Source organism: Tsukamurella sp. M9C, assembly GCF_020169415.1.
In the GTDB taxonomy this organism is placed as follows: Bacteria; Actinomycetota; Actinomycetes; order Mycobacteriales; family Mycobacteriaceae; genus Tsukamurella.
Map to the genome: position 1 here is coordinate 1 of NZ_JAIULG010000004.1, position 115,343 is coordinate 115,343.

The 115,343-nt window shown below is 71.7% G+C and carries 89 protein-coding genes, 2 tRNA genes and 2 pseudogenes (1 of these 93 running past the window's edge); 36 read left to right on the forward strand and 57 right to left on the reverse strand.

Annotated elements, in window-relative coordinates:
- From LB823_RS03515 to LB823_RS03525, 3 genes and pseudogenes are all read left to right on the forward strand, one after another.
- Window positions 1-266 (forward strand): annotated as a pseudogene (locus LB823_RS03515) (hypothetical protein); the annotation flags it as partial.
- A 180-nt stretch (window positions 267-446) separates the two neighbouring features.
- On the forward strand, window positions 447-1,946 hold the full coding sequence (putP, locus tag LB823_RS03520; RefSeq protein ID WP_224645394.1) for a sodium/proline symporter PutP: 1,500 nt from the start codon (window positions 447-449) through the stop codon (window positions 1,944-1,946).
- A gap of 30 nt (window positions 1,947-1,976) precedes the next feature.
- Complete coding sequence (locus LB823_RS03525) at window positions 1,977-3,203, forward strand: MFS transporter (RefSeq protein WP_224645395.1); 1,227 nt, start codon at window positions 1,977-1,979, stop codon at window positions 3,201-3,203.
- Here LB823_RS03525 and LB823_RS03530 read toward each other — a convergent pair.
- Genes LB823_RS03530 through LB823_RS03550 form a run of 5 tightly spaced genes read right to left on the reverse strand, consistent with a single transcriptional unit; the run spans window position 3,193 to window position 12,507 of the window.
- Window positions 3,193-3,801 (reverse strand): ABC transporter substrate-binding protein, encoded by a 609-nt coding sequence (locus LB823_RS03530; RefSeq protein ID WP_374201268.1) that lies wholly within the window; start codon window positions 3,799-3,801, stop codon window positions 3,193-3,195. The two genes, LB823_RS03525 and LB823_RS03530, sit on opposite strands and share 11 nt — an antisense overlap.
- Before the next feature lie 8 nt (window positions 3,802-3,809).
- Window positions 3,810-4,223: a hypothetical protein gene (locus LB823_RS03535; RefSeq protein ID WP_224645397.1), complete on the reverse strand. Its 414-nt coding sequence runs from the start codon at window positions 4,221-4,223 to the stop codon at window positions 3,810-3,812.
- A 42-nt stretch (window positions 4,224-4,265) separates the two neighbouring features.
- Window positions 4,266-5,195 (reverse strand): hypothetical protein, encoded by a 930-nt coding sequence (locus tag LB823_RS03540; RefSeq protein ID WP_224645398.1) that lies wholly within the window; start codon window positions 5,193-5,195, stop codon window positions 4,266-4,268.
- Window positions 5,195-6,976, reverse strand: a complete 1,782-nt coding sequence (locus LB823_RS03545; RefSeq protein ID WP_224645399.1) for a sulfite reductase subunit alpha — start codon at window positions 6,974-6,976, stop codon at window positions 5,195-5,197. The genes LB823_RS03540 and LB823_RS03545 overlap by 1 nt, the downstream gene beginning before the upstream one ends.
- A complete protein-coding gene (locus LB823_RS03550; RefSeq protein ID WP_224645400.1) occupies window positions 6,973-12,507 on the reverse strand; it encodes a glutamate synthase-related protein in 5,535 nt (1,844 codons plus the stop codon). The genes LB823_RS03545 and LB823_RS03550 overlap by 4 nt, the downstream gene beginning before the upstream one ends.
- 143 nt (window positions 12,508-12,650) lie before the next feature.
- Between LB823_RS03550 and LB823_RS03555 the strand changes: the two genes are divergently transcribed.
- The 4 genes from LB823_RS03555 (at window position 12,651) to LB823_RS03570 (ending at window position 14,355) form a co-directional block, all read left to right on the forward strand.
- Window positions 12,651-12,851, forward strand: coding sequence for a hypothetical protein (locus tag LB823_RS03555; protein WP_224645401.1), 201 nt, complete (start codon window positions 12,651-12,653; stop codon window positions 12,849-12,851).
- Window positions 12,852-12,857: 6 nt separating this feature from the next.
- A complete protein-coding gene (locus tag LB823_RS03560; RefSeq protein ID WP_224645402.1) occupies window positions 12,858-13,280 on the forward strand; it encodes a hypothetical protein in 423 nt (140 codons plus the stop codon).
- A gap of 487 nt (window positions 13,281-13,767) precedes the next feature.
- Window positions 13,768-13,965 carry a hypothetical protein gene (locus LB823_RS03565; protein WP_224645403.1) on the forward strand — a complete coding sequence of 66 codons (198 nt, stop codon included), beginning with the start codon at window positions 13,768-13,770 and terminating at the stop codon, window positions 13,963-13,965.
- 159 nt (window positions 13,966-14,124) lie between these two features.
- Window positions 14,125-14,355: a hypothetical protein gene (locus LB823_RS03570; RefSeq protein WP_224645404.1), complete on the forward strand. Its 231-nt coding sequence runs from the start codon at window positions 14,125-14,127 to the stop codon at window positions 14,353-14,355.
- 259 nt (window positions 14,356-14,614) lie between these two features.
- Here the strand turns inward: LB823_RS03570 and LB823_RS03575 are convergent.
- The 3 genes and pseudogenes from LB823_RS03575 to orn all read right to left on the reverse strand — a co-directional run bounded on the left by LB823_RS03575 (window position 14,615) and on the right by orn (window position 16,657).
- Window positions 14,615-14,957 (reverse strand): annotated as a pseudogene (locus tag LB823_RS03575) (Lsr2 family protein).
- Between the two features lie 926 nt (window positions 14,958-15,883).
- Window positions 15,884-15,959: transfer RNA gene (locus LB823_RS03580), tRNA-His, on the reverse strand.
- 101 nt (window positions 15,960-16,060) lie between these two features.
- Window positions 16,061-16,657, reverse strand: coding sequence for an oligoribonuclease (gene orn / locus LB823_RS03585; protein ID WP_224645405.1), 597 nt, complete (start codon window positions 16,655-16,657; stop codon window positions 16,061-16,063).
- Window positions 16,658-16,723: 66 nt separating this feature from the next.
- Here orn and LB823_RS03590 point away from each other — a divergent pair, with 66 nt between their 5' ends.
- The gene (locus LB823_RS03590; protein ID WP_224645406.1) at window positions 16,724-17,731 is read left to right on the forward strand and encodes a pyridoxamine 5'-phosphate oxidase family protein; all 1,008 of its coding nucleotides are present in this window, start codon (window positions 16,724-16,726) and stop codon (window positions 17,729-17,731) included.
- A gap of 27 nt (window positions 17,732-17,758) precedes the next feature.
- Window positions 17,759-19,306, forward strand: coding sequence for a helicase HerA-like domain-containing protein (locus LB823_RS03595; protein ID WP_224645407.1), 1,548 nt, complete (start codon window positions 17,759-17,761; stop codon window positions 19,304-19,306).
- Window positions 19,307-19,403: 97 nt separating this feature from the next.
- On the opposite strand, the gene cmrA is transcribed toward LB823_RS03595, so the two are convergent.
- Window positions 19,404-20,210: a mycolate reductase gene (gene cmrA / locus LB823_RS03600; RefSeq protein ID WP_068742620.1), complete on the reverse strand. Its 807-nt coding sequence runs from the start codon at window positions 20,208-20,210 to the stop codon at window positions 19,404-19,406.
- Between the two features lie 188 nt (window positions 20,211-20,398).
- Between cmrA and LB823_RS03605 the strand changes: the two genes are divergently transcribed.
- The gene (locus tag LB823_RS03605; protein ID WP_224645408.1) at window positions 20,399-20,857 is read left to right on the forward strand and encodes a DoxX family protein; all 459 of its coding nucleotides are present in this window, start codon (window positions 20,399-20,401) and stop codon (window positions 20,855-20,857) included.
- Entirely contained in the window at window positions 20,854-21,255 is a 402-nt protein-coding gene (locus tag LB823_RS03610; protein WP_224645409.1) for a PPOX class F420-dependent oxidoreductase, read from the forward strand. The genes LB823_RS03605 and LB823_RS03610 overlap by 4 nt, the downstream gene beginning before the upstream one ends.
- On the opposite strand, the gene LB823_RS03615 is transcribed toward LB823_RS03610, so the two are convergent.
- Window positions 21,252-23,282, reverse strand: a complete 2,031-nt coding sequence (locus LB823_RS03615) for an NADPH-dependent 2,4-dienoyl-CoA reductase (protein WP_224645410.1) — start codon at window positions 23,280-23,282, stop codon at window positions 21,252-21,254. The genes LB823_RS03610 and LB823_RS03615 overlap by 4 nt on opposite strands.
- A gap of 50 nt (window positions 23,283-23,332) precedes the next feature.
- Entirely contained in the window at window positions 23,333-23,866 is a 534-nt protein-coding gene (locus LB823_RS03620) for a PadR family transcriptional regulator (protein ID WP_224645411.1), read from the reverse strand.
- A gap of 108 nt (window positions 23,867-23,974) precedes the next feature.
- Between LB823_RS03620 and LB823_RS03625 the strand changes: the two genes are divergently transcribed.
- Window positions 23,975-24,048, forward strand: a tRNA-Arg gene (locus LB823_RS03625).
- A 3-nt stretch (window positions 24,049-24,051) separates the two neighbouring features.
- Here the strand turns inward: LB823_RS03625 and LB823_RS03630 are convergent.
- From LB823_RS03630 to LB823_RS03650, 5 genes are all read right to left on the reverse strand, one after another.
- A complete protein-coding gene (locus LB823_RS03630) occupies window positions 24,052-25,023 on the reverse strand; it encodes a hypothetical protein (protein WP_224645412.1) in 972 nt (323 codons plus the stop codon).
- Window positions 25,024-25,039: 16 nt separating this feature from the next.
- Entirely contained in the window at window positions 25,040-26,515 is a 1,476-nt protein-coding gene (locus LB823_RS03635; protein WP_224645413.1) for an MFS transporter, read from the reverse strand.
- A gap of 59 nt (window positions 26,516-26,574) precedes the next feature.
- The gene (locus LB823_RS03640) at window positions 26,575-27,009 is read right to left on the reverse strand and encodes a RidA family protein (RefSeq protein WP_224645414.1); all 435 of its coding nucleotides are present in this window, start codon (window positions 27,007-27,009) and stop codon (window positions 26,575-26,577) included.
- The gene (locus LB823_RS03645; protein WP_224645415.1) at window positions 27,006-27,842 is read right to left on the reverse strand and encodes a phytanoyl-CoA dioxygenase family protein; all 837 of its coding nucleotides are present in this window, start codon (window positions 27,840-27,842) and stop codon (window positions 27,006-27,008) included. The genes LB823_RS03640 and LB823_RS03645 overlap by 4 nt, the downstream gene beginning before the upstream one ends.
- A 210-nt stretch (window positions 27,843-28,052) precedes the next feature.
- Window positions 28,053-28,691 (reverse strand): TetR/AcrR family transcriptional regulator, encoded by a 639-nt coding sequence (locus LB823_RS03650; RefSeq protein ID WP_224645416.1) that lies wholly within the window; start codon window positions 28,689-28,691, stop codon window positions 28,053-28,055.
- A 108-nt stretch (window positions 28,692-28,799) separates the two neighbouring features.
- On the opposite strand from LB823_RS03650, the gene LB823_RS03655 reads away from it, so the two are divergent.
- Window positions 28,800-30,020, forward strand: a complete 1,221-nt coding sequence (locus LB823_RS03655; protein ID WP_224645417.1) for a CdaR family transcriptional regulator — start codon at window positions 28,800-28,802, stop codon at window positions 30,018-30,020.
- A 37-nt stretch (window positions 30,021-30,057) separates the two neighbouring features.
- Here the strand turns inward: LB823_RS03655 and LB823_RS03660 are convergent, their stop codons facing one another.
- From LB823_RS03660 to LB823_RS03710, 11 genes are all read right to left on the reverse strand, one after another.
- The gene (locus tag LB823_RS03660; RefSeq protein WP_224645418.1) at window positions 30,058-30,936 is read right to left on the reverse strand and encodes an NAD(P)-binding domain-containing protein; all 879 of its coding nucleotides are present in this window, start codon (window positions 30,934-30,936) and stop codon (window positions 30,058-30,060) included.
- A gap of 35 nt (window positions 30,937-30,971) precedes the next feature.
- Window positions 30,972-32,438, reverse strand: a complete 1,467-nt coding sequence (locus LB823_RS03665) for an aldehyde dehydrogenase (protein ID WP_224645419.1) — start codon at window positions 32,436-32,438, stop codon at window positions 30,972-30,974.
- The gene (locus LB823_RS03670; RefSeq protein WP_224645420.1) at window positions 32,435-33,553 is read right to left on the reverse strand and encodes a Zn-dependent alcohol dehydrogenase; all 1,119 of its coding nucleotides are present in this window, start codon (window positions 33,551-33,553) and stop codon (window positions 32,435-32,437) included. Before LB823_RS03670 ends, LB823_RS03665 begins: the two co-directional genes overlap by 4 nt.
- Entirely contained in the window at window positions 33,550-35,982 is a 2,433-nt protein-coding gene (locus tag LB823_RS03675) for an AMP-binding protein (RefSeq protein WP_224645421.1), read from the reverse strand. The genes LB823_RS03670 and LB823_RS03675 overlap by 4 nt, the downstream gene beginning before the upstream one ends.
- The gene (locus LB823_RS03680; RefSeq protein ID WP_224645422.1) at window positions 35,973-36,734 is read right to left on the reverse strand and encodes a gamma-glutamyl-gamma-aminobutyrate hydrolase family protein; all 762 of its coding nucleotides are present in this window, start codon (window positions 36,732-36,734) and stop codon (window positions 35,973-35,975) included. The genes LB823_RS03675 and LB823_RS03680 overlap by 10 nt, the downstream gene beginning before the upstream one ends.
- The gene (locus tag LB823_RS03685) at window positions 36,731-38,089 is read right to left on the reverse strand and encodes a glutamine synthetase family protein (protein ID WP_224645423.1); all 1,359 of its coding nucleotides are present in this window, start codon (window positions 38,087-38,089) and stop codon (window positions 36,731-36,733) included. The genes LB823_RS03680 and LB823_RS03685 overlap by 4 nt, the downstream gene beginning before the upstream one ends.
- Window positions 38,082-38,729, reverse strand: a complete 648-nt coding sequence (locus LB823_RS03690) for a hypothetical protein (protein ID WP_224645424.1) — start codon at window positions 38,727-38,729, stop codon at window positions 38,082-38,084. The genes LB823_RS03685 and LB823_RS03690 overlap by 8 nt, the downstream gene beginning before the upstream one ends.
- A 65-nt stretch (window positions 38,730-38,794) precedes the next feature.
- The gene (locus LB823_RS03695; RefSeq protein WP_224645425.1) at window positions 38,795-40,219 is read right to left on the reverse strand and encodes an APC family permease; all 1,425 of its coding nucleotides are present in this window, start codon (window positions 40,217-40,219) and stop codon (window positions 38,795-38,797) included.
- The gene (locus LB823_RS03700) at window positions 40,216-41,616 is read right to left on the reverse strand and encodes an FAD-dependent oxidoreductase (RefSeq protein WP_224645426.1); all 1,401 of its coding nucleotides are present in this window, start codon (window positions 41,614-41,616) and stop codon (window positions 40,216-40,218) included. The genes LB823_RS03695 and LB823_RS03700 overlap by 4 nt, the downstream gene beginning before the upstream one ends.
- A complete protein-coding gene (locus LB823_RS03705) occupies window positions 41,613-42,512 on the reverse strand; it encodes an alpha/beta fold hydrolase (RefSeq protein ID WP_224645427.1) in 900 nt (299 codons plus the stop codon). Before LB823_RS03705 ends, LB823_RS03700 begins: the two co-directional genes overlap by 4 nt.
- A complete protein-coding gene (locus LB823_RS03710; RefSeq protein ID WP_224645428.1) occupies window positions 42,505-44,013 on the reverse strand; it encodes an NAD(P)/FAD-dependent oxidoreductase in 1,509 nt (502 codons plus the stop codon). The genes LB823_RS03705 and LB823_RS03710 overlap by 8 nt, the downstream gene beginning before the upstream one ends.
- 289 nt (window positions 44,014-44,302) lie before the next feature.
- On the opposite strand from LB823_RS03710, the gene LB823_RS03715 reads away from it, so the two are divergent.
- The 4 genes from LB823_RS03715 to LB823_RS03730 all read left to right on the forward strand — a co-directional run bounded on the left by LB823_RS03715 (window position 44,303) and on the right by LB823_RS03730 (window position 48,477).
- Window positions 44,303-45,004 carry a transporter gene (locus LB823_RS03715; protein WP_224645429.1) on the forward strand — a complete coding sequence of 234 codons (702 nt, stop codon included), beginning with the start codon at window positions 44,303-44,305 and terminating at the stop codon, window positions 45,002-45,004.
- Window positions 45,001-46,431, forward strand: a complete 1,431-nt coding sequence (locus LB823_RS03720; protein ID WP_224645430.1) for an FAD-binding oxidoreductase — start codon at window positions 45,001-45,003, stop codon at window positions 46,429-46,431. The genes LB823_RS03715 and LB823_RS03720 overlap by 4 nt, the downstream gene beginning before the upstream one ends.
- Before the next feature lie 77 nt (window positions 46,432-46,508).
- On the forward strand, window positions 46,509-46,781 hold the full coding sequence (locus LB823_RS03725; RefSeq protein ID WP_068526402.1) for a hypothetical protein: 273 nt from the start codon (window positions 46,509-46,511) through the stop codon (window positions 46,779-46,781).
- 1 nt (window position 46,782) lies between these two features.
- The gene (locus tag LB823_RS03730; RefSeq protein ID WP_224645431.1) at window positions 46,783-48,477 is read left to right on the forward strand and encodes a cytochrome c biogenesis protein CcdA; all 1,695 of its coding nucleotides are present in this window, start codon (window positions 46,783-46,785) and stop codon (window positions 48,475-48,477) included.
- Here the strand turns inward: LB823_RS03730 and LB823_RS03735 are convergent.
- Window positions 48,456-48,926: an NUDIX hydrolase gene (locus tag LB823_RS03735; RefSeq protein ID WP_224645432.1), complete on the reverse strand. Its 471-nt coding sequence runs from the start codon at window positions 48,924-48,926 to the stop codon at window positions 48,456-48,458. The genes LB823_RS03730 and LB823_RS03735 overlap by 22 nt on opposite strands.
- Before the next feature lie 131 nt (window positions 48,927-49,057).
- On the opposite strand from LB823_RS03735, the gene LB823_RS03740 reads away from it, so the two are divergent.
- The 5 genes from LB823_RS03740 (at window position 49,058) to LB823_RS03760 (ending at window position 55,979) form a co-directional block, all read left to right on the forward strand.
- Window positions 49,058-50,428, forward strand: coding sequence for a CitMHS family transporter (locus LB823_RS03740; protein ID WP_224645433.1), 1,371 nt, complete (start codon window positions 49,058-49,060; stop codon window positions 50,426-50,428).
- A 28-nt stretch (window positions 50,429-50,456) separates the two neighbouring features.
- Window positions 50,457-52,082 carry a sensor histidine kinase gene (locus LB823_RS03745; protein WP_224645434.1) on the forward strand — a complete coding sequence of 542 codons (1,626 nt, stop codon included), beginning with the start codon at window positions 50,457-50,459 and terminating at the stop codon, window positions 52,080-52,082.
- Window positions 52,075-52,734 carry a response regulator gene (locus LB823_RS03750; protein WP_224645435.1) on the forward strand — a complete coding sequence of 220 codons (660 nt, stop codon included), beginning with the start codon at window positions 52,075-52,077 and terminating at the stop codon, window positions 52,732-52,734. Before LB823_RS03745 ends, LB823_RS03750 begins: the two co-directional genes overlap by 8 nt.
- 86 nt (window positions 52,735-52,820) lie before the next feature.
- Window positions 52,821-54,005, forward strand: a complete 1,185-nt coding sequence (locus LB823_RS03755; RefSeq protein WP_224645436.1) for a prolyl oligopeptidase family serine peptidase — start codon at window positions 52,821-52,823, stop codon at window positions 54,003-54,005.
- Between the two features lie 84 nt (window positions 54,006-54,089).
- Window positions 54,090-55,979: a S9 family peptidase gene (locus LB823_RS03760; RefSeq protein WP_224645437.1), complete on the forward strand. Its 1,890-nt coding sequence runs from the start codon at window positions 54,090-54,092 to the stop codon at window positions 55,977-55,979.
- 14 nt (window positions 55,980-55,993) lie between these two features.
- On the opposite strand, the gene paaK is transcribed toward LB823_RS03760, so the two are convergent.
- From paaK to LB823_RS03805, 9 genes are read right to left on the reverse strand one after another with little or no spacing between them, the layout of a single operon-like run.
- Window positions 55,994-57,283 (reverse strand): phenylacetate--CoA ligase PaaK, encoded by a 1,290-nt coding sequence (gene paaK, locus LB823_RS03765; protein ID WP_224645438.1) that lies wholly within the window; start codon window positions 57,281-57,283, stop codon window positions 55,994-55,996.
- A 40-nt stretch (window positions 57,284-57,323) separates the two neighbouring features.
- Window positions 57,324-58,403 carry a 1,2-phenylacetyl-CoA epoxidase subunit PaaE gene (paaE, locus tag LB823_RS03770; protein WP_224645439.1) on the reverse strand — a complete coding sequence of 360 codons (1,080 nt, stop codon included), beginning with the start codon at window positions 58,401-58,403 and terminating at the stop codon, window positions 57,324-57,326.
- Complete coding sequence (gene paaD / locus LB823_RS03775; RefSeq protein WP_224645440.1) at window positions 58,403-58,912, reverse strand: 1,2-phenylacetyl-CoA epoxidase subunit PaaD; 510 nt, start codon at window positions 58,910-58,912, stop codon at window positions 58,403-58,405. Before paaD ends, paaE begins: the two co-directional genes overlap by 1 nt.
- Window position 58,913: 1 nt before the next feature.
- Complete coding sequence (gene paaC, locus LB823_RS03780; protein WP_224645441.1) at window positions 58,914-59,831, reverse strand: 1,2-phenylacetyl-CoA epoxidase subunit PaaC; 918 nt, start codon at window positions 59,829-59,831, stop codon at window positions 58,914-58,916.
- 37 nt (window positions 59,832-59,868) lie between these two features.
- On the reverse strand, window positions 59,869-60,165 hold the full coding sequence (gene paaB, locus LB823_RS03785; RefSeq protein ID WP_224645442.1) for a 1,2-phenylacetyl-CoA epoxidase subunit PaaB: 297 nt from the start codon (window positions 60,163-60,165) through the stop codon (window positions 59,869-59,871).
- Window positions 60,166-60,167: 2 nt separating this feature from the next.
- A complete protein-coding gene (gene paaA / locus LB823_RS03790; RefSeq protein ID WP_224645443.1) occupies window positions 60,168-61,112 on the reverse strand; it encodes a 1,2-phenylacetyl-CoA epoxidase subunit PaaA in 945 nt (314 codons plus the stop codon).
- Between the two features lie 27 nt (window positions 61,113-61,139).
- A complete protein-coding gene (locus LB823_RS03795) occupies window positions 61,140-61,922 on the reverse strand; it encodes an enoyl-CoA hydratase/isomerase family protein (protein ID WP_224645444.1) in 783 nt (260 codons plus the stop codon).
- 28 nt (window positions 61,923-61,950) lie between these two features.
- Window positions 61,951-62,802: a 3-hydroxyacyl-CoA dehydrogenase family protein gene (locus LB823_RS03800; protein WP_224645445.1), complete on the reverse strand. Its 852-nt coding sequence runs from the start codon at window positions 62,800-62,802 to the stop codon at window positions 61,951-61,953.
- Window positions 62,799-63,557 (reverse strand): enoyl-CoA hydratase/isomerase family protein, encoded by a 759-nt coding sequence (locus LB823_RS03805; RefSeq protein WP_224645446.1) that lies wholly within the window; start codon window positions 63,555-63,557, stop codon window positions 62,799-62,801. The genes LB823_RS03800 and LB823_RS03805 overlap by 4 nt, the downstream gene beginning before the upstream one ends.
- Before the next feature lie 100 nt (window positions 63,558-63,657).
- On the opposite strand from LB823_RS03805, the gene LB823_RS03810 reads away from it, so the two are divergent.
- From LB823_RS03810 to paaI, 3 genes are all read left to right on the forward strand, one after another.
- Window positions 63,658-64,269 carry a TetR/AcrR family transcriptional regulator gene (locus tag LB823_RS03810; RefSeq protein ID WP_224645447.1) on the forward strand — a complete coding sequence of 204 codons (612 nt, stop codon included), beginning with the start codon at window positions 63,658-63,660 and terminating at the stop codon, window positions 64,267-64,269.
- A gap of 87 nt (window positions 64,270-64,356) precedes the next feature.
- A complete protein-coding gene (paaZ, locus tag LB823_RS03815; RefSeq protein ID WP_224645448.1) occupies window positions 64,357-66,408 on the forward strand; it encodes a phenylacetic acid degradation bifunctional protein PaaZ in 2,052 nt (683 codons plus the stop codon).
- The gene (gene paaI, locus LB823_RS03820) at window positions 66,408-66,827 is read left to right on the forward strand and encodes a hydroxyphenylacetyl-CoA thioesterase PaaI (protein WP_224645449.1); all 420 of its coding nucleotides are present in this window, start codon (window positions 66,408-66,410) and stop codon (window positions 66,825-66,827) included. The genes paaZ and paaI overlap by 1 nt, the downstream gene beginning before the upstream one ends.
- Window positions 66,828-66,833: 6 nt before the next feature.
- Here paaI and LB823_RS03825 read toward each other — a convergent pair whose 3' ends face one another.
- Window positions 66,834-67,853, reverse strand: a complete 1,020-nt coding sequence (locus LB823_RS03825; protein WP_224645450.1) for a helix-turn-helix domain-containing protein — start codon at window positions 67,851-67,853, stop codon at window positions 66,834-66,836.
- Between the two features lie 180 nt (window positions 67,854-68,033).
- On the opposite strand from LB823_RS03825, the gene LB823_RS03830 reads away from it, so the two are divergent.
- Genes LB823_RS03830 through LB823_RS03840 form a run of 3 tightly spaced genes read left to right on the forward strand, consistent with a single transcriptional unit; the run spans window position 68,034 to window position 72,287 of the window.
- Complete coding sequence (locus LB823_RS03830; RefSeq protein WP_224645451.1) at window positions 68,034-69,551, forward strand: GMC family oxidoreductase; 1,518 nt, start codon at window positions 68,034-68,036, stop codon at window positions 69,549-69,551.
- A gap of 26 nt (window positions 69,552-69,577) precedes the next feature.
- Window positions 69,578-70,831: an acyl-CoA dehydrogenase family protein gene (locus tag LB823_RS03835; protein WP_224645452.1), complete on the forward strand. Its 1,254-nt coding sequence runs from the start codon at window positions 69,578-69,580 to the stop codon at window positions 70,829-70,831.
- A 34-nt stretch (window positions 70,832-70,865) separates the two neighbouring features.
- Entirely contained in the window at window positions 70,866-72,287 is a 1,422-nt protein-coding gene (locus LB823_RS03840; protein ID WP_224645453.1) for an aldehyde dehydrogenase family protein, read from the forward strand.
- Here the strand turns inward: LB823_RS03840 and LB823_RS03845 are convergent.
- Complete coding sequence (locus tag LB823_RS03845) at window positions 72,280-73,167, reverse strand: ABC transporter permease (protein ID WP_224645454.1); 888 nt, start codon at window positions 73,165-73,167, stop codon at window positions 72,280-72,282. The genes LB823_RS03840 and LB823_RS03845 overlap by 8 nt on opposite strands.
- Window positions 73,164-75,617: an alpha/beta fold hydrolase gene (locus tag LB823_RS03850; RefSeq protein ID WP_224645455.1), complete on the reverse strand. Its 2,454-nt coding sequence runs from the start codon at window positions 75,615-75,617 to the stop codon at window positions 73,164-73,166. The genes LB823_RS03845 and LB823_RS03850 overlap by 4 nt, the downstream gene beginning before the upstream one ends.
- Before the next feature lie 361 nt (window positions 75,618-75,978).
- On the opposite strand from LB823_RS03850, the gene LB823_RS03855 reads away from it, so the two are divergent.
- Window positions 75,979-76,653, forward strand: coding sequence for an SPFH domain-containing protein (locus tag LB823_RS03855; RefSeq protein WP_224645456.1), 675 nt, complete (start codon window positions 75,979-75,981; stop codon window positions 76,651-76,653).
- Here LB823_RS03855 and LB823_RS03860 read toward each other — a convergent pair.
- Window positions 76,634-77,041, reverse strand: coding sequence for a MarR family winged helix-turn-helix transcriptional regulator (locus tag LB823_RS03860; RefSeq protein WP_224645543.1), 408 nt, complete (start codon window positions 77,039-77,041; stop codon window positions 76,634-76,636). The genes LB823_RS03855 and LB823_RS03860 overlap by 20 nt on opposite strands.
- Before the next feature lie 71 nt (window positions 77,042-77,112).
- Between LB823_RS03860 and LB823_RS03865 the strand changes: the two genes are divergently transcribed.
- Complete coding sequence (locus LB823_RS03865) at window positions 77,113-77,769, forward strand: maleylpyruvate isomerase family mycothiol-dependent enzyme (protein ID WP_224645457.1); 657 nt, start codon at window positions 77,113-77,115, stop codon at window positions 77,767-77,769.
- Between the two features lie 22 nt (window positions 77,770-77,791).
- Here the strand turns inward: LB823_RS03865 and LB823_RS03870 are convergent, their stop codons facing one another.
- From LB823_RS03870 to LB823_RS03885, 4 genes are read right to left on the reverse strand one after another with little or no spacing between them, the layout of a single operon-like run.
- Window positions 77,792-78,826 carry an Atu2307/SP_0267 family LLM class monooxygenase gene (locus tag LB823_RS03870; RefSeq protein WP_374201269.1) on the reverse strand — a complete coding sequence of 345 codons (1,035 nt, stop codon included), beginning with the start codon at window positions 78,824-78,826 and terminating at the stop codon, window positions 77,792-77,794.
- Window positions 78,827-78,871: 45 nt separating this feature from the next.
- On the reverse strand, window positions 78,872-80,059 hold the full coding sequence (locus LB823_RS03875; RefSeq protein WP_224645459.1) for an SfnB family sulfur acquisition oxidoreductase: 1,188 nt from the start codon (window positions 80,057-80,059) through the stop codon (window positions 78,872-78,874).
- On the reverse strand, window positions 80,056-81,165 hold the full coding sequence (sfnG, locus tag LB823_RS03880; RefSeq protein ID WP_224645460.1) for a dimethylsulfone monooxygenase SfnG: 1,110 nt from the start codon (window positions 81,163-81,165) through the stop codon (window positions 80,056-80,058). Before sfnG ends, LB823_RS03875 begins: the two co-directional genes overlap by 4 nt.
- 18 nt (window positions 81,166-81,183) lie before the next feature.
- Window positions 81,184-82,302, reverse strand: a complete 1,119-nt coding sequence (locus tag LB823_RS03885; RefSeq protein WP_224645544.1) for an LLM class flavin-dependent oxidoreductase — start codon at window positions 82,300-82,302, stop codon at window positions 81,184-81,186.
- A 233-nt stretch (window positions 82,303-82,535) separates the two neighbouring features.
- On the opposite strand from LB823_RS03885, the gene car reads away from it, so the two are divergent.
- Together car and LB823_RS03895 are read left to right on the forward strand one after the other, a co-directional pair.
- Window positions 82,536-85,844 carry a carboxylic acid reductase gene (gene car / locus LB823_RS03890; protein WP_224645461.1) on the forward strand — a complete coding sequence of 1,103 codons (3,309 nt, stop codon included), beginning with the start codon at window positions 82,536-82,538 and terminating at the stop codon, window positions 85,842-85,844.
- A gap of 177 nt (window positions 85,845-86,021) precedes the next feature.
- A complete protein-coding gene (locus LB823_RS03895; RefSeq protein WP_224645462.1) occupies window positions 86,022-86,600 on the forward strand; it encodes a single-stranded DNA-binding protein in 579 nt (192 codons plus the stop codon).
- 37 nt (window positions 86,601-86,637) lie between these two features.
- Here LB823_RS03895 and LB823_RS03900 read toward each other — a convergent pair whose 3' ends face one another.
- Complete coding sequence (locus LB823_RS03900; protein ID WP_224645463.1) at window positions 86,638-87,843, reverse strand: cation:proton antiporter; 1,206 nt, start codon at window positions 87,841-87,843, stop codon at window positions 86,638-86,640.
- Between the two features lie 152 nt (window positions 87,844-87,995).
- On the opposite strand from LB823_RS03900, the gene LB823_RS03905 reads away from it, so the two are divergent.
- Genes LB823_RS03905 through LB823_RS03915 form a run of 3 tightly spaced genes read left to right on the forward strand, consistent with a single transcriptional unit; the run spans window position 87,996 to window position 91,286 of the window.
- Window positions 87,996-89,408: a NarK/NasA family nitrate transporter gene (locus LB823_RS03905; RefSeq protein ID WP_224645464.1), complete on the forward strand. Its 1,413-nt coding sequence runs from the start codon at window positions 87,996-87,998 to the stop codon at window positions 89,406-89,408.
- Complete coding sequence (locus LB823_RS03910) at window positions 89,405-90,562, forward strand: uroporphyrinogen-III synthase (RefSeq protein ID WP_224645465.1); 1,158 nt, start codon at window positions 89,405-89,407, stop codon at window positions 90,560-90,562. The genes LB823_RS03905 and LB823_RS03910 overlap by 4 nt, the downstream gene beginning before the upstream one ends.
- Window position 90,563: 1 nt before the next feature.
- Window positions 90,564-91,286, forward strand: a complete 723-nt coding sequence (locus LB823_RS03915; RefSeq protein WP_224645466.1) for a sirohydrochlorin chelatase — start codon at window positions 90,564-90,566, stop codon at window positions 91,284-91,286.
- A gap of 8 nt (window positions 91,287-91,294) precedes the next feature.
- On the opposite strand, the gene LB823_RS03920 is transcribed toward LB823_RS03915, so the two are convergent.
- The 6 genes from LB823_RS03920 to LB823_RS03945 form a co-directional block, all read right to left on the reverse strand.
- On the reverse strand, window positions 91,295-91,939 hold the full coding sequence (locus tag LB823_RS03920) for a hypothetical protein (protein ID WP_224645467.1): 645 nt from the start codon (window positions 91,937-91,939) through the stop codon (window positions 91,295-91,297).
- Window positions 91,940-91,952: 13 nt separating this feature from the next.
- Complete coding sequence (locus LB823_RS03925; RefSeq protein ID WP_224645468.1) at window positions 91,953-92,579, reverse strand: hypothetical protein; 627 nt, start codon at window positions 92,577-92,579, stop codon at window positions 91,953-91,955.
- A gap of 92 nt (window positions 92,580-92,671) precedes the next feature.
- Window positions 92,672-93,079: a nitrite reductase small subunit NirD gene (gene nirD / locus LB823_RS03930; protein WP_224645469.1), complete on the reverse strand. Its 408-nt coding sequence runs from the start codon at window positions 93,077-93,079 to the stop codon at window positions 92,672-92,674.
- Window positions 93,076-95,607, reverse strand: coding sequence for a nitrite reductase large subunit NirB (gene nirB, locus LB823_RS03935; protein ID WP_224645470.1), 2,532 nt, complete (start codon window positions 95,605-95,607; stop codon window positions 93,076-93,078). The genes nirD and nirB overlap by 4 nt, the downstream gene beginning before the upstream one ends.
- A gap of 126 nt (window positions 95,608-95,733) precedes the next feature.
- Window positions 95,734-97,416, reverse strand: a complete 1,683-nt coding sequence (locus tag LB823_RS03940) for an NTP transferase domain-containing protein (protein WP_224645471.1) — start codon at window positions 97,414-97,416, stop codon at window positions 95,734-95,736.
- Complete coding sequence (locus LB823_RS03945; protein ID WP_224645472.1) at window positions 97,403-101,299, reverse strand: bifunctional nitrate reductase/sulfite reductase flavoprotein subunit alpha; 3,897 nt, start codon at window positions 101,297-101,299, stop codon at window positions 97,403-97,405. Before LB823_RS03945 ends, LB823_RS03940 begins: the two co-directional genes overlap by 14 nt.
- Before the next feature lie 254 nt (window positions 101,300-101,553).
- On the opposite strand from LB823_RS03945, the gene LB823_RS03950 reads away from it, so the two are divergent.
- Window positions 101,554-102,273, forward strand: a complete 720-nt coding sequence (locus tag LB823_RS03950; protein ID WP_224645473.1) for a fibronectin type III domain-containing protein — start codon at window positions 101,554-101,556, stop codon at window positions 102,271-102,273.
- A gap of 42 nt (window positions 102,274-102,315) precedes the next feature.
- On the opposite strand, the gene LB823_RS03955 is transcribed toward LB823_RS03950, so the two are convergent.
- The 5 genes in view from LB823_RS03955 to LB823_RS23970 are tightly spaced (at most 19 nt apart) and all read right to left on the reverse strand, a layout consistent with a single transcriptional unit that may run on beyond the window.
- A complete protein-coding gene (locus LB823_RS03955) occupies window positions 102,316-103,254 on the reverse strand; it encodes an LLM class flavin-dependent oxidoreductase (protein ID WP_224645474.1) in 939 nt (312 codons plus the stop codon).
- Between the two features lie 19 nt (window positions 103,255-103,273).
- Window positions 103,274-104,149, reverse strand: a complete 876-nt coding sequence (locus tag LB823_RS03960) for an ABC transporter permease (protein WP_224645475.1) — start codon at window positions 104,147-104,149, stop codon at window positions 103,274-103,276.
- Window positions 104,146-105,573 (reverse strand): ABC transporter ATP-binding protein, encoded by a 1,428-nt coding sequence (locus LB823_RS03965; protein WP_224645476.1) that lies wholly within the window; start codon window positions 105,571-105,573, stop codon window positions 104,146-104,148. The genes LB823_RS03960 and LB823_RS03965 overlap by 4 nt, the downstream gene beginning before the upstream one ends.
- On the reverse strand, window positions 105,570-110,015 hold the full coding sequence (locus LB823_RS03970; RefSeq protein ID WP_224645477.1) for an amino acid adenylation domain-containing protein: 4,446 nt from the start codon (window positions 110,013-110,015) through the stop codon (window positions 105,570-105,572). Before LB823_RS03970 ends, LB823_RS03965 begins: the two co-directional genes overlap by 4 nt.
- On the reverse strand, window positions 110,012-115,343 hold the 3' portion of the coding sequence (locus LB823_RS23970) for a type I polyketide synthase (RefSeq protein WP_224645478.1). The gene runs 152 nt beyond the window's last position; only the last 5,332 of its 5,484 coding nucleotides appear in the window; its start codon lies beyond the right edge, outside the window; it ends in the stop codon at window positions 110,012-110,014. Before LB823_RS23970 ends, LB823_RS03970 begins: the two co-directional genes overlap by 4 nt.

A 115,343-nucleotide genomic window follows, 5' to 3' on the forward strand; every position in this document is an offset into this window, starting at 1 on the left:
CGGGGGTCTGCGTGGGGGCGGGCGTCGGCGCGCTCGGCTTGGCGGGCGTCGACGGTGCGCCCGGCGCGGGCTTCGGGGTCGCGCTCGGCTTCGTCGGCGTGCTCGGCGAAGCGGGCTTCGGCGACGGTGCCGGGGTGGTCGGCGCGCCCGACGCGAACGCGGGCGTCAGAAGGGCTCCCGACACCAGCAAGGTGACCACCCCGATCGATCCGCGTCGCAGTACCGCACCGATGCGCGTCCCGTCGGTCAAGGTCGAACCCTCCTAGGGTGTGGGTCGTGGTGATCGAGGGGCGCCTGAAGAAAGCGCCGCAGAAAATCGTGGCCGAGCTTATCATTCCGCATGACTGACTTCGTGCGAGATCAGTTCACCGTACTGGGATTTCGCTGGTTGTATAGACCATGTACGAACGGCGAGTTTCGGTTCCTGGACCTGAGGAGACCCCCTAGTGTCTGACCAGACCTATCAGACGATCGCAGTAACCCTGTACTTCGCAGCCATGTTGTACATCGGTTGGAGTGCGTACCGGAAGACGCGCGACAACCTCGACGACTACATGCTGGCGGGGCGCGGCCTCAAACCGTGGGTCGCCGCGCTCAGCGCGGGCGCGTCGGACATGTCCGGCTGGCTGCTGATGGGCCTGCCCGGCGCGATCTACGCCAAGGGCCTCGTGGAGTCCTGGATCGCGATCGGCCTGACGATCGGCGCGTGGCTCAACTGGAAGTTCGTCGCGCCGCGGCTGCGCTCGTACACCGAGGTCGCGGGCAACTCGATCACGATCCCGAGCTTCCTCGAGCACCGGCTGCGCGACGGCTCGCGGTCGCTACGCATCGTCTGCGGCCTCATCATCCTGGTCTTCTTCACGTTCTACGTCTCCAGCGGCATGGTCGCCGCCGGCAAGTTCTTCGACAGCACCTTCGGCGTGCAGTACATCCACGGCATGCTCATCGTCGCCGTGGTGACGATGGTCTACACGCTCTTCGGCGGCTTCCTCGGCGCCACCCTCACCGACGTCGCGCAGGGCCTGCTGATGCTCGCCGCCCTCGTCGCCGTGCCGATCGTCGCCCTCATCGAGGTGGGCGGACCGGCGGTCACCGTCGACACCGTGAACTCCGTGAACCCGACCTTCTTCAGCCTGTTCGCGGGCGGCACCGCCCTCGGCATCATCTCGGCGGCCGCGTGGGGCCTCGGCTACTTCGGTCAGCCCCACATCATCGTGCGGTTCATGGCGCTGCGCTCGCCGCAGGAGGCCTCCACCGCCCGCCGGTTCGGCATCAGCTGGATGGTCGCCACCGCGCTCGGTGCCATCTCCACCGCATTCATCGGCATCGCCTACTTCGCGCTCCATCCCGAGAAGGCGCCCAAGGACCCCGAGACCGTCTTCCTCGTGCTCGCGCAGATCCTGTTCCACCCGTTCGTCGCGGGCCTGGTGCTCGCCGCCGTCCTCGCCGCGATCATGTCGACGGTGTCCTCGCAGCTGGTCGTGTGCTCGTCGGCGCTGGTGGAGGACCTGTTCAAGATCTTCGCGGAGAAGTCGGGCCGCGACACGGAGATCAGCGACAAGACGTACGTGCGCCTCGGGCGGCTCGGGGTGCTCATCGTCGCGGTGATCGCGGTGCTGCTCGCGATCGATCCGTCGGACAGCATCCTCGAGCTCGTCGGCTTCGCCTGGGCCGGCTTCGGCTCCTCGTTCGGCCCGGTCGTGCTGCTCGCGCTGTTCTGGCGCAAGCTCACCGCCCCGGGTGCGTTGGCGGGCCTCATCGTCGGCGCGGCCGTCGCCTTCGTCTGGGGCCAGTGGCCGCCCTTCGAGCTCTACGAGATCGTGCCCGGCTTCCTCGCCAACCTGGTGGTCGCGGTCGGCGTCAGCCTCGCCACCTACAAGCCCGACGCTGCCGTCGACGCCGAGTTCGACGAGGCAGCGCGGCTCGCGGAGAAGCAGCCGGCCTGAGCGGAACCCGCGCCCCGCTAGGCTCGGCGGATGCCCACTGTCGCGCGGATCCGACGTCTGCCGGCCACGGTGCACCTGCTGCTCGCCTCCTTCTTCCTGTTCAACGTCGGCTTCTACCTCGTCGTCCCGTTCCTGGCCGGGCATCTCGGCGCACTCGGGATGACGGGCGCGATGATCGGCCTGGTTCTCGGGCTGCGCACCTTCTCCCAGCAAGGCATGTTCTTCGTGGGCGGTGCGCTGTCGGACAGATTCGGCGCGCGCCGGATGATCCTGTCCGGCATCGCCATGCGGGTGGTGGGTTTCGTCGTCCTCGCGTTCGCCGGCGGGGTCGTCTCGGTGGTCGTGGGGACAGTGCTCACCGGTTTCGCTGCCGCGCTGTTCGCGCCCGCGGTCGAGTCCACCGACGCGGCCTGGGGCCGTCGGCTCGAGGACGACGGGGTGCTCCCGCGGGCGGAGCTGTTCGGTCTGGAGCAGATGTGCAGCCGCGCCGGGAACGTCGTCGGTCCCGCGCTCGGAGCGGCGTTGATCTGGGCGCCGTTCGCCGCCGTCACCCTCGTCTCGGCCCTGCTCTTCGTGGGCATGTGGGTGGGATTCTGGCGGTTCCTGCCGCACGATGCCGCCCCGGGCGATGCGGGCGCGAAGCTCGCCGTCGCCTGGCGGACGGTGACCGGCAACGGCCGCTTCATGCTGCTCGCCGCGTTCGGCTCGGTACAGCTCGGCGCCTACGGCCTGATCTACATCGTTCTGCCGGTGGAGCTGCTGCGGGCGGGGAAGCAGGCCTGGCTCGGGTGGGTCTTCGCCGGAGCGGCGGTGATCGTCATCGTCGGTCAGCCGGCGGCTGTCGCCGTCGGCCGAAGGGTGGGCCGCCGGCGCGCGGTCGGGTTGGGGCTCGGTGTCATGGGGGCGTCGTTCGTCATCCCCGCCGCGACGGCCGCACACCCGGACGGCCGCCATCTGGCGGCGGTGATGGCATGGATCGCGGTGTTGCACCTCGGGCAGATGCTGCTCGTGCCGCCGCTGCGCGACGCCGTTGGAATCCTCGCCGGGGAACGGAATCTCGGCGCCCACTACGGGATGCTGGCCACCCTCGGCGGCGCTGCTTCGTTGGTCGCGTCGCTCGCGGTCGGGTGGGGCTACGACCGGGCCGCCGACGGTGCTCCCGCCTGGCTGGGCTGGGCGGCGGTCGCCGCGATCGTGATGGTCGCCGCGGTCGGCCTGCGGGCGGTGACCCCGCAGGCCGGCCCGGTCAGCGCGTGAGGACGGCGGCCAGCCGGCCGACGATGTCGTTCGTGACGTAGGGGATCGTCACCGGGTTCGGCATCGAGAGCGCGTCGCTGACCACCGGATCCAGCCCGACGAGTCGCTTTTGCGCGACGACAGGGAGGGAGGCGAACGCCGGTTCGCCCTCCACCTGCGCGCGGTCGCGCTCCCAGTTGTCGAACACGAGGACGTCAGCATCGAGGAGGTGGAAGTTCTCGGCGGAGAGCTCGGTGTTGAGCGCGCCGCCCGCGAACCTGTCGGCGAGGGCCGCCGGTGGGGTGAAGCCCAAGCCGCGCAGAATCTGGAACCGCGCGGCGTCGGGGCCGAAGGCGCGCAGTTTGCCGTCCTTCCACCGGATCACGAGAACCGCGGTCTTCCCCGCCAAGGCCGGGTTCGCCGCCTTGGCCCGCGCGACGGTGGCCTCTGCGCCGGCGATCAGCTCGTCGGCCTGCTTCGGCCTGCCCACCGCCCGTCCCACCCGGCGCGTCACGTCCTGCCAGGGGAGTGCCCAGTCCGTCTGGCCGGCCGCATGCAGCACCGTCGGGGCGATAGCGCTGAGCTGCTGATAGCGCTCCGCGGTGATGGCGTTGTTCACCGCCAGGATCAGATCGGGACGCGCTGCCGCGACCTGCTCGAGCGAGAACGCGCTCGTCGCGTTCGGGAGCGGGTCGGTGAGCCGTGCACCAGTTCCTGGGACCATCGCCCGACGCCGGTAACCGTCGAGCCGGTCCAGACGGGTACGAGGACGGGCGTGATCCCCAGCGCCAGGAGCGAATCCTGGTCGCCGATGCCCACGACCGCGACCCGCTGCGGGGGTGCGGTCAGCGTGGTCGTACCGTGCTGGTGCTCGATCGTGACCGGGAAGGCGCCCGGCTCGGCGGCCGCGCCGGCGCTACTGGGCGCCGCGCCCTCGTCGCCCCCGGTGCCGCACGCGGTGGCGAGCGCGGCGGCGGTGACGGAGGCGAGCGAGGTGAAGCCCAGCCGGAGTGCGGTGCGTCGATCCATTGATGTGGCCATGCGATGTCCCTGTCTCGAACCGGTGAAGAAGGCGAGCCTAAGCTATGTGGCTTCGCACAGGGACGCCGCGGCCGCATCCCACTCGAGCCGGGCGATCCGGTCCGCGCCGGCGAACTGGGTCAGGAGCGCGCAACACGCCCCGCTCGCGTCGTAGAGCTCGATCGCCGCGGCGTGCTCGTCGCCGGCGGTGCGCACCACGGCGCAGTTGTCCACGCGGGCGAGATCGATGTCGACGGCCGCGTCGTGGAAGCCGGTGAGCAGTCGCGGTCCCTCGGGGAGGACCGCCTCGATCCGTCCGCTGCAGGCTTGTGCGATGCCGCTCGCGAACACGGCGATTCCGACGGGGATGCCGGTCTCGCAGAGGAATTCGAGGACCTGCGCGATACGGGACGGTGGGATCTGACAGTACCGCTGATCGCCGAGCGCACACAGTCCACGCACGCGCCGCGCGCCCTCGTCCGCGAGGATCGCATCGACGGGATCAGCATGTGGGGCAGGTGCCGCCCGCTCGGGCCCGATGTCGCCGCTCGACGGGAACAGGATCTCGCGGTGCGGATCCGCGGGGGAGAGGTGGCCGAGCGCGCGGACCACCATCCGATCCGGCTCGGCCGTCACGAACGTGCGATGGAGGGCTCCGCCGCGACGGTCGACCAGTCCGACCATGCTGGCGTCGGCCGGACCCCCGGGAGCGTCGTCGTCCGTGATCGCGCCGACTACCCGGTCGGGCGCGATCCGGAGCGCGATCCGCCCCGCGGGCACCGCGAACGGATCACCGGGCACGGTCGGCGGAGAGTACCGGCCCTCGTGCGCCAGGGTGGCGACCATCGAGTCCGTCACCGCCACCGCACGATCGAGCAGGGGCAGCGCCCCGGCCACGTCGATCGCGGTCGCGCCCTCGACGCTCGCGCATCCCCGGGCCCGCTGCAGCGGGCATCGCCCGCGGCCGCAGCCGGGGCAGGACGCGGGCCGCATCAGTAGACGTCCCGCACGTAGCGCTTCTCCCGCTTGAGGGTCGCGACGTACTCGTCGGCGTCATCCGCGCCGCGGCCGCGCTGCCCGGCGATCACCTCGCGTAGCGCCCGGTCCACGTCCTTGGCCATGCGCGAGGCATCGCCGCACACGTAGAAATGGCCGCCGTCCTCCAGCCACGCATAGAGTTCCCGCGCCGCCTCGAGCATGCGGGTCTGCACGTAGATCTTCTCCGCCTGATCCCGGGAGAAGGCCAGGTCGAGGCGGTGCAGCACGCCCTGCTCGGTGAATCGGGCCAGCTCGTCGGCGTAGATGTAGTCGCTTGCCCGGTGCTGGTCGCCGAACAGCAGCCAGTTCCGGCCCGCCGCGGACGATGCCGCGCGTTCGTGCAGGAACGCCCGGAACGGGGCGATGCCCGTGCCGGGGCCGACCATGATCATCGGCCGGTCGGGGTCGGCGGGCACCCGGAAGGCGGTGTTGGGCTGCAACGAGATCCCGACCTCGTCCGTCTCGGTACAGCGGTCGGCGAGGAAGGTCGAGCACACCCCCTGGTGCTCGCGTCCCGCCTCCGCGCCGTGCCGCACCGCCGCCACCGTCAGGTGGATGCGGTCGGGGCTGGCCAGCGGGCTCGACGAGATCGAGTACGCCCGCGGCTGCAGGGGCCGCAGCAGGTCCGGGAGCTCCGCGGGATCGATGCGCGCGCCTTCGCACGCGTGCAGGAGGTCGAGCACGTCCCGCCCCCAGAGCCACGCGTCGAGCGTCTCCCGCTCTCCGCGCGCCAGGACCGCGGCGAGCTCGGACTCGGGTGCGCGCTCGGCGAGCGTCTTGAGCAGGTCCTTCGACGGCGTGGAGATCTCCCAGTCGGTGGTCAGCCGCGGCGCGAGCGGGGCGCCGTCGACGTCGGTGTCAGGGGTGGCGCCGAGTGCCCCGAGGACGGCGTCGACGAGGGCGGGCGCGTTGCGGGGCATCACGTTCAGGGCGTCGCCGGCCGCGTACTCGATCCCGCTGTCGGCGAGGTCGAACTCGACGTGCCGGATCTCCTTGGCGCTTCCGCTTCCGGAGAGCAGTCGGTTCTCCACGAGCCGGGAGGGGAACGGGTTCTTCTTGTTCCACCGTGATTTCGGCTTCGACGGTATCGCGGGCGCGGCTGCGACGGGTACTGCGGCGGCGTCGCCGGGATCCAGGTGATCGGCGACCGCCCGCAGCCGGGAGACGACCTCGGCGAGCCACGCCGACGCGGGCTCCTCGAAGTCGACGTCGCAGTCCACCCGCGGGGCGAGGCGCGCAGCGCCGAGCTGCTCGAGCCGGGTGTCGATGATCTGCCCGGCCCGGCAGAAGCCCTCGTAGCCGCTGTCGCCCAGCGCGAGTACCGAGAACTGGAGGTGCTCCAGGCGCGGGGCGGTGTCGGCGGACAGCGCCTCCCAGAACAGCTCCGCGTTGTCGGGCATCTCGCCCTCGCCGTAGGTGGACGTGACAACCAGTAGATGCGAGGCGGCTGCCAGCCGGTCGGGGTCGGCGTCGTCGAGTGCGGCGAGGTCGGCCCCGAGGCCGTTCTCCTGCAGCAGCCCGACCAGCCGTTCCGCGAGCTCCTCGCTGTTGCCGGTCTGCGTTCCGTAGAGCACGGTCGCGTGCAGCGTGGCGCCGGTTGCGGTGACCGCCTGCTCGGCCTGCACCGCGGCCAAGCCCGCCAGGAATCCGGACAGCCACGCCCGCTGGTCACCGGTGAAGACGTCGATGAGTGCGGACGAATCCGCCTCGGGGAGGACGTAGGTGGGGGCGCTCATGCCAGCGTCTCCTTCGCGAATCGCACCAGGTCCGGCATCGCGCCCTCGACCAGCATGGCGTTGACGGCGGCGCCGTCGAGGGCCGCGGCGTTGCGGGCGCGGTGATGCAGGATCCAGCCGTACGTGCCGGGGGCGTCCATGCTCAGCACGTTCCGCTCCTCGAGTGAGGTGGTGTAATCGCCGAGGCGCTTCGTCGCGATGAGCGCCGCGAGCTCCGCGTCCTCGAAGGTGTCGAGCCGGGCGCGCAGGTACTTCGTGATCCGTTGCCGGACCGCGAAATCCTCGGTGAGAACCAGGTTCCGGGCGCGGGCGGACACCCGCGGGTCGTCGTGCCCCGTCGCGCCCGGCACGCGTTCGGCGGCCACCTCCTGCGCCAGCGACAGGACCGTGAACGACGAAAGCAGGGAGAAGGCGTGCGGGGAGCGGGTGTCGCCGAACCGGGGTGCCGTGCCGCCGCCGACGGGTGTCCCCGCGCGCAGCGAGCGCTTGAACTCGCGCAGGCGGTCCGCGGCGACGGAGCCCGCCAGTTCGTCGAGCAGTTCCTTGCGGCCGTGTGCGGCCCAGATGTGTTCGGCGTCCTGGTAGTGCATCAGCGCGAGGGGCGTGCCGACGACGATGTTGTCGCGGGTGCCCGCCCAGTCCGCGAGGAGGCGTGCGGCGAGCGGCGATCCGGTCGCCTCCGCGTGCCAGGCGAGCATGGCCCGTACCGCGACCTCGTGGAAGGGTGGGGTGTGCGGGCCGACGAGGGATTCGACGTGCAGCGACGAGCTCGCCGCGCCGGCGGCCCGGCCCTCGGGGTCGTACTGGTAGACGAAGCCGCCGCTCATGCCGTTGCCCAGGCCCTTACCGAAGCCACCCAGGTTGAGTACGGCGCCGCCGGTCATGTACTCGCAGCAGTACTCGCCGACCCCCTCGACGACGGCGGTGGCGCCCGAGTTCCGTACGGCGAAGCGGTCGCCCGCCTCGCCCTGTACGAAGGTGCGGCCGCCGGTCGCGCCGAAGAGCGCGAAGTTGCCGATCAGGACGTTGGCGCCGGCGTCGGCGCCGCCGCCACCGGGGGAGCGGACCACGACGCGGCCGCCGCACTGGCTCTTCGCGACGCCGTCGTTGGCGGTTCCGGTGTGCTGCAGGTCCATCCCGTCGGTGCAGAAGACGCCGAAGGACTGCCCGGCGCTGCCGTGCGAGCGGACGACGACGGCACCGTCGGCGAGGAAGCGGCGGCCGCGCTCGTCGGTGAGCACCGCGGGGTGACCGTCGGGCACCGGCACGCCGGTGAAGGCCCCGCGCTGGTCGGCCGCGGGGTGGTTGAGCAGGCGTTCCAGGTCGACGGCGAGCTGGCCGCCCACCGACTTGTTCGGGTTCGCGAGTGCCACGTCGTCGACGGTGATCGACTCCGCGCCACCGTCGAGCAGGCGGTTCCGGACCTCCGCTAGGAGGCGGTCGTCCACCGCGTAGTCCTTCTCGAGGTACACGGGATCGACGACGGTCCGCGGCGCGGGCGCGTGCAGCATCGCACGCACGTCGAGGTGGCCGACCGCCGCGGGATGTTCCAGCAGCTGTAGGAGATCGGTGCGCCCGCGCGCCTCGCGCAGCGACCGCAGTCCGAGTCGGGCGAGAAGCGTGCGGACGTCGTGCGCGATGTTGAGCAGGTACTGCGCGAGCGCCCGCGGGTCCCCGTCGAAGACCTCGGGATTCGTGGTGAGTCCGGCCGGGCACTTGAGGTTGCAGTTCTTGGCCATGACGCACTTGAGCATCATCAGGGCGGTCGTCCCGAACTCGAACGAGTCGCCGCCGAGGAGCGCGGAGACCACGACGTCGCCGCCGGTCTGGTGCGCGCCGGAGCACCGGAGGGTCACCTTGTCGCGCAGGCCGTTCGCGACCAGCGCCTGGTGCACCTCGGCCACGCCGATCTCCGCGGAGCGTCCGGCGTACTTGAGGCTGGTCACCGCCGCCGCACCGGTCCCGCCGGTGTTGCCGGCCACGTTGATCACGTCGGCGCCGGCCTTCGCGACGCCGACGGCGATCGTGCCGATGCCCTCAGAGGAGACGAGTTTGACGATCACCCGCACGCGGGCCGCTTTGCAGTCGTGGATGAGCTGCGCCAGGTCCTCGATCGAGTAGGTGTCGTGATGCGGTGGGGGAGAGATCAGCTCGATGCCCGGGGTGCCGCCGCGGGCCGCCGCGATGTCGACGGTGACCTTCGGCCCCGGCAGCTGCCCGCCCTCTCCGGGCTTGGCGCCCTGGCCGATCTTGATCTCGAGCTCCTCGAGCATCGGGTCCGCGAGGTATCCGGACCAGATGCCGAATCGGCCGGAGGCGAACTGCTTGATCCGCGAACCGCGGATGGTGCCGTAGCGGGTGCGGTGCTCGCCGCCCTCGCCGCAGTTCGACATGCCGCCGACCATGTTGGTGCCGTGCGCGACCGCCTCGTGGGCGGTGGCGACGAGGGCGCCGTGGCTCATCGCGCCGGAGGCCAGCGTGCGGGTGATCTCGTGCGCGGGCTGCACCTCGTCGAGCCGCAGGGAGCGGGGCGCGGTGCACAGCAGCGTCAGATAGGTGTGCGCCCGTCCGGTGGCGGCGATCACGGCGCCGGCATCGGGGCTCGTCTCGACCTCGACCTCGTCCGCGAACAGCTCGCGGAGGAACTGCGCGAACCCGGCGTAGGCGGTGTCCGCCTGGTGCTCCGGGGTGTCGGTCAAACGCACGACGAACCGGCCGTCCGGCGCGGTGTCGACGGTCAGGCCACGGGTCGGCAGGCTCGCGTTGCCCTCCAGGGAGAACCGGGCCAGCTCGCGATGGAACTCCTGGGCCGTCGTGAGCATCGTGACGTCCGCGGGCAATGCGAGCACGTCGCGCAGCGCGGAGGGGCGGCGCTCGCGCTCGACCAGGGTGGCGGCGAGGAATTCGCGGTAGCCGTCGGTGATCTCGAAGCCGTCGATCTGGCGCGGCAGCAGCGCTTTGAAGCCACTGTTGCGGTACGCGGCGTCGTCGAGCCCGAAGGCGTCGTCGAGGCGCGAGAGCGTGAGTAGGCGCAGCGACGTGGAGCCGATGCCGTCGGGACCGGTGAGGGCCAGGGGCTCCTCGGCCATCCGGGTGAAGCCGCGGACGGCGTTGATGCCGTACGAGTGCCCGGCACCGTCGGAGCGCTCCTTGAACAGGCCCAGCAGCGGCACGTCGCGCTCCTCCGCCACGGAGGCCGCCCGTTCGTGCCAGTCGGAGTTCGCCTCCGCGATCCGCGCGAAGCCGACCCCGCCGACGGGGGCGTCCAGGTGCGGGAAGTAGCGGGACAGCACAGGATCCCGCGTGTCCAGGTAATTGGGCTCGAAGAACTGGCCGCCGATGTACGACTCCGCCGTGCACAGGCCCACCCGGCCCATCGTCTTGGCGAGCGACTTCTCCGCCGCCTTGCGGAACCGGTCGAAGGCGCGGTCCGTATCGGTGAGCTCGCCGGCGGGCGCCGCGTCGGCGGGGAACCGCTCCTCCGCCCGCAGCCGCGCCGAGAGGGAGTACACCGCGGACGCGCCGAATCCCAGCGCCGAGGCGATGTGATGCGAGGACGGCAACTGGCCGCTCTCGGCGAGGAGCGAGAGCCGCAGGCGCAGGCCGGTCTCGGTGAGCCGGACGTCCACGGCGGCGAGCGCGAGCAGGAGGGGGAGGGGCGCCTGCGCAGTGGAGACGCCGCGGTCGGTGAGCACGGCGATGCCGCCGCCGTCGCGGGCGAAGGCCTCGACGTCGTCGCACAGCCGCTCGACGGCCGCGAGCACCGCCTCGGCGTTCGCTTCCGCATCGTCGACGTCGGGGCGGTACAGCAGGTCGAAGTGCTGGACCGGGGTCACCTGCTGGTCGCGGAGTTTCACCATCTCCAGGTGGCTGAGGATCGGTGAGTCGATCACGATCTGCGGGGCGCGGTGGCCGTGTTCCGCGTTGCCCAGCGCCACCCGCATGCTCATGGCGTCGGCCTCGCGGATCGAGTCCAGCGGCGGGTTCGTCACCTGCGCGAAGCGCTGGGAGAAGTATTTCGCCATGCCGCCCTCGTGGTCCGACAAGGCGTTGATCGCATTGCCGTAGCCCATCGCCGAGATCCGCTCCGCGCCGTCGGCCAGCATCGGGTCGAGCAGGAACCGGAAGCTCTCCTGGTTGAGCGAGTAGGCGACGTACCGGCCGTGCAGGCTGAGATCGCCCGGGTACCCGAGGGTCCCGGCGTCGCGCTGGATGGGCGGTGGCGCGATATCGGCGAGGTTCACGCGCGCGGCGCCGAGGAGTTCGGCGTAGTCGCGGCGCGCGGCCAGCAGGTCGAGTGCCTCGCGCGTACGGCGGACCCGACCGTCGCCGGCCCGGTGATCCACGTAGAGCATGCCTCCGGCCTCGATGCGGCCGCGGTGTACCACCGAGTCCGCGGGGAACGGGACCTGCCCGGCCTCCGAGGCGACGACGACGTACTCCGCCGTTTCGACGGTGCGCAGCGGACGCAGGCCGAGCCGGTCCAGGCGCGCGCCGACCACATCACCGTCGGAGAAGATGAGCGCGGCCGGGCCGTCGTTCTTCTCCTCGCCGAGGGAGAAGTACTCGAGCATGTCCCGGACCGGTTGCGGCACCGTGCCGTCGTTCTCCCACGCCGGCGGCATGAGCGAGACGACCGCCTCGACCAGGCCCAGCCCGTCGTCGAAGACCCGGCTCTGCAGCGACTGGTCGAGCCGGCTCGAATCCGACTGGCCGGGCGGACGGACGATGGTGCGCGCCTTGGCGCGGGCGACGGCATCGTCGGCCAGGCGGTTCTTGCGGTCCGTGTTGAGCTCGCCGTTGTGCGCCATCAGTCGGAACGGCTGAGCCATCGAGGGATGCGGCTCGGTGTTGGTGGAGAACCGCGTGTGGAAGTACAAGGTGCACACCGAGTGCCGCGGGTCCGAGAGGTCGGTGAAGTAGCGGATCACCTCGTCGGCATTGAGTCGCCCCTTGAGGGTCTGGGTGCGCGTGCTCAGTGACAGCGGGTACAGCCCGGCGAGATCCGGGGTGCCGTAGGCGATCTGCTCGATCGCGAGGAGGGCCGCGTTCGCGGCGCGGTCCACGTCGATCCGCGGGACGCCCGACGGTGCCGTGAACACCCACTGCGTGACGGGGAGCTGGTAGTGGAGTGCCGCCGTGCGGATCGCGGAGGGGTCGACGGGGACGTCGCGCTCGGTGATCACCTCGAAGCCGTGGTCGGCGAGCGTCTCGCGGACGAGCGCCCGCGCAGCCGGTCCCTGCTCCGGGGCGGAGGGCAGGAAGAGGTTGGCGACGCCGAACCGGCCGCGCTGCAGCTCGCGGCCGGTGATGGCGCGGAAGAACTCCACGGACAGGTCGACGTTGACCCCGGCCCCGTCGCCCACGCCCTCCGCGGACATGCCGCCGCGGTGGGGGATGGCGCACAGCGCGTGCTCGCCGTAGGCGATCACGTCGTGATGCTGGGTGCCGTCCTTGCGGGTGATGAAGCCGACGCCGCAGGCGCTCGACTCCCGGGTGGGGTCGTACAGACCGGTGCGTGGTTCGTTCAACGGATCACTCTCACTCGGGGCGCGGTACCTGAAGTGAGAACGGTAAGGCTAACCTTAGGATTGCGCCATGTGGGGTCGGTCACCCTTCGACGGCGCAAGTTCGTGTTGATGGATGCAATGTGGTGAACAGTTAACATTTCGGCATGGGTGACGAGCCGGACAACGAGCGGTGGACCGACGGTCTGTGGCTGCTCCTGATCTTCCTTGCGTTCATCGCGGTCATCGCGCTCGGCGTGAAGGCATGGGCTTCCGGGCATAAGGTCGGCTTTTCGATCCTCGTTCTCGCCGGATGCACCCTGTTCGGGCTTGAGCGGGTCGCCGTCGCGATCCGTCGCAAGTGGTGATGCGCCGTGAGCGCGGAACGGGTGTGGCGGTGGGGCTTGGTGCTCGTCGTTGTCGCCCTCGTCGTCCGTGGTCACGCCTGGCGGATCGGGCCGCGGCCCGACATTCAATCCGGGTGGCGCTATGACGGGAGTCTGTGGGAGCGCCTCCGCGAGACCTGGGACTGCTATGGGTGGGTTGTCACAGGCGCCCTCGCGGTGATTTTCGCGGCGATGGTGGCGATCGAGCGGCGAAGGGGTTTCAGTGCGGCTGCGGTTCTGAATCTGCTGGTCGCGGCGACGTCGGCGCTCCTGTTCATCCATGCCGTGTACGTGCTGTACCTCGAGCCGCTCACGGTCGCCGTCCTGACTGCCGTCCTCGTTGCGATCATGGTGCTTGTGGACAAGCTGGGACCGCACGTGGCGGCCTGGGCCGCGCGTCCGCCGAAGTAGCGCACGGAGGTCGGTGTCGGAATGACGAAGGCCGGTCGACCAGCATTTCTGCTGATCAACCGGCCTTCACCGATTGGGGTGGATGACGGGACTCGAACCCGCGATCATGGCGGTAGGTATGCCGGGGATGAGTGACCAGAGGACGGGGTGTTTCCACGAGGACCACCAGGGGGTCAGCTTGCTCATGGACTGATGCTAGATCGACCGCCCGACCCGTTTGCGGGATGCAGGATTCGCTAGCCGGCTCTTTGGGGTCGTGAACTTCTGCTAGGTTCCGAGCATGAGCGAACCGAGCAACCAGGCCGCAGCCAGACCGCCAGTGATCACCGCCGCATGGATCGTGTTTTTCGGACTCGTACTGCTTGGTGTCATGATCTGGCAGCCGTGGGCGACTCCGAAGTGGGCGGACGTGGAGACCAGTGACGGACGACAAACGAACTCGATGTGCACCGTCTACAAGTTCTCTGTGGATTGCAGGTAGGCGATCATGAGTGATCTTCAAGCGTTGGCGCTGGTCAAATCCATCCGGTTCGCCGCTGTGGTGCTCGGCGTGTCCATGATCCTGTTGGGTCTGATGGTGTGGCAGCCCTGGGCGTCGCCCGGTCTCGCAATGGTGGAGTCGAAAACGCTGACTGATCGCGCCTGTGTGACGTACAAGGATGCCGTTACCTGTAAGTGGGAATGATGGTGGATCCCGACGCGATGACGGACGATGAGCTGATGGATGAGTTCCTACGTGAGCATCCCGGCGCTGACGACCGTATGCGGCTGGCTCTGTGGTTGGGGCGGAAGGTTTCGCCTGAGTAGCGGCTCGACTCGCGATGCACGCTGGTAATCTCCACGTATGACGAACCCGAACCTGCCGCCGCCTCTTCCTCCGCAGATGCGTCCCGTACCGCTGCGCCGTCAGCCGGTCGTGGTCGCAGCGTTGATCGTGTTCGTGGGCCTGATCATTGCGGGGTTGATGGTGTGGCAGCCAGGGGCGGCACCTGAGTCGGGCCTCGTGAACACTGGCTTCGATCAGACGCGGTGTGTGACCTACAAGGACTCCGTTACCTGCGCTTGGTCGAAGTAGTTGCCTTATGAAGAGACTGCTAAGGCGGCTGTGGGGTAAGTCGTGGTGGTCCACGCCGCTGCTAACTGTGTGCGTGCTGCTCGTGGCGCTTCCGGCTGACCGGTGGTGGAAGGTTTTGCTGCTTGTCGCTTTCCTCGGGACTGTTGGTTATGAAGGATTCGAGGGCTGGCGAAATTCGAAACCCGAGGATCAATCGGACACATGAATAGCGCCCCGCTCTGGATGAACTGAGCGGGGCGCATTTCGTCGCTGTGGAGTTCTACCGGTTGTTGTAGGCGTCCACTACCTCGTGCGAGATACGCCCACGCTCCGACACCTTCAAACCGTTCTTGCCCGCCCACTCACGGATTGCCTTTGACTGCTCACGGTCGATGCTCGTGCGGGTAGTCGAGGCGGCAGCGGGACGACCACGGGACTTCCGGCCACCCATCCTGCGACCGGCACTCGTGTACGCGCTCAGGCTGTCTCGGAGCTTCTTAGCGTTCTTCGAAGACAGGTCGATTTCGTAGGTCACGCCGTCTAGGGCGAACTCCATGGTTTCGTCTGCGGTGAGGGTGGTCGTCAATGTCGTCGGTGAGGGTGACGACCACTTTGCGTGCCATTAGAGGTTCCTATCATTTCGTTGTGAATGGTGGTGGGTACGTTCAAAGCCAAAGGGATCATTACGTGATGCTGGCCTTGCAAGGTGCCCCACCCCGGAATATCGCCCCGAAACCAAAGCCGCTATCGGTTCACGCCAACACAAGTAGACCCTTACCGTTTTCGGCAAGCGTCAAGGTTGGCACCTGACCGGCGTCGATCATTCGCGGGACTGGTGGCCTACGCCCAAGTTCGTAGGACTCTGCTACTCGGGGCAGGTCGGTTAGCGTCGGACTCTGCAATAGCGACGTGGCGCCCTCACCACGGCTCGAACGTGGATGCCAGCCAGCAGGGCGGGGGAGACAGCTACACGGCTGTCAGAGGGCGGATGGGACCGCGTACAAGGTGGCGCGGGGGAGTAGGAACACCCATCGGGTGCGGTGAGATCCGCCGGGCGCATCGACCAGCTCGGTACGGATCGGCATACCGGCGTCGACGTAGCCGGATCGGTGGGCTTCGCGGTCAGCGTGCTCACGAGCCACGAGATCGAGGAACGGACCCGGCCACCGCGGATCATGAGTGAACGTCACGGCGAGCGTGGATCGGGTGAGCTGAAGGTGGAGGTTCACGCGAACACCATCCAGGCGAGCGTCACGAAGGCGTACACGGCGGCGTACGTGACCAGCACGAGGATGAGGGCGCCGAGGAATTGACGGGCAGCCATGCGTGCCCGAGATACAGTTGCGTCATGCATGAGCGGGTCTAGTCCGTTCGTGTCCAGACCCCGGACCAGGTGCGCCAACACCTACCGGGGTCGATCTAATTGGACACCCGAAGATCGTGCGCAAGGATGCGCTAAGGATGCGCGGCCCGAATCTGCCGAACTACCGCAGAAACGAAAGAAGGCCGGTCAACCAGCATTCACGCTGGTCAACCGGCCTTCTCCACTTGGGGTGGATGACGGGACTCGAACCCGCGACAGCCAGAATCACAATCTGGTGCTCTACCAACTGAACTACACCCACCAGGTGCCTGGGATCGCCAGGCTCGAAGAACTTTACCCGACGGTTCCGGCGGAATCCAATCGGTATGGCCTCCACCCCGTCGAGCGCGGTGACCAGCGGATTCAGGCCGGGCCGAGCTCCTCGACGGCCGCTGCGATCTGCTCGGTCGACGGCCCGGGAGCCGGCACGAAGGCGGTGCTCCGGTAGTACTTGAGCTCCCGGATCGACTCGCGGATGTCCGCGAGCGCGCGGTGCGCCAGTCCCTTGTCTGGCTGGCCGAAGTAGATCCGCGGGTACCAGCGGCGGGACAGCTCCTTGATCGAGCTGACGTCCACCATCCGGTAGTGCAGGAAGCCGTCCAGCTCCGGCATCTCCTTGGCGATGAACCGACGGTCGGTGGCGATCGAATTGCCCGCGAGCGGCACGGCGCCCGCCTCGATGTGCTCGCGGAGGTAGGCGAGCACGGCCTCCTCGGCTTCGCGCACGGTCACCGTCGACGCCCGGACCTCCTCCGTCAGGCCCGAGCGCGCGTGCATCTCCTGCACCACCGGCGGCATGGCGGCGAGCGCGGCGTCGTCCGCATGGATCACCAGGTCCACGCCTTCGCCGAGCACGTTCAGGTCGCCGTCGGTCACCAGGGCGGCGATCTCGATGAGTCGGTCGGAGGTCAGGTCGAGGCCGGTCATCTCACAATCGACCCATACGAGTTTGTCGTCCACGCCGATCAGCGTAGCCAACGCCGTCAGGCGCCGAGCCGAAGCAAACAGCGAGGGTAGCCTGGCCTCATGAATCCAGTCGGATCGGTGCCGGAGCTCGAGAAGGCCGTCGGGAAGCCCGTCGCGGCGATGATGCTCAAGACGATCGACCACCTCGACGAGCACTGCCGGACGATCCTCGCGGTGTCCACGGCGGCCGTCCTCGGCTACGTCGACCACGACGGTGTGCAGCGCACGAGGCTCCTCGGCGGCGCGCCGGGCTTCCTGTCGGAGGCCTCGCCCACAGGCCTGGAGATCGCACTCCCGGACGACGCCGCGCCGGGCGGGGCCTCGCTGTTGATCCTCGTTCCCGGCTGGCGCGAGACGCTGCGCGTGAACGGTGCCGTCGGCGACGGCGGCTTCGCGGTCCTTGAGGCCTACCTGCACTGCGGGAAAGCGGTGATCCGCTCTGGGCTCTGGCAGCCGGCGCCGCCCAGCGCGGCCACCGCGGAGGCCGACGCCGCCACCATCGGACCCGACGCGGCGGCGTTCCTCGCCGCCGCCCCGTTCGCGGTGATCAGCTCCCGCGACGAGGACGGTCGCGCCGACAGCAGCCCCCGCGGCGACCCCGCGGGCGACCTGCGCGTGCTCGGTCCCACCACTGTGGCGATCGCCGACCGCCCGGGCAACAAGCGTACCGACACCCTGCACAACATCGTCAGCAATCCCGATGTGGCGCTGCTGGCTCTGGTCCCCGGCGACGGCCGGGCGGTGGAGCTGACCGGGACGGCCACCATCAGCACCGATCCCGCACTGCGCGAGCAACTCGCCGAGCGCGGGAAGGCGCCGAAGGCCGTGGTCGTCATCGAGGTCTCCCGCGCGCGCCTCGCCCGGAGCGAGGGGATCGCCGCCGCGGCGCTGTGGGACCTCGGTCGGCATGCGGACACCGCGGAACTGCCGCGCCCGTCCGCCGTCTGGACCGACCACGTCAAACGCAACACGACGGGCGGCGTCGGCGCGCGAGTGCTGCGGGCCGTGGCGAACGAAAGGGTCATGCGGGCCGGAGTCGACCTCGACTACCGCCAGAACCTCTATTGACCCAGGTCTCACGCTAGGGTTTGCACCGTGACTGACAACGCGAACTCCCCGGCGCAGACCATCGCCGCCGGCTACGAATTCTCGGGGCCCGCCCTGGAGCTCGGGACCGTCCTCGTGGACGGCACCGTCGACCCGTCGGCCAAGGTGCGGATCCCGCTGGCCATGATGAACCGCCACGGCCTCGTCGCCGGCGCCACCGGCACCGGTAAGACGAAGACGCTGCAGCTCATCGTCGAGCAGCTGTCCGCCAACGGCGTGCCCGTCGTGCTCGCCGACATCAAGGGCGACCTCGCGGGCCTGTCCAAGCCCGGCGAGGCCAACGACAAGACCGCGTCGCGCGCGACCGACACCGGCGACGACTGGAAGCCCGCCAATGTGCCCACGGAGTTCGTCTCCCTCGGCACCAACGGCGTCGGCGTCCCGATCCGCGCCACCATCTCCTCGTTCGGCCCGATCCTGCTGTCGAAGGTGCTCGGCCTCAACGCGACGCAGGAGTCGACGCTCGGCCTGATCTTCCACTGGGCCGACCAGAATCAGCTCGAGCTGCTGGATCTCAAGGACCTGCGCTCGGTGATCCAGTACCTCACGTCCGCCGAGGGCAAGGCCGACCTGGAGGGCATCGGCGGCGTCAGCAAGCAGACCGCCGGCGTGATCCTGCGGGCCCTGGTCAACCTCGAGGCCGAGGGCGGCGACACCTTCTTCGGCGAGCCCGAGATCGACATGGGCGACCTGCTGCGCACCGCGGGCGGCCAGGGTGTGGTCACCCTGTTCGAGCTGGGCGACCAGGCCGCGCGGCCCACGCTGTTCTCCACCTTCCTGATGTGGGTCCTCGCCGACCTGTTCCAGTATCTGCCCGAGGCGGGCGACCTGGACAAGCCGAAGCTCGTCTTCATCTTCGACGAGGCGCACCTGCTGTTCGCGGACGCGTCGAAGGCCTTCAAGGACCAGGTCGAGCAGACCGTCAAGCTGATCCGCTCGAAGGGCGTGGGCGTCTTCTTCTGCTCGCAGCTGCCCACCGACATCCCGAATCCGGTGCTCAGCCAGCTCGGCGCGCGCATCCAGCACGCGCTGCGCGCCTTCACGCCGGAGGATCAGGCCGCGCTGAGCAAGACGGTCAAGACCTACCCGACCTCGCCCGCCTACAAGCTCGACGAGGCCCTGACCAGCCTCGGCATCGGCGAGGCGATCGTCACCGTGCTCTCCGACAAGGGCGCCCCGACGCCGGTGGCGTGGACCCGTCTGCGGGCCCCGCGCTCGCTGATGTCCGCGATCGGCGACGATGCGATCCGCTCGGCCGCGCAGGCATCGCCGCTGTGGGGCAAGTACGCGCAGACCGTCGACAACCTCTCGGCCTTCGAGAAGCTGTCGCAGAACGCGCAGCAGGCGCAGCAGGAGAACGCGCCCGCCGAGCAGGCGCCGCCGCCCCCGCCCGCGCCCAAGAAGGAGGAGGAAGAGTCCGGCTGGGTCTCCGACGTGATGAGCAACCCCGCCGTGAAGTCCTTCCTCCGGTCCGCGGCCTCCAGCGCCGGTCGTGAGCTGTCCCGCAGCATCTTCGGCACCAAGCGTCGCCGCTGAGCGAGCACGACGGACGAAAGTCCGGTCATCGGTCCCCACGATCGTGGGATCCGATGACCGGACTTTCGTCGTTTCGGGGCCGGTGCGGCCCGAGAGGTCAGTTGCCCGCGAGCTTCTTGTACATCTCGCCGACGATGGGCGCCATGATGGCGCGCGGGGTGTAGTGGCCCGCCATCGACATGCCCTTCGAGAGCAGGCCCGGCACGACGCGCATCTTGTTCTTCTCCAGCGCGTCCAGGGTCACGCGGGCGGTGTACTCCGTATTGACCCAGAGGAACTCGGGCACGACCTTCTCGACCGTGGAGCGGTCCTCGGGGTCGGGGAGCTCGGTGCGCACGGGGCCGGGCGCGAGCAGGGTGACGTGCACGCCGGTCTTCTTGAGCTCGCCGCGCAGCGACTCGGAGAAGGTGTTGGCGAAGGCCTTCGAGGCCGCGTACGTGGCGTTGTTCGGGATCGGCATGTTACCGGCCGCCGAGCCGGTGATCATGATGCCGCCGTTGCCCCGCTTCACCATCTGCGGCAGCACCGCCAGGGTCAGGTCGTGGACGGCGTTGGCGTTGAGCTCGAGCTGCGCGCGCTCGTAGTCGAAGTCCAGGTCGATGACGCGGCCGAAGGTCGCGGTGCCGGCGTTGTTGCAGAGGATGGAGATCTCCCGCGAGGCGAGCTCCTCGCAGAGCACGGCGCGCGCGGCGTGATCGGAGAGGTCGACGCCGCGGACCTCGGCCTCGACGCCGAACTCGGCGCGCAGCTTCGCGGCCAGCTCCTCCATGGGGCCGGTGCTGCGGGCGACGAGGATGACCGAGTGGCCGCGGCGGGCGAGCTCCGTGGCGAGGGCGACACCGATGCCGGAGGAGCCGCCGGTGACGACGGCGCGGGCGGACTGATGGGGTGCGGGTACTGGCATGGGTCAGATCGTACGGGAGGGCACGCACGGGTCGACATCGCGAAGATCGCACTGTGACCGCGCTGGTCCCGGAGTGCCGCGGGGCGATTTCGCGCACGCTGGACCTGCGGCGATGCGTTTCAAGTGGCGCCCGCGGCGCGGTGCTATTAGGTTAGCCTCGCCATTGTCGCGAGCTGAAGGTGGAAGACATGAACCGCTGGGCCCCGTACTACCTCTCCGCACTCCGGATCGTGACGGGCGTGCTGTTCGCGCTCCACGGCGCCGCGACCTTCTGGGGCTTCCTCGACGGTCGCCGCTCGAGCCCGGGCGTCTTCGCCTGGCCGAGCTGGTGGGGCGCCGCGATCCAGCTCGTGGGCGGCCTCCTCATCGCCGCCGGCGCCCTGACCCGGCCGGCCGCGATCATCGCCTCCGGCTCCATGGCGTACGCCTACTTCGCCTTCCACGCCGGCGACGGGCTCTCGCCGCTCGCCAACGACGGCGAGCTCTCGGTCCTCTACTGCTGGGTGCTCCTGCTCTTCGCGTTCACCGGCGCCGGGCCTATCAGCATCGACGCCGTGATCGGCCGCCTTCGGGCCGGGGATCAGAGTGACGGAAAGGACGCGACCGGGCGCGTGGACCAGAAGGATGCGGCAGAGTCGGCGGTATGACCGCAGACATTCCCGAAGCCGCGCGTGCCCTCCTCGATCAGGCCCTCGTCGTCGACCTGGCGACGGTCCGCCCCGACGGCGGCCCGCAGGTCAACCCGATGTGGTTCCTCTTCGAGGACGGGCTGATCTGGTTCACGCACACCGACTTCCGGCAGAAGTTCCGGAATCTCCAGCATGAGCCGCGGGTGGCGATCTCGATCCTGCCCGAGGGGAATCCGTACGCCTACTTGGAGATCCGGGGCGTGCTCGACCGGATCGAGCCCGACCCGACGGGGTCGCTGTACACGCGCCTCGCGGAGCGGTACGGCCAGGGCTCGGTGGTGCCGCCGGATGCGGCGGATCGCGTCAAGATCGCGATCCGCCCCACCCGGTTCAGCGGCAACGCCCTTCGGGGCTAGAGCGAGGCCGCGAGCTCGGTGCCCTGGCGGATCGCCCGCTTCGCGTCGAGCTCGGCGGCCAGCGCGGCGCCGCCGATCACGTGCGCCTTGACGCCGCGGTCCGCGAGCGCCGCGTCGAGGTCGCGCACCGATTCCTGGCCGGTGCAGAGGATCACGGTCTCCACATCGAGCACCCGCGCGTCCTTGCGCTCCTCGCCGAAGGTGATGTGCAGGCCCGCGTCGTCGACCTTCTCGTAGTTCACGCCGCGCAGCTGCTCGACGCCCTTCATCTTCACCGTCGCGCGATGCACCCAGCCCGTGGTCTTGCCGAGGCCGATGCCCTGCGGGGTGCTCTTGCGCTGCAGCATGTACACCTTGGACCGGGTCGACGGTGCGGGGGCCGGCTTGGTGATGAAGCCGGGCACGTCGCCCTGGCGGGTGACGCCCCACTCGGCGTTCCACTCGTCGAGGTGCAGGGTGGGGGACTTGTCGGTGGTGACGAACTCGGCCACGTCGAAGCCGATGCCGCCGGCGCCCATGATCGCGACGGTGTCGCCGATCTCCTTGGCGCCGCTGATCGCCTCGGCGTAGGTGATGACCTTCGGGTGGTCGACGCCGGGGAACGACGGGACGCGCGGCACGACGCCGGTCGCGATGATGACCTCGTCGAACTTGCCGGCCAGGTCGTCGACGGTCGCCTCGGTGTTCAGGTGCACGGTCACCTGGTTCCGGTCCAGCATCGTGGTGAAGTACCGGATGGTCTCGTTGAACTCCTCCTTGCCGGGGATCTTCGCGGCGTAGCCGAACTGGCCGCCCACGTGATCGCCGGCCTCGAAGAGGTCCACCTTGTGTCCGCACTCGGCGGCGCTGACGGCGGCGGAGAGCCCGGCGGGCCCGGCACCGACGACGGCGACGCGCTTGGCGGCGCGGGTCGGCGCGAGCACGAGGTCGGTCTCGCGGCCGGCGCGCGGGTTCACCAGGCACGAGACCTTCTTGTGCACGAAGGCGTGGTCCAGGCAGGCCTGGTTGCAGCCGATGCAGGTGTTGATCTCGTCGGCGCGCTCGTCGCGCGCCTTGTTCGCCCACTCGGGGTCGGCGAGTAGCGGCCGGGCGATCTGGACGAGCTGGGCGTCGCCGCGCTCGAGGAGCTCCTCGGCGGTGGCGGGCATGTTGATCCGGTTCGCCGCGCACACGGGGATGTTCACGGCACGGGTCACGTCGGCGGTGAACGCCGCGAAGGCCGCGCGGGGGACCGAGGTCACGATCGTCGGGACGCGCGCCTCGTGCCAGCCGATGTCGGTGTTGAGGATGTCGACGCCGGCGTCCTCGAGCTTGTGCGCCAGGGAGAGGATCTCGTCGCGGGTCTGGCCGTCGGGGACGAAGTCCGCCATCGACAGCCGGAAGACGACGATGAAGTCCTTGCCGCACCGCTTGCGGATCTCCCGCACGATCTCGACGGGGAACCGCTGCCGGTTCTCGGCGGAGCCGCCCCACTCGTCGGTGCGCTTGTTGGTGTGTGCCGCGAGGAACTGGTTGATCAGGTAGCCCTCGCCACCCATCACCTCGACGCCGTCGTAGCCGGCCTTCTGCGCGGTGCGAGCCGCGTTGCCGAAGTCGCGGATGGTCTTGCGCACCTCGAAGCCCGACATCGCGCGGGGCTTGAACGGGTTGATCGGCGCCTTGATCGCGCTGGCGGAGGCGCTGAGCGGGTTGTAGGAGTAGCGGCCCGCATGCAGCAGCTGCATCGCGATCTTGCCGCCCTCCTTGTGCACCGCGTCGGTCACCCGCTTGTGCAGGAGGGAATCGATCGGCGACGACATCTTCGCGCCGGCGGGCAGCAGCCAGCCGGTGATGTTGGGGGAGTAGCCGCCGGTGATGATGAGGCCGACGCCGCCCTTGGCGCGCGCGGCGAAGTAGGCGGCGAGCTTGCCAATGTCCCACGGCATGTCCTCGAGTCCGGTGTGCATCGAGCCCATCACGACGCGGTTCTTCAGCGTGGTGTGGCCGAGGTCGAGGGGCTCGAAGAGGTGGGGGTACTTCGCTGACATGGGCTGATCCTTAATTCGGCTGATCGATCCGGGCTGATGGGAGGGCTGGTTCAGGGGGTGAGGGCGGCGAGCACTTCGTCGAGCCAGTCGACGGTGCCCTGTTCGGAGTACACGCCCCCGCGCAGCACGAGGTGCTGCTGCAGGTCCGTGCCGGTGAGCGTGGTGGGCTCGGGGTAGTCGCGGGCCTCGAGGCTGCGGAAGAGCTCTGCCCGCTCGGCGTGCAGGTCGCGCACGCGCCGGACCTCGGCCATCAGGTCGGCCAGGTCGGACGGTGCCGCCCCGCGGATCTTGGTGGCCAACTCGCGCCGGTCGGTGACGTCCTTGCCGGGGGTACGGATCCATTCCGAGAGGGTCTTCCGCCCGGTGTCGGTGATCGAGTAGACCTTCTTGTCGGGCTTGCCGTCCTGCGCCTGTTCGACGTAGGTGACGAGGCCGTTCTCGGTCATCCGCGCCAGCGTCTTGTAGATCTGCTGGTGCGAGGCGCGCCACCAGTGCCCGATCGAGCGGTCGAAGCGCCGGGTGAGCTGGTACCCGGTGCCCGAGCGCTCGCTCAGGGAGACGAGCAGTGCGTGTTCGAGGGCCACGCCCGCGACGCTACCGGGGCGATCGCAACTATGCAACTAGTTGCACTGCGCTTGTATGCACAACTCGGAGCCTCGCGAGGGTGCCGATAAGATGTCGACCGCACCACTGCCTCCGTAGCTCAGTTGGATAGAGCATCGGCCTTCTAATCCGAATGTCGCAGGTTCGATTCCTGCCGGGGGCGCTCTCAGATGGGAAGTGCGATCGTGGTGTGGAGTCCGCCCGGAAGCTTCGCCACAGCCCCGGCCGCGTGGATGAGGCGGGCGGCGGTGCCGGGGTAGGGGTCGGCGGGGCGCTCTGTGTCGATCCGGATGACGGTGCCGTCCGCTCCGGTGGCGGCGATCGTCAGGCTGGATCTGAACTGCTGGTAGCCAGCGGGTAGGCCGGTCCACGAGACGCGGACGCGCTCGCCGCCCGAGTCCGACACCGTTGCGCTCCGTTCGAAGCCGATGCACGCGCCGCGGGGCACGTCGATGCCCGCGACCTCGAAGGGTTCTGTCGCCGTGATCGGCCCTCCCGATGCCGTGGCCTCGGTCGATCCGAGCCTGAGGACCTCCGCGATCATGGTCGCGGACTGGCGGAGCATGCCGCTGATCGCGTCGGGCTGCGCATCCGGGGAACGACCGATGCCCAGTTCGTCGGTGAGGACCTGCGGTCCCCAGGACGTGATGTCCGCGCGCGAAATCCCCTCCACCGAGACGGGACCGGGCAGGGCGCTCGTCAGCAGCGCCGGTAGTACGTCGAGCCAGAACCCGGGCAGCATCCCGGTGCCGACGATCCGTGCCCCGGTTCGACGGGCTCGATCGTTCAGCTCGTCGAACCGGTGGGCGGGCATAACGACACGTGGGTGCACGAAGTTGGCGTGGACGAGATCGACGCCGCGGGCGGTGCACGCGTCGATCGCGCGGTCGAGGACCGGTCCGGATAGGCCGCAATACACCAGGACGTCGAACGCCTCCGATCCGATCGCGGCCTCGAGGTCGGTCGTGGTGCGCACGCCCGCCGGCGATCCGCCCACGAGCGTTCCGATGTCCTGTCCGGCCTCGGCGTCTAGGTACGCGACGGCGGCGGTCAGCCGGTGACGGCTCGCGCAGATTTCGTCGAGGACTCGCGCCGCCGCGCGGCCTGTGCCGTAGAGGCCGATTCGTCTCGAATGCATCGGTAGGGGTTCCCTCTCAGTGGGCCGGGTCGGCATGGCGTTCCTCACGTCGGTGACGGATTTCTCGGTTCGCGACTTCTTCGAGCGAGCGGCCCGCGGTCTTCGGTCCGAACGCGGCCACGACGATCGCGGCAACGAGGTAGGAGCCGGCGGCGAAGAGCATGACCCCGGCGCGGTCGAATCCGAAGGTGCCCTTCGGGGCCGGGTAATACAGGGCGGTGAACAGCACGCCTGTGACCATGGCTCCGGTCCGACCGATTCCGAAGATGACGCCGGACGCTATGCCGCGGGCCTCCGTGGGCACGACCTCGGGTATGTAGGCGTAGTACGCGGAGAACACGACACCCGTGAGGATGGTGGCGATCGCCGCCGCGGCGTTGTAGGCCGGGATGCCACCGAATCCCATGACCGCGATCGACGCGGCGGAGGCGATCGACGCGAGGAGGATCAGTGTCTTGCGTTCGAGCACGCTGATCAGGAAGAACGTGAGGACGGGCGTGATGACGTAGATCGACGACCAGATCAGGTACGACCGGTACGAGCTCGTGAGTGCCGCGCCCTCGGCGCTCCCGGCGTGCAGGTGCATCGCGTATAGCACGTCCACCATGAAATTCTGATAGAGGTACAGCCCCAGGGTGGCGCCGAACCATCCGAATCCGACGACCGCCACCACGCGGAACAGGGCGGGGTTCATGATCAGGGCCCGGACCGAGAGCCGCGAACCGGCGCTCTCGGGAACGGATTGGACGGGAGCGAGTTCGTGGCCCCGCCGCCGTGCCTCGCGCTCGAGTCGATCGACGAGGCGCTCGGCGTCGTCGATCCGCCCATTCGTCACCAGCCACCGCGGCGATTCGGGCAGCAGAACGCGGACGAACGGGACCATGAACAGCCCGACCGCGCCCACCAGGGGAAGGATCCGCCACGCACCCGGCGGGTTGGCGGGAAGGATGAATGCCGCGAGTGCTGCGAGGATGGGCGCCGTCACCGTGAACGAGATCGTTGAGACTGCCACGAACCGGCCGCGCTTCGCCGACGGGAAGAGCTCGGCGATGTACATCACCAGCGCCGAGGTCACGGCTTGGACGCCGATGCCTGTGATGAATCTCGACACAAGAAGCATCTCGTAATGCGGGAATGCGGCGGTGGCCAGTGAGGCGCACGAATACAGCACCGTGCCCCAGATCAGGACCGGACGTCTGCCGAACCGGTCGGCCAGTCGGCCGCCGACGATCGCACCCGCGATCATGCCGGCGTAGAAGATCGAGATCACGTTGCCGACGGCCTCGGGCGCGACGCCGGTCCGGGGATCGCGGGGGAGTTCGGTGGCCAGCGGGATGTTCAGGCCGTTGTCGTAGTACTCGATCATCATGTTGACCGCCAGCAGGACGATCCACAGCAGATGTGATCGCAGAACGGGGAGGCGGTCCATCCGGGCCAGGATTTCGCGACCTCGTACGACGTCGGAGTGGTGGGGGACGAGGATTTCGGACATGGGTCACTCGCTTGGGAAATGGCGACCGCGGTCGCTGGGGAGGGTGGAGCCTGCGCGGCTCAGGCGGCGTCGGTGAACGCGACGACGCGGATCTCGACAAGGAGTTCCGGCCGGGCGAGCTCGGTGACGCCGACGCCGGTCCAACACGGGTACGGCTCGGCCAGAAACTCGTCCTTGACCGCCATGAACGCCGCAGAGTCCCGAGAGAGGTGCGTGTGGAACGTGGAGAGCTCGATGACGTTGGCGAGCGATGAGCCGGCGGCTTCGAGCGCCGTCCGCACTCCCTCGAAGGCGTGGCGGGCCTGCGCTTCGATGCCTTCCGCGGGCAGCCCGGTGGCGGGGTCGATCCCCACCTGGCCGGAGACCCACACGAGGTCCCCGTACCGGGTCGCCGTGGCGAAGTGGAGTGTGTCGTAGTACTTCCGGGCTCGGTCGCCGGGGTTGAAGAACTCGCGAGCCGGCTTCGCGACGGGCGTCTTCACGGCGGCGCTCATGCGACCTGCTGGAAGATCGGCGAGCGGAAGAGGTCGCCCTCGTTGAGCTTGGACATCTCGTCGGCGAAGAGGACTCCGTTCCGCGCGTACCTGGGATTCGAGGTAGGAAGTTCCCGGAACCGAGACTCGTCGCCGAAGAACCGGAGCACCAGGGTGTGGCGATCGGGGGTCGCAGCGTCCACTTGGGCGCCGCCGTGGACCGATCGAGGGTGGAGGAAGACGACGTCGCCGGGATTGACCTCGTACGAAACCAGGTCCCACGAGTCCGGGTTGGCGGCGAGATCCCTGTCGATGTGCGGAAGCCGGGGGAGCACGCCGTCGTTGTGAAGCGGCTCCGTCGGATCGTCGGCATTGGCGAATGTGGAACCGTCGTACTCGATCCCTGCCCAGCTTCCGCGGACGACCTCCAGTGAATTGGCTTTCGGGATGTGCTGGAACGAGATCCACGCGTTGCCCCAGTGCGGGCCCGCCCACGGAAGGTTGGCGGTGTCCTGGTGGAACGGCCCGCGGCCGCTGTTGCCGCCCTCCTTGACGAAAACCTCCTCGGCGAAGTACCAGACGTGTTCGGATCCCCAGAGCTGCTGGAAGATTCCGGCGAACGGAAGCGTCTGGACCAGCGCGTCGAGCTTCGCCTTCGAGTGTGGGTTCGCGTTGTCGATGTGCGTCGCGAGCGAGGTCCCCTCGAGCGCCCGGAAGTGGTAGGGGCCGGGGTTCGCGACGTTCCACGTGAACGTCTCGTAACACGCTGCGAGCTGTGCTTCGTTCAGGCAGTTCCGGACGACGGTGATCCCGTCCTCGCGGAACTGACGGGTCTGCTCGTCGGTCACCTTCATGGCTGCTCCTTCTATGTTTTCACGATGTGATGCGAGCCACAGTAGCGCCGTTCGCAGATTTACACAACGGCTGTTATGAAAATCGGGAAGGCTTCTTGCCCTTTTGCATTCGCGTGGTCGGACGGTGTGCTGAACGTGGTCGCAGGGGCATGCCGAACCGCGTCGAGCCACGCCGCGCGCAGTGAGCGCGCGACGTACGTGGCAGGGAAGTCAGCCCGCGGCGGGCCGCAGCAGGGTCTCGACCGCGTCGAGTAGTTCGTCGACCCGAGCGGGGGTGAACCGGTCCGGTTCGACAGGGGCGAGCATCGCCCATCCGTCGCCCATCCCGGTGATGTTCTCGGCGAGGATGTCTGCGCGGATGTCCGTACGGATCGTGCCGCGACGTTGCCCCTCGCTGATGGTGTCGGCGAGCTTCGCCCGGAACCGTGCGTAGCGCCGTTGGAAGATGTGCGCGAGGGCGGGCTCCTGTCGCGCGGAGGAGACCAGTTGGCTCATGACCGGCCACTGCTCGCGGTCGCCGACAGTCATGGCGAGCCAGCGCTCGAGCATCGACCGGACACCCGCGCGTTCCTCGTCCGGGTGCACCAGGCTCTCGTACGTGTCGAAACGCTGCTCGGCGAGCGCTGCGATCAGTTCGGACTTGTTCGTGAAGTAGTAGGTGACAGCGCCCGTGGTGCATCCCGCGGCATCGGCGACCTTCCTCAGCGAACACGCCCCGTAGCCGTCGGCGGCGATGATCGAGGTCGCGGCGCGCAGCAGTTCGGCACGCCGTTCGGCGTGATCTCCCGGCGGGCGGCCGCGCCGCGCAGCGGAACCGCGGCCCCGATCCGGCTTCGAATCTTCTGCCATTACCGGAAGCCTATACGTCGGACCGGACCAGCGGCGCGGCCCGGCGTCGCACTCGCGGTGCTCGTCGGAGCGGGACCGATCGGCTGTCCGCAGCGCTAGAGTGCGACGGTGGAAACATCGTGGCCGCGTCCGAGCGTGCGCATCTCGGCGCTCATCCGGCTGGTTGCGGAGCACATGCTCGCCGCGGCCGACACCGCTGCGGAAGAGGTGACGGCGGCGGCCCACGAGTCGGCGGAATACCGCGCCCTCCTCGACGACCCGCAACTGCTCGATGCGGACCGACGAATGAACCGGACCAACATGCTCCACTGGCTGTCCGCGAACATCCAGGAGCCGGGAATGCGGGTTCCGCCCAGCATGGATCCGGAGATCCTGCAATTCGCGCGGGACGTTGTGCGCCGCGGCCTGGATCTGCACGACCTGGGTTCCTGGCGCGGCGCGCAGCACGGGGCGTGGTCGATGTGGGTCGACGGCTGCTTCGCAGCCACCACCGACCTCGACGAGCTTCGGGACCTGATGAAGGTGTCCGAGCGCTCGATGGCGACGTTCATCGACGATTCGATCGCCGCGCTCGACGAGTTCGTGGACGAGGAGCGCGCCGTTCTCGCCAAGGGGGCGAACGCCGAACGGCACGCCACCGTCCAACTGCTGCTCGAAGGCGCGCCGATCGGTCGCGCGAGGGCGGAATCGCGCCTCGGCTACGCACTGACGGGGGACCACGTGGCCGCGATCATCTGGAGCGATTCGGCAGAGCAGGCGGCGGGCCTCGACACTGCGGCGGAGGCCGTGATGCGGATGTGCGGTGCCGGGCGCCGGCTCACCCTCAACGCGAGTACCACGGCCCTGTGGGTCTGGGTGCCGGCGCACGGGGTCCCCCCGACCGAGGCCGCCGAACAGATCGTGGCCGAAACACCGGGGATCCACCTCGCCTTCGGCCGCCCGGGCCAGGACCTCGAAGGCTTCCGCCGCAGCCACCTCGACGCGGCGTCCGCGCAGCGCATGCTGGCCCGACTCGGCTCGACCCGGACTGTCGTGCGCTACGAGGACGTCGCTCTGGTCTCGGTGCTCACCGCCGACATGGCGCAGGCCGATCAGTTCGTCGCCGACACGCTGGGCGACCTGGCCACGGCCGACCCCGCGTTGCGCGAGACCGTGCTCACCTACGTCCAGGAGCGGTTCAACGGCTCCGCGGCCGCCGAGCGCCTGTTCACGCACAGGAACACCGTCGAGCGGAGGCTGGCGCGAGCCGACCAACTCCTGCCCGTGCCGCTCGCCGAGAACGCCGCGAGTGTCGTCGCAGCGCTCATGCTCGTGCAGCTGCGCGACTGACATCCGCGGCGTCCCGATGGGGTTGTCTCGCCCAGGCTCACCCCGCGGCGACGATCCTCGCCTGGGCCGCGAACCCGAGATCGCCGAGGCCGGCGTCCACAGCGGCATTGAGGTTCTCGACGGCGGCGGTGAACACTCGGGCCCGGATGCCCGCCTCCGCCATGATGGCGGCGGCACCGTCGAGGCCCTGCGCGTACGTCGCGATCGTGGCCTGGTCCGTCGCGAAGTCGCCGCCGTCGATCGCGGCTGCGGCCCTGGCGGTCTCTGCCTGAATGGATGCGAACACCGCCGGCGTCAGGTTCTCGAGCAGGGACAGATCGACGCCCTGACCCAGCATGTAGGTCGCCGCCTCGACGTACGCACTGACCGCGGGCACGAGGAACATGCCGACGAGTCCCGCGTTGAGGACGCTGGCCGTCCTGTCCTCCGGCGACACCCACACCGACATCGGTGTCAGGGCCGTGAGGGCCTGGCCGTGTGCGGCCCATTCGGATTCGGATCCGGAATAGAGGATCGCCGCCGCCTCGGTGCCGATGTCGGCGGGGTAGCCGAGGATCGAGCCGTCCAGGTAGGCGGCGCCGCGTCCGCGAGCCCACTCGCCGAACGCCTCGACCTCCATGGGAGTGCCACTGCCCACGTTGACGAGCGTGACGCCCGTCCAGTCCGGCACGTCCCGCAGGACGGCGAGGGCATCGTCGTAGGTGGACAGGCAGACCAGCACGAGCGGTGCGGTGCCGACCGCGTCGGCGGCCTCCCGCACGGGGGTGATCGCCTCGCTCGCCAGCGCCTCGGCCTTGGCGTGCGTCCGGTTCCACACGGCGACATCGTGGCCGGCGCCGGCCAGTGTGCGTGCGAGTGCGGCACCCATCAGCCCGCAGCCGAGCACTGTGACGTCGTGAGCTGTGTTCTTCTCCATCGGTGTTCCTCCTCTTCGTTCGGGTCCGGCTCGGCCTACATCGGAAGGTCCGGCGAGTCCACGCCGACCACCCGGTCGCCGCAGAACACCCGGATCGACTCGGCGGGGCCGTGCCCGCCGATGCCGGACGGTCCCCAGAAGCTCTGCGCGGAGTCGCCGCCGAGGTCGGCGACCTTCGCGCCGTTGACGCGCACCTCGCCGGACTTGATCCGTGCGCCGACGGCGATCGCCCGGTCGGTGTCGGTGCCGAAGACGTACGCGTCCAGGCCGGACGGGTGCGCGTTCGCCGCCCGCAGCGCCTCCTCCTCGGACTCCACGCCGTGCAGGGAGACGACCGGGCCGAACAGCTCCGCGGTCGTGCGGTCGGGATCCGATCCGGTGGCCACTGTGGGGGACAGGAAGAAGCCCGCGAGGTCAGGCAGCACGCCGGGCGCGTCGATCTCGGCGCCCAGCCCGCGCAGGCCGTCGATCCGCTGCTGGAGGGTACGGTAGTGCGGCTCGTTGGAGATGGGGCCGATGTCGGTGGCCTCGTCCAACGAGTGCCCGATCCGCAGCTGCGCGATGCGTTCGCCCAGCGCCTCGCGGAGCGGCTGCACGAGGTGCTGCGGCGCGAGCACCTTGCCGGGGCCCTCGCACCACTGGCCGTTGAGATTCGTCATGCCCGTGAGGATCCCGTCGGCGGTCACGTCGACGTCGGCGTCGTCGAGCACGATCACGGGGTTGTTGCCGCCCAGCTCCAGCTGCAGGACCTTGAAGTCCTCCGCGGCCGCCCGGGCGATCGCCCGTCCCGCGCCGGGGCCGCCCGTGAAGGAGACCACCTGGACACGGCGGTCGCCCGTCAGTGCGGCGCCGATGTCGCCGGTGCCGTGCACCAACTGGAGGGCCCCGTCGGGCAAGCCGGCATCGACGAAACACTCGGCGATCACCTGCGCGCTGGCGGGCGCGTGCTCGGACGGCTTGAGGATGACGGGGCAGCCCGCGGCGATCGCACTGGCCGTCTTCGCAGCCGGGATGAAGCTCGGCCCGTTCCACGGGGTGAGGATCGCCGCGGGGCCCCACGGGATCCGGTGCAACCGAACGTCGCGGCCGCCCGCGGAGAGCGCGGTGACGCGGGCGATGTTCCGCGCCTCGGTGGCCGCGCCGCGCAGGCGGTGGGGGAGGAACGCCGCGAGCTTGAGGGTGGCGCCGATCGCCGTGCCGCTGGTGAGCGCGTCGACCCGCGCGATCTCCTCGAGCCGCTGCTCGACGAATCCCGCGGCCCGTTCCAGCGCCTCGGCGCGTTCGATCCGGACGTCGTCGGTGGTGAAGTCCGTCGCGTCGTAGACGCGCTGCGCGAGGTCCAGCGCCCGGTCCAGATCGGCGTGGGTGGTGGTCACCGTGCGGTGCACGGGCTCGCCGGTGTTCGGGTCGACGTTCCAGGTGTCGAGCGTCTCGCACTCGACCCACTCCCCGGCGATGTAGCTGCGGGGCTGGGCGAGGGTGGTGGTGGTTTCGGTGGTCACTGGGTCACCTCGGTCTCGGAACTGGTGGGCATGGCGACGACGATCCGCGTGACGTCACCCGACTTCATGGCCTCGAAGCCCTCGTTGATCTCCTCGAACGGAATGACGTCCGTGACCATCTCGTCGAGCAGCAGTCGGCCCTGCTGGTACAGGCGGGCGAACTGCCCGATGTCCTCGCGCGCCTGGCCGGAGCCCATGTACGAGCCGATCAGGCGCTTCTCGCTGAAGAAGAAGTCGGAGGCGGGGACGGGCACGTCGGTCCCGTCGGGTGCGATGCCCACCAGGCACGCGGTGCCGGTGGCCCGCACGATCGCGAGCGCCGTCGCGGCGGTGCGCGCCGAGCCGACGGCCTCGAAGGCGTAGTCCACCCCGTCGCCGAGCAGCTCGGTGATCTCGCCCCGCACATCGCCCGCACCGTTGATGGTGTGTGTGGCGCCGTACCCGTGCGCGGCCTTGAGCCGGGCGTCGTCGAGGTCGATGCCGACGATCGCCGATGCGCCGGCCAGCCGCGCGCCCTGGATGATGGCCGAACCGACTCCGCCGCAGCCGATCACCGCGACGGTGGATCCTGGGCGTACCTGCGCCCCGCGGAACACCGCGCCGACGCCGGTCACGATGCAGCAGGACAGCAGGCAGCCGACGCGGGTGGGCACGTCGTCGGGCAGCTTCACCGCGGCGTTCGCGCGGAGCAGGATGTGCTCGGAGAACGCACCCACGTCGCCGAGGCGCGCGACGGGCTTCCCGTCGGGCAACGCGTACGAGGGCCGGGGGCGGCGCCGGATCTCCGCCTGCCGCTGGCACTGGGTGGAGCGGCCGGCGTTGCAGTTCGCGCACTGCCCGCACGACGGGGTGAGCGCGCCGGTCACTCGGTCCCCGGGCTTGAGGTCGGTGACGGCGGAGCCGACCGACTCGACGACGCCTGCGACCTCGTGCCCTACGACGACCGGGATCTCGGATTCGACGGTGCCGGTCATGTAGTGCAGGTCGCTGTGGCACAGCCCCACGTGGGTGACGGCGACCCGCACCTCGTTCGGCTCGGGATCGTCGACGTGGATGTCGGTCAGGTGCAGGGGCCGGCCCACCTCGGTGAGCACGGCGGCGCGGGTGGTGATCATCGGTTCGCTCCGTTCGCGGTGGCGGGTGTGCGTGCGTCCCAGAAGCCCTGCACGCCGGCGGTGAGTGCGCCGCTGTTCCAGGACTCGTCGGCCGCGGCGTCCTCGCGCTCGAAGGCGCGCTCGATCTCCGAGATAGACGGCCGCAGCAGCTCCAGGTGCAGGGCGGTGTTGTTGACGCCCTCGGGGTTCCACGCGTGCACGGTGTCGATGGCGCGGTCCAGCAGCGCTTCCGGTTCGACGATCTCGTCGAGCAGGCCGATCTCCAGTGCCTCGTCGGCGCCGACGCGTTCGGAGGCCAGGACCATCCGCATCGCGTGGCCGCGGACGATGCGGGGCAGCAGGATGCTGGAGGCGTTGGAGATGGTCAGACCTCGTCCGTTCTCGGGCTGGTAGTACTCCGTCCGGGGCGTGCCGAGGCGGGCGTCGCAGCACAGCGTGATCTCCGACGCGCCGCCCACGGCGATGCCGTTGATCGCCGCGATCACGGGCACGCGGGTCTCGATCACGGCGCGGGTCACGTCGTGGAAGCTCTCGAAACTCTCCCGCATCTCCTCGAAGGTCGTGGGCGCGGCGGCGAGGTCCTCGCCCGCGCTGAACGCGCGTCCGGTGCCGGTCAGCACGATGCCCCTGGCCTTGTCGCCGGCGCCGTACTCGCGGATCAGCGCGGACAGGCGCCGGCGCATCGGCGCGGTCAGCGCGTTCAGCTTCTCGGGGCGGCGCAGCGTGATGACGGCGACCTCGCGGGTCACCTCGACGAGCACGTGCTCGGTCCCCTGGTCGGTGCTTTCCACTTGGTTCTCCTTGTTCGACGGTGCCGGCGCGCGCAGGTCGTGGACGGTGCCGGGGGCCTGCGCGGCGCGGGCTTTGAGTGCGGGTTTGGACACCCGCTCGGACGGGGTGCGCGGGAAGTCCGCGACGAATTCGACGTAGCGTGGAACCTTGAATCGGGCGAGTCGCTCCGCGACGCGGGCGACGATCGCCTCGGCCGTCGGACGGTCCGCGGGGACATCCACCGCGAGCTGCACGAAGGCCTTGACCTCCTCGCCGAGCACGTCGTCGGGTTCGGCGACCACGGCGGTCGCGACCACGGCGTCGTCGCGCTCGAGCGCGGCCTCCACCTCGGCGGCGGCCACGTTCTCCCCGCCGCGCCGCACCATGTCCTTGAGGCGGCCGACGAGTCGGATCCCGCCGTGCTCGTCCATGACGGCCAGGTCGCCCGTGTGCAGGCGGCCGCAGCGGAGGGTCCGGGCGGTCTCCTCGGGGCGGTTCCAGTAGCCGAGCATCATAGGCGCACCTGCCACGGTCAGCTCGCCCGGCGTCCCGGCCGGGACCTCGGCACCGTCGGCGTCGACGATCCGGACCTGCTTGTTGGGCACGGGATGCCCGAGGGTTCCGCTGCCGACGGCGGCGGCGTCGTCGAACGGGCTGAACAGGTCGATTCCGCTCTCCGTCATGCCGTAGACCTCGCGCCAGGGCGCGCCCCAGCGCTCCTCCAGCGCGGAGTGCAGCGCCACGGGGATCGCGGAGCAGAACACGCCACGGAGCCGGTTCGCGCGATCGTCGGGGCCGGGCGGCTGCTTGAACAGCAGCGTGGGCATCGATCCGAGCACGTAGCAGAACGTCGCGCCGTGGCGGCGCACGTCGCGCATGAATCCGGACGCCGAGAACTTCGGCAGCACCACCAGCGGAGCGCCGGTCGTCAACGCCAGCACGGCGTTCCACTGCGGGTCCATGTACGAGAAGGGCTGGGCCGTCAGCAGTACGTCGTCGGGACCGAGGCCGGCCGCTCCGGCGCACGTCCAGCCGATCCGGGTCCAGTAGTCGTGCGTGAGCATGCACGCCTTCGGGAAACCGGTGGTGCCCGACGTGTACTGCAGGTTCGCCAGGGTCTCCGGGCGGATGTCCACGCCAGGCGCGGTGGGCGGGTGCTCGGTTCCGGTGGTCTCCGCGATGTCGACCACGCCGACGCCGGCCACCGCCTCATCACTCGCGATCACGTCGCGCACCAGCGGCAGGTGGTCCGCGTCGGTCACGATCACGCGGGTGCCGGAATCCTCCAGCACGAACCGCAGATCGGCCGCGCGATAGGCGGAGTTGACGGGCACTGCGACCGCACCGGCCTTGAGCACGGCGAACCAGGTGAGCGGCCACCCGGCGACGTTCGGCAGCATGATCGCGACGCGGTCGCCCGGGGCGATGCCGTGGTCCGAGATCAGCAGGTGCGCGAGCCGCGACGACGCCGCGTCGACCTGCTCGTACGTCCAGGACTCGTCGCCGAATCGCAGCAGCTCCGTGCCCGGCGTGCGGGCGGCGCCGTCGGCTAGAAGTCCTGTGACGGTGCCGATCCGGGGGGCGTCGCCGAGCTCGCTCGGGTTGACGGCGACCCGCCGCGCGGTGTCTTCGGTGTGCGAGGTGGTGGTCACTGCCATGCCTCCAGTCGGTTCTTCGATTCGTCGACGATCCAGCTCATCGCCGGGTCGTCGCTGTCCATCCACTCGGGGTGCCACTGCACCCCGAGGATCGGCGCGCCGGGCGCCTCCACCGCTTCGACGACCCCGTCGGACGTGCGGCCCGTGACGATCAGGCCGTCGCCGCACCGGTCCACGGCCTGGTGATGCCACGAGTTCGTCGTCATGCTGGGGCCGAAGACCCGAGCGGCGATGGAGCCGGCCTCGAATCGCACCACGTGAACGGCGTCGCCGTCGGTGGGCGCGGACTGCGGGGACAGGTGCGGGATCGGCCCGGGTGGAAGGTCCGCGACAAGCGTCCCGCCGAGCGCGGTGTTGAGCACCTGCAGACCGCGGCACACTCCGAGCAGCGGGGTGCCGCGGTCGACGGCCGCGCGGGTGAGGGCGAACTCGTACTCGTCGCGTTCCGGGTCGTGCGCGTTCGTGTCGGTGCGCGGGTCCACGTCGCGGACGACGGAGGTGTCTCCGCCCCAGCGGGAGGGGTGCACGTCCTGCCCGCCGGTGATCACCACGCCCGACAGCCACTCGCAGGCGTCGACGGGGTCGGCGTCGTAGGGCAGGTGCACTGGCACGCCGCCGGCCTGCGCGATGCGGGTCGCGAACGCGGACATGAACGAGTCCATGCACGCCTTGCCGTAGCGGGGGTCGGATCCGGCGATCAGGCTCAGTTCGAAACGGCGGCCGGTGATCCCGATCAGTGGCCGGCGGCTCATGAGAACTCGAAGTAGCGTCGGGACTCCCACTCGGAGAGTTCGGCGTACGGGTCGCCGCCTTTGGTGTGGAACTCCATCCACTCCCAGCGGCGCGACGCCGTCCAGAATTCCACGAACTCGTCGCCGAGATATTCGCGGAGGATCTCGTCTGCGTCGAGCGCGGCGATCGCCTTGGTGATGGAGTCGGGGATGCGCGCGACGCCGCAGTCGTCGGGCAGGCACCACGCCATGTCGTCGACCTGGGGTGGGGCCTGCATCTTCCGCTCGATGCCTGCGACGACACCCGCCAGGACGCCGGCCAGCGCGTAGTACGGATTCACGTCCGATCCGGGCACGCGGTACTCGAGGCGCGAGTACTTCGGGTGACCGGCAATGGCACGCAGCGCCGCGGTCTTGTTGTTCACGCCCCACGAGATGGTGGTCGGCGGCCCCGACACGTCCACCAGGCGCCGGTACGAGGTGATCTGCGGCAGCGCGAGCAGCGTGTTGCCGGCCATCGTCGCCATGAGTCCGCCCACCGCCTGCAGCATCACCTCGGACGGACCGTCGGGCGAGTAGAACTGATTCACGCCGTCGCGCTGCAGCGACAGGTTGATGTGTGCGCCCTGCCCGAAACCGGCCGTCGGTTTGGCCATGAAAGTGACCGAACGACCTTTCTCGCAGGCGATCTCGCGCATGACCTGCTTGGTCCGCACCCACGCGTCGGCGAGTGCCAGCGGCTCCGCGGGAGCGATGTTCAGTTCGGTCTGGCCGGGCGCGGCCTCGTCGGTCCACGCCTCCCAGACGATGCCGAGCTCGTCCAGGCGGTCGGTGACGGCCTCCATGTAGTCGATCCAGTCGGCGGACCGTGCGAGGCAGTAGGTCGATCCGGTATCGCCGCCCAGCGGCATCAGGTCGCGGTAGCCGCGGGTACGAGCCTCCTGGATCGACTCCTCGAACAGCGTCGTCTCGATCTCCACAGCCACGGTGGCGGTGTAGCCCAGCGCCGCGAGCCGGTCGATCAGCCGGCGGACCATGTTCCGAGGGCAGATCGGCACGGGGCGGCCGTCCTTGAGCCAGAAGTCGCCGATCACGGAATCGACGCCGGGCTTCCACCGCACCAGCGTGCTCATGTCGGGGATCATCGAGATGTCGTAGAGGTTGCCGCGCCAGTCGGGGTAGGCGTCGCCGAAGACGATGTCGGTACCCATGTCGATGGCGAACAGGACGTCGGCGAACGCGAAGCCGGATTCCCGGCCCGACGCGAACTTCGCCGGTGTCACGTTCTTGCCCATGAAGCTGCCGTCGTGGTTGGTGGCCTCGAGGCGGAAGGCCTTGGCGGGGGCGTCCACGTCCGGCGTAGAGAGATCAGACATCGAATCGAACCTTCCAGGAGGCGGCGGTCATGACGGACAGTTGGGAGAGCGTCCCCTGCACGCGCACGCCGTGGTCCAGGGCGGAGAGCAGGTAGTCGGCGCCGGTGAACACACCGGCGAGCTGATCCGGGCTGCCGACGATGCGGTAGGTGTCCGGGCCCGCGCCGAAGCGGGCCTCCTCGGGGCCGTCCGGACCCAGCGCCACCGCGACCAGGACGTCCGGTATTCCGCGGATTCCGCGGGTGAGGTCCCAGAACCGCGCGGCCGCGTCGCGCCACGCCGGCAGCTGCGGACACAACGCCTGCCGCACGGCTTCGGCCAGCAGGGGATCGCCGTCGGAAGCGACGACGGCGACGCGGGAGTCGAGGTCGACGACGAGCGCGGCGTCCGTGCCGCCGGTCACGCCACCGGTGACGGTCGCGGCACCGTCGCGCAGGACGACGGTGGCGGCTTGGGGGGTGTTGTGCGACCGTACGGCGACGGAGCCCGAGAGGCGCTCGAGCGCATCGACGGCGTGTCCGATCCGAAACGAGTCCCGCAGGGTGCGGCCGAGCAGCCGGACGATCGGCGTCGCATCGTCGTCGATGACGACCCGGGCACCGCCCGTGACCGGGACCGGAGGGCTGGTAGTGGTTTGCATGGCGTGTCCTAATCGGTAGTGAGGGAAGATGTTTCCGGCGATGCGGCCGATGTTGTGCGCGGGTGTCATTCGAGGGTCGCGTACACGTCCGGCCGGGTGCGGCGCAGCGCGAGCGCCCACAGGAGGCCGGCGACGAACGCGGCGGCCAGCACGGCGAGGAAGACGTCGGCGAGGGTGGCCGAGCCGATGAGTACGTCGAAGTTGCTCACGACCAGCACGAGGATCGCGCTGAGCGCGACGAGTGCGAGAACAGGGGCGACGGTGCCGCGCCACAGGCTCGTCGTCCGCTCCCGGAGGAAGTGCACGACGATCGCGGCCGAAGTGAGGGCCAGCAGGGTGATCAGTCCGAGCGTCCCCGCGCCGCCGAACCACGCGTACACCTGTGTGACGGGGTCGAGCCCGGCGATCGCGGTGACCGCGACAAGCACGCTGATCACCGCGGAGGTGAGGAGCGACGCCACGTGCGGCGACCGGTGCTCGGGGTGCACCTCACCGAGACGCGGCGGCAGCGCGTCCTGCCGGCCGAGGGCGAACAGGTACCGCGAGACCACGTTGTGCGCGGTGAGGATGCACGCGAAGAAGCTGGTGACCAGGAGCACCTGCACCCCGTCGTGCGCGACCTGCGAGATGTAGCGCGTCGCAAGCCCGGGCGCGAGGCCCTCGGGATCCTGCGCGGCGAGCTCGGCGGCGCGGGACACCCCGAGACCGTTGATCATCGCCCAAGAAGAGAGGGCGTAGATCACGGCGATGAGGATCACCGCGATGTAGGTCGCGCGCGGGACGGTGCGGTCGGGGTCCTTCGCCTCGGACCGGAACACCGCGGTCGCCTCGAATCCGACGAATCCGAAGACCGCGAACATGATCCCGGTTCCGGTGGCGCCACTGGTGAACGCGCCCCAGGACAGCGGCTGGGCCGACAGTCCTTCGGCGCCGCCGCGGAGCACGATCGCGAGGTCGACCAGCGCGACGATCCCGATCTCCGCGACCAGCAGCACACCGAGGACGCGCGCGCTCACCTCGACGTTGCGGTAGCCCAGGTAGCCGATCGCTGCGAGCCCGGCAGCGGAGAGGATCCACCAGGGCACCGACACCCCGGTGAACGTGGTGATCACGTTGCGGGCCGCGGCACCGAGGTAGCCCGTCACGGACACCATCAGGACGGCGTAGGTGACCAGGGCGAGCGCCGCGGCACCGATACCGACGGCGGTGCCCAGGCCGCGCTGCACGTACGAGTAGAAGGCCCCGGCGTTCCGGACCTCGGGGGTCATCGCGGAATACCCGACCGTGAACAGCACCAGCACGATCCCGACGATCACGAAGTCGACGGGCGTCCCGATGCCGTTGCCCGTGCCCAGCATGAGCGGGATCAGCCCGGCGAACACCGTCAACGGCGCAGCGAACGCCACGACCATGAGGACGATCTGCGGCACGCCGAGCGTCCGCTCGAGGCCGGTGCCGACGGGTGCCTGCACTTCGCGCTGCTGCGTCACGAGAGCACGCTCCCGCCGACCCGGGCGCCCGCGGCGGTAAGAACCTCCGATGCGGCGCGCTCCGCTGCGCTGACGGCACCGTCGATGTAGCCCTGGTTCAGGATCGCCGTCTCCGTTCCGGCCCAATGGATCCGCCCGATGGGCCGGCGGTCCGCGTCGGTGTACTGGGTCAGAGATCCGGGCGCGCGGGAGCCGACGCAGCCGCTGATCCACTGCTCGTGGGTCCAGTCCTTCTCCAGGTACGCCACCGGATTGGCGGCCTCGGGCCCGAATAGGGTGGTCAGGTCGGCGAGGAAGGCGTCGCGGCGCGCCGCGGGATCGTCGAGGATCGCGTCGGACCAGTGCTGGCCGCAGCCCGCGCCGGCGGTGCCGTGGAAGGTCAGCAGGATGCCGACGCTCGCGTCGGGCGGCGAGTTGTCGACCACGTAGTTCGCGACCGGGAGGTCGGTGACGGCCTGGCCGTTCAGGCCCTGCTCGCGCCAGAAGGGCTGATCGTAGACCGCGAACAGCTTGTTCTCGGAGCCGGTGCTCCACCGTCGCTGCAGCATGCTGCGCCGGGTCGGTAGGTCGGGCGTGAATCGGATGCGGGTCGCGTCCGCGGGCGACATCGCGACGATGACGCGGTCGGCGCGCACGTCGAGCCGCAGGGACCGGACCAGCACCCCGTCGGCATCCTGGTGGACGTCGGACACGGGAGAGTCGAGCACCACGGCCGGCCCGAGGTCGGCCGCCATCCGGTCGGCGATCGCCACCGTCCCGCCCACCACGCGCGATTCCTGCGCGCCGTCGGTGATGTTGACGGCGTGGTCGATCCCGCCGCCGCTTTTGATCCGCGCGAGCTGGACCAGCAACGAGGTGCTGTGCAGGTCCTCGGCGTTGGTCACGGTGAAGGCCATCGTGAACATCTCCCTGGCCTCCGCGGTGAACGCGTGTGCGTCCAGCCACCGGCCGAAGGTGGTCGCGTCCCACTCCTGTGCCCGGCGGGCCGTCCACGGCGCTTCGAGGGGAATCGATTTCGCCATCCGCTCCAGCCGCAGCTGCAGCTGGGCGAAGTCCGCGATCGCGAGGGGACTCATCGGCGGGATGGTTCCGTCGTAGCGCTTGGAACGGCCGCGCCGGTGGTAGATCGACTTGCCGTTGAGGTAGGTCTTGAAGGTCGTGAGGCCCAGCTCGTCGATGAGTGCGAGGACGCGGTCCTGGCCGGGGCCGACCCACTGGCCGCCACCCTCGGTGATCACGCCGTCGGTCACCTGCAGATTCATCGTGCGGCCGCCGACGCGGTCGCCGGCCTCGATCACCGCCACGGAACGTCCGGCCTGGGTGAGCCGGCGTGCGGCCGTCAGCCCGGAGACCCCGGCGCCGATCACCACGACGTCTACGGTGCGCTGCTCGGTCATACCGCCACCTTCTCGATGTGCGAGACGACGTGGTCCGCGATGCGCAGGGCGAGCGCGTCGGGAAGGTGATGCCCCATGCCCGGGATGACGATGTGGCGGGCGTGCGGGATCGCGGCGGCCGTCGCGTCGCCTCCCGACGGCGCCACGATGAGGTCGCGGTCGCCGTTGATCACCAAGGTGGGCGCGGTGATCCGGGCCAGCTCGGCGGTGCGGTCGCCCGACGCCGCGATCGCCTGGATCTGCCGTGCGGTGCCGGCGACACCGTCGCCCGCCGTGCGGTTCCAGGTGGTGACGGCGTGCGCCGCCTCCTCGACCTCGTCGATCGGGTACGCCGTGCCGGCGAGGTGCGCCGTCATCCGCAGGTGCGCCCGGACGGCGCCCACCCGGTCGCGCGGGGGTGGGCTCGCGATGAGCGCCATCGTCGAAGCCGCGGGTTGCCCCACCTTCGGGTTGCCGGTGGTGGAGTACAGCGACGTCAGCGACGCGGTCAGTTCGGGGTACCGCGCGGCCACGGTCTGCGCGATCATGCCGCCCATCGACCGCCCCACGACGTGCGTGGGTCCGAGCCCGAGGTGCTCGACCAGCTGGGCCGCGTCGTCGGCCATGTCCGCCAACGTGTAGGCGTCGCGGCGCGCTTTGCCGAGCAGCTGTTGCAGCGTGTTCGGCGGAGGGGTCGTGGCGTAGGTCGACCGGCCGCAGTCGCGGTTGTCCATGCGGATCACCAGGAATCCTGTAGCGGTCAGAGCGGAGACGAACCGGTCTGACCAGGTCGTGAGGTCCTCCGCGAGGCCGGCGATGAGCAGCACGGGCGGGGCGCCGACGTGGCCGTCCATCCGGTAGCAGATCCGGGTTCCGCCCGGGAGCTGGGCGAACCTGTCCTCGGTGTGCTCAGGCACGGACGGCCTCCTTCGCCGTCGACGGTGCTGGGTCGTCCGTCGTGGAGCCGAACTGCAGAGCGTCGTCGAGCAGGGGGCCGCGGAGGATCTTCGCGTCCTGCTGGTAGGACATGGACTGCTGGAACAGGCCCGTGCCCTGCTTGGGGATGATGTCCTTGGCGCGCTGGGCGTAGCCGGAGCTCAGGTCCAGGATCGGCCGGCGCTCCATCGCGGGATCGGCTTCGACGCGGACGCTGTCGTAGCCGAAGGCGTCCATGTGCGTGACCAGGTCGCAGAAGTAGCGGGCGAGGATCCCGACCTTGAGCGTCCAGGCGGACGTGGTGTAGCCGATCGAGATGGCCAGGTTGGGGAGCCCGGAGAGCAGCGCGCCGCGGTAGGCGACCGTGTCCGGCAGGTTGACCGGGGTGCCGTCGACCTCGAGGTCGATCCCGCCGAGCATGCGCATGTTCAGGCCGGTCGCGGTGACGATCAGGTCGGCGTCGAGGTGCTCGCCGGATTCGAGCGCGATCCCGGTCTCGGTGAACCGGACGATCTTGTCGGTGGCGATGGAGGCGCTGCCGTCGCTCAGGGCTTCGAAGAAGTCGCCGTCGGGGCACAGGCACAGGCGCTGATCCCACGGGTTGTACGGCGGGTTGAAGTGGGTGTCCACGTCGTACCCCTCCGGCAGGGACTTGGCGTTGACGCGGCGGATGATCTTGCGGGTGAGCTTCGGGAAGGCGCGCATGAACTTGACCTGGGCGAGGTCGGTCGTGATGTTGGTGAACCGGGTCAACGCGTAGCCGCGCTTCTCGCCGAACGTCCGGCTCAGCCGCTGTGCGAAGCTGTCGACCTTGGGCCACGGCACCACGTAGGTCGGCGTGCGCTGCAGCATCGTCACGTGCGCGGCGGCACCGTCGTGGTTGAGCATCGACGGGATCAGCGTGACCGCCGTCGCGCCACTACCGATGACCACGACCTTCTTGCCCGAGTAGTCGTAGTCCTCAGGCCAGTGCTGCGGGTGCAGGATGTCGCCCTGGAAGTCCTCGCGGCCCTCGAAGTGCGGGGTGTAACCCTCGTCGTAGCGGTAGTAGCCGGTGCCGGCGAAGATCCAGTTCGCGGTGATGCTCCGGTCACCGTCCGGAGTGCTCACCTCGAGGGTCCACCGGGCGTCGGTGCTCGACCACGAGGCGCGCTGCACGGCGTGCTCCAACCACAGAAGCGGCGCGAGGTCGAACTCGTCGAGCGTCTCCTGCAGGTAGTTCACGATCTTCGGGGCCTCCGCGATGGCATCCGGGTCCGTCCAGGGCTTGAACTCGTAACCGAAGGTGTGCAGGCCGTTGTCGGAACGGATGCCGGGGTACTTGAACAGATCCCAGGTGCCGCCGATGTTCGCGCGGCCCTCGAGGATCACCACCCGCTTGCCGGGGAATGCCTCGGTGATGTACTTCGCGGCACCGATGCCGGAGATCCCGGCGCCGATGATGACGATGTCGAATTCTTCGGTCTGCGGAAGTGTCTTCATCGTGGGCCCTCTCGGTGGTGACGTTGTGTCGGTGGTCACTTCGTTGTGCCTACGACGGTGCCGGGTCAGACATCGTGTGAGCCACAACACACTGCTCCTAGTTCTTCGAAGGGGTAGTGCAATGTGCACACGCTCCCTGGGGACGGCCATCGGAGATCGCATCGTCTGGTGCAAGGTGTTGCGCCACTCGGGCCTGGGTGTTGCACCTCGTTGTAGCGCGCGCGGGGTTCGCCGCGAGAGCGTGAGAAACGTCACGAGACACGGATCACATCTCACGGAGGAACGAACCATGCGCGACTTGCTCTTCGCCGCAGCGGACATCTGGATGATCGCCATCGGATTCATCTGCGGCCTGAAGTTCATCAGGAACTACTCGAACTGGCTGATCGGCCTTGAGTGGATCATCATGGCCACCTCGGGCACGAACTTCCTGATCTACGGCGTCACCAAGGCCGGCACCGACTCGCCGATGTACCACTTCGCGTTCTTCCTGGACGCGTTCTCCCGGTCGATCGGGTTCACGGTGATCCTGGTGCTCGGCCTGCTCATGGTCACGCACCGGTACAAGCCCACGACGGCCATCGAGGTGGGCGCGTTCGCCCTCGCGGCGGTGCTCGGGTTCTTCCTCTCCGAGTTCGCCATCGAGATCGGCACCCCTGGCAAGGTCTTCTTCCTCGTGATGGCGCTCGGCGTCAGCGCCTTCCTCGTGTACTACGGGCAGCGACTATGGGCGCTCGGCGAGCACGCTCACGCCGTCTGGGTGTGGATCGCCACGGCCCTCAACGTTGTAGTCGCGTCCATCTACGACTTCTGGCACATCCCGGGCGACGACGCCAACCACACGTTGTTCTACATCCTCGCGCTGTTCACCTGGGGCCTGGCCATGCTTGTGATCTACCGCTCGTACGTGGCCTTCGACGCGGACAACCGCGCCGCGGACGCTGCGGGCAGCGCCGGCACGGCCGTCGTTCAGGGGGTTGAGCAGGCATGAGCGCGACGACGAACACGGTCTACACCGACTTCTCTGGATGGATCGATCCGCCCGCCGACGTACGTCCTCCGCTGGGGGAGAACGTGACCTGCTCCGTCGCGGTGATCGGCGGTGGGCTCGCCGGGATGGCGACAGCGCTGCGGCTCGCGGAGTACGGCGTGGACACGATCTTGCTCGAAGCCGCGTTCTGTGGTCGGGGTGCAGGTTCACGCAACGCTGGGCAGCTGGCCAGCGCGCCGGGCGGTGACATTCAGCTCCTGGATCTGTTGTACCGCAAGCGGATGCCGGCGATCATCCGCCTCACCGAGAACGCGGCCGCGCACGTGGAAGAGCTCATTGCGGCGCGGGGGATCGACTGCGACTACGAGGCCACCGGCAACGTCTTCGCCGCGGTCTCCCGCGGTCAGCTGGGGCGGACGCGGCGGATCGCGAACATCTTGCGCAGGGCCGGCGCCGAGGTCGAGGAGGGCAATGCCCGCGAGCTGGGGATCCCCCACGGATTCCTCGGCGGTATGCGGGAGGTCCACGGCGGCATCATGAACCCGGGGAAGTTTCTCCGCGGGCTGCGCACGGCGGTGCTCGGCTCGTCGGCCCGGGTCTTCGAGCAGTCCAAGGTCACCGACATCATCCGGGATGGGGCCGACGTGGTCGTCGAGACACCCGGCGGAATCGTCCGGGCCGGCACCGTCGTCCTCGCCACGAACGCCTACGCGGGCGAGTGGGACATCACCCCGAAGTGGTTGTCCTCCCCGATGTGGGTGACCGAGGTCGAGACCGAGCCGATCGATCCGGAGCGGCTCGCCGCGCTCGGCTGGACGAGCCGGTCCGGGCTCGTGACGCAGCACAACCTCATGGAGAACTACCGCCTCACCGCACGCAACACCATCGTGTTCGGGGTGCGCAGGATCCAGCGCGCCGTCGAATACCCTCTCCCCGAGCGCAATCCGGATCCGTCCGTGGTCGCCGAGCTGACGGAGGCCTTTCACCGCCGGTTCCCGCCGCTGGCCGACGTGGCCGTCGCGCGGGCGTGGGGCGGCTGGATCGGCATCACGGCGAGCTGGCTGCCCGTGGCCGGAACGACCGGAGGCAACGTCTATTACTCCCTCGCGTGCAACGGTCACGGCCTGGCGCAGGCGCCGTACATCGGTGCCCTCATCGCCGACCGGATCGCGACCGGCGCGATGCCGGAGGACCTGCGCACCGTGTGGGCCGATGTGCCGCGGTTCGGCCGCGCCGTGGGGCTGCTCATGGGTCGCCTCGGGGTCCGCGCCGCCTGGGCGCTCGACCGGTTCAACGACGCGGTCAATGGCAGTCGACGCATCGCCCGACGTGGTTTCGCGGCCGGCCGATCGGAGGGACCGCCCCCGCCGCCTCCCGGCGCGCTACCCCGCTCTGACCGCATACCCGCCTGCGACCTGCGGAAATGAACACTCGGCCTCTGGTGTGCGACGCCGTCCGGCGTTAAGATCAGCGGTGGACGTGGGGGCCTCACAGGAGGTGCTCGATGAAGCGGACGGTACGGACATTCGCGGTGGCGGCGTGCGCGGTCGCGCTGTTCGGAGGAGGCGGTGCGGGCGCTGCCTCCGCCGATCCCACCCCGGCGCCGCCCCCGGTCGGGTCGACGTGCGGCAAACCCGGCGAGAACAAGGTGATCACCACGATCCGCACCTGCGCGAAGGTCAACTCCTCGTGCACGGGCTACGACATGATGATCATCGGCCGCGTCGACAAGTGGGGTCACTGCGTGATCCCCGGCATGAACGGGACCACCTGGTGACGTGAGCGAGCTCGCGCTCCCGCTCGTCGGCCTCGTCGGTGGCGTCCTCGCGGGAGTCTCCCCGTGCGTGCTCCCGGTCCTGCCCGTCGTCCTGCTCGGCAGCGCCGGGACCGGGTCCGACGGTGCCCGCACCTCGCGCGCCCGGCCGGTCGCGATCGTCGCCGGCCTGGTGCTCAGCTTCTCGCTGTTCACGCTGTTCGGCACCGTCGTCCTCTCGCTGCTGCACCTGCCCGCGGGGCTGATCCGCTGGATCGGGATCGGGGGGCTGCTCCTGCTAGGCGTCGCGATGCTGGTACCGCCGCTGGAGCAGCTGCTCGAACGGCCCTTCGCCCGCCTGCCGCAGCGCGTTCCGGGCCTCAAGGGCGACGGCGCAGCGGGCGGCTTCGCGCTCGGCGTCGCCCTCGGCGCGGTCTACGTGCCCTGCGCCGGGCCGGTGCTCGCCGCGATCGCGCTGGCGGGCGCCACCGACACCATCGGCCCACGCACCCTGATCCTCACCGCGGCGTTCGCCGTCGGCACCGCGATCCCGTTGCTCGCGATCGCCCTCACCGGCCACCGCCTGGCCGATCGGGTGCGCGCGCTGCAGCGGCGTCAGCGCACGATCCGCGCGGTCGGCGGCGTCCTCGTCATCGCCCTCGCGGTCGCTCTCGCGCTCGGCGTCACCGACCTCATCCAGCGCCGGGTGCCCGACTACACCCAGGCCGTCGGCGACCGGCTCGGCGCCGCGGCGATCGCCCCGCAGGTGGCGGGCACGGGCTCCCGTCAGCAGTGCCAGCAGGCCGCGTTCACCGGGACCGCGCAGCTCGCGGACTGCGGGCCGGCTCCCGAGTTCGCCGGCATCGACCCGTGGCTCGGCGGCGCGGCGCGCACGATGGCGGGCCTGCGCGGCAAGGTCGTCCTCATCGACTTCTGGGCCTACTCGTGCATCAACTGCCAGCGCGAGCTCCCGCACGCCGAGGCGTGGTGGAAGAACTACCGCGACCTCGGCTTCGAGGTGATCGGCGTGCACACGCCGGAGTACGCCTTCGAGCACGACGTCGGCAACGTCACCGCGGGCGCGCGCAAGCTGGGGCTGACCTTCCCGATCGCCGTCGACAACCGCACCGCCACGTGGAGCGCCTACCGCAACGTGGCCTGGCCCGCCGGCTACCTCGTCGACGCCACCGGGACCATCCGCCTCGTCACCCTCGGCGAGGGGCACTACGACAAGGCCGAGACCGCGATCCGCTCCCTCCTGCTCGCCGCGCGCCCCGGCGCGACCCTCCCACCCGCCACCGACGTCCCCGACGCGACGCCCCGCAACAAGGACCGGACGCCCGAGCTCTACCTCGGCGCCGAGAAGCAGCAGGGCTACGGCGGCCCCGGCGACTACGAGGTCGGCACCCGCGTGTTCACCCTCCCGGCGACCGTGCAGCCCAACACCTTCGCCCTCGACGGGGCCTGGACCGTCGGCTCCGAGGACATCCGCGCGGGGGAGCGCGCCGCCCTCACGCTCGCCTACACGGCGCAGCGCGTCTACCTCGACGTCGGCGGCACCGGCACGCTCACCGTCACCGAGGGCGGAGCGACCCGCACGATCCCCGTCGACGGTCCGCCCGACATCCGCACCGTCGTCGACCGCCCGGCCTCCGGGGTGGGCACCGTCACCGTCGCCCTCAGTCCCGGCCTGACCGCCTACTCGTTCACGTTCGGCTGAGCGCCCGAGGCTCGCCCGCGCGTGAGCACCCCGAGGGCGACGTCGACGATCTCCGCGCGGGGCTGCAGCTCCCGGGCCCGTTCGAGCGGGACCCATTCCGCGAAATCCGTGGTGCCGCCGACCTCGATGGTGCCGAGCGCGCCGGAGTCGATGGCGACCTCGACGAGGAACCGCTGCGAGCGCACCGGCGCGCGGGTCGCGGTGGCGGGCACCGTGATGTGGTTCTCCGCCAGGAACCGGCCCGGGGTCACCCGGTAGCCGGTCTCCTCCTCGAACTCGCGGACCAGCGCGTCGTGGAGGGTCTCGTCGAACTCCACGCCCCCGCCCGGCATGGTCCAGCAGGGCGGCGCGCCCGTGCTGCCGTTGAACCAGGTCAGGAGGAGCTCGTCGGCCTCGTTCACGACGAGGCCGTACACCGCGAGGCGTGTGTGGAACTCGGTGAAGTGCATCGACTCAGCGTAGGACCGGCCCGCGCGAAACGCGCAAAAGGGCGACTAACACGCACAAGCGCGCGCTGTGAACGTCGTCACCCCCATGCTCCTCGTGTTACCCCGATCACTCATCCACGAGGAGAAACCCCATGCTGACAGTCCTGGGACTGACCATGGTCGCGGCGTTCATGGTCGTCATCATGACCCGCCGCGCGACGCCCATCGTCGCGCTGATCGCCGTCCCGGTGATCTTCGGCCTGCTGGCCGGTGCCGGCACGGGCATCGGCAAGATGATCACCGGCGGCATCGAGGACCTCGCGCCGACCGCCGCGATGCTCTTCTTCGCCATCATCTTCTTCGGCGTGATGATCGACGTCGGGCTCTTCGACCCGGTCGTGCGGGCGGTGGTCCGCGTCGTCGGCGAGGACCCGGCCAAGCTCGTGCTCGGCACCGCTGTCCTGGCGGGGGTGGTCTCGCTCGACGGTGACGGCTCGACCACGTTCATCGTCACCACCTCCGCGCTGCTGCCGCTGTACCTCAAGCTCGGCGTCAGCCCGGTCGTGCTCACCGTGGTCGCGGGCCTCGCCAACGGCACCATGAACATCCTCCCGTGGGGCGGGCCCACCGCCCGCGCCGCGGCGGCGCTGAAGATCTCGCCGTCCGAGGTCTTCGTGCCGATGATCCCCTCGCTGATCGCGGGCATGGTCGTCGTCCTCGCCTTCGCCTGGCACCTCGGGCTCATGGAGCGCAAGCGGCTCGGCAGCATCGTGATCCGCGAGCGCGTCCTCGCCGGCGCGGGCGCCACCGGCGGCACAGTCGGGGGCGACGGCGGCACAGACGCGCCCGTCCCGCCCACCGGCGGCACCGGCGACAGCGCCCTCACGGCCGTCACCGGCGCGCACGGCAACCCGAAGCTGATGTGGTTCAACGCCGGTCTCACCGTCGCCCTGCTGTCGGTGCTCACGCTCGACCTGCTGCCGATCCCCGTGCTCTTCATGATCGCCGCCGCGATCGCGCTGGCCGTCAACTTCCCGCAGGTCGCCGATCAGCAGGAGGCCATCACCCGACACTCGAAGTCGATCGTCTCGGTCGTCGGAATGGTCTTCGCCGCAGCAGTTCTCACCGGCGTCTTCAAGGGCACCGGCATGGTGGATTCCGTCGCGGCGTGGGTCACCGGCATCATCCCGTCGTCGATGGGCCCGCACCTGGCCGTCATCACCGGCATCCTGTCCATCCCCTTCACCTTCCTGATGTCCAACGACGCCTTCTACTTCGGCATCCTGCCCGTGCTCTCGGAGACGGCGAGCCACTACGGGATCAGTGCCGCCGAGATGGCCCGCGCGTCGATCACCGGGCAGCCCTTCCACATGCAGAGCCCGCTGGTGCCCGCCATCCTGCTGCTCGTCGCCCTCGCGGGCGTCGGACTGGCCGATCACCACAAGAAGGTGCTCTGGCGCGCGTTCGTCGTCTCGATCGTCATGCTCGTGGTCGGTGTCCTCCTCGGCCAGATCCCCTTCTGAGCGCGGCTCGGATGGCTAGGCTGAGCCGATGCCCAGGATCCGGCTGCGCACGCAGATCCTCCTGCTCCAGGTGGTGATCATCATCGTCAGCCTCGCCGCCGGCTTCGGCATCGTCCTGCATCGCGTGGACGCCGACACCCGCACCGAGTACGGACACCGGGCCGAGGCGATCGCCGAGACGGTCGCGTCCGACACCGACGTCCGCGCCGGCGCCGCCACCCAGTCGGCGGCGCGCCGCGCAGGCCACCCCGCCACGCAGCAGGAACTCGCCGCCGCTCCGCTCCAGCGCCAGGCGGTCGCCATCACCGAGCGCACGGGCGTGCTCTTCGTGGTCATCGCCGACGACGCGGGCTACCGCATCGCCCACCCGGACTCCGCCCAGCTCGGGGCGCCGTTGAGCACGGACCCGTCCACCGCCCTGGGCGGCGAGATCGAGGTGACCCAGCAGCGGGGCACCCTCGGCGACTCCGTCCGCGCGAAGGCTCCGGTGCTCGGTAACGACGGTGCCGTCGTCGGGCTGGTCAGCGTCGGCATCTCCACCGAGACCGTGGCCGAGGCGGCCCGGCGCACGCTGCTCCTGCTGGCGGCATTGGCCGCCCTCGCACTCGCCGTCGGGATCCTCGGTTCCGGCCTGCTCGCCCGACGGTGGCGCCGCCTCACTCTGGGCCTCGAGCCGGAGGAGATGGCGGAGCTCATCCGCGAGCAGAACGCGGTGCTGTACTCGGGCTCGGAGGGCGTGATCGCCATCGACGCGCAGGGCGTCGCCCGGGTCATCAACGACCGCGCCCGCGAGCTGCTCGGGGTCACCGCGGAGGCGGGCACCCCGCTCGCCGGCCTCGGGCTCACGGACCGGGTCGCGAGCGTCGTCGCGACGCCCACCGAGGTGCCCGTCGCCGCCGCCGTGAACGAGCGGGTCGTCCTCGTCGCCTCGCGCCGGGTCCACCGCGGCGACACCGACCTGGGCACCGTCCTCACCGCGGTCGACCGCACCGACGTCGAGGCGCTCACCCGCGAGCTCGATTCGGTGCAGGCGATGAGCGCGGCACTGCGGGCGCAGCGGCACGAGTCCGCGAACCGGGTGCACGTCGTCGCCGGGCTGCTCCGCGACGGACGCACCGACGAGGCCCTGGCCTACCTGGACGAGATCGCCGGCCGCGCGGGCGTCCTCCCGGTCTCCGGCCTCGATCGACTCGACGAGCCGCACCTGCGGGCCTTCGTCTCCGCCAAGGCGGCGCGCGCCCGCGAGCGGGGCGTCGTCCTGCGCGTCGGCGCCGACACCGCGCTCGTCGGCGTGCTCACACACCCCGTCGACACCACCACCCTCGTCGGCAACCTCCTCGACAACGCCATCGACGCCGCGGGCGACGGCCCCGAACCACGGGAGGTCGAACTCGACGTGCTCCGCGACGGCGACGATCTCGCCGTCATCGTCGTCGACAGCGGCCCGGGCTTCGCCGTCGACGACCCGTTCGTCGAGGGGGTCAGCACCCGCACCGACCCGACGGTGCCCGGCGGCCGCGGGCTGGGACTGGTCATCGCCCGACAGGTCGCCCGCGGGCACGGGGGAGACGTGACAGTGGTGGCCCGGGGCGGCGACGGCGAGCCCACCACGGTGATGGCAACGCTGCCGGAAGGGGTGCGCGACGATGCCTGACGAGCTGCGGATCCTCGTCGTCGACGACGACTTCCGGGTGGCCGCGATGCACGCGAAGATCGTGGACGCCATGGTCGGCCTGACGACGGCGGGCTCCGCGCGCACGCTGTCGGAGGCGCGGGCCATTCTCGAGCGGGACCGGGTCGACCTCGCCCTGGTCGACGTCTATCTGCCGGACGGCTCCGGCATCGACCTGGTGCGTGAGATGCGCTGCGACGCCTTCATCCTCGGCGCCGCGGACGATGCCGCCAGCGTCCGGGCGGGCCTTGCTGCGGGCGCGCTGCAGTACCTCATCAAGCCCTTCGCGACCACGGAGCTCGCGCGCCGGCTCGGCGCCTACACGGCGTACCGCCGGATCCTCGGCACGGCGGAGGTCACCCAGGAGCAGGTCGATGCCGCCGCCTCCGTACTGCGCAGCGAACGGCCCGCCCCGCGCCGCGACGAGGGCGGTTCGGTCACCGAACGACGGATCGTCGAAGCGCTGCGCGCCGCCGACGGCCCGATGCTCGCCGACGACATCGCCGCCGAGGTCGGCGTCTCGCCGGCGACCGCCCGCCGGTACCTCGCGGAACTGGTTCGGGAGGGCACGCTGACGATGGCCTTGCAGTACGGCGCGACGGGCCGGCCGCGCCAGCGGTACACGCTGAGCTGAGCCGTCTTCCGCACCGCGCGATGTCCGCGAGCGGATCGACCGACTCGCCGGGTACCGCGCCCCCGGTGGCGCTAGAGTCCGAAGCCATGAGAATCACTCGGTTCGCGCTCGCCGGCATCACCGCACTCGTCGGATCCGGGCTGTTCCTCGCCCCGGCCGGCGCCGCGCCGAACTGGTCCGGCCTCGACGTCGCGAATTACGCCGGGCCGATCCCCGCGAAGGGCGGCCAGCAGATCCGGTCCGTGGACCTCGATCCCGCGCTCTCGATCCCCGGCGCGGGGACGGCCAAGCGGGTGCTCTACTCGACGACCGATCAGCACGGCAAGCCCGCGACCAGCACCGGTGCGATCTTCGTGCCGAAGGGGCCCGCGCCCGCGGGCGGCTGGCCGGTCATCGCGTGGGCGCACGGCACCGTCGGCCTCGGTGACACCTGCGCCCCGTCGGCGAATCCCCGGTCCGCCCGCGACCGCGAGTACCTCGGGCACTGGTTGTCGCAGCGGTACGCCGTCGTCGCCTCCGACTACGCCGGGCTCGGGACGCCGGGCCTCATGAGCTACCTCAACAGCGTCTCGACTGCGCACAACGTGGTCGACTCCGTCGTCGCGGCGCACCAGGACCCGTCGCTGCAGCTGTCGAAGAAGTGGGCGATCGTCGGCCAGTCGCAGGGTGGCGGCGCCGCCGTCAACAGCGCCCGGTGGGCGACCGAGTTCAGCGCCGGGAGCGGCCTGGACTTCCGCGGCGTCGTGGCCACGGGCACACCGTTCAAGATAGAGGAGGTCGTGAAGAACGTCGGGCCCGCGAGTGGTCTGCCCGGCGGACTCAGCTCCGCCGCGACGTCGTACACCGCCTACATCCTGGCGGGGGTCCGCGAGGCGAACCCCGGCGTGGACTTCGACTCGGTCCTCACCCCGCGCGGCAGGGCGGCCGCCGCGAAGGCCGAGGTGCAGTGCTACGCGCAGCTCAGCACGACCCTCGCCGGGCAGAAGCCGACGGACTTCCTCACCGCGAAGGTCAGCACGGTCCCCGGCGCGAGCGCCGCCCTCGACCGGTACATGGGTACCCCCACGTCGGGCTACGACCGGCCGGTGTTCCTCGGCGTCGGCCTCAAGGACACCGACGTGCCCGTCCAGTCCTCGATCGCCCTCGCCGCCGCGCTGAAGAAGAGCGGCACGACGGTCGAGCTGCACCAGTACCCGAACGCCGACCACAGCGGCGCCGTCCTCGAATCCATGAAGGACTCGACCCCCTTCCTCGCCCGCGTCTTCGCCTGATCGCACGGCTGCGCGGAGGCGGCGCTTGACCGTGCCCCGACGGCATGGTTTCTCCTGGAGTCACCCGCCGAAAGGAGTACCACCATGCCACTGCCGACCCTCATCACCGTCGAGGAGTTCTTCTCGGCGCCGGTCCGCGCCGCAGCGAAGATCTCGCCCGACGGCACCCGGATCGCCTTCCTCGCACCGTCGAACGACCGCCTGAACGTCTGGGTCGAGGATCTCGACGGCGACGCGCCCGCCCGGCGCGTGACCGCGGACGCGACCCGCAGCGTGCAGATGTTCTCCTGGACCACCGACCCGCGCTGGCTGATCTACCTGCAGGACGACGGCGGCGACGAGCGGTGGCACCTGATGCGCGCCGACCTCGACGACCCGGACGAGCCCGCCGTGGACCTGACCCCGTTCGACGGCTCCACGACCTTCCTCATGGATCTGCCGATCGCCCGCCCGGGGATCGCGATCATCTCGACCAACGCCCGCAAGGTCGACGAGTTCGACGTCTTCGAGCTCGACATCGCCACCGGCGCGCTCACCGAGATCGAGCGCAACCCGGGCAACGTCGCCGGGTGGGTCTACGGCGCCGACGGCACCCTGTTCGCCTCCACCCAGGACCCGGAGGGCGCGATCGCGATCTGCCGCTGGGACACCGAGGCGCGCGGGCTGCGCCCGATCGCGGAGTTCGACGGTATCGACTACCCGCTCGGCGTCTTCCCCATCGTGCCCTCGCCCGACGGTGGCCTGTGGCTCGGATCGAACCGCGGCACCGACCGCACCCGCGTCGTCCACCTGGACGGCGCGACGGGGGAGGAGACTGAGGTCGCGTCGCACCCGACGCTGAATCTGGACACCACCGGCCTCGTCGCACCCACGATGCCGCAGCCGCTCATCGTCGACCCGAGGACCGGCGCGCTGCTCGGCGTGCGCTACCTCGGTGAGCGCCAGGAGATCCGGGCGCTGGACCCGCGCTTCGGGGAGGTGCTCGACGCCCTGCGCGCCCTGTCGGACGGCGACATCGGCGCCCTGACCTCCGATCTCGACGGGAACCGCTGGGCGGTCTCGTTCGTGCACGACCGCGACCCCGGCGCGACCTACCTCTACGACCACCGCACGGGGGAGTCGCGGCTGCTCTTCCGTCCGTTCCCGCACCTCGACCCGGCCGCGCTCGCGCCGATGGAGCCGGTCACCATCACGGCGCGCGACGGGCGTGCGCTGCCCTCGTACCTCACGCTGCCGCAGGGCGTCGACCCCGTCGGACTGCCCCTCGTGCTGCTCGTGCACGGCGGCCCGTGGTTCCGCGACACCTGGGGCTACCACGGCGAGGTGCAGCTCCTGGCGAACCGCGGCTACGCGGTGCTTCAGGTCAACTTCCGCGGCTCCACCGGCTACGGCAAGGCGCACATGCAGGCGGGCATCGGCGAACTCGCCGGCGCGATGCACGACGATCTCATCGACGCCGTCGACTGGGCCGTGGCGGAGGCCATCGCCGACCCGGCACGGCTCGGGATCTTCGGCGGCTCCTACGGCGGCTACGCGACGCTGGTCGGCGTCACGTTCACCCCCGACGTCTTCGCCGCCGCCATCGACTACGTCGGCATCTCGAGTCTGCCGAACTTCATGGCGACGTTGCCGGAGATCGCGCGGCCGTACCTGGCCAACAACTGGTTCCGGTACGTGGGCGACCCGTCGGATCCGGATCGGTTGGCCGACATGCTCGCCCGCTCGCCGATCACGAAGGTCGACGAGATCCGTACCCCGCTCCTCGTCGTCCAGGGCGCGAACGATCCCCGCGTGGTGCAGGCCGAGTCCGACAACCTGGTCGAGGCGCTCCGGGCACGCGGCGTCGACGTGGAGTACATGATCAAGGCCGACGAGGGACACGGCTTCGTCAACCCGGAGAACACGATCGACATGTTCCGGGCGACGGAGCGGTTCCTCGCGCAGCACCTCGGCGGGCGCGCCGCGGGGGCTTGACGCAGGGCCGGGCCTCAGTCCTTCGGTCGGTTGTCGACCAGCCGGCGGGCCTTCCCGACGGTCCGCTCGATCCCGCCGGGCGCGAGGACGTCCACGTCGACCGTGATGCCGATCTTGTCCTTGATGAGCTTGCCGAGCGTGCCGCCGGCGTGCTCGTCGTGGGGCCGGTCGTGCCGATGTTCGACCTTCACCGTCAGCCGATCCATACGACCGGGACGGTCGAGGACGCACTGGAACTGCGGTGCCAGGGCGTCGATCCCGAGGATCAGTTCCTCGATCTGCGTGGGGAAGACGTTGACGCCGCGCAGGATCATCATGTCGTCGGTGCGGCCCGTGACCTTCTCCATCCGCCGCATCGTGCGGGCGGTCCCGGCGAGCAGCCGGGTGAGGTCACGCGTGCGGTACCGGATGATCGGCGTGGCCTGCTTGGTCAGCGAGGTGAACACCAGCTCGCCGTGCTCGCCGTCCGGAAGCACCTCTCCGGTCATCGGATCGATGACCTCGGGGTAGAAGTGGTCCTCCCAGATGTGCAGGCCGTCCTTGGTCTCGACGCACTCCATCGCGACGCCGGGGCCGATCACCTCGGACAGGCCGTAGATGTCGACGGCGTCGATACCGACCTCCTGCTCGAGCTCGGTGCGCATCCGGTCGGTCCACGGCTCGGCGCCGAAGACGCCCGTCCGCAGGGAGGTCGCCCGTGGATCGATCCCCATGGCGCGCATGGTGTCCACGATGGTGAGCATGTAACTCGGGGTCACCATGATGGCGTCGGGCTCGAAGTCCTGGATCAGCTGGATCTGCTTCTCCGTCTGCCCTCCGGACATGGGGATCACGGTGGCGCCCAGGCGCTCCGCGCCGTAGTGCGCGCCGAGGCCGCCTGTGAACAGGCCGTAGCCGTAGGCGACATGCACACGGTCGCCCGCGCGGACCCCGGCGGCGCGCAGCGACCGGGCGACCACGTCGGCCCACATGCCGATGTCGTCGGCGGTGTAGCCCACCACGGTCGGCCGGCCGGTGGTGCCGGAGGACGCGTGGATCCGGGAGACGCGTTCGCGCGGCACGGCGAACATGCCGAACGGGTAGTTCTCGCGCAGGTCCGCCTTCGTCGTGAAGGGGAACTTGGCGAGGTCGGCGAGCTCCTTGAGGTCGGACGGGTGCACGCCGGCCTCGTCGAACGCGCGGCGGTAGTGCGGCACGTTCTCGTAGGCGTGCGTGACCGACCACTGCATGCGCTCGAGCTGCAGGGCGGAGATCCGGTCGCGGGTCGCGAACTCGATGTCGTCGGTGGGGACGGTCGATGTCATCGCTGGCTTCCTCGGGCTGGGGCGGCTGGTCGCGGCGGGGTCAGGCGTCGAAGTCGACGGTGACGGTGTCGCTGGTCGGGTACGTCTGGCAGGTCAGGACGAAGCCGGCGGCCACCTCGTCGTCCTCGAGGGCGTAGTTGCGGCGCATGTCGACGGTGCCGCACAGCACCTTCGCGCGGCACGTGCCGCACACGCCGCCCTTGCACGCGAAGGGCAGGTCGGGCCGGAAGTTCTCGGCACCGTCGAGCAGGGTGTCGTCCTGCGCGATCGTGCCGGTCGCGCTCCGCCCGTCGAGGACGACGGTGACCGCGCTGCTCGGCCCGGTGACGCCGGGCTCGCGGTGCCGCTCCTGCGGCGGCGGGGTGCCGTCGTCGACGTAGAAGAGCTCGCGGTGGATCGCGCTGCGGGCGACGCCGAGCTCGGCCAGCACCGACTCCGAGTCGGTCACCATCCCGTGCGGGCCGCAGAGCCAGAAGTGGTCGACGTCGGCGGTGGGAACGACGGTGCGCAGCAGCTCCCGCAGGCGTTCGGCGTCGACGCGGCCGGTGAACAGTTCGACGTCGCGGGGTTCGCGGGAGAGGACGTGGATCACGTCGAGCCGGTCGTGGTAGCGGTCCTTGAGGTCGGCGATCTCATCGGCGAACATCACCGAGCGGGTGCGCCGGTTGCCGTAGATGAGGATCACGCGGGCAGCGGGATTGGCGAGCACGGTCCCGGCGATGGACAGCATCGGGGTGATGCCGGAACCGGCCGCGATGAGCACGTGCACGCCGCCCGCGTCGGGGTCCGCGGCGAAGGTCCCCGTCGGGCCCTGGACCTCGATGGTGTCGCCCGGGCGGACCCGGTGGACCAGCCAGGAGGAGAACAGGCCGTCGGTGACCTCGCGGACGCCGACCCGGGGGCGCTCGCCGACCGGCGCGCAGATCGAGTAGGACCGGCGGTGCTCGACGCCGTCGACGGTGCGCCGCAGGGTGAGCGACTGCCCGGCGGCGAAGGCGAACTCGTCGGCGAGGGCGGCCGGAACGTCGAAGGTCACGGCGACCGCGTCGTCGCAGAGGGACTCGACGTCGGCGACGGTGAGCGCGTGGAAGGCGCGGCCGCGGGTGGCGGTGGCGGTCATCAGATCTCCTTGACGTGGTCGAAGGGCTCGTGGCAGTCCAGGCAGCGGTAGAGCGCCTTGCACGGCGTCGCGCTGAACTCGGAGTCGAGCCGAGTGGCGGTGGAGCCGCACGCGGGGCACGCGATCCGGCGGGGCGCGGGCTGCAGGGTCAGCGGGACGGGACCGTCGCCGCGGCGCGGCGCGGGGCCCGGCGTCGAGTACCCGGCGGCGCGGAGCTTCGCGCGGCCGGCGTCGGTGATCCAGTCGGTGGTCCACGCGGGGGAGAGCGCGGTCTCGATGGTGATCTCGCCGAAACCGGCGCCGCGGAGAGCGCTCTCGATGTCGGCGCGGATCGTGCCCATCGCCGGGCAGCCCGAGTAGGTGGGGGTGATGGTCACGGTCACTGCGCCGCCTGCGGCCTCGGCGACGTCGCGGACGATGCCGAGGTCCGCGAGGGTGACCTGCGGCATCTCGGGGTCGAGCACGGCGCCGACGACGGCGAGGGCGGAACGGGTCGCGGTGGCGCGCACGTCACCACGTCCCTTCGGGGTGGGCGCGCGCGACGGACTGCATCTCGGCGAGGATGCGGCTGAGCTCCTCGGTGTGCAGCCCCTGGCGCCCTGCCCGCCCGCCGACGCGGGCCACGCCCGGCGCGTCGGGGATCGGGAGGCCCGCGGCGCCGAAGGTGAGTGCCATGACCGCGTCGAACTCCGGGCGCAGACCGCTCGGATCCACGCCGATGCCGGACGCGGTGAGCGCGAGTTCCTCGGTCGACGGCTCGAACAGCTCGGGGACGTACGGCCACACGCGGGCGATCGCCGCCTCGGTCCGTCGCCGCGACTCGTCGGTGCCCTGGGCGAGGGTGACCACCCAGCGCGCGGCGTAGTCGCGGTGGTAGGTGATCTCCTTGACGCCCTTGGCCGCCACCGCGGCGAGCACCGGGTCGCGGGACTCCCGGAGGCGGTCGAACAGCGCCAGGCGGGCGGTCGCGAACACCAGCAGCCGCACCATCGAGACGGCGAAGTCGCCGTTGTCGAGCTCGACGAGCCGGACGTTGCGGAAGGCCGCGTCGTCGCGGAAGAAGGCCAGGGCGTCCTCGGCGGGCACGGGCGAGGTGTCCGAGACGTGCGGCACCACGGCGGGGTCGGCGGCCGCCGCGCGGGCGAGCAGCAGCCGGGCCTGCCCGATGAGGTCGAGGCCGACGTTGGCGAGCGCGACCTCCTCCTCGAGTTCGGGGGCGCGGGTGCTCCATTCGGCGAGGCGCTGTGCGGAGATCAGCGCGTCGTCGCCGAGCATCAGGCAGTAGACGGCGAGGGCGTGCGGGTCGGCGTCGTCCGGCACCGTCGTGTCCACCCCGGCGAGGGGCTCGTCGAAGCTGGTGCCGAAGGCCCACTGGCCGTGGGAGTCCGAGTCGACGAGGCCCTCGTAGGCGTTGTCGTGATCGATCATGGCTGTCATTCCTGTTCGCGGGCTGAGCGAGGGGCGGTCACATGTGCGGGACGGACTCGGGGATCTCGTAGAAGGTCGGGTGGCGGTAGACCTTGTCGCCGCTCGGCGCGAAGAACGGGTCCTTCTCGGACGGGCTGGAGGCGACGACGTCCGTCGACCGGACCACCCAGATGCTCACGCCCTCGTTGCGGCGCGTGTACACATCGCGGGCGTTGCGCAGCGCCATCTCGGCGTCCGCGGCGTGCAGGGATCCGACGTGCACGTGGTTCAGTCCGCGCTTGCCGCGCAGGAACACCTCGTACAGCGGCCACTCGATACGGGTCTGCTCGGTCATGTCTACTCCTTCTCCGATGCTGCGGTGCGGGCGGCGAAGGCGCCGGCGGCGGCCCGCACCCAGGCGCCGTTCTCGTGCGCGGCGCGACGGTTCGCGATCCGCTCGACGCTGGTCGCGCCGTTGCCCTTGACCACCTGCATGAACTCGTCCCAGTCGGGCTCGCCGAAGTCGTACGCGCCGCGATCTGCGTTCCACGCCAGGTCGGGGTCCGGGAAGGTCACCCCGAGGACCTCGGCCTGCGGGACCGACATGTCGACGAAGCGCTGGCGCAGCTCGTCGTTGGTGTGCCGCTTGATCCGCCACGCCATCGACTGCGCCGAATTCGGCGAGCGGTCGTCCGGCGGCCCGAACATCATGAGGGCCGGCCACCACCAGCGATTCACGGACTCCTGCACCATGTCCCGCTGCGCCTGCGTGCCGGACATCATCGTCATCAGCATCTCGAAACCCTGGCGCTGGTGGAAGGACTCCTCCTTGCACACCCGGATCATCGCCCGCCCGTACGGGCCGTACGAGCTGCGGCACAGCGGCACCTGGTTGCAGATGGCGGCACCGTCGACCAGCCACCCGATCACGCCGACGTCCGCGTAGGAGAGCGTGGGGTAGTTGAAGATCGACGAGTACTTCTGGCGGCCCTCGATGAGGTTCTCCGTGAGCTCCGCGCGGTCGACGCCGAGCGTCTCCGTCGCGGAGTACAGGTAGAGGCCGTGGCCGGCCTCGTCCTGCACCTTGGCCATGAGGATGGCCTTGCGGCGCAGCGACGGCGCGCGGGTGAGCCAGTTGCCCTCCGGCTGCATGCCGATGATCTCGGAGTGCGCGTGCTGGGCGATCTGCCGGACGAGGGTCTTGCGGTATCCGTCCGGCATCCAGTCGCGCGGCTCGATGCGCTGGTCGGACTGGACGATGCGGTCGAACTCGGTCTCGAGGTCGGTCGTGGTGTCTGTCATGGGCTGTGCCTTCCGTGCGGCTGGTGGTCAGCGACCGGTGAACGCGGGCCAGCGCTTGGCGAGGAACGCCTCGACGGCGCCCGTGTGATCGGCGGTGGCGGCGAGGGGGACCGCTCCGGCGCGCTCGCGCTCGAGCGCCTCGTCGAGCGGCGGGAGGGAGGCGGCGACGAGCGATTTCACGGCGGCGAACGCCGCGGTGGGTCCGGCGGCGAGCCGGCGCGCGACGGCCTCGGCGGTGGCGGCGGCCTCGTCGTCGGCGGCGACCTGTGCGATGAGGCCCCAGTCGAGGGCCTGCGCGGCGGAGATCTTGGTGCCGAGCAGGATGAACGCCCGCGTGCGGACCGCGCCGATGGCGTCGACGAGCGTCCGGGTCAGGCCCGAGTCGGACGCCAGGCCGATAGCGGTGAAGGCCGTCGCGAAGCTCGCGCTCTCGGCGGCCACGACCACGTCGGCCGCGAGCGCGAGGCCGAGTCCTGCACCGACGCAGGCGCCCTGGACCGCGGCGACCACCGGGACCTCGAGCGCGGCGATGCCGGAGATCAGGGGGTTGTAGTGCTCGGCGACGGTATCCATGGCGCGCTCGGGCGAGCGGCTCAGCGCGTCCGCGTGCTCGCCGAGGTCCTGGCCCACGCAGAAGTTGCGGCCCTCGGCGCGGATCAGGACGGCGCGCACGGCGTCGTCCGCGGCGATGGACCGGACGGCGTCGAGAAGGGCGGTCTTGAGCGCGACGTCGAGCGCGTTGGCGGCCTGCGGGCGGTTCAGAGTGAGGACGGCGAGGCCGTCGGCGACGGTGAGGGTGGCGGAATCCATGGGGTCTCCTCGGATCGATGTCGGCGGGTCAGGACCAGGTGTGGAAGCCGCGGCCGCTCTTGCGGCCGAGCTCGCCGCTCGCGACCTTGTCGCGCAACAGCTGCGGTGGCGTGAACCGATCGCCCAGCGTCGACGCCAGGTGCTCGGCGATCGCGAGCCGGACGTCGAGGCCCACGAGGTCGGTGGACCGCAGCGGCCCCATGGGGTGGCGGTAGCCGAGCTCCATCGCCCGGTCGATCGACTCCGCGTCGGCGACGCCCTCCTCGAGCATGCGGATCGCCTCGAGACCCAGGCACACGCCGAGTCGGCTGGTGGCGAAGCCGGGGGAGTCGTTGACCAGCACCTCCTGCTTGCCCAACAGCTCCACCCAGCCGCGCACGCGGTCGACGACGGCCTCGTCGGTGTCCGGGGTGCGGATGATCTCGACGAGCGTCGACGCCGGCACGGGGTTGAAGAAGTGCATGCCCACCAGCCGCCTCGGGTCGTCGAGCGCGGCGGCGAGGGAGGCGATCGAGAGCGAGCTGGTGTTGCTCGCGACGACGCAGGTGTCGCCCACGGCGCGCTCCACGCGGTGCAGCACGTCGAGCTTGAGGTCGATGCGCTCCGGCACGGCCTCGATGACCACGTCGGCGTCGGCGGGCAGGTCCTCGATGTCGGCGACCACGGTGAGCCGAGCGGCCACGTCCTCGGGCGTGCGTCCGCCGAGCTTGTCGCGCTCGGCGGCGCGCCGCAGGCCGGTGACGACGCGGTCCCGCGCCGCCTCCCGGTCACCGCTCTCGGCGAGGACGACGGTGGCGCCGAGCGTCGCGAAGACCTGCGCGATGCCCGCGCCCATCCGGCCTCCGCCGACGACGCCCACCTTCGACGGTGCTGTGCTCATCTGCGGTTCCTCTTCTCCAGGAAGGCGGTCATGCGCTCCTGCTTGTCGGTGGTGTCGAACAGGACGGCCTGGGCGATGTCCTCCACCCGGCCCGTGCCGTCGATGATCGATTTGGTCAGGCGCAGCGCCAGCGCGGACGAGGCCGTGATGCGGTCGATGGCCCGATGGGCCGCGGCGATGTGCTCGCCGGCGGGGACGACGTCCATGACGAGGCCGCACCGGAGCGCGGCCGCGGCGTCGAGCGTGCGGCCCGCGAGCAGCACCTGCTTGGCGACAGACTGGCCGACCAGGGCGGGCAGCCGGTAGGTGGCACCCGCGGCGGCGAGGATGCCGAGGCCGGGCTCCGGGTTGCCGAAGACGGCGGTGTCGGTGGCGATCCGGAGGTCGCAGGCGTAGCTGAGTTCCGCGCCGCCGCCGAGCGCGTAGCCACTCACCGCGGCGACGGTGGGCAGGGGGAGTGCGGCGAACCGGTCGAACAGCGTGCGGTTGATCCCGGCGAGCGCCTGGTCGCGGCCCCGGTCGCGGAGCTCCCCGATGTCGGCGCCGCCCGCGAAGTGGTCGCCGGCGCCGGTGAGCAGGACGGGCGCGGGATCGGACTCGATCGCGCCGCAGACGGTGTGCAGCTCGGCGATCATCGCGGCGTCGATGGCGTTGCGCGCCGCGGGGCGGTCGAGCGTCACGACGTACCGGTCCTCCGTCCGCACGACGGAGACGGTGCGGAGGCCGGGGAGTACGGCCGTCAGGGCTTCGGTCATAGCGCTGTCCTCTTCGGTCGGTGCCCCGAAATAATAACCGATCATTCGGTCGGTAACAAGGTCTTGATCGGAAGTCGGGTCCGGATGGGAGAATCTGTTCATGAGCACCACACCCGTCCGGCGGCGTACCGGCTCGCCGGGGCGTCCCGGCTACGACCTCGACTCCCTGCTGGCGGTCGCGGTCCGCGTCTTCAACGAGCGCGGCTACGACGCCACCAGCATGGACGTGCTGGCGAAGAATCTGGGGCTGACGAAGTCCTCGATCTACCACCACGTCGCCGGCAAGGAGGAGCTCCTCGAGCTGGCGCTCAACCGCGCGCTGAGCGGGTTGTTCGCGGTCACCACGGAGACGGGCGCGACCACCGGCAGGTCGGTGGACCGGCTCGAGTACGTGCTGCGCCGGAGCGTCGAGGTGCTGGTGGCGGAGCTGCCCTACGTGACGCTGTTGCTGCGGGTGCGGGGCAATTCGGAGGTGGAGCGGCGGGCGCTGGCGCGCCGCCGCGAGTTCGACACCGTCATCGCCGACCTGGTGGCGGGCGCCGTGGAGGAGGGTGACGTGCGCGCGGACGCCGACCCCGCCGTCACCAGCCGTCTCCTGTTCGGCATGGTCAACTCGCTCATCGAGTGGTACCGGCCGCGGCCGGATCACCCCGTCGGCGAGGTCGCCGACGCCCTCGTGGCGATCGCCTTCGCCGGCCTCCGCCGGACCTGATCGAAGATCGACCGCCCCCTTGACAGGGGGCGGTGTCTCGGGCCACCCTGATTACCGACCGAACATACGGTAATAGGAGCGTGCTTGATGGACAGCAGGATGGTGGAGAGCTACGCGTGCGGCCGGTGGCACCGGGCGACGGACGAGGGGCGGGCGGTGATCAGCCCCGTCGACGGGGCCGAGGTCGCGCGGGTCTCGTCGACCGGGCTGGACGTCGCCGCGATGGCGGCCTACGGCAGGGAGACGGGCGGACCCGCGCTCGCCGCGCTGACCTTCCACGAGCGTGCCGCGGCACTCAAGGCGCTCGGCCTGACCCTCATGGCGGGGAAGGCGGAGTTCTACGCCGAGTCCGCCCGGACCGGTGCCACCGAGCGGGACTCGGCCGTCGACATCGACGGCGGCTTCGGGACCCTGCTCAGCTACGCGAGCAAGGCCAAGCGCGAGCTGCCCAACGACGTGATCCACCTCGACGGCCCCGTCGAGCAGCTCGGTAAGAAGGGCACCTTCGTGGCCCGGCACGTCCACACCTCGCGCCGCGGCGTCGCAGTGCAGATCAACGCCTACAACTTCCCCGTCTGGGGCTTCCTCGAGAAGCTCGCGCCCGCCTTCATCGCGGGCGTGCCGACCATCGTCAAGCCCGCCACGCAGACCGCGTACCTCACTGAGCTCGTCTTCCGCCGGATCATCGAATCGGGCCTACTCCCCGAGGGTTCCGTGCAGCTCGTGTGCGGCGATCCGGCTCCGCTCCTCGACGCCCTCGGCGGGCAGGACTCCGTCGCCTTCACCGGGTCCGCGCACACCGCGGCGACGCTGCGCGCGCATCCCGTTCTCGTGGCGAACAGCGTGCACTTCACCGCGGAGGCCGATTCGCTCAACGCCTCAGTCCTCGGCGCGGACGTCACGACCGACGCCCCCGAGTTCGAGCTGTACGTCAAGCAGCTCACCACCGAGATGACCGTCAAGGCCGGGCAGAAGTGCACCGCCATCCGCCGCGCGCTCGTCCCCGAGCCGATGGTGGACGCGGTGATCGAGGCGGCCCGGGCCCGGCTGGACCGGGTGGTCGTCGGTGCTCCGGGCGCCGAGGGCGTCACGATGGGCCCCGTCGTCTCCCTGTCGCAGCGCACCGACGTGCTCGCGGCGGTCGACAAGCTCCGCGCCGCCGCCGATCTGGTGGTCGGTGACCCGGACCGCGTCGCGGTCGTCGGCGGGGACGCGGAGACCGGTGCCTACCTGCCGCCGATGCTGTTGCGCAGCACCGATCCCGAGGCGCCCGAGGTGCACGAGATCGAGGCCTTCGGGCCGGTGGCGACGGTCATCGGCTACCGCGACACCGCGCACGCGGTGGAGTTGATCGCCCGCGGCGGGGGCAGCCTCGTCGCCTCGCTCGTCACCGCCGATCCGCAACTCGCGCGGGAGGTCCTGCTCGGGATCGCGCCGTACCACGGCCGCCTGCTGGTGCTCAACGCGGAGGACGCCCGCGAATCCACCGGCCACGGCTCCCCGCTGCCCGTGCTGGTGCACGGCGGACCCGGCCGCGCCGGCGGCGGCGAGGAGCTCGGCGGCATCCGCGGCGTGCTGCACCACATGCAGCGCACAGCGATCCAGGGCACCCCGGAGGTGCTGGCCGCCGCGACCGGGCAGTGGGTCACCGGTGCCCTGCGCACCGAGGGCGCCGAGCACCCGTTCCGCAAGTCCCTCGCCGAGCTCCGCCTGGGAGACACGATCGTGGGCGGCCCGCGCACCGTCACCCTCGCGGACATCGGCCACTTCGCGGACTTCACCGGCGACACCTTCTACGCCCACACCGATCCCGAGGCAGCGGCGGCGAACCCGCTGTTCGGCGGCATCGTCGCGCACGGCTACCTCGTGGTCTCCCTGGCGGCCGGCCTGTTCGTCGACCCCGCGCCGGGCCCGGTCCTGGCGAACTTCGGCGTCGATTCGCTCCGCTTCCTGACCCCGGTGCGCGCGGACGACGCGCTCACCGTCACGCTCACGGCCAAGCAGATCACCCCGCGCAGCGGCGCCGACTACGGCGAGGTCCGCTGGGACGCCGTGGTCACGAACCAGGACGGCGCGCCGGTCGCCACCTACGACGTGCTGACCCTCGTCGCCAAGACACGGGACGGGGGCGAGGGCTGATGACCGCGTCCGTACGCATCGAGGAGTGCGAGCCGGCGCGGTCGATGTTCGCCGCCGACAGCGCCTCCCGGGCGCTCGGCATCGAGATCGTCGACCTGCGTCCCGGCACCGCGACCACGACGGTGACGGTAGGGGAGACGATGGTCAACGGCCACGGGATCACCCACGGCGGCTACGTCTTCCTGCTCGCGGACACCACGTTCGCCCTCGCCTGCAATTCGCGGGGCGACGCCGCCGTCGCCGCCCGGGCGGACGTCCGGTTCCTCCGCGCCACCAGGCTCGGCGACGTGCTCACCGCCACCGCGGTCGAGCGGGAGCGGTTCGGCCGCAACGGCCTCTACGACGTGACGGTGCGCCGCGGCGAGGACGTGATCGCCGAGTTCCGCGGCGACAGCCGCACCATCCCGTCCGGCGTCTGACGGCGATCAGCCGGCGGCGGGGCCGAGGTGCCGGGCGCGGTACTCGCCCGGGCTCGTCCCCGTCGCCGCTTTGAAGGCCCGCGCGAAGCCCGAGGCGTCGGGGAAGCCCCACTGCGCGCCGATCGCCGCGACGGGCCGCACCGCTTGTGCGGGATCGGCCAGCGCCGCGCTCACCTCGTCCATCCGGCGTCGCCGGATCCAACTGCTCGGCGTCGAGCCGCGCTCCGCGAACAGTTGCTGCAGGTACCGCACCGACACGTGCTGCGCGGCGGCCACCGACTCCACGCTCAAGCCCGGAAGACCCAGGTGCGCGTCGATGTACGCCGTCGCGCCGGCGAAGACCACGTCGGCCGTCGGCACCGCCTCCACGGGTTCGAGGCGACGCATCAGGGTGGCGTCCACCAGTTCCAGGACCGCGTGCACCGCCCGTGGGTCGGGATCCACCCCGCCCGTCCGCAGCTGCCGCCCGAGTCCGGTGAGCAGCGACGAGGCGAGCGCGCCGAGGCCGTGCCGGCCCGAGATCCGCTGCGCCGTCAGCCCGGCGACCTGACGCGGCGTCAGCCCCAGCCGGTCCCGCGGGATCAGGAGCACGAACATGCTGAACTCGTCCGCGAAGTCGAGCGAATACGGCCGGGTGGTGTCGTAGATGGCGAGGTCGCCGGGTGTCAGCGCCGCCTCGCGGCCGTCCTGAGTGAGCACGCTGTAGCCGTGCAGCTGCACGCCCAGCTTGTACCCGCCGGGGTCCGCATCGGCGATGGTGGCGCGGTCGCGCCAGACGGTCACCGGGCCGCCCGCGACCTCGGTGGCCGCCGCCGCGCCCAGGTCCTGGCTGCGGACCACTCCGCGGAAGGCGGACGATCCGTCGTCCCCCGACCGCGCGGGCAGGGCGGGCGTCGCCAGGTCACCGCCGTGCAGGGTGGCCCGCAGCGGCACGAACGCCGTGTTCACCGCCTCCTGCCAGGCGTCGAACCGATCCGGCGCCGCAAGGGTCGCGGCGTCGAAGACCTCGACCGCGCCTGAACTCATCGTCGTCTCTCCTTCGTGTCCCTCCATGTCACCACAGATCGGGGCCCCGGCGTGACGCGCATCACGTTTCCGCGTGTGGGGCACACCGGCGTGCGGGTCACGCCAATGCCCGTCGGCGTCGCGACGGCCAGGCTCGATCCCATGCGGCGGAACGCGCCGGACGGACGGCAAGGAGCAGGAATGAGCCCACGGGACAGCGACTACGTCATCATCGGAGCCGGATCCGCCGGGAGCGCCCTCACCCGGCGCCTCGTCGACGCCGGGCACACCGTGCACGTCATCGAGGCGGGTGCCGCGGACGAGGACCCGAACATCCACAGCCCGCAGGGGTGGCCGGCACTGCTGACCGGCCCCAACGACTGGGCCGTCATGACCACCGGCCAGGAGCACGCCGCGGGGCGATCGCTGTTCTGGCCCCGCGGCAAGGTGCTCGGTGGTTCCAGCTCGCTCAACGGCATGATCTACATCCGCGGGCACCGCGACGACTACGACGCCTGGGAGGCCGCCGGCAACCAGGGGTGGGGCTGGGACACCGTCCTCGAGCTGTTCAAGCGCAGCGAGGATCACGAGGACGGCGCCTCCGCATGGCATGGTGCGGGCGGCCCGCTGCACGTCTCGGTGCTCCGCGACCGTCACCCCGCCGCGCAGGCCTTCGTCGACGCCGCGGTTGCCGTGGGCCACAAGCCGACCGAGGACTTCAACGGAGACCTCATGGAGGGCGTCGGCTTCAACCACGCGACGATCAAGGGCGGCCGCCGGCACAGCGCGTGGCAGGCCTTCGTGGCGCCGGTGCTGGACTCGCCGCGCCTGACGGTGACCACCGGGGCGCTCGTCACCCGGATCGTGCTCGACGACGGCCGCGCCACGGCGGTCGAGTACCTCGTCGCCGGCGAGCTCCGCACCGCCCGGGCGGCCGCCGAGATCGTCCTCTCCGCCGGTGCCATCGGGTCGCCGAAGATCCTGCAGCTCTCAGGCATCGGCGACCGCGCCGACCTGGCGGCCGTCGGTGTCGAGACCCTCGTCGACCTGCCCGGTGTCGGGAAGAACCTGCACGACCACCTCCTCGTCGGCAATCTCTACGCGACGGCGGGCGCGCTCGCGCCCGGGCGGAACAACCTGCTCGAGGCCCAGCTCTTCGCGCACTCGCAGCAGACGGACGACGCGGCGCCCGACCTGCAGCCGCTGTTCCTGCATCTGCCGTACCCGACCGACGGCGGCGACGCGCCCGCCGACGGCTACACGATCGCCCCCGGCCTGGTGGCTCCGCGCTCGCGCGGCACGCTGCGCCTCGCGTCCGCCGATCCGGCCGCGGCCCCGCTGGTGGATCCCAACATCCTCGCCGACGACTACGACGTGGAAGCGCTGGTCGACGCGGTGATCCTGTGCCGCGAGATCGGCGCCCAGGACGCCTTCGCCCCGTTCCGGCCCACCGAGTACGTCCCGTCGTCCGAACCGGCCGACCGGGATGCACTGCGCGCGCTCGTTCGGCGCCTCGCCGGCACGTACCACCACCAGGTCGGCACCTGCGCGATGGGCGTCACGGACGACTCGGTCGTCGATCCCGCTCTGCGGGTGCGCGGCGTCGACGGGCTGCGGGTCGCCGACGCCTCGATCATGCCCGTCGTGCCCCGCGGCAACACCAACGCACCCGCGATCATGGTCGGCGAGAAGGCCGCCGACCTCCTCCTCGGCGTCTGAACGCCGCTCCGACGAAGGAACGAGACATGCCCATCGACTTCAGCCTCAGCGAGGCTCAGCAGGAACTGCAGCAGAACGCCCGCCGGCTGGCGAGCGACGTGCTGAGCGTCGCCGCGAATGAGACGCACCATCAGGGCACGCCGGACGAGCGATTCCGCGCGTCCCGACCGCACTACCGCGCATTGGTGCAGGCGGGGGTGCTCCGGCGCCTCATCCCGCCACCCGCCGGCGGCGAGATGACGAGCCTGCTCGACCTCGCTCTCTCGGAGGAGTACATGGCGGTGGAGACGAGCGTCCCGCTGTCCGTGTTCTCCACCGGCCTCGGCCTGATGCCGCTGCTGTTCTTCGGCGACGCGGATCAGCTCGGGCGGTTCCTGCCGCCGTTCCTCTCCGGCGAGGGCGAGCCGCTCGCGGGGCTCGCGTTCTCCGAGGTCGGCGGGTCCGCGAACTACCGGGACTCGGACCCGGACGTGGGCTTCGCCGCCACCGCCCGGCTCGATGGCGACGAGTGGGTCATCAACGGGCACAAGCAGTTCGTTCCGCACGCATCGGGCTGGGACGGATCCGGCGCCGACCTGCTCGCCGTGGCCGTGCGCGTCGATCCGACCCGCCCGCCGGAGGAGTCGATGGCCGTGATCCTGGTCCCGGGGACCGCCGCGGGCGTCACCGTCGAATCCGCGCTCCCGACGGTCGGGCACCGGGCGGCCCTCGTCACCCGCATCCGCTTCGACGACGTTCGGGTGCCGGCTGGGAACCTGCTGGGGAACGTCGGCGACGGCATCGCGATCCTCGAGACCGCGTTCACCGCGACCGCGGCCCTCGTGGGCGCGTTCTCCGTCGGCGTCATGCGCCACGCCTTCGACGTGGCGCTGAACTTCGCCCGCGACGAGAAGCGGGGCGGACGGGTCGCCATCGTCGAGCACCAGAACGTCGGCACCATCCTCGCGGACATGAAGGCGAAGATCGAGGCCGCGCGGTACCTCACCTGGAAGGCGTGCGACTACTTCGACAAGACCGGTGGCGCCGGTTCGGAACTCGCGATCGCCACGAAGATCTACGCGTCCGAGACCGCGGTGCAGGTGGTGTGGGACGCGATGCGGCTCGTCGGCGTCGAGTCCTACACCGAGCATCATCCGTTGTTCGAGATCCTGCGCGACACCCTGGCCTACCCGCTCTTCGACGGCGGCAATGTCGGCGTCCGACGGCTCCAACTGCAGCGCATGTTCGCCTCGCCCGACTACGACCCGCTCGCCGCGATGGCCGGCCGACCTCAGTCCTGAACGACTCCACCCAGACCTCGAAACGGAGAGCACCATGACCATTCTCGAATCCGTCCAGCCCGCGACCGGCGGACGCACGATCACCGACCCCGCCACGGACGAGATCGTCGGCCGGGTGGCCGAACCGGGCGTCGCGGACCTCGACGCCGCCGTCGCCGCGGCCCGCGCCGCCCAACCGGACTGGGCCGCGCGCGGCGACGCCGGCCGCTCGGCGCAGCTGAGTGCCGCCGCCGACGCCGTCGAGGCGCACGCGGAGGAGCTCGCCGTCCTGCTGTCGCGCGAACAGGGAAAGCCGCTCAACGGCCCCAACGCGCGGTTCGAGCTGGAGGCGTGCGTCACGTGGCTGCGCGCGACCCTCGCCGTGCCGCTCGACCCCGAGGTGGCGGTGGACGACGGCGAGACCTACGCGGAGATCCACCACCGTCCGCTCGGCGTCGTCGGCGCCATCGGTCCGTGGAACTGGCCGATGATGATCTCCGTCTGGCAGCTCGCCCCCGCTCTGCGCATGGGGAACACCGTCGTGATCAAGCCGAGCGAGTACACGCCGCTCTCGGTGGTCGCCCTGGCGCACGTGCTGAACACCGCACTGCCCCAGGACGTCCTGATCGCGGTGCCGGGTGGCCGGGACGTCGGCGAGGCGCTGTCCTCGCATCCGGGCGTCGACAAGCTCATGTTCACCGGGTCCACCGTGACGGGCAAGGCGATCATCCGCGCCTCCGCCGACTCGGTGAAGCGCGTCACCGTGGAACTCGGCGGCAACGACGCCGGCATCGTCCTGGACGACGCCGATCCCGCCGCGATCGCAGAGGGACTCTTCTGGGGCGCCTTCATCAACACGGGGCAGACCTGCGCCGCGCTCAAGCGCCTGTACGTGCCGGATTCGCTGTACGACGCCGTCTGCGACGAGCTGACGAAGGTCGCCGCCGCCATGCCGATGGGCGTCGGGCTCGACGAGCAGAACGTGCTCGGGCCCCTGCAGAACCGCAAGCAGTACGACATCGTCGCGGGTCTGGTCGACGAGGCGCGCGCGGGCGGCGGCCGGGTGCTGATCGGCGGCGACCCGGCCGACGGGCCCGGCAACTTCTACCCGACGACGCTGGTCGCGGACCTGCCGAACGACAATCCGCTCGTCGCGCAGGAGCAGTTCGGGCCCGCGCTGCCGATCGTCCGGTACTCGAGCCTCGACGAGGCGATCGCCTGGGCGAACGGCCTCGACGTGGGGCTGGGCGCTTCGGTGTGGACCCCGTCGCCCGAGCGCGCCCGCGACGTGGCCCTGCGGCTCGACGCGGGCACCGTGTGGATCAACGAGCACGGCGCCATCGACCCGCGGGTGCCCTTCGGCGGTGCCAAGCAGTCCGGCTACGGCGTCGAGTTCGCCCGGGCGGGCCTGGTGGAGTGCGCGCAGCCCGTCGCGATCAAGGGCGCTGCGGGCTCGTTCGCCGCGTCGGTCAGCTGACGACGTCCTTCGTCCGGAAGCCGCGCACGGCGAGGGCGAAGAGGACGATGGCGATGCTCACCGACAACGACGCACCCTGGGCCATCGCCGCCCACTCGATGCTCGGCTGCAGCAGGTCGGTCCACGCGTACTGCCAGTGCGCGGGCAGCGCGGCGCGGAGGCCGCCGAGGGCGGTGACCTGGTCGAGGACGCTGCCGATCACCGTGAGGCCCACGGCCCCGCCGACCGCCGCGAGCGGCGCGTCGGTGCGGGTCGAGAGCCACAGGGCGAGGCCGGCGGTGGCCAGCTCGGAGACGATGATGAAGCCCGCCGCGAGCAACAGCCGCCAGAGGCCGTCGGCCGCCGGAATCGCGGTGTTCGCCGGCGTCTGCAGCGGGCCCCAGCCGTAGGCGAGGGTGCCCGCGATCAGCGCGACCGCGGTGAGCAGGGCCACCGAGGCGACCGACAGGATCAGCGCGACGATCGCCTTCGTCACCAGCAGCCGCGTCCGCGGGACGGGCGCGGCCAGCAGGTACCGCAGCGACGACCAGTCGGCCTCCGAGGCCACCGCGTCGCCGAAGTACAGGGCCACCGGGATCACGAGCAGGAAGCCGGTGCCCGCGATGAGGACGGTGGCGGTGAGGTTCAGCCCGGAGGCGGTGGCGACGTCGAACATCGACGGCCGTCCGTTGCCGCTGCCCCCGTCGTCGGTGCCCACGGCGAGCGCGATGATGAGCACGATCGGCAGCGCCGCGAGCAGTGCCGCCATCACCACGGTGCGGCGGCGCTTCAGCTGGCGGGCGAGTTCCACGCGCACCGTCAGGGTGTGCCCCGGCGCGTAGCCCGGGGCAGCGCCGTGCGTCGCGTCGCGCCCGGCCGCGGAGTCCTTCGTGGTGGTCATGCCCCGTCTCCCGTCAGCTGGAGGAACGCGTCTTCGAGGGTGCGGGACCCGCCGCCCTCGCCCGCCTGGACGATCTCGTCGACGGTGCCGGCGGCGATGAGCTCGCCGCGGCGCAGCACCACGACGTGCGTGCAGGTCTGCTCGACCTCGGCCAGCAGGTGGCTGGAGACGATCACGGTGCGGCCGGTGGCGCCGTATCGGACGATCGCGTCCCGCATCTCGCGGATCTGCGAGGGGTCGAGGCCGTTGGTCGGCTCGTCGAGGACCAGCACGTCCGGCAGGCCGAGCATGGCTTGCGCGATCGCGAGCCGCTGCCGCATGCCCTGCGAGTACGTGCGCACCGGGCGCTCGAGCGCACTACCGAGGTCCGCGATCTCGAGGGCCTCCTCGAGGTGCGCCTGGTCGGCCGGGCGGCCGGTGGCCCGCCAGTACAGGTCCAGGTTCGCTCGGCCCGACAGGTGCGGCAGGAAGCCCGCGCCCTCGACGAAGGCGCCGACGCGGGAGAGCACCGGCGCGCCGGGCCGGATCTCGTGCCCGAAGACCCGGATCCCGCCCTCGTCCGGCGTGATGAGGCCCATCAGCATCCGGAGCGTGGTCGTCTTGCCGGCACCGTTCGGGCCCAGCAGGCCGAGGACCTGGCCGCGCTCCACCCGGAAGGTCACGTCGCGCACGCTGTAGCCGTCGCCGCCCGCGTACTTCTTGGACAGCCCGGTCACCTGGAGCGCCACATCGGCGAGCTCCGGGTCGGCGGGCGGTGCGGGGCGCGGACGGCGGACGAGGAGCAGCGCCGCGGCGATCGCCAGCGCGACCAGCGGCAGTACCCACACCCAGGTGGGCAGGGGCGCCGGCGCGGTCTTCAGCGCCGGTACTTCCGGAACCGTGAGGGGGCTCGTCACCGTGATCGTGTGCGTCGCGGGCGCGGACGGGGAGAGGTAGGCCAGGTCGGTGGTGGCGAGGGCGAGCCGCATGCGGTGCCCGGCGGCGAACTCGTGGTCGATGACGGGCAGCCGGATGGTCGCCGTCGCCGTGCCTGCGGTGATCGGGATGCGGATCGGCGCGGCGAGCTGCTGCGGGAGGATCTGGGTGCCCTCGGGGCCCACGTCGTAGAGCTTCGCGAAGAGCACCGCGTCGGACGCGGGGGAGTCGACCTTGATCGTCACCGTCGGTGCGCCGGTCACGGTGACCGGTCCGCTCAGCGGTTCCGAGTCGACGATCGCGGCCTGTGCCGGAAGGTCGCGCGAGAGCCCGAAGGAACCGAGCGCCGCCGCGGACGAGGCCAGGCCGCCGAGGCCGGGCACTCCCGAGATCGACGGTGGCGCACCGCCCGCGGGATTCTCCGCCCGCTGCGGCTCGCCGGGCAGGGCGACGGTGCGCGTGATGGTCCCGGCGAGCCCGGGGTAGGCGTCGGTGCTCGACGCGCGGACGGTGCGCTCGCCGGTTTCGCGGTCGACGCCGCCGGACCGGGAGACCTGGAAGGCGGGCACCGCCGGAGCGTCTTCGCCCTTGAGGTAGCGATCGAACCACTCCGCCGTGCGGGCGTTCACCCGGGCGTCCTCGGCGCTGCCCGCGTCGTGCCCGCCGGCGATCCAGTCGACCGCGACGGGCGCGCCGTTCGCCGCGATGCGCTGCGCCGCCGCATCGGCGTGATCGAGCGGGAACAGCGAGTCGAGCTCGCCCTGCGCGAGGTACGTGGGGACGCGGATCTCCGCACCCACCGAGGCGGGGCTCCGCGCCGCGAGCAGCGCTCGATCGGCGTCGGTGAGCGTGCCGCCCTGCGCGATCCGGGTGTACATCTCGCAGACGGCCGGCTCGAACCGGGCGCAGCCGCCGCCCATCGTGAACAGGATGCCCGCCCACTGCTTCTTGTAGACGCCGCCGGGGAACAGGGCCTGCTCCAAGTCCCAGTACGTGATTCGCGGGGCGATGGCGTCGACGCGCTTGTCGTGCCCGGCGAGCAGGAGCGCCAGGGCGCCGCCGTAGCTGCCGCCGGCGACGCCGACCCGGGGATCGCCGGGCCGGTCCTGCTGCACGTCGGAGCGCGTCGCGAGCCAGTCGAGGAGCTTGCGCGCGTCCGCGACCTCGGCGTCGGGGGAGTCGAGGCCGACGAGGCCCGTCGACTTCCCGAAACCGCGCGCGGTGTAGGTCAGCACCGCATATCCCCGGCCCGCCAGCTGTTCGGCCTCGGCGCGAACGTCGTCCTTGGAGCCGCCGAAGCCGTGTGCGAGGAGCACCGCGGGGGCGGGGCCGGCACCGTCGGGCCGGAAGAAGGAGGTGTCCAGGCGCACCCCGGCCCCGTCGATCGCCTGGTCGGTGCGCTGGAACGACGGTGCGCTCCTCCCGCCCAGGCCGCACGCCGCGAACGCGGCGAGGATGATCACGACGGCGACCAGCGCCGCACCGGTGACGAGGGGGCGCGCGGCGGCGCCGCGCAGAGCGCGAGGTGGGGGCACCCGACCAGGATATGTGCGCTCGTCCGTGCTCGCCGCTGCCTGGATTCCGCCCACGGCGAAAAAGGCTTTGCGATAGGTCATCGGCGGCTGTCAGAGTGGTTCCGGCACTGTCCGGGGAGCGGCCGGAGCGGGGTACCGCGACCGGTTCCGCGCGTTCGATCCGGCAGAACCGACCAGTGGCACGGCCCCATCGGGGCCCAGAGGGTTCGAGTCCCTCGAACGCCGTTCCGCCGGAAGCGCGGGCGGCGGCGGCCCTGCGATGCCCCGGCCATTACCCGGGGCATCCCGCCGCCGCTGCCCGCCCGGCGGGGCGGTGCCGCAACCACCGAGGCCCCCGGGCCACCACGAGAGGAGATCCACCGTGTCGATCATCACCGCGATCCGCGGCCGACGCATCGTCGTGCCGGTGGGCCGCCGCGCCGTCGAGTACCGGGACGGCGCCGTCGCCCGCGTCCTCGGGCCCGGCCCTCATCGGGTCCGCCGGGCGCACACCGTCGTCCCGGTCGTCGTCGCCGAACGGCTGCTCGCCGTCGCCCCGCAGGAGGTCGTCACCGCCGAGTCCGTCCCGGTCCGGGTGTCGATGGCGCTGCGCATCCGTGTCGCCGACCCGGTCGCGTACCTCGAGCGCGCCGCCGATCCGGACGCCGTGGTCTACCTGGCCGCGCAGGTCGCGCTGCGGGAGGCGCTGGGCGGCATCGGTATCGACGACCTGGCCCGTCGCACGGCGGCCGTCGACGGCGAGGCGATCCGCTCGCGCGTCGGCGCGACCGCCGAGACCGTGGGCGTCGAGGTGCTCGCCGTCGTGGTCAAGGACGTGGTGCTGCCGGCCGAGATCCGGAGCGCCGCGGTAGGCCTGATCACCGCCAAGGCACGGGGCGCCGCCCGGCTGGAGGAGGCGCGGGCCGAGACGGCCGCGCTGCGTGCGCTCGCCAACGCTGGCCGCATGCTCGACGGCTCGCCCGCGCTGGCCCGGATCCGGATGATCGAGGCGGCGCCGCCCGGCGCGACGATCGTCCTCAGCGATACGGGTCGGTGACCTCGCGCAGCTTCAGCAGCGCGCCGCGCAGGTCCCGATAGGCGGCGGCGCCGAGGTGGTCCTCCCACTCCCGTTCCACGAGGGCCACCTCGGCGTTCGCGACGTCGGCGACCCCGGCGCCGCGGGCGGACAGGCGGATGAGGCGCGCGCGGCCGTCGGCGGGATCGGGGACGCGCTCGACATATCCGGCGCGCTCGAGCTGATCGACCAGGAAGCCCGCGGTCTGCTTGGTGACCTGCGCCTGTTCGGCGAGGTCGGTGAGGCGGGTGCCCTCGGGGCCGATGCGCTGACCGATGCGTGCCTGCGCGAGCGTGATGTCAGTGTAGCCGGCCTCCCTGGCCGCGGTCATGGCGCGCGTCTCCATGGCCCGATAGGCGACGAACAGCATCACGCCGGTTCCGATCTCCACCCTTGCAATGGTACAAGAGACTGACTAATATTGGTCAGATAATTTGACCAATGGAGGTCGTCATGGACGAGCAGCAGGCGTGGCGGGTGATCGCGGAACAGCGCGTGGCGGTCGCGGAACTCCTCGACGGGCTGACCGCGGAGCAGTGGGCCGCGCCGTCGCTGTGCGCGGGGTGGACGGTGACCGACGTCGCCGGCCACCTCGCGGCGGTGCTCCGCCCGGCGCCCGCGGGGGCGATGATCTCGGCGGCCGTTCGTGCCCGCGGCCGGCTGCACGGCATGATCGACCTGCTCTCCCGGGAGGCCGCTGCCGAGTACGGCACCCGCTCGGCCGTCATGCTGCGGGAGGAGGCGGGCGTCACCGCGCTGCCGCGCCTGACCAACTGGCGGAACATCCTGTTCGACACGCAGATCCACGCCCAGGACATCGCCCGCCCGCTCGGGCTGCACCTGCCGATGGACACCGCCGCCGCGGCCCAGGGGGCGGAGCGGATCTGGCGGGTCGGCTACCTGTTCGGCGCGCGGAAGCGGTTCGCGGGCGTGCGTTTCGAGGCCGTCGACGCGGACTGGTCCGCGGGCGACGGCCCCGTCGCGCGCGGTCCGATCGCCGACCTGCTGCTCGTGCTGTCGGGTCGACCCGCCGGCCTGTCCGGGCTCGACGGTGCCGGCGCGCCCCTCGCCGCGGCCGGGCTCGGCGTCCTGCCGTGATTCGCGCCAGCTGTGGACGGGCTCAGTCGCTGAGCATGTCCTTGACCAGGGGGACGACCTTCTCGCCGTAGAGGGTGATCGACCGCATCAGATCGGCGTGGGTCACGGGCTGGTCGTACTTGAGGTCGAACCGGTCGACGCCGAGCGTGCGGACCGTCGCCGCGATCCGGCGCGCGACCGTCTCCGGCGACCCCACGTACAGCGAACCGGTCTCGACCTCGCGCTCGAAATCGCCCAGCGCGGGCGGCGGCCAGCCCCGCTCGGCGACCATGCGCTGCCGCATCCGCAGCCAGCCGTCGTGGACGAGCGCGCGGGCCTGCTCGTCGGTCTCCGCGATCAGGCCGGGCGAGTGGACGGCGATCGGCTGCGGCGACCCGCCGAACTCGTTCTCGGCCCGCCGGAACAGGTCGGTGTACGCCGCGAAGCGATCCGCCGGGCCGCCGATGATCGCCAGGAAGAGGCCGAAGCCGTACCGCGCGGTGCGGACGACGGACTCGGGGCTGCCGCCGACGCCCACCCAGGCGCGGATGCCGTCCGCGGTGGTGGGGAAGACGCGTTGCTCGGACAGGGCCGCGCGCGTGGTGCCCGACCAGGTGACCGGATCCTCGGTGAGCAGCGCCGCAAGGAGTTCCAGCTTCTCCTCGAACAGCACCTCGTAGTCCTGCAGGTCGTAGCCGAACAGGGGGAAGGACTCGGTGAACGAGCCCCGCCCGGCGACGATCTCGGCCCGGCCGTTCGAGACGGCGTCCAGGGTCGCGAAGCGCTCGAAGACGCGCACCGGATCGTCGGAACTCAGCACGGTCACCGTGGAACCGAGGCGGATGGACTCGGTGCGCGCCGCGATCGCCGCGAGCACCATCTCCGGGCTCGAGACGGCGAAGTCCGCGCGGTGGTGCTCGCCGACGCCGAAGAAGTCGAGGCCCGCGCCGTCCGCGGCGACGGCCTCCTCGACGAGGTCGCGGATCACCTGGGGATGGGGCAGCGGCTCACCCTTCGCGTCCTTCGTGACGCCGCCGAACGTGTCCACGCCGAACTCGGGAATCTTCATGTCAGTCATAGTACCGGTATAAACGGACTAGGGTCCGAATTTGTTTCCGGTGGGTCAGACGACGCCGTGCAGCGGCGGCCGCTCCTCGTTCAGGGTGAATCGGCCGAGGTGGAGGACCTTGTATCGCACCGGGTCGTGCAGGGTGTGTGTGCGCGCGTCCCGCCAGTACCGATCGAGCCCCGTGTCGCCGCCGGCGCTCCGGGTGCCGGACACCTCGAACAGGGCCGACGGCACCTCGGTCGCCGCGCGGTCCGCGAGCACCTTCGCGGTGGCGACGGCCAGGGAGGCCTCGGCCGCGGTGTCGGAACCGGGGGTGGCGAACGCGGCGTCCACCGCCTGCCCGGCGACGGCGAGCGCCGCCTCCGCGGCGCGGACCGTCACCGTCAGCTCGCCGAAGCGCTGGATCACGAGCGGATCGTCCTGCGCCCGGTCGACGCCGGCCTCGAACCAGGGACGGGACTTGGTGCGGACGAAGTCGGCCGCGGCGTCGAGCGCTCCCCGCGCGATCCCGGCGTCGATGGCGACGTGCAACAGCTGCGCGAACGCGCCGTAGCCGGTGGGCTCGGACACCGCGGGGGAGCGGGTGACGACGGCGTCGAGCGGCACGGCCACGTCGTCGAAGCGGACGGTGCCGCTGCCGGTGGTCCGCTGGCCGAGGCCGTTCCAATCGTCGGCGATGGCGACGCCGGGGGTGTCCGCCGGGACGAAGGCGATGATCTGCTCGCCCGATTCCGCGTCCCGGGCGAGCACCGCGAGGAGGTGTGCGTAGGGCGAACCCGTGCAGTAGAACTTCTCACCGTCGAGGTGTGCGCCGTCGGGGGTGCGGGTGAGCGTGGTGGCCACGTCGGCGACGGTCCTCCCGCCGCGTTCCGATTGCGCGTTGGCGATCCGGGCCCCGTCGAGCACCTGGTCGAAGATCCTGCGCTGCAGCTCCTCCGGCCCCGCCAGGCGTAGGGCGGTGAGGTACACGTAGTGGCTGTGCGGGATCTGCGCCAGCGAGCCGTCGGCGGTCGCGAGGATGCGGAAGACCTCGGCGACTGCGGACGGCGGCAGGTCGGGCCCGCCGAAGCGGGCGGGCACCGTCAGCGCGAACAGCCCGGCGTCGGAGAGGTATTCGACCTCGGCGTGCGGCAGGCGCCGCTCCCGGTCGCGTTCGGCGGCACCGTCGGCGAACCGCGCCGCGAGTTCCCGCGCCGCGTCGACGGCGGCCTCGGCGGAGTCGATCGCGGACGCGAGGGTCACACCAGTGCCCCGGCGCGGCTCGCCTCGATCTCGCGGACCAGGGGGAGCACCTTCTCGCCGAAGTACTCGATCTCCTCCTGGAAGTGCAGGAAGCCGCCCAGGATGAGGTCGACGCCGAGCTCCTTGTAGGCGACGATGCGTTCGGCGACCTGCTCGGGCGTGCCGATCAGCTGCGTGCGGAAGCCGTCGTTGTACTGGACCAGGTCCTCGAAGCTGGAGTCCGCCCACATGCCGCGGCCGTCCGAGGTGGACTTGCCGGCCTGCTGCACGGCGTCGCGGAAACCCTCGACGGCGGGCTTGTTGGCCTTCTCCACGATCTCGCGCAGGGTGTCCCGCGCCTCCTTCTCGGTGTCGCGGGCGATGATGAAGCCGTTGAGGCCGAACTTGACCTCGCGCTGCGCCTCTCGAGCGACGCGGCGCAGGTCGTCGAGCTGATCGGTGACGCCGTCGAAGTCCTTGCCGTTGGAGAAGTACCAGTCGGCGTACTTGCCACCGTTGACGCGCGCGGCGGAGGAGTTGCCGCCCTGGAACAGCTCCGGGTTGGGGCGCTCCGCCGTGTTGAGCGGCTTCGGCTTCAGCGTGAAGTCGCGGATCCGGTAGAAGTCGCCGCCGAAGTCGACGTTGTCCTCGGTCCAGATCTTGCGGATCACCTCGAGGAACTCCGCGCTGCGGCGGTAGCGCTCGTCGTGCTCGAGCCAGGGCTCGCCGAGCGCCTTGAACTCACCCGCGAACCAGCCGGAGACCACGTTGATCGCGAAGCGCCCGTTCGACAGGTGGTCGGCGGTGGCACCGAACTTCGCGAGGACCGCGGGGTGCCACAGGCCGGGGTGCACGGCCGCGATCACCTTGAGCTTCTCGGTCGCGCCGAGCAGGGCCAGGCTGAACGACGTCGACTCGTGCTGGTACTCGGCGCCGTAACTGGCCATGTACCGCACCTGCGAGAGGGCGTACTCGAAGCCCACGCGCTCGGCCGTCTGCGCCAGCTTCTTGTTGTACTCGAAGTCCCAGCTGGTGCGCTGCTCGATGTCGCTGGTCACCAGGCCGCCCGAGACGTTCGGAACCCAGTAGGCGAACTTGATCTCGTCGGCGATCTTCTCGGTCGTCATCCGTGTGGTCCTTCGCGGCTAGGAGGTGGGGGAGAGGTCGGGCAGGAAGGCGCCGCGCACGGGTTCCGACGGTGCGTCGGAGGCGCCGAGCAGGCCGCGCGCCGCGAGGCGGGGGCGCACGCCCTCGCCGAAGTGGTAGGCCTCCTCCAGGTGCGGGTACCCGGAGAGGATGAAGTGGTCGAGCCCCAGCGCCGCGTACTCGGCGATGAGGTCGGCCACTTCGTCGTGGGAGCCGACGAGCGCCGTGCCGGCGCCGCCGCGCACCAGGCCGACGCCGGTCCACAGGCCCGGGTAGACCTGGAGCGAGCGGGCGTCGGCGGCCTCGTCGAAGGCCGCGCCGCCGCCGTGCAGTTCGCGCATGAGGCGCTGCCCCTCGGACTCGCTCCGGGCCAGGTTGGCCTGCGCGGCGCGCACCGCCGCGGGGTCGAGGTTGCCCAGCAGCCGGTTGGCCTCGGCCCACGCCTCTTCGCTGGTGTCGCGCGAGATCACGTGCAGGCGGATGCCGTAGGTCAGTTCGCGGCCCTGCTCCGCGGCGAGGCCGCGGATCCAGTCCAGCTTCTTCTTCACCTGCGCGGGCGGCTCGCCCCAGGTGAGGTAGGTGTCGGCGTGCTTCGCGGCCACGTCGCCCGCGGCGGGCGAGCTGCCGCCGAAGAAGATCGGCGGGGCCGGATCGGGCCGGCGGGCGAGGAGCGCGTTCTCCGCGGAGACGTACTTCCCGGCGACGTTCACCGGCTCGGACGAGGTCCACAGCTGCTTGGTGATGTCGAGGAATTCGCCGCACCGGGCGTAGCGCTCGTCCTTGCTGAGCGTGTCGCCGAAGGCGCGCTGCTCGGACGACTCGCCGCCGGTCACCACGTTGAGCAGGACCCGGCCGCCGGACTGCCACTGCAGGGTGCTCGCCATCTGCGCCGAGAGGAGAGGGCTGACCAGGCCCGGGCGCAGTGCGACCAGGAACTTGAGCTTCTCCGTGGACTCGGTGAGGAGCGCGGCGGTCAGCCAGGAGTCCTCGCACCACAGGCCGGTGGGGATGAGCACGGCCTCGAACTCGTTCGCCTCGGCGGCGAGGGCCAGTTGCTTGAGGTAGTGCAGGTTCGCGGGGCGATCTCCGCTCATGCCACTGCCGTGCCCACCCGCCATGAGGTTCCGCGAGTCGCCGTACGTGGGCAGGAACCAGTGCAGGTGGAGAGGGGTGCGCGAGCTCACGTCGGCCTTCCGTCGGGGGAGCGGGGATACGAAGCGCCAGTCCATCACCGCGCGGACGCGGCGGCCAGGTTTCGACTCGTGATGCGTCGAACATGCACACCTACCGGTCAGTAGCTAAGCTAGGGAAAGAGTTAGTTAGAGTTCCGTAGTGAAATGAGGTGTGTTGGATGTCGATCGAGACGATGCACGGCGGTGACCCCGCCACCAGCGGCGCTGCGGCGGCCGCCCCGGCCGGCGCGCAGGCCGAGCGGCTTCCCCAGGTGATCGCCCGGATCTTCGCCCGGTACGCGGACCGTCCGGCCTTCGCGACCCGCGCGGGCGGCCCCAGCGCCCCCTACGCGAGCGTGACCTACGGCGCGATCTGGCGCCGGGTCACGGCGCTGGCGGCGGCCTGGCAGGGCGAGCTGGCAGCGGGGGACTTCGTCGCGATCCTGGGCTTCACCAGTGCGGACTTCGTGACCGTCGACCTGGCGACCACACTGCTCGGCGCACCGAACGTGCCGCTGCAGGCCGGCGCCCCGGCCGCCCGGATCGCCGCCATCCTGGACGAGACCCGGCCGACGATCTTCGCCGTCAGCGCCGATCAGGTGGGCCTCGCGGAGCAGGCCCTCGCCGAGTCCTCCGCGACGCCTCGCGTCGTCGTCTTCGACGGTGAGCACGCCGGCTACGAGGGCATCGAGGCCGACGTCCTCGCGGGCGAGGCCCTGCCCGCGCCCGAGTTCTTCGCGCCCGAGCCGGGCACGGACCCCCTCGTGACCCTGATCTACACCTCGGGTAGCACGGGCACCCCGAAGGGCGCGATGTACACCGAGCAGCTGGTCTCCGACGCCTGGCTCAAGGTGGACAGCATCGTCGACATCGACCTGCCGTCCGAATCGCTGCTGCACTTCCTGCCCATGAGTCACATGTACGGCCGGAACTGGCTGATCGCCGGCCTGGCCTCCGGCGGCACCGGCTACTTCGCCGGCGCGTCCGACATGTCGACCCTGTTCGACGACCTCGCCGCCGCGCGCCCCACCGCGATCGGCCTCGTCCCCCGCGTGTGCGAGCTGATCCACCAGAGGTTCCTCGCCGTCGAGGCGGAGACCGACACGGAGACCGCGCGCGTCGAGCTGCGGGACCGGGTCCTCGGCGGACGCCTGCAGGCCGCCATGTGCGGCAGCGCCGCGCTGTCCGCGGAGCTGCAGGCCTTCATGGAATGGCTGCTGGGCATCGACATCCAGATCGGCTACGGCTCCACCGAGGCCGGCGGCGTCATCCGCGACCGCGTGGTCGTCCGCCCGCCGGTCACCGAGTACAAGCTCATCGACGTGCCCGAACTCGGCTACTTCGTCACCGACTCCCCGCACCCGCGCGGCGAGCTCCTGGTGAAGTCGACCCAGCTGATTCCGGGGTACTACAACTCCGACAAGCGGATCCGCGACGACGAGGGCTTCTACCGCACTGGCGACGTCATGGCCGAGCTCGCGCCCGACCACCTCGAGTACGTCGACCGCCGCAGCAACGTCATCAAGCTGGCGCAGGGCGAGTTCGTGCCGATCGCGCAGCTCGAGGCCACCTACGCCGCCGGCCCCGACGTCCACCAGATCTTCCTGTACGGCACCAGTGAGCGCTCCTACCTCCTCGCCGTCGTGGTCCCCGCGCCCGGCCCTGACGGCGAGACCGATGCGGACGCCCGCAGTCGCGTGCTCGACGGACTCGGGGCGATCGCCCGCGAGAAGGACCTGGCCGCGTACGAGCTTCCCCGCGACGTGATCGTCGAGCGCGAGCCCTTCTCCCAGGAGAACGGACTGCGCTCGGGCATCGGCAAGCTCGTCCGTCCCGCGCTGACCGCCCGGTACGGCGACGAGCTGGAGGCGCTGTACGCCGCTGCCGAGGAGCGCCGCCGCGACGGCCTGCGGGCCCTCGACGCCGACGGCTCCGTGACGGAGACCGTCGTGCGGGCGGCGGCCCTGACCCTCGGCGTGCTGCCCGAGGAGCTCGACGAGGACACCCGGTTCCTCGACCTGGGCGGCGACTCGCTGTCCGCTCTGTCGCTCGCGACGACGCTCGAAGGGGTCTACGACCTGCCCGTTCCGGTGCAGGCGATCGTCGGCCCCACCGCGACGCTGCGCGGCGTGATCGCCCACATCGAGGAGGTCCGGGCGGGCGGCGTGCAGGCGCCCACCGCCGCGTCGATCCACGGTCCCGACGCCGAGGTCGCCCACGCGTCCGACCTCCGGCTCGACCGCTTCATCGACCCCGCGCTGCTGGCGGCGGCCCCGTCTCTCCCCGCGCCGCACGGCGAGCCCGCGACGGTGCTGCTCACCGGCGGGACCGGATACCTCGGCCGATTCCTCCTGCTCGAATGGTTGCGCCGGGTCGCCCCGCACGACGGGACGGTCGTCGCGCTGGTCCGCGCCGCGGACGGCGACGACGCGCGCCGACGCCTCGCCGACGCGATCGGGACGTCGGATCCCGCGCTGATCGCGGAGTTCGAGGCGCTCGCCGAGCGTCACCTGGAGGTCTTCGTCGGCGACTTCGGTGCGCCGTCGCTGGGGCTCGGCGCCGCGACCTGGGACGCGCTCAGCGACCGCGTGGACCACGTGGTGCACTGCGGCGCGATGGTCAACCACGTGCTGCCCTACGACCAGCTGTTCGGCCCGAACGTCGTCGGGACCGCGGAGATCGCCCGGCTCGCGCTCACCGTGCGCCGCAAATCGATCGACTACGTCTCGACGGTGGCGGTGGTCCCGCAGGACGACGGCCGCCTGCTCGTGGAGGACGACGACGTCCGCGTCGCGGGTACGGAGCGGCGGATCGGTGCCGAGGCCTACGCGAACGGGTACGCGGTGAGCAAGTGGGCGGGCGAGGTGCTGCTCCGCGAGGCCGCGGAAATCGCGGGCCTGCCGGTGCGGGTCTTCCGTTCGAACATGATCCTGGCGCACAGCCGATTCCGCGGCCAGTACAACCCCGTGGACCAGTTCACACGGCTGCTGCTGAGCATCGCCGAGACCGGCCTCGCACCCGCCTCGTTCTCCGCCGACCCGAGCGGGCCGCGCGCGCACTACGACGGCCTGCCGGTGGACTTCACCGCGGAGGCGATCACCCGCCTCGGCGCCGCGGGGCGTACCGGATTCCGTACGTTCCACGTGCTCAACGTCGCCGAGGGCGGCGCGGGGCTCGACGACTTCGTCGACTGGATCGGCGAGGACCGGCCGATCGAGCGGATCGCGGACTACGACGAGTGGCTCGCGCGGTTCGAGGCGGCGCTGCGCGCCCTGCCCGCGGAGGACCGCCACCGGTCGGTGCTCCCGCTGCTGCACTCCTTCGCCCGGCCGGCCGACGCCGGCGCGGGGACCGCGCTGACCGCCGACCGGTTCCGGGAGGCCGTGCGTTCCGAGAACGTCGGTGGGGGTGACCTTCCGCGCCTCGATCACGCACTGATCGAGCGGTACCTCGACGGCTTCGTCGCGGCGGGCTGGCTGGCCCGGTGACCTGCCACGGCGGTGCGACGTGGACGCCGCGAAAACGCCCTTCATCCACAACTAAGCGTACGTAACGTTTTTCCTCCACAGGGCCCGCCTCGGACGCCGTCCGGGGCGGGCCCTGCGCGCGACACTCGTCGACGACGGCCGGGATCCGCCGGCCGCGGAATCGACGAGGAGGCGACCATGCCCGGGGTGCTTGTTTTCGCAGCGGGGAACGTCACGAACGACCTGACCTACCGGGAGTCGGCCCGCGATCAGCGGCACGACTTCCTGAGCTTCACGATGGCGGCCAACAACGGCTACCTGGACGACAACGGCGAGTGGAAGCAGACCAGCACGGTCTGGCTCAACGTCAAGGCCTTCGGCGCGCTGGCCCGCAACGCGCGCGCCGTGATCGCGAAGGGGCGGCCGGTCATCGTGCACGGTGAGCTCAAGCACGAGACCTTCGACGGCGCGGACGGCCAGCGGCACAGCTCGCTGGACCTCAAGGCCGACGCGATCGGGCTCAACCTGCGGATGTGCGCGAGCCAGTACGTGGGCACGGGGGAGCGGTATCGCGAGGTCGCCCCGCCGCCGCTCGAGACGGTCGGCGCGGATCCGGCGGCCGCGACGGCGTCGGGAGCGCCGGGCGCGGACGGCGATCCCGGCGGTGCGACGGCCGGCCCGGGGCGTGACGGACTGGTCGTCGTGCAGGGCTTCGCGGAGGACGGCGAGGCGGCGGGGCGCGAGCCGGCCGCGGTGGGCGGGGCGCCGGACTTCTAGCGCCCGGCCGCGCGCTGTCACGCGCCGCCGCGGGCGGTCACGCCCGGCCGCGGGCGCGTCGGTCGTGGCCGGCGATCGCCACCGGGACGCCGACCGTGTGCAGCACGACGCTGCCCAGCACGACGAGAACGGCGAGGGTGAGCGTGAGGTCGGCGACCGGGCCGTCGGGCAGCGTGTTGAAGGCGATGAGCGCGAAGACGATCGTGGACGTACCGCGAGGGCGGAGCCACCCCAGCTGGAGCACCTGCTTCCGCGGCAGCCCGCTACCGGTCATCGCGACGGCGATCGGGAGGACGCGGAGCACGGTCAGCGCCGCCGCGACGAAGACGATCGTCCGCCAGTCGACACCGTCGAACAGCCCGACCACGGCGACGGACCCGAAGACGAACCACATCGCGGCGGCGAGGAGGAAGCCGACGTCGTCGGTGAGTCCGACGTCGTCGGACGTCTCGGTGCCGCGGCGCAGTCGGTAGACGATGCCGCAGACGAACGCGGCGACGAAGCCGTTGCCGCCGAGGCCCACCGCGGCGGCGTACGTCAGGAGCGGAGTGGCGGCGATCGCGAGCCGCCGCCCGCTCTCGGAGGCGAGCCCGGCCCGCTCGGTGTACTGCACGCCCGCCGCGATCGCCGCGCCCAGCGCCGCGCCGACCGCCAGCGCGATCGCGGCCTGCGGGGCGGCGGCCAGCAGCGCGGGGGCCGGGTCGTCATCGCCGTGGCCCGGGCCGGCCCAGTACAGCGCGAACAGGAACACGGGGGTCACCAGGCCGTCCGTGTATCCCGATTCGACGGTCAGTACGTCGCGGACCCGAGCGGGCACGTGTCGATCGCGCAGCAGCGAGGGCGCCGAGGCGAAATCGATCGGGGCGATGACGCACGCGACCAGCAGCAGCACCGACCAACCGAGATGGGGGAGCAGCAGCCAGCCGACGACAACGGACAGCGCCAGTCCGACGGGGATGCCGATCAGCAGCGATCGCAGGACGAGGCGCGGGTGGCGGCCGAGGAGCGATCCGCGCACATGCGTGGCGTCCACGAACAGCAGCACCGCGAGGATGATCTCGGCGGCCCGCTGCGCCGCCCCGGTGTTCAGCGCTTCGGCGATCGCGCCGTGCGCGCCGATGCCCACGGCGCCCCCGGCGATGACCATGACCAGCGGCGCGGAGACGCCCCACCGATCCATGCGCCCGGAGAGCAGGCACCAGAGCAGGAACGTCGCGGCTGCGATCAGGGTCGCCGGAATCACGCCGCGATTATTCCGTACGCGGTTCCTCACATCGCGTGGTGCGGTGGCGTGAGGTCGAGTTCACGGGGCGGACACCGCGGGAACCGGCGCCGCAACATCGCCTGCCTACCTTCGACGCCAGAGAGATCGTCGACGCACCGGGAGGTCTGGACATGAGCCGATCACACACGATCACGGACTGGGATCCGGAGAACCGGCAGCAGTGGGAGTCGGGCGGGGAGAAGGTCGCGAAGCGCAACCTCCTCTGGTCCGTCATCGCGGAGCACGTGGGCTTCTCCGTCTGGTCCCTGTGGTCCGTCATGGTCCTGTTCATGCCGCAGGACGTCTACGGCCTGAGCACGGCCGACAAGTTCCTCATCGGCGCCACCGCCACCCTGGTCGGCTCCTGCCTGCGGATCCCGTACACCCTGGCCACGGCTCGTTTCGGCGGGCGCAACTGGACGATCTTCAGCGCCTTCGTCCTCGCGGTCCCGGTGATCGCCACGATGGTGATCCTCGCCAACCCGGGGCAGCCGCTGTGGGTGTACCTCGCGTGCGCCGCGCTCACCGGATTCGGCGGCGGCAACTTCGCCTCGTCGATGACCAACATCAACGCCTTCTTCCCGCAGCGGCTCAAGGGCTGGGCCCTCGGGCTCAACGCGGGCGGCGGCAACATCGGCGTCCCGGCGGTGCAGCTCGTGGGGCTCCTCGTCATCGCGACCTTCGGCAACCGCGAGCCCTACTGGGTGTGCGCCGTCTACCTGGTGCTGCTGGCCGTGGCAGGCATCGGTGCCGCGTTGTTCATGGACAACCTGCAGGTCCCGACGGTCGACACCGCGGCGATGCGGGCCGCCACGAAGGATCGCGACACCTGGATCGTCTCCCTGCTGTACATCGGCACCTTCGGCTCCTTCATCGGCTTCTCCTTCGCCTTCGGACAGGTGCTGCAGGCGACGTTCCGGGCCGGCGGCGAGACGGCCGCGCAGGCCTCGCTGCACGCCGCACAGATCGCCTTCCTCGGTCCGCTGCTGGGCTCGATCTCGCGGGTGTACGGCGGCAAGCTCGCCGACCGGCTCGGCGGCGGCCGGGTGACCCTGTACGTCTTCGCCGGGATGATCGCCGCCGGCGGTGTGCTCATCGCGGCGGCCACGACCGCGGGTTCCGGCGCCCCGTCCGGCGCGGTGCTGGGCGCGTACGTCCTCGGTTTCATCGCCCTGTTCCTGCTCAGCGGCCTGGGCAACGGCTCCGTGTACAAGATGATCCCGTCGATCTTCGAGGCCAAGGCCCGCTCGCTCGACGCCGACGAGGCGACGCGGACGCACTACTCCCGCGCGATGTCCGGCGCCGTGATCGGCATCGCCGGCGCGATCGGCGGCCTCGGCGGCGTCGGGATCAACCTGGTGCTGCGCGCCTCGTACCAGTCCTCGGGCACCGCGACCATCGCGTTCTGGGTGTTCGGCGCCTTCTACGTCCTCGCCGCGGTGGTCACCTGGAAGGTGTACGTGCGTACGCCCGCGCCGCGCGGGCATGGGACGCTGGAGCACACGTCGCGCGACGATGCCCTCACCGTCGCCGACACCCGATGACCGTCCCACTGAAGGAGCCCGATCCGATGACCGAGGTGCCGGCCCGCCCCCTTCTCGGATTCACCGTGGCCATCACGGCCGCGCGCCGCGCCGATGAGCTGGCCACCCTGCTCGAGCGGCGCGCCGCCGCCGTGCTCGCGGCGCCCGCGATCGCGATGGTCCCGCTGTCCGACGACGACCGGCTGCGCGCCGCGACCGAGGAACTCCTCACCACCCCGCCCGACCTGCTGGTCGCGACCACCGGCATCGGCTTCCGCGGCTGGCTCGAGGCGGCCGAGGGCTGGGGGCTCGCGGAGCGGCTGATCGCGGCGCTCGGCGCCGGCCGGGTCATCTCCCGGGGGCCGAAGGCGACGGGCGCGCTGCGGGCCGCGGGGCTGCGCGAGGAGTGGTCGCCGGAGTCGGAGTCCTCCGCCGAGGTGCTCAGCCACCTCTCCGGCACCGACCTCACCGGTCAGCGCGTCGCGGTCCAGCTGCACGGCGCCACGGACAAGTGGGACCCGAACCCCGGCCTGCTCGACGGGCTGCGCGCGCTCGGCGCGGAGATCGTCGAGGTGCCCGTCTACCGCTGGGAGCGGCCCGCCGACCTGACCGGCCTCGACCGGATCGTCGAGGCGATCGCCACGTCCGCCGTCGACGCCGTCACCTTCACGTCCGCGCCCGCCGTCGCCTCGGTCCTCGAGCGCGCCGCCGAGCTCGGGCTCGACGGGGCCGTCCGCGGCGCGCTGACCGGCCCGGTCGTGCCGTACTGCGTGGGCCCGGTCACCGCGACGCCGCTCGACCGACTCGGGATCGCCTCCGTCACCCCCGAGCGCATGCGCCTCGGTGCCCTGGCCCGGCTGGTCGAACAGGACCTGCCCGCGCGCCGCCCCGACCTCCCGGTCGCGGGCCACCGCCTCGGCCTGCGCGCCCGGGGCGCGGTCGTCGACGGCGAGGAGCGCGAGCTGACGCCCACCTCGATCGTCCTGCTGCGCATGCTCTCCCGCGAGCCCGGCGCCGTCGTCTCCCGCGAGGACCTCCTCGCAGCGCTCGGCGGCGACGATCCGCACGCCGTCGAGGCCGCCGTCGGGCGGCTGCGATCGGGCCTGGGCCACAAGGAGATCGTGGCGACCGTGGTCAAGCGGGGCTACCGCCTCGCGATCGATGAGGAGCACTGACATGGGAACCCTCCTGGTGGCGCACGGCACCCGCAGCGAGCACGGCGTCGCGATGGTCGGCGACCTCGCCGCGGCGATGTCCGCGCGACTGGCGGAGACGGTCCGCGTGGCGTTCGTCGACGTCCTCGGACCGACGCCCTCGGAGGTCCTGACCGCGCTCGACCACGAGCCCACCGTGGTCGTGCCCGCCTTCCTGTCCAGCGGCTTCCACGTGCGCCACGACCTGCCCCGTGAGGTCGCCGAGTCCGGCCACCGCGCCGTCACGGTGACGCCCGCACTCGGCCCGTCTCCGGAGCTCGCCCGCGCGATGCTCGGGCGGCTGCTGGAGTCGGGGTGGCAGCGCGGCGACGCGGTCGTCATGGCCGCCGCCGGCACGCGGGACGTGCACGCGCAGGGAGAGTTACGGCGGACGGCCGCCGCCCTGTCGGCGTTGGTGGGGAGCCGGGTGTCCATCGCCTTCGCCGCGCCCAGCCAGCAGAGCGAGGGCTACCCCTCGGTCCCCGAGGTCGTCGCCCGCGTCCGGTCCAACGGTGCCCCGTCGGTGGCGGTCGCGTCGTATCTGTTGGCGGAGGGGCTGTTCCAGCAGCGCCTGCGCGACTCCGGCGCCGACGTGGTCGCCGAACCGCTGGGCCTGCACCCGTCGGTCGTGCGCCTCGCCTGCCTGCGTCGCAGCCACGCCGGACTGGCCGCGTCGACGGGCGTGGACGCCGTCGTCGGGCGCTGACCTCGGGGTCAGAACAGGTTCTGCACGACGAAGATCGCGCCCCACAGCAGCGCGCTGATCACCGCGAGCGCGCCGGCGACCAGGGCGATCAGCGTCGATGCGGAGACCCGCCGCGGCCGCCCGGCGGCGCGGGACACCTCCGCGGTGGAGTCCTGCGGGGCGGCATCGGGTGCCGGCGCGAGGGCCTCCGCGAGCGCCCGGGCGAAATCGCCTGCGGACTGGAATCGGAACGCCGGGTCGCGCGAGGTCGCCCGCGTGAGCGCGGCCTCGAGACCCGGGCCCAGATCGGGCCGCGCCCGGCGAGCGTTGGCGATGCCGAAGGAGTTCGGCGCGGTCCCGGTGAGGAGCGTGTACGCGGTGCTGGCCAGCGAGAACACCTCGGACCGCGCATCGGGCGGGGAGCCCGCGAAGATCTCCGGTGCGGCATGCGCGCCGGTGTCGGGGGAGCCGCCGAGGGAGGCCGGGTCGGCGAGGGCGATGCGGCCGTCCGCAGGCGCGATGATCGCCGCGGGGCTGATCCGGCCGTGCGGGTGTCCCTCGGCCAGCAGGCGGTCCACCTCGGCCGCCGCCTCCGCGACGGCGCGGGCGACCCGGTCGGCGGGCAGCGGTCCGGTCGCGCGGACCAGGGTCGCGAAGTCGTCGCCGTCGGTCATCCGATGCCCCGGTTCAGGATCCGCTGAGGAACAGGGCCATGAAGCCCGCCGCGGCCAGGACGACCAGCAGGAGGAAGACGATCGGCAGCGCGGCCTCGGGTATCTCGAACGGGCGGCTCGGGGCCGGCGGCTCCGGGGGTGCGGGGACGTCGACGACCAACTGGGGCTCCGGCAGGGGCGCCGGGGACCGCACCGGTATCGCTGACGCGTGCACGGGCTGCTCGAGAGCCTCTGCCAGCGCCTCGGCGAACGCGGTCGCCGTCGCGAACCTCAGCTCCGGCGTCCGAGCGGTCGCCTGGAGCAGGACGCCGTCGACACCGGGTCCGAGATCGGGCCGATCCCGGCGCACCGTCGCGAACCCGTACGGATTCGGCGGGTGGCCCGTTAGCAGCGTGTACGTGGTGCTCCCGAGGGAGTACACCTCGGACTGGCCGGTGATGAGTCCCGTGTCGTGGATCTCCGGCGCCGCGTACAACAGCGCCTCGTCGCTGTCCGGGACGTCGATCAGTCGCGGGGTGCCCGCGGAATCGACGGACAGGGCGGTCGGGCTGATCCGCCCGTGCGGTGCACCGGCCCGGCCGCGGTCGTCGATGACGGGCGCGATCGAGCCGATGAGGAATCCGACGTCGGCGGCCGCCATGGGACTCCGGTCGTGCAGTCGAACGGAAGGGTCGCCGGGACCTGTCATCGCCTACTCCTTCAGCTGTCAGGAGCAGAGTAGCGGTGGTGCGATCACACAGCGCGGGGACGGGGACGGAAGCCGAAGCGCACCTCGGGCGAGTTCGCGACGAAGACGACGCCGTCGAGCGAGATCCGCGTGTCGTACACCGGGATCGAGACGCCCGGAGCGTCGAGGCAGCGGCCGTCGAGCAAGCTGAAGGCCTGCTTCTTCAGCGGCGACTGGACCACGGGGAATCCGCCCCGGTCGCCGACGATCCCGCGGGACATCACCGCCGCCCGGCCGATGGGGTCGATGTTGCCGATCGCGCGGATGCTGTCGTCCGCCAGTCGGAACAGGGCCACCTGGGCCCCGTCGGGCAACAGGACGGCGACGCCGCGCAGCGGCTCGAGGCGGGTGGCGGGGCACGCCGCCGTCCAGTCGCGGGTCCAGCGGTGCAGGTCGAAGGGTGCGGTGGTCATGCGCGGTCCTCCCTCGAGGGCATGGACGGGGTGGGGGTGCCCAGCAGGATCGGCACCTTGCGGCCGTTCTTCTCGCCGAAGTCGACGGTCGGATCGGGGGCGCCGGGGGCGTTGACGAAGGAGACGAACCGGGCGAGCTTGTCGGGGTCGTCCAGGACGCCCTTCCACTCGCAGCCGTAGCCGTCGACGTGCCGCTCGACGGTGGCCTCGAAGTCCGCGCCCAGGCCGAGCGCGTCGTCGATGACGACCTCGCGGAGGCGGTCCATGCCGAGGTCCTCTACCCACGGCGCCGTCCGCTGCAACCGGTCGGCGGTGCGGATGTAGTACATGAGGAACCGGTCGACGTACCGGATCAGCGTCTCCCGGTCCAGGTCGCCCGCGAGGAGCTGCGCGTGCTTCGGCGTCATGCCGCCGTTGCCGCCCACGTAGAGGTTCCAGCCGGACTCGGTGGCGATCACGCCGACGTCCTTGCCGCGGGCCTCCGCGCACTCGCGGGCGCAGCCGGAGACGCCCATCTTGATCTTGTGCGGCGACCGCAGCCCGCGGTAGCGGAGCTCGAGGTCGATGGCCATCTGCACCGAGTCCTGCTGGCCGTACCGGCACCAGTCGCTGCCGACGCAGCTCTTCACGGTGCGGAGCGACTTGCCGTAGGCCTGACCGGATTCCATGCCGGCGTCCACGAGGCGCCGCCAGATCAGCGGCAGCTGGTCGACGGTGGCGCCGAACAGGTCGATCCGCTGGCCGCCGGTGATCTTGGTGTACAGCCCGAAGTCGCGGGCGATCTCGCCGATCACGATGAGCTGCTCGGCGGTGACGTCGCCGCCCGGCATGCGCGGCACCACCGAGTAGGTGCCGTTGCGCTGGATGTTCGCGAGGAAGTGGTCGTTGCTGTCCTGCAGGGACGCCTGCTCGCCGGAGTGGATGTGGTCCGAGCTGGTGGACGCGAGGATCGACGCCACCGTCGGCTTGCAGAGGTCGCAGCCCGTGCCCGACCCGAAGCGCTCGATCAGGCCCGAGAAGGTGCGGATGCCGCTCGCCTGGACCAGCTCGAAGAGTTCCGCGCGGGACTGGGTGAAGTGCTCGCACAGCGACTTCGACACTGTGACGCCCTCGGCCTCCAGCAGCTGCGAGAGCAGCGGCACGCACGAACCGCAGGACGTGCCCGCGTTCGTGCAGCCCTTGAGCTCGGCGACGGTGCACGCCCCGTCGGCGATCGCCGAACACAGCGTGCCCTTGGAGACGTCGTTGCACGAGCAGACCTGCGCCGCATCGGGGAGTGCGCCGATGCCGATGCCCGGGGAGTCGCCGCCGGCGGGCGCGATGAGCGAGACCGGGTCGCCCGGCAGCGACGACCCGACGAGCGGCCGCAGCACGCCGTACTGCGAGGCGTCGCCGACCAGGACGCCGCCGAGCAGGGTCGAGGCGTCGTCGGAGAGCACCAGCTTGGCGTAGGTGCCGCCGATCGGGTCGCTGACCACGACGTCGAGTGCGCCCGGGGTGGCGCCGTGGGCGTCGCCGAACGAGGCCACGTCGACGCCGAGGAGCTTGAGCTTGGTGGACAGATCCGCGCCGGGGAACCGGGCGTCGCCGCCGAGCAGGCGGTCGGCGACCACCTCGGCCGTCGCGTAGCCGGGGCCGACGAGGCCGTAGCAGCGGCCCTCGATCGCGGCGACCTCGCCGATCGCGAACACCGCGGGATCCGAGGTGACGCAGGACAGGTCGGTGAGGACGCCGCCGCGCTCGGCGAGGTCGAGCCCGGCCTCGCGGGCCAGCTCGTCGCGCGGGCGGACGCCCGCGGCGAAGACCACGACCGCCGCGTCCACGACGCTCTCGTCCTTGAGCGTCACCGCCAGCCCGTGCTGGCCGGGGGCGATGTCGGTGGTGCCGGACGAGAGGGTGATGTCGATGCCGAGGTCGCCGATCATCCGCGCCAGGTGCTCGCCGCCGCCGGTGTCGACCTGCTGCGGCATCAGCCGCGGGTTGACCTCCACCACGTGCGGCCGCAGGCCCAGCGTGCGGAGGGCGTTCGCGGCCTCCAGGCCGAGCAGGCCGCCGCCGACCACCATGCCGACGGGCTCCGCCGAGCGGGCGAGCGCCGCGTCGGCGTCGGCGCGGATCGCGTCCAGGTCGTCGAGGGTGCGGTAGACGTGGCATCCCGGCAGGTCGTGGCCGTGTACCGGCGGCACGAAGGCGTACGAGCCGGTCGCGAGGACCAGGGCGTCGTAGGAGACGGGGCCGTCGGCCGTCGTCACCGTTCGCGCGGCCCGGTCGATGCCGGTCACCCGCGCCCCGAGCCGCAGCTCGACCAGCGGATCGCCGGCGTAGTCGTTGCCCGCGAGCGCCAGTTCGGAGCGGTCCCACGTGCCGACGTAGGACGACAGCCCCACCCGGTCGTAGGCGCCGTCGGCCTCCTCGCCCAGGACGACGATCCGCCAGGCCCCCGCCTCGTCGCGGGCGCGCAGCGCCTCCACGAACCTGTGCCCGACCATGCCGTGACCCACCACGACGACGGTGCGCTGGGTGACCATGGACCTCTCCTCTCGTCGGAAACCGTTGGCACCGAATGTAAGGAGGTGGTGTTGCGGGGTTGTGCCGCCGTGTTGCCCGTCGATCACGCCTTCCTCACGGAGAGCGTCGCGCGGTCGTGAGGAGGGTCAGGCCAGGCGTTCGACGAGGTCGCCGGGCTGCGCCAGCGGGGGCACCAGCGCGATGCCGCGGCGCCCGGCGGCGTCGCGGAGGTGCGGCGTCGCCACCGTGGCGGGCAGGCGCCACCGTCCGGCCCCGTCGGGCTCGACGGGCAGCATGCGCCACCGGTCGTCGGGGTTGGGATCGGCGAGGGCGAGCAGTTCCGCGGCCGGCGGGGTCTCGCGCAGCAGCGCCGCACGCAGCGGCCGCGCGAGGAGCGCGGCCCCGAGCAGAGCCGCCATCGGGTTTCCGCCCAGGCCGAGCACGATCGGGCCGTCCGGCACCGTCGCCACGAGGAGGGAGCCGCCGGGGCGCACGTCCACCCCGTCGACCAGCAGCGTCGCGCCGGCCTCGGCGAGGGCGCCCCGCAGCCGGTCCGCGGCGCCGCGGCCGGTGGCGCCGATGACGGCGACGACGTCGGCACCGTCGGGGAGGAGGGCGGCGCGGAAGGAGGCGGGCGCGTCCGGCAGGTGGGGTCCCCGGAGCACGCACGCGCCCGAGGCCTCGAAGACCGCGGCGACGGGGCCCCAGGCCGTCTCGGGGAGGCCCGCGCGGCCCGCGGCCCCGACCTCGTCGCCGGAGGTGTGCAGGCGGATCCGCAGGGGTCCGCGGGCGGCGATCGCGGTCACGCCGGCGGCGGTGGCCAGCGAGACCAGCGCCGGGTCGATCGCGGCGCCGGCCGGAGCCAGCGTCGCGCCGTCCGGCCACGCGGATCCGGCCGGGCGGACGTCGTTGCGGGCGGCATCGGTGCAGTTCAGGGCCGGCCCGTCGGTGACGATCTCCTCGTCGCGGATCACCCGGTCGGCGCCCGCAGGCAGGCGCGCGCCGGTGGCGATTCGTACCGCGGTGCCGGGTTCCAGCGGCGGGGCGGCGTGCCCCGCGAGCGCGGCGCCGTCGACGGGGCGCCAGGGCGGCGGGCCCGCCACGGCCCAGCCGTCCATCGCGGACTGGTCGAACGGCGGGAACGGTGCGGCCGCCACGAGCGCCTCCGCGAGCGCGGCACCCGGCACCGGCGGGCCACCGGCCGCCGGGAGCGCGGGGAGGGCGGTCCGCAGGAGGCGGCGGATCGCGAGGGGAGACTTCTCGACGCGCGCCAGGTCCTCGGGGGTGTCGGCGTCCTCGAGCGGGAGGCGCAACCGGGGCGCGTCGGGCGGGAGGATCGCGCGGACGGGGGCGTTCTCGGCGCTGCCGATCCCGGCGAGCGCGGCGCGGAGGGCGGCGGCGTCCCACACCGCCAGTAGGTACTGGAGATGCCCGTGCGGGTCCTCGGCGAGCGCCACCGGCGCCGCGGTCTCGGAGCGGAGCGCGGCGAGGCGGGCCAGGGTCCAAGGTTCCACCTCGGGTAGGTCCGCGGCGAGCACCGCGACCGTCCGCGCCGTCGCGGGAACGGCGGCGAGCCCCGCGGCGATGGCGGCGAGGGGACCACCGCCGGGCGGGTCCTCGCGGACCACGACGACGTGCTCCGGCACGGCGCGCGGCGGGCCCACCACGACCACGGCCGCCTCGCCGGCGGCAGCGATCGCGGCGTCGAGCAACCGGCGGCCGCCGACCACGAGCTCGGGCTTGTCGAGCCCGAGGCGACGGGCTGCGCCACCGGCCACGACGACGGCCGCGTCACAGGACGCGGCCGGGTCGCGGTCAGTAGACGTCACGCACGTATCTCCGTTCGGCGGACAGCGCCGCCAGGTAGGCGTCCGCGCTGCGCGGGGCCATGTGGCCGTGTTCGGCGACGATACCGCGCAGGGCCTCGTCCACGTCGCGGGCCATGTGCGCCGCATCGCCGCACACGTAGAGGTGCGCGCCGGCGCGGATCCATTCCCACAGTTCGGCGGCGTGCTCGCGCATCCGGTCCTGCACGTACACCTTCCGGTCGGAGTCCCGGGAGAAGGCGGTGTCGAGCCGGGTGAGCACCCCGTCCGCGGCGAGGCCGTCGAGCTCCGCGCGGTAGTAGAAGTCGGTGGCCTCGTGCTGCTCGCCGAAGAACAGCCAGTTCGGCCCCGTCGCGCCGCTGCGCGCCCGGTCGTGCAGGAAGCCGCGGAAGGGCGCGATGCCAGTGCCCGGGCCGATCATGATCGCCGGCGCGTCGGCGTCCTCCGGCGGCAGGAAGCCGCGGGTCGGCTGGACGAAGACGTCCACCTCTCCGTCGGCGTCGAGGCCGGCGAGGTGCGTCGAGCAGGCGCCGCCGCGGCGCCTGCCGTCGTGGTCGAAGCCGACGACGGAGACGGTGATCGAGACCCGGTCGGCGTCCTCGCGGGGACTCGAGGAGATCGAGTACAGCCGCGGCGTGAGCGGCCGTAGCAGCGCCTCCCACTCCGCCGGTTCCGCCTGCACCGGGTGTGCGGCGAGCAGGTCGAGCAGCTGGCGGCCCCAGGTCCACGAGGCGAACTGCGTCGGCTCGTCGAGGACCCCGCGCAGTTCGTCGCCCACCACGCAGCGGTCCGCGACGAAGCGCAGCAACTCGGGGGTGATCCGGGTGAGGTCCTTGCGGTCCAGGCCGGGTGTGTCGCGGTGCACGCCGGTGCGGGCGCAGAACTCCTCGATGACGGCGCCCGAGTTCACCGGCCAGATTCCCAGGGCGTCGCCGGCGCGGTAGGTGAGTGCGTCGGACGGGAGCGCGAAGGTGAAGCGGCGCACGTCCTTCGCCGAACCGTCGCCGGAGAGCCGCTCGGATTCCAGCAGGCGGGTGCGCAGCGGATGGGTGCGGGAGTGGCCGGTCGTCTCCGGCGCCGCGGGCTGCGGCGGCGCGGCCTCCGGATCCAGCGCGGACACCACCGCGCCGAGCCAGGCGGCGGCGGTCTCGGCGTAGTCGGGCTCGCACGACGCGCGCGGGGCGAGCCGGCCGCCCCCGAGGTGCTCGAGCCGGGCGTCCAGCTTGCGGGCGAAGCCGCAGAAGTCGGCGTACGAGGGGTCGCCGAAGCCGAGGACCGAGAACCGCAGGCCGCCCAGGTCGCCGGGCTCCGCCCCGGCCAGCGCGTCCCACAGCGCGACGCCGTTGTCGGGGGCCTCGCCGTCGCCGGTCGTGGCGACCAGGAACAACACGGTTCCCGTCAGCTGTGCGGGCGAGACCTGTTCGGCGCCGAGGACCCTCGCCGTCATGCCCGCGCCGTCCAGCGCTGCGGCGCAGTCCGTCGCGTAGGCCTCGGCCGTGCCCGTCTGCGACGCCCAGACGACGGTCACCGTCGCCGCCGGGGCCTGCGGGGCGCCGCCGAACACGCCCGCCAGGACACCCTCGAGCCAGGCCCGCGCGATCGGGGCGAGCGGGGCGTCGCCGGGCACCGTCGGCACCCCGGACGGGGGCGCGGCGCTCAGGCCCGTGAGCAGGCCGCCGAGGTAGCCCGACGCCTCCGCGGTCAGTTCGCCGGGGCCCGAGGCGTACGGCGCGAGCGCCGCGGCGAGCGGGGACGCCGGCGCCTCGACGGGGGCGGGCGGGTCCGCCGGGACGGGCGTGAGCGCGACGGCGCTCACCTTGAACTCGGGCTGCAGCGATTCGGGGTCGACGGCGTCGTTGGTCACCGCGTTCACGGCCACATCCTCTCCGAAGGTGTCGGCGAAGTGCATGGGGGCGAAGCAGACTCCCGGCCGGACGGCGTCGTCGACGGCCACCGGCAGGGTCGCCCCGCCGCGCCGGCTGGAGACCCGCACCCGCGCGCCGTCGGCGAGACCGAGCCGGTGGGCGTCCTCCGGGTTGAGCTGGAGGAAGGGCGCGGGGTTGAGTCGATTGAGCTTGGCGACACGGCCGGTCTTGGTCATGGTGTGCCACTGGTGCGCGAGGCGACCGGTGGTGAGGATCAGCGGGTACTCGTCGTCCGGCAGCTCCGCGGGCGGCAGGTACGGGCGGGGGAGGAAGCGCGCGCGGCCCGTCGGGGTCGCGAACCGTAGGCCCCGGTCCTCGTCGAGGTAGCGGATCGGGTTCCGGTCGGGCCCGCCCAGCGCGGCGGGCCACTGCACGGGGCCCTGCGCGAGGCGTGCGTGGTCGACGCCGCGCACGTCCCAGCCGGTGCGGGGATTGTGGAAGGCCTTGAGCTCCTCGAAGACCGCCGCGGCGTCGGGATAGTCGAAGTCGGCGCCGTGACCGAGCTCGGCGGCGATCAGGCAGATCAGCTTCCAATCGGGGAGCGCGTCGCCGGGCGGCGCAGTCGCGGCGGCGGTGCGGGTGAGGGAGCGCTCCGAGTTGACCATCACGCCGTCGGTCTCGGCCCAGAGCGCGGCGGGCAGCACGATGTCGGCGTAGGCGGACGTCTCGGTGGCGGTGTAGGCGTCCTGCACGACCACCAGCTCCGCCGAGCGAAGGGCGTCGATCACGGTGGACCGGTTGGCCATCGACGCCGCCGGGTTGCTGCAGATGATCCACGCGGCCTTGATGTTCCCGGCCGCCAGCTCCCGGTACATCTCGACGGTGCCCTGGCCGGCTTCGGCCCGGATCGTGCCCTCCGGCAGGCCCCACAGGGCCTCGGTGCGGGCGCGGTCGCCGCCGTCGAGCACGGAGCGCTGGCCGGGGAGGCCCGGCCCCATGTAGCCCATCTCGCGGCCGCCCATCGCGTTCGGCTGACCGGTCAGGCTGAACGGGCCCGAGCCGGTGCGGCAGATCGCGCCGGTGGCCAGGTGCAGGTTGCAGAGCGCGATGGTGTTCCAGGTGCCGTGGGTGGACTGGTTCAGGCCCATGGTCCACAGACTGGTCCAGTTCGCGGCGCCGCCGATGAGCTCGGCCGCGCGCTCGATGTCGGCCGCGTCGAGTCCGGTGATCTCGGCGACGCGATCCACCGGATAGTCCTCGAGGAAGGCGGGCATGGCGTCCCAGCCCTCGGTGTGCGCGTCGACGAACTCCCGGTCCACGGCGCCGCGGTCGACGAGCAATGCGAGCAGGCCGTTGAGCAACGCGAGGTCGGTGCCCGGGCGGATCGGCAGGTGCAGGTCGGCCTTCGCCGCGGTCGCGGTGCGCCGCGGGTCGACCACGATCAGCTTCGCGCCCGCCTTGACCCGGTCCATCATGCGCAGGAACAGGATCGGGTGGCAGTCGGCCATGTTGGCGCCGGTGACGAGGAAGACGTCGGCGTGGTCGAGATCGTCGTAGCTGCCGGGCGGCCCGTCGGAGCCGAGGGACTGCTTGTAGCCCGTTCCCGCGCTCGCCATGCACAGCCGGGAGTTGGACTCGATCCACTTCGTGCGCAGGAAGCCCTTCGCCAGCTTGGTCGCGAGGTACTGCGCCTCCAGCGTCATCTGCCCGCTCACGTACAGGGCGATCGCGTCGGGCCCGTGCGCGTCCCGGATCTCCCGCAGGCGCCGTCCGGTCGCCGCGATCGCCTCCGCGAGCTCGACGATGCCGCGGTCGGCGTCGCGGTCCGCACGCACCTCCGCGCGGGTCTGCCGGCCACCGGCGGCGAGCAGGTCGACGGTGGTGGTGCCCTTGGTGCACAGCCGCCCGCGGTTCGCGGGGTGGTGCTTCGTCCCTACCGAACCCGTGACGGCACCGTCGCGCACCTGCAGGGTGAGGCCGCAGCCCACCCCGCAGTACCCGCACACCGTCTCCACATCCATGCCGCCCACGGTGCCCGCGCGGTGTTTCCGGGTTCGGGCCGCATTGTTACGGCGACGTGACCTGGTGCGCGCCGCACCGCGGTGAGCGGCGTGAGGCGGGGCGGCGCGCGGCGTTCGTGCGCTACTCGGTCCGCCCGTCCGCCGCCGGGCGGATCGAGTAGCGCGGCCCCGGAATCGAGTAGTCCGGCACGCTATCCACGCGGCCGTGGCGGCGGTTGACTCGGCGGATCAGCAGCCCGGCCGAAGGAGACATCATGAGCACTCGGACAAACAGGAGCGATCGTCCCCGCGGTACGCGGTATCTCGGGGCGGCGGTGGCCTGGGGCGCCGTCGTGTGCGGCGTCCTCGCCGTTCCCGCCCCCGCCACGGCCGTGCCGGTCGGCGGCGATCAGGTGCTGTGCGCGGTGGGTCAGCCGTGCATCGACAACCTGTACCAGACGGGGACCACGATCGTGGTCGAGTGGAAGGGCGATCAGGAGTGGGACGCGTACAACGTCCGGTGGAGCCGCCCGGGCCGGGCGGAGACGCAGCACGCGGTCGCCGGTGGCCGCCGCGGAAGCTTCCGGATCACCACCGTGAACCCGGGCGTCACGTACACCGTGAAGGTCCAGGGCTGCGAGACCCACGTCCTGAGCAGCTCGACGTGCTCGCCCTGGGAGGAGGCGTCGATCACGGCCCGACCGAACCTGCCGTACGGCCCGGACACCTGCAAGCAGGGCTTCGTCTGGCGCGAGGCCCGCACCTCCGATCGCGTCTGCGTGACGCCGTCCACCCGGACCGCGACGGCGGAGGAGAACCGGCTCGCGGCATCCCGTCGGCAGCCGGGCGGCGGGGCGTACGGGCCCAACACCTGCCGGCAGGGCTTCGTCTGGCGGGAGGCGTACGCCGGCGACGTGGTGTGCGTGACGCCCGCCTCGCGCAGCCGGGCCCACGCGGACAACGCCGCGGCGTCGAGCCGCCGGGTACTGGGATGACCCGCGGGGACCGCGCGACCGGTCCCTGCTGCGGAGGGCCTGTCAACCGAGCAGGGGGAGGACCTCGGCGTGCAGCCGCTCGAGTTGCTCGCGGTCCGCGGCGACGTCGAAGCCCATCGGATTGAGCAGGACTGTCTGCGCGCCCGCGTCGACGACCTCGGCGATGCCGGAGGCGACCTGTTCCGGCGTCCCCGTCACCGCGACGTCGCCGAACCGTGTCGCCAGCGCGCCGTAGATCCGGGACAGGCCCTCGTCCGCCGCGCGGCGCGCGGCGGCGGGATCGTCGTCGATGGCCAGGTAGACCCGCTTGCCGATCCGGAACCCGCCGGCGTCCCGTCCGTGCCGCGCCAGTTCCTCGCGGACGGTGCCCACCGCCCCGCGGAAGTGCGCCGTGGTGGACGATCCCGCGCCCAGGAAGCCGTCCCCGAGCCGGACGGCCCGGGCGAGCGCCTTCGGGGCACCGCCGCCGAACCACAGCGGCGGATGCGGCCGCTGCACCGGCTTGAGCGGGATCGACACCCCGTCGACCTGACGGAAGCGCCCGTCGAAGGTCACCGTCGGACCGTCCGCCCACGCGGCCTTCATGAGCTCGACGCCCTCGGTGTACGAGGCGATGAAGCTCTCGCGGGCGACGCCGAACGCGGCGAACGGGCGGAAGTCGCCGCCCGAGCCGAGCCCCAGGTCGAGACGCCCGTGGCTGAGCCGATCGACGGACGTGGCCGCAGCCGCCAGTTGCAGCGGATCGTGCAGTGAAGAGACGATCACCGCCACCCCGAGGCGCAACCGGCTCGTGCACGCCGCCGCCCACGACAGCAGTTCCAGCGGGGCGAGCATCGCCGCGCCGCCGACCGTCTGCTCCGACGTCCACGCGCCCTCGAAGCCGAGCTCCTCCGCCCGCACCAGGTAATCGCGGACACCGGCGGCGTCGAAGGCGCCGTCGAGGATCTGCGGGATCGAGACGGAGAAACTCGCGGGGCTCATGAGGCCAGGCTACGACCGTTCACCCGATCCTGCGGCCGATGCGCCAGGCGCCGAGGAGGACGAAGACGACGAACAGCGCCGCGAAGAGCAACCAGATCGCCCAGGCCGGGACCTGCGCGGACGCGATGTACGGGAGGAGGCCGTACTCCGCTTCGACCGTCGCGCGGGCAGGCTCGGAGGATCCGACGAGCGCGTCGAGCGGACCGCGGGTGAACGGCCCGCGCATCAGAGTCGCGGCCTGGTTCAGCGGGAGGACGTTCATGAAGGTCACCACGCCGCTCGGCAGGGCGCCGACGGTGATGTAGGCGCCCGCCAGGAAGCCGCCCGCCGTGCCGACGATCGTCGCGACCGAGGTGAACACGCCGGCGGAACCGATGAACGTGACCACGAAGCTCCAGATCGCGGAGAACAGCAGACAGAAGCCGACCAGTTGCGCCAGGGCCTGCGCGAACGCGCCCGCCGACAGCGCCGCCGAATGGACGACACCGAGGTAGACGTCCGCGAGCACGAACACCGTGGTGCTCAGGGCCGTCGACACCACGAACGCACCGAGCAGGTAGCTCAGGATCATCTGGAACCGGCTGATCGGCGAGACCAGGAAGTCGCGGAAGACGTTGCCCACCCTGTCGTTCACGAACACCACCAGCGCCGACAGGCTGGTCGTGGCCGTGGTGATCATCACCAGGTTGGCGATCACCCAGGAATAGACGAAGGCGTCGACGTCGTCGGGGCTCGCGGTGGGGATCGACTTCTGCAGCGCATCGGTCTGCACGCCGCCGAGGAAGGCGGAGAACAGCACGAACAGGATGATCGGCGAGAGCAGGGAGAAGAACACCGCCGCAGGGTCGCGGAAGAAGACGACGACGTTGCGGCGGGTCAGGTTCGCGAGTGTCATCGCGCACCTCCCCGGGTGATGGCCAGGAAGACGTCGTCCATCGTGCCGTGCCGGAACTCGAAATCGACGATCTCGGCGTCGAAGTCGCGCAGCAGGGCCCTGGCCTCGTCGCTGGACTCGACGGCGATCCTCCGCTCGCTGCCGTTGCTCCGCGCGCGCGGCCCGAACCGCTGGTCGAAGCGCCGCGGGTCCCGCAGCGTGACCCGCAACTCGTCCTTCGCGTGAGCGCTCCGCAGCTCCGTCGGCGTTCCCGCCGTGACGATCCGGCCGTGATCGATGATCGCGATGCGGTCGGCGCGCTCGGCCTCCTCCATGTAGTGCGTGGTGAGGAAGACGGTCAGCCGCAGCCGCTTCTGCAGGTCGAGGATCGTCGACCACACGCGGTCGCGCGAGTCCGGGTCCAGGCCCGTCGTCGGCTCGTCGAGGAACAGGATGCGGGGCTGGTGGATCAGGGCGCGCGCGATGTCGGCGCGCCGCTTCTGCCCGCCCGACAGCGCCTTGTACCTGCGGGTGAGGAACTCCTCCAGCCCGAGTAGCGACGACAGCCCGGCGATCCGCTCCTTGGTCGTCTTCGCGTCGATGCCGTAGAAGGTCGCCCGCAGTGCCAGGTTCTCCCGGACGGACAACACCGGATCCAGCAGGGATTCCTGGAAGACGACGCCGATGGCCCGGCGGATGTCGAGGTCCTGCTTGCCCACCTCCAGGCCCGCGACGTGGATCGAGCCGGACGACACGGACTTCAGCGTGGTGATGCAGCTGATCGTCGTCGACTTGCCCGCGCCGTTGGTGCCGAGGAAGGCGAACGTGCTGCCGCCCGCCACGTCGAAGGAGACGCCGTCGACCGCGCGTACGTCGCCGTAGCTCTTGACCAGGTTCCGGACGCTGATGACCGGCGGAGCACCGGGTCCGGCGCCGGGCGCCGCGCGGCCGGCCGGCGCGGGCCGCCCCGGCCCGGGCGGGTACGCGGGTGTGGACGGTCGCGCGGGCGGAGCCGTCGGGCGGAGGGGCGGCTGCGGGATCGACGCCCGGTCGGCCGGAGCGGCCGGAGCGGCCGGAGCGGACTGGGCAGGCGAAGCCGACGGAGCCGGCGTGGCGGACGGTGCGGCAGCGGGCGCCGGGGCCGCCGGCACGGGCGGGGCGGACGAGCCGACGGCCGTCGGCCTCGCAGTGGCCACCGCCGGGCGCGCCTGTTGCGGCGGGTCGGCGGGCGGTGACACGCGCGCCGCCGGGCGCGCGGGCCCGGAGGGGAGCGGTCGCGCCACGGTCGGTATGGGCCGGGACGCGGACACCGCCGGGCGGGACGCTCTCATCCGCCCGGTGGGCAGCATCGGCGGGTTGGCGGGCGGCACCGGTGTGCGGCGGCGCCGCTCGCGGAGCGTCGTGGTCGTCCGCTCCACGGAGGCGCGGGAGGTGGAATCGGTCATGACGCCGCGCTCTCCGGGAGATCCAGGGACGACGGCGCCGGAAGGTACCCGCAGTCGATGAACCACTCGAAGTAGCGTCGCAGCAGCGCGCCGTCGATCGGCGGGCAGGCGATGCCGGTGCCGGCCAGGCCCTCCCGCACGTTCGCGTCGTCGAAGGTCGCATCGGGCATGTTGTCCAGCGGCGTCGCCGAGAGGAACGGCGCCAGCGCGGCGGCCGTCTCGTCGCCCTCGCGCTCGGCGAGGTCCGCGGCGCGCTCGCACCACTGGCCGAACGGCAGTTCCTCGCCGGCGTAACCGAAGTCGGACATCCACCGCACCAGGTCCGGCACCGCGACCGTCTCCGACGAGACGACGTGGAACGTGCGCCCGGCGAGGTGCTGCTGCCGCGCCAGGTGCGCGATCGCGCCGACCACGTAGTCGACGGGGGTGATGTCGGTCGACATGTCCATCGTCGGCGCCGCGCCCAGGGCGACGCCGAGCCGGATCGTCTGCCACAGGAAGTCCGACAGCTGGCACGCCCCGGTGCGGCTGTGGCCCGCGACGCGGCCCGTGCGGTAGACGAACGTCGGCACGCCCCGCGAACGGGCCTCGAAGACGAGCTGCTCGCCCACCCACTTGGACTGGGTGTAGCCGAACGTGAAGCGAGGATCCTGGACCGGGCTGCGGTCGTCCTCGGCGAAGACGGTGTCCTGCGGGTACGAGAACCGCGAGAAGACGTACGTCGTCGACACGAAGTGCACGGGCTTGACGGGGCCGTCGCACGCGAGCGCGAGCACCTGCACCGTGCCGTCGACGTTCGCGGACTTCAGCGTCGGATAGGGCCGAAGGAAGTTCACGTCGGCGCCGCAGTGCATGATGCCGTCCGCGGTGGCGGCCAGTTCCGCCCAGGCGGCGTCGTCGAGGCCGAGCCGGGGGCGCGTCAGATCGCCCGGCACCGCGACGATCCGGGCGGCGTAGGCGTCGCGCCAGATCCCGTAGTCGCGCATCGTCCTCCGGATCCGGTCGAACCCCTCATCGGGCGATCCGGCGCGGACCAGGCAATGCATCGTGGCCGACGAGGTGTCCAGCAGCTCCGCGAGGAGGAATGCGCCGACGAAGCCCGTCGCGCCCGTGACGAACAGGTTCCGGGGGTCGGTGACGTCGCGCACGGGCGCGCCCGGCGCGGGCCGGATGTGCTCCGGCAGAACGACCTCGTCGGCGAGGACCAACGAGCTCTCGAAGCCCGCGCCGCCCTGTTCGAGGATCGCCGCCAGCCGCTCGATCGTCAGCTCGCCCGCGAACAGGGCGGGCAGGGGCACCACCCGGCCGAGCTTCTCCCGCACCCGGAAGACCAGCTTCGTCGCGAGCAGCGAGTGGCCGCCGAGGAGGAAGAAGTCGTCGCGGACGCCGGGCGCCGTCTGCAACGACAGCAGGTCGGTCCAGATCGCGGTGAGGTCGCGCTCCAGGTCGGTGCGGGCGGCGAGGTACTCGGTGCCGCTCGCGGCGGCCAGTGCCACCGGTGCGCCGCCCCGGGCCGCGAGCGCCTTGCGGTCGATCTTGCGGTTCGGTGTCAGCGGGAACGCGTCGACGACGGCGAACGCGCTCGGCACCATGTACGGCGGCAGCGTCTCCCGCAGGCTCGCGAGCAGGGCACCCGTGTCGCCCAGCCGTTCCGCCGGACACTCGAGGTAGGCGGTGATCGCGGCACCGGCCGCGTCCACGGCGGCGATCGCGCGGACGCCGGGCAGCGCGGTCTCGAGGGCGCTCTCGATCTCGCCCAGCTCGACGCGGAAGCCGCGCACCTTCACCTGGGTGTCGATCCGGCCGCCGAACTCGATCCGCCCGTCCCGGAATCGGCGCACCAGGTCGCCCGTCCGGTAGGCGCGGGCGCGCTCCGACCCGGCCAGCGTCACGAAGCGGTCGGCGGTGAGCTCGGGGCGCGCGTGGTAGCCCAGGGTGACGCCGTCGCCGATGATGCACAGCTCGCCGAACACCCCGTCGGGGACGGGGGCGGCGGTGGCGTCCGCGACCACGATGCCGGTGCCGCGGATCGGGTGGCCGATGGGGATCGCGCCCGCGGCGACGTCGGCCTCGGTGACCCGGTGCACCGTCGACCAGATGGTGGTCTCGGTGGGGCCGTACATGTTCCACAACTCGTCGGCGCCGGCGAGGAGCCGGCCCGCGAGCACGGCGGGCATCGCCTCGCCGCCGCAGAGCGCCCGCAGCCCGCGGGTGCCGGACCAGCCGGCGTCGAGCAGCAGGTGCCACGTGGTGGGCGTGGCCTGCATGACCGTGACCGCGTGCTCGTCGAGCAGCGCCGCGAGCCGGTCGCCGTCTCGCGCGTCGTCACCGTCGGCGATGACGACCCGCGCCCCGGTGGCGAGTGGGAGCAGCAGCTCGAGGATCGCGATGTCGAAGGACGGGCTGGTGACGGCCAGCAGCGTGTCCGACGGTGCCATGCCCGGCTCGGCGCGCATCGCCTCGAGGAAGGTGACGACGTTGCGGTGCGAGACCCGCACGCCCTTCGGGCGTCCCGTGGAGCCGGAGGTGTACAGCATGTAGGCGGTCCGGGTCGCGGGGTCCTCCGTCGACGGGGCCGGGGCCGGCCCGGCGGGCGCGTCGGCGACGTCGGTCGCGGCGATCCACGGCAGGTCCAGGCCCGGCACCTCGGCCAGGTTCCCGGCCGTGGTGATCAGCGCGGGGACGCCCGCGTCGGCGCAGATGAATTCGAGGCGCTCGGCCGGATAGGCGGGGTCGAGCGGCACGAAGGAGTAGCCGGCCCGGAGCGTCGCGAGCATGGCGACGATGACCTCCGCCGACCGCGGGAGGAGCAGGCCCACCGGCGTCTGCGGCGGTGCATCGAGCCGCTCGGCGATCCGGGCGGCGAGCCGCTCGACCCGGGCGTCCAACTCGGCGTACGTGATCCGCTCCGCGCCGGCGACGATCGCGGTGCGGTCGGCGGAACCGCGTGCCGCGGCGAGCACGTACGCGTCGAGCGCGGGGGTGGCGGGCTGCGGGGCCGGCGAGTCGGCCGGGGCCGGGACGGTCGAGAGCGGCAACGTCGAGATCTCGGTTCCCGTAGGGGATCCGGGCGCGGTCACCGCCTCGAGCACCGCGACGAAGGAGTCGATCAGCGCGTCGGCGGTCTCCTGGTCGAACAGGTCCGCCGCGACGTCGAGCGTGCCCATCATCGTGGTGGGCGTGGTGGTGACGTTCAGCAGCACGTCGAACTTGGCGCAGCCGTTGTACAGGTCGCGCAGCTGCATCTCGGGCGCGCTGCGGTCCTCCTGCATGTTGAGGATCGCCTGGAACAGCGGCGGGCGCGCCGGGTCGCGGCCGAGATCGAGCGCCGAGAGCACGCGGTCGAAGCGCGCGTCCTGATGCGTGAAGCCCTCGCGCACGGTGGCGTTCACCTGCGCGAGCAGGCCCTTGACCGTCTCGCCCGGCTCGAGCGCGACGGGCAGCGCGAGCGTGTTGAGGAACGGGCCGATCACCTGCTCCGAACCCGGCTGGGAGCGCTGTGCGACGGGAACGCCGACGACGACGCCGTCCTGCGCGGACCAGCGGCCCAGGACCACCGCGTACGCGCCGAGCACCGTCACGAAGGGGGTGACGCCGTGCTCGGCGCTGAACGTGCGGATCGCCGCGGTCTGCTCGGCGGTGAGCGCGAACTCGGTCCGGCGGCCGCGGTAGGCCTGACGGGCCGGGCGGGGGTGGTCCGTCGGGAGGGTCAGCGCGGTCGGCGCACCGTCGAGCCGCCCGGTCCAGTAGGCGATGTCCGCGGCGTCGGCGTCGGCCTCCGCGCGCTCCCGCTCCCAGAGCGCCACGTCGGCGTACTGGAACGGGACCTCGGGGAGTTGCTGCAGCCGGCCGACGAGCCGGCCCGTGGCGAGCCGGCCCAGCTCGGCGAAGAGGATGCCGGTGGAGTAGCCGTCGGCCACCATATGGTGCAGCGTGATCTGCACCCACGTGCCGCCGGAGGCGCTGCGCGCGAGGGTCGCCCGCAGCAGCGGCTCGCGGGCGATGTCGAACGGGGTCCGTGCGTCCTCGCGGAACCGGTCCCACATCCGCTCGTCGTCGACACCGTCGAGGAACCCGACCTCGGGCCGCTCGGCGGGTGCGATCCGGGCGACCGGCTCACCGTCCTCCATGCCGAACCGCGTGCGCAGCACCGGGTGCCGCGCGATCACCTCGGCCAGGCAGTCGGTGAAGACGTCGAGGGGGACGTCGATCGGCAGCCGAGCGACGCCGGACATGACGTGCATGGTCGTGCCGGGGTGGAACTGCTCCAGGAACCACATGTTCTCCTGTGTGGCCGAGAGCCGCACGGCGTCGCCCTCGCGCACGCGGCGCGTGATCGGCGCCGCGGCGGGCGCGGCCGACGGTGCCTTCCCGAGCCGGGCCAGGAGGGCGCGGCGCTGGGCGTGACTGAGCGCCGCCAGGCGGTCTTCGATCTCGGTCATCGGGGGCCTCCGGCGTTGGGTTCGGTGGTCTCGGACTGGGCGAGCAGGGCGGCGACGGCCTCGTCGTCCAGGTCCGCGAGCAGGGACGCGAGGTCGTCGACCTCGGCGTCGGGTTCGACGTCGCCCGCGGAGAAGTCGAGGGTCGCGAGCAGCTCGGCGGCGATCGTCGCCACCGTCGCGCCGTCGAGGAGGAAGGCGATCGACGGGGCGGCGCGGAACTGCTGCTCCACGCGGATCCGCAGCTCGGTGGCGAGCATCGAGTCCACGCCCAGGCGGCCGAGCGGCTCGTCGTCGGGGATGTGCTCCTCCGCCATCCGCAGCACGCGGGACACGGTGAGCCGCACCCCGTCCGCGGCAATCGGCGCGCGGTCGTCCGCCGCGGCGGAGCCGAGCCGGTCGAGGATCGACTCGCCGTCTCCCTCCGCGTCTCCCTCCGTCCGGCCCAGGTGGGCGACGAGGGTCGGGGTGAGCGCGTAGCTCTCGACCACGGTGGGCCAGTGCGCGGACACCACGCCCTGCTGCACCTCGCCGGAGCCGAGCAGCTCCGCGAGGAGGTCCATGCCCGTCGCGGGGTCGATGAGGTCGATCCCGCGCTGCCCGTACAGGTCGCGGAGGCCGAGACTGGCGATCATCCCGGCGTCCCACGGGCCCCAGTTGATCGACAGCGCCGGCAGGCCCTGCGCCCGGCGGTAGTGGGCCAGCGCGTCCAGGAAGGCGTTGCCGGCGGCGTAGTTGCCCTGGCCCGGCGATGGAATGACCGCCGAGATCGACGAGAAGAGGGCGAAGAAGTCGAGCGGCTCGCCGGCCGTCGCCTCGTGCAGGGCCCAGGCGCCCAGCACCTTGGGCCGCACGACGCGCTCGACCTGCTCCTGCGTCATCCGGACCAGGATCTGGTCGTCCACCGCGCCGGCGGAGTGGATCACGCCCCGCAGCGCGGGCGCGCCGCTCGACCGGAGCCGCGCCAGGCACGTGGTGAGGGCGCCGGCGTCCGTCACGTCCACGGCCACGACGTGCACGGTCGCGCCCGCCGCCTCCGCCGCGCGGACCGCGACGACGGCATCGCGCTGCGCGGGATCGGTGAGGTCGTCCCAGGTCTCCCGCGCCGGGAGGCCCGAACGACTGGTCACGATCAGGTGGCCCGCGCCGCGCTCCGCGAGGGCGACGAGCACCAGCCTGCCGAGCGCGCCGAGGCCGCCCGTGACGAGGTACGAACCGTCGGGGCGCATCCGTGCGGGGATCCGGCCGCCGGAGCGGGCCGACGGGTACAGGCGCGCGACCAACCGCGCCCCGCCGCGGAAGGACACCTGGTCCTCGTCGCTGCCGGTGACGGTGAGCTCGTCGAACAGCAGGGCGGCACTGGCGTCCCGGTCCTGCGGATCGAGGTCCACCAGGCGGGCCTGCAGCCCGCTCAGCTCGTGGTGCAGGACCCGGCCGACGCCGAGCAGCGTGGACTGCAGCAGCCCCGCCGCGGACACGCCGCCGGCGACGGGCTGGGCGCCGTCCGTGACCAGGAAGGTCGGCGCCGCCAGGCCGCGCTGCTCGAGCTCGGCCGCGAGGTGCACCACCGAGAGGACCGCCTCGTGCGCGGTCCAGCGCAGCGGGTCGGGTGCGTCGGGCCGGGCGTCGAGCGACCAGAGGTGGACGATGCCCCGCAGGCCCGCGTCGGGGACGGTGCGGTCCAGCGCGGCGGCCAGGGCCGCGCGGTCGGCGGGCGGCAGGGCACCGTCGGCGACGGCGCCCGTGCGGAGCAGCACCGGGGTGCCGCCCGCGGCGGACAGTCGCTCGGCGAGGCCGTCGGCGGCGCCGGTGCGGTCCGCGAGGAGCAGCCACACGCCCTCGGCGGAGGCGCGCTCGGCGTCGTCCGCGGGCTGCGGCTCCCAGGCCTGCTCGTACACCCAGTCGGTGCCCACGCGCTGCGGCGCCGCGGCGGCGTCGTCGAGGATCCGAACGGTGAAGCCCTCCACCTCGGTGAGGACCCGGCCGTCGTCGCCGGCGAGGATCACGTCGCCGCTGATCGTGGCGGGGTCGGGCGAGGTCCGGGCGGTGGCCCGGGCGACGACGGGGCCCTCGGGCCGCCCGTGGATCACCACGCGGTCGACGCCGACGGGAATGAGCTTGGCGCCCTCCGCGCGCTGGAAGGCCAGCGGGAGCAGCAGCTGGAAGGCCGCGTCGAGGACGCTCGGCTCGAGGATCGGCGCCCGGTCCGCGACGGGCTCCGCGGAGACGGCCCGGATCCGGGCCGAAGCGGCGCCATCGCCGACGGTCACGTCGTGCAGCAGGCGGTACGCGGGCCCGTAGACGAAGCCGGCGTCGCGGAACAGCCCGTACAGTTCGTCCTCCGGGACCGGCGCGCCCGCGATCGGGGCGAGGTCGACGCGGGGTGCGACCGACGGCGCGGGCCGCAGCGTCGCGGTCGCGTGCCGCGACCACCGGCCGGCGCCGGGCACCTTGCCGTGGATCGCGATCCGGCCGGAATCGGCGTCGAGGCTGGTGTCGATCAGGTACGTCCCGCCGCCGCCGTGCACCAGCGCGGTCTCGAACTCGACGCCCTGCAGGGTGCACGCGGCGGCGCCGTACTCGTCGCGCGCGACCTCGGCCGCGATCTCGAGGTAGCCCGCACCGGGGAACAGCGTCGCGCCGTGCACCACGTGGTCGGCGAGCGACCGCGGCGCGGTGCCGTCCAGCAGGCGCCGCCAGGCGGGCAGGGCACCGTCGGAACGGTTGCCGAGATAGGGCTCGACGGTGTCCGCCAGCCGCTCCCGGCGCCCGGCGTCGCCCTCGGACCAGTACCGGCCCGTCTGCCACGGGTAGGCGGGCAGCGGCAGCATCGGGGCGCGGGGTGCGAGCGGGGAGAAGTCCACGTCGATGCCGTGGACCCACAGGTCCGCCAGCGCCGCGGCGAAGGATTCGGCGTCCTCGCCGTCGCGGCGCAGCGACGCGACCGTCGTCACCGGGCGCCCGCGGGCGCCGGCGGTCTCGGCGATCGCCCGGCCCACCACTGCCGTGGGGCCGATCTCCAGGAAGGTCACGGCGTCGTCGGCGAGCATGGCGTCGGCGGCCGCGCCGAACAGCACCGGCCGGCGGATGTTGCCCCACCAGTACGCGGCGTCGTGCTGCGCGGAGCCGTCGGCCGGAACCCGGGCGCCGGTCACCGTCGAGTAGAGGGGGATCGACGGTGCGCCGGGGGCGAGCCCGGCGAGGACCGTGCGGAGCTCCGCCTCGAGCGGGTCCATCGCGCGGCTGTGGTACGGGACGTCGCCGGGAACGAGGCGCGCGAAGACGCCCTCGGAGCCGAGCCGTTCCGCGAGCGACTCCAGGACGGGGAGCGCCCCGACGAGGGCCACCGATCCGGGGCTGTTGACGGCGGCGAACTCGACCTCGCCGCGCGCGACCTCGGGCAGCTCGGAGGCCGCGGCCTCGCCGAGTGCGACGGCCAGCAGCCGGCCGGTCCCGCTCGCCGTGTGCTGGAGGCGGGCGCGATGCACGATCACGGTGATCGCGTCGTCGAAGGTCAGGGCCCCGGCCTCGAGTGCGGCGGCGACCTCGCCGGCGCTGTGTCCGACGATGAGATCGGGCCGGACGCCGAACGACTCCCACAGCCGGGTCAGCGCGTACTGCACGCCGAAGTTCGCGATCTGGGCGACCACGGACTCCTGCATGCGGGACGTCGCCTCCGGAGCCAGCAGCTCGGCCGTGAGCGACCAGCCGGCGAGCGGCGCGATCGCGGCGTCGCAGCGGTCGACCGCGGCGCGGAAGACGGCGTTGTGCTGCAGCAGGCCGCGCGCCATGCCCCACCACTGCGGGCCCATGCCGGTGTAGACGAAGGCGAGGGGCCGGGCGTCGGCGAGCGCGGATCCCGTCCGGACCGCCTGGTGCGGGACGCCCTCCGCGGCGGCGTGCAGCGCGTCCGCGGTCGCGGCGGCGTCCGCGGCGATCACCGCGAGGCGCGCGGCGCGGTGGGCGCTGCGCCGGTGGCTGAGCGCTCCGGCCAGCGGCGCTGCGCCCTCGGTCGCCGCGAGTCCGGCGTAGGCGCCCGCGAGCTGCGCGAGGGCGTCCTCGCCGCGCGCCGCGAGGGGCAGCACGACCGCGATCCCGTCGCGCACGACGTCCTCGGCAGGCGCGGCGGGCGCGTCGGCGGTGGGGGCGGACTCGAGGATCGCGTGCGCGTTGGTGCCGCCGAAGCCGAAGGAGTTCACGCCCGCGCGCAGGGGCCCGTCGGGGCGGAGCGGGGTCGGCTCGGTGGCGATCCGGATCCGCAGCCGGTCGAGGTCGATGGCGGGGTTGAGCGCGTCGAGGTGCAGGTGCCGCGGCACGCGCCGGTGACCGAGCGCGAGGGCGGACTTGATGAAGCCCACGACGCCCGCCGCGGCCTCGAGGTGCCCCAGGTTCGTCTTGACCGAGCCGATCACCAGCGGGCGGTCCGCCGGCCGGTCGGCGCCGTAGATCTCGCCGATCGCGGTGGCCTCGATCGGATCGCCGACCGGGGTGCCCGTGCCGTGCGCCTCGACGTAGTCCACGGAGTCCGCGGCGACGCCCGCGCGGGCGAGCGCGGCCTCGATGGCGCGCTTCTGGCTGTCGCCGTTGGGCACGGTGATGCCGTTCGTGCGCCCGTCCTGGCTGACGGCGGTGCCGAGCACCGTCGCGTAGATCCGGTCGCCGTCGGCGCGGGCCCGCGCGAGCGGCTTGAGCACGACGAGGGCGGCGCCCTCGCCGCGGACGTAACCGTTGGCCGCCGCGTCGAACGCCCGCGACGTGCTGGTGGGGGAGAGGAAGCCGCCCGTGGACGCGGCGATGGTGAAGTTCGGGCTGAGCATCAGGTTGACGCCGCCGGCGAGGGCGAGCTCGCTCTCGCCGTTCCAGATCGACTGGCACGCGAGGTGGATCGCGACCAGCGACGACGAGCACGCCGTATCGACGGACATGCTGGGTCCGAGCAGGTCGAAGGCGTGCGAGATGCGGTTGGACAGCATCGTCATCACGACGCCGGTCGCGGTGTGCGCGGCGACCGTCGGCGGTTCCGCGGCGGACGTGGAGAAGTGCATCTGGCTGTAGTCGAGGGTGAAGCCCCCGGTGAAGACCGAGGTCTGCGAGCGCTCGAGGTCCTCGGCGCGCAGCCCGGCGTCCTCGATCGATTCCCACGCGACCTCGAGCAGGAGCCGCTGCTGCGGGTCCATCGAGCTCGCCTCGACCGGGGAGATCCCGAAGAACGCCGGATCGAACTCGTCCACCGGGTCGGTCAGGAAGCCGCCGCGTCGCACCCGGCTCTTGCCCGGCGTGCGCTCGGACTCGTAGTACCGGTCCGTGCTCCACCGGTCGGCGGGGATGTCG

Excerpts from the sequence above, each read along its gene's own strand:
- LB823_RS03710 (WP_224645428.1), bottom strand. The coding sequence starts at position 44,013 with ATGAAGACACTTCCGCAGACCGAAGAATTCGACATCGTCATCATCGGC.
- LB823_RS03660 (WP_224645418.1), bottom strand. The coding sequence starts at position 30,936 with ATGGAGAAGAACACAGCTCACGACGTCACAGTGCTCGGCTGCGGGCTG.
- LB823_RS03725 (WP_068526402.1), top strand. The coding sequence starts at position 46,509 with ATGAAGCGGACGGTACGGACATTCGCGGTGGCGGCGTGCGCGGTCGCG.
- LB823_RS03745 (WP_224645434.1), top strand. The coding sequence starts at position 50,457 with ATGCCCAGGATCCGGCTGCGCACGCAGATCCTCCTGCTCCAGGTGGTG.
- LB823_RS03545 (WP_224645399.1), bottom strand. The coding sequence starts at position 6,976 with ATGAGCGCCCCCACCTACGTCCTCCCCGAGGCGGATTCGTCCGCACTC.
- paaK (WP_224645438.1), bottom strand. The coding sequence starts at position 57,283 with ATGACATCGACCGTCCCCACCGACGACATCGAGTTCGCGACCCGCGAC.
- nirB (WP_224645470.1), bottom strand. The coding sequence starts at position 95,607 with ATGGTCACCCAGCGCACCGTCGTCGTGGTGGGTCACGGCATGGTCGGG.
- LB823_RS03960 (WP_224645475.1), bottom strand. The coding sequence starts at position 104,149 with ATGACACTCGCGAACCTGACCCGCCGCAACGTCGTCGTCTTCTTCCGC.
- LB823_RS03920 (WP_224645467.1), bottom strand. The coding sequence starts at position 91,939 with ATGACCGACGGCGACGACTTCGCGACCCTGGTCCGCGCGACCGGACCG.
- LB823_RS03795 (WP_224645444.1), bottom strand. The coding sequence starts at position 61,922 with ATGGATTCCGCCACCCTCACCGTCGCCGACGGCCTCGCCGTCCTCACT.
- LB823_RS03835 (WP_224645452.1), top strand. The coding sequence starts at position 69,578 with ATGCCCATCGACTTCAGCCTCAGCGAGGCTCAGCAGGAACTGCAGCAG.
- LB823_RS03535 (WP_224645397.1), bottom strand. The coding sequence starts at position 4,223 with ATGGCCACATCAATGGATCGACGCACCGCACTCCGGCTGGGCTTCACC.
- LB823_RS03845 (WP_224645454.1), bottom strand. The coding sequence starts at position 73,167 with ATGACCACCACGAAGGACTCCGCGGCCGGGCGCGACGCGACGCACGGC.
- LB823_RS03825 (WP_224645450.1), bottom strand. The coding sequence starts at position 67,853 with ATGAGTTCAGGCGCGGTCGAGGTCTTCGACGCCGCGACCCTTGCGGCG.
- LB823_RS03895 (WP_224645462.1), top strand. The coding sequence starts at position 86,022 with ATGCCCGGGGTGCTTGTTTTCGCAGCGGGGAACGTCACGAACGACCTG.
- car (WP_224645461.1), top strand. The coding sequence starts at position 82,536 with ATGTCGATCGAGACGATGCACGGCGGTGACCCCGCCACCAGCGGCGCT.
- LB823_RS03720 (WP_224645430.1), top strand. The coding sequence starts at position 45,001 with ATGAGCGCGACGACGAACACGGTCTACACCGACTTCTCTGGATGGATC.
- LB823_RS03555 (WP_224645401.1), top strand. The coding sequence starts at position 12,651 with ATGGGTGACGAGCCGGACAACGAGCGGTGGACCGACGGTCTGTGGCTG.
- LB823_RS03945 (WP_224645472.1), bottom strand. The coding sequence starts at position 101,299 with ATGGATGTGGAGACGGTGTGCGGGTACTGCGGGGTGGGCTGCGGCCTC.
- LB823_RS03830 (WP_224645451.1), top strand. The coding sequence starts at position 68,034 with ATGAGCCCACGGGACAGCGACTACGTCATCATCGGAGCCGGATCCGCC.
- LB823_RS03955 (WP_224645474.1), bottom strand. The coding sequence starts at position 103,254 with ATGAGCCCCGCGAGTTTCTCCGTCTCGATCCCGCAGATCCTCGACGGC.
- LB823_RS03970 (WP_224645477.1), bottom strand. The coding sequence starts at position 110,015 with ATGACCGAGATCGAAGACCGCCTGGCGGCGCTCAGTCACGCCCAGCGC.
- LB823_RS03740 (WP_224645433.1), top strand. The coding sequence starts at position 49,058 with ATGCTGACAGTCCTGGGACTGACCATGGTCGCGGCGTTCATGGTCGTC.
- LB823_RS03865 (WP_224645457.1), top strand. The coding sequence starts at position 77,113 with ATGGAGGTCGTCATGGACGAGCAGCAGGCGTGGCGGGTGATCGCGGAA.
- paaA (WP_224645443.1), bottom strand. The coding sequence starts at position 61,112 with ATGACAGACACCACGACCGACCTCGAGACCGAGTTCGACCGCATCGTC.
- LB823_RS03640 (WP_224645414.1), bottom strand. The coding sequence starts at position 27,009 with ATGAGCGCCGCCGTGAAGACGCCCGTCGCGAAGCCGGCTCGCGAGTTC.
- LB823_RS03670 (WP_224645420.1), bottom strand. The coding sequence starts at position 33,553 with ATGATCACCACCCGCGCCGCCGTGCTCACCGAGGTGGGCCGGCCCCTG.
- LB823_RS03690 (WP_224645424.1), bottom strand. The coding sequence starts at position 38,729 with ATGCAAACCACTACCAGCCCTCCGGTCCCGGTCACGGGCGGTGCCCGG.
- LB823_RS03915 (WP_224645466.1), top strand. The coding sequence starts at position 90,564 with ATGGGAACCCTCCTGGTGGCGCACGGCACCCGCAGCGAGCACGGCGTC.
- LB823_RS03715 (WP_224645429.1), top strand. The coding sequence starts at position 44,303 with ATGCGCGACTTGCTCTTCGCCGCAGCGGACATCTGGATGATCGCCATC.
- paaC (WP_224645441.1), bottom strand. The coding sequence starts at position 59,831 with ATGATCGATCACGACAACGCCTACGAGGGCCTCGTCGACTCGGACTCC.
- LB823_RS03810 (WP_224645447.1), top strand. The coding sequence starts at position 63,658 with ATGAGCACCACACCCGTCCGGCGGCGTACCGGCTCGCCGGGGCGTCCC.
- LB823_RS03645 (WP_224645415.1), bottom strand. The coding sequence starts at position 27,842 with ATGAAGGTGACCGACGAGCAGACCCGTCAGTTCCGCGAGGACGGGATC.
- LB823_RS03680 (WP_224645422.1), bottom strand. The coding sequence starts at position 36,734 with ATGAGCCGCCGGCCACTGATCGGGATCACCGGCCGCCGTTTCGAACTG.
- LB823_RS03675 (WP_224645421.1), bottom strand. The coding sequence starts at position 35,982 with ATGGCAGTGACCACCACCTCGCACACCGAAGACACCGCGCGGCGGGTC.
- LB823_RS03755 (WP_224645436.1), top strand. The coding sequence starts at position 52,821 with ATGAGAATCACTCGGTTCGCGCTCGCCGGCATCACCGCACTCGTCGGA.
- LB823_RS03635 (WP_224645413.1), bottom strand. The coding sequence starts at position 26,515 with ATGTCCGAAATCCTCGTCCCCCACCACTCCGACGTCGTACGAGGTCGC.
- LB823_RS03870 (WP_374201269.1), bottom strand. The coding sequence starts at position 78,826 with ATGACTGACATGAAGATTCCCGAGTTCGGCGTGGACACGTTCGGCGGC.
- LB823_RS03860 (WP_224645543.1), bottom strand. The coding sequence starts at position 77,041 with ATGCTGTTCGTCGCCTATCGGGCCATGGAGACGCGCGCCATGACCGCG.
- paaI (WP_224645449.1), top strand. The coding sequence starts at position 66,408 with ATGACCGCGTCCGTACGCATCGAGGAGTGCGAGCCGGCGCGGTCGATG.
- sfnG (WP_224645460.1), bottom strand. The coding sequence starts at position 81,165 with ATGACGACCGAGAAGATCGCCGACGAGATCAAGTTCGCCTACTGGGTT.
- LB823_RS03800 (WP_224645445.1), bottom strand. The coding sequence starts at position 62,802 with ATGAGCACAGCACCGTCGAAGGTGGGCGTCGTCGGCGGAGGCCGGATG.
- LB823_RS03735 (WP_224645432.1), bottom strand. The coding sequence starts at position 48,926 with ATGCACTTCACCGAGTTCCACACACGCCTCGCGGTGTACGGCCTCGTC.
- nirD (WP_224645469.1), bottom strand. The coding sequence starts at position 93,079 with ATGACCACCGCACCCTTCGACCTGCACCGCTGGACCCGCGACTGGACG.
- cmrA (WP_068742620.1), bottom strand. The coding sequence starts at position 20,210 with ATGCCAGTACCCGCACCCCATCAGTCCGCCCGCGCCGTCGTCACCGGC.
- LB823_RS03750 (WP_224645435.1), top strand. The coding sequence starts at position 52,075 with ATGCCTGACGAGCTGCGGATCCTCGTCGTCGACGACGACTTCCGGGTG.
- LB823_RS03840 (WP_224645453.1), top strand. The coding sequence starts at position 70,866 with ATGACCATTCTCGAATCCGTCCAGCCCGCGACCGGCGGACGCACGATC.
- LB823_RS03570 (WP_224645404.1), top strand. The coding sequence starts at position 14,125 with ATGACGAACCCGAACCTGCCGCCGCCTCTTCCTCCGCAGATGCGTCCC.
- LB823_RS03685 (WP_224645423.1), bottom strand. The coding sequence starts at position 38,089 with ATGTCTGATCTCTCTACGCCGGACGTGGACGCCCCCGCCAAGGCCTTC.
- LB823_RS03615 (WP_224645410.1), bottom strand. The coding sequence starts at position 23,282 with ATGTCAGCGAAGTACCCCCACCTCTTCGAGCCCCTCGACCTCGGCCAC.
- LB823_RS03905 (WP_224645464.1), top strand. The coding sequence starts at position 87,996 with ATGAGCCGATCACACACGATCACGGACTGGGATCCGGAGAACCGGCAG.
- LB823_RS03540 (WP_224645398.1), bottom strand. The coding sequence starts at position 5,195 with ATGCGGCCCGCGTCCTGCCCCGGCTGCGGCCGCGGGCGATGCCCGCTG.
- paaB (WP_224645442.1), bottom strand. The coding sequence starts at position 60,165 with ATGACCGAGCAGACCCGTATCGAGTGGCCGCTGTACGAGGTGTTCCTG.
- LB823_RS03760 (WP_224645437.1), top strand. The coding sequence starts at position 54,090 with ATGCCACTGCCGACCCTCATCACCGTCGAGGAGTTCTTCTCGGCGCCG.
- LB823_RS03805 (WP_224645446.1), bottom strand. The coding sequence starts at position 63,557 with ATGACCGAAGCCCTGACGGCCGTACTCCCCGGCCTCCGCACCGTCTCC.
- paaE (WP_224645439.1), bottom strand. The coding sequence starts at position 58,403 with ATGACCGCCACCGCCACCCGCGGCCGCGCCTTCCACGCGCTCACCGTC.
- LB823_RS03700 (WP_224645426.1), bottom strand. The coding sequence starts at position 41,616 with ATGACCGAGCAGCGCACCGTAGACGTCGTGGTGATCGGCGCCGGGGTC.
- LB823_RS03925 (WP_224645468.1), bottom strand. The coding sequence starts at position 92,579 with ATGGCGGCCGCCGACGTCGGATTCCTCATCGGCTCGATCGCGCCCGTC.
- LB823_RS03525 (WP_224645395.1), top strand. The coding sequence starts at position 1,977 with ATGCCCACTGTCGCGCGGATCCGACGTCTGCCGGCCACGGTGCACCTG.
- LB823_RS03885 (WP_224645544.1), bottom strand. The coding sequence starts at position 82,302 with ATGGCGGGTGGGCACGGCAGTGGCATGAGCGGAGATCGCCCCGCGAAC.
- LB823_RS03965 (WP_224645476.1), bottom strand. The coding sequence starts at position 105,573 with ATGACCGATTCCACCTCCCGCGCCTCCGTGGAGCGGACGACCACGACG.
- LB823_RS03950 (WP_224645473.1), top strand. The coding sequence starts at position 101,554 with ATGAGCACTCGGACAAACAGGAGCGATCGTCCCCGCGGTACGCGGTAT.
- LB823_RS03630 (WP_224645412.1), bottom strand. The coding sequence starts at position 25,023 with ATGCATTCGAGACGAATCGGCCTCTACGGCACAGGCCGCGCGGCGGCG.
- paaZ (WP_224645448.1), top strand. The coding sequence starts at position 64,357 with ATGGACAGCAGGATGGTGGAGAGCTACGCGTGCGGCCGGTGGCACCGG.
- LB823_RS03590 (WP_224645406.1), top strand. The coding sequence starts at position 16,724 with ATGAATCCAGTCGGATCGGTGCCGGAGCTCGAGAAGGCCGTCGGGAAG.
- LB823_RS03610 (WP_224645409.1), top strand. The coding sequence starts at position 20,854 with ATGACCGCAGACATTCCCGAAGCCGCGCGTGCCCTCCTCGATCAGGCC.
- LB823_RS03565 (WP_224645403.1), top strand. The coding sequence starts at position 13,768 with ATGAGTGATCTTCAAGCGTTGGCGCTGGTCAAATCCATCCGGTTCGCC.
- LB823_RS03650 (WP_224645416.1), bottom strand. The coding sequence starts at position 28,691 with ATGGCAGAAGATTCGAAGCCGGATCGGGGCCGCGGTTCCGCTGCGCGG.
- LB823_RS03605 (WP_224645408.1), top strand. The coding sequence starts at position 20,399 with ATGAACCGCTGGGCCCCGTACTACCTCTCCGCACTCCGGATCGTGACG.
- LB823_RS03910 (WP_224645465.1), top strand. The coding sequence starts at position 89,405 with ATGACCGTCCCACTGAAGGAGCCCGATCCGATGACCGAGGTGCCGGCC.